This window comes from Streptomyces sp. NPDC048196 (assembly GCF_040652715.1).
GTDB lineage: Bacteria > Actinomycetota > Actinomycetes > Streptomycetales > Streptomycetaceae > Streptomyces > Streptomyces siderophoricus.
Genome location: NZ_JBEZMM010000027.1, coordinates 1 through 107,356 on the forward strand (window position 1 = coordinate 1; position 107,356 = coordinate 107,356).

The 107,356-nt window shown below is 72.2% G+C and carries 91 protein-coding genes, 1 pseudogene and 1 riboswitch; of the genes and pseudogenes, 40 read left to right on the forward strand and 52 right to left on the reverse strand.

The window, feature by feature from the left end; all coding sequences use genetic code 11:
- The first annotated feature begins 331 nt into the window (after positions 1-331).
- Positions 332-2,293, forward strand: coding sequence for a Stk1 family PASTA domain-containing Ser/Thr kinase (gene pknB / locus AB0E02_RS24080; RefSeq protein ID WP_362142639.1), 1,962 nt, complete (start codon positions 332-334; stop codon positions 2,291-2,293).
- Positions 2,294-2,344: 51 nt separating this feature from the next.
- The gene (locus AB0E02_RS24085; RefSeq protein ID WP_362142510.1) at positions 2,345-3,244 is read left to right on the forward strand and encodes a deoxyribonuclease IV; all 900 of its coding nucleotides are present in this window, start codon (positions 2,345-2,347) and stop codon (positions 3,242-3,244) included.
- 33 nt (positions 3,245-3,277) lie between these two features.
- Here AB0E02_RS24085 and AB0E02_RS24090 read toward each other — a convergent pair whose 3' ends face one another.
- Complete coding sequence (locus AB0E02_RS24090; protein WP_030415484.1) at positions 3,278-3,901, reverse strand: sulfite oxidase-like oxidoreductase; 624 nt, start codon at positions 3,899-3,901, stop codon at positions 3,278-3,280.
- A 156-nt stretch (positions 3,902-4,057) separates the two neighbouring features.
- On the opposite strand from AB0E02_RS24090, the gene bfr reads away from it, so the two are divergent.
- Positions 4,058-4,534: a bacterioferritin gene (bfr, locus tag AB0E02_RS24095; RefSeq protein ID WP_030415483.1), complete on the forward strand. Its 477-nt coding sequence runs from the start codon at positions 4,058-4,060 to the stop codon at positions 4,532-4,534.
- Between the two features lie 3 nt (positions 4,535-4,537).
- On the opposite strand, the gene AB0E02_RS24100 is transcribed toward bfr, so the two are convergent.
- Positions 4,538-4,843, reverse strand: a complete 306-nt coding sequence (locus tag AB0E02_RS24100) for a (2Fe-2S)-binding protein (RefSeq protein WP_362142513.1) — start codon at positions 4,841-4,843, stop codon at positions 4,538-4,540.
- Between the two features lie 204 nt (positions 4,844-5,047).
- Positions 5,048-6,397, reverse strand: a complete 1,350-nt coding sequence (locus AB0E02_RS24105; RefSeq protein WP_362142515.1) for a class II 3-deoxy-7-phosphoheptulonate synthase — start codon at positions 6,395-6,397, stop codon at positions 5,048-5,050.
- A gap of 265 nt (positions 6,398-6,662) precedes the next feature.
- On the opposite strand from AB0E02_RS24105, the gene AB0E02_RS24110 reads away from it, so the two are divergent.
- A complete protein-coding gene (locus AB0E02_RS24110; protein ID WP_362142517.1) occupies positions 6,663-8,618 on the forward strand; it encodes an anthranilate synthase family protein in 1,956 nt (651 codons plus the stop codon).
- Here AB0E02_RS24110 and AB0E02_RS24115 read toward each other — a convergent pair.
- The 5 genes from AB0E02_RS24115 to AB0E02_RS24135 all read right to left on the reverse strand — a co-directional run bounded on the left by AB0E02_RS24115 (position 8,584) and on the right by AB0E02_RS24135 (position 13,709).
- On the reverse strand, positions 8,584-9,600 hold the full coding sequence (locus AB0E02_RS24115; protein WP_362142519.1) for a 2-hydroxyacid dehydrogenase: 1,017 nt from the start codon (positions 9,598-9,600) through the stop codon (positions 8,584-8,586). The genes AB0E02_RS24110 and AB0E02_RS24115 overlap by 35 nt on opposite strands.
- Before the next feature lie 110 nt (positions 9,601-9,710).
- Positions 9,711-10,739 (reverse strand): 6-phosphofructokinase, encoded by a 1,029-nt coding sequence (locus AB0E02_RS24120; protein WP_362142521.1) that lies wholly within the window; start codon positions 10,737-10,739, stop codon positions 9,711-9,713.
- Positions 10,740-10,951: 212 nt separating this feature from the next.
- Complete coding sequence (locus AB0E02_RS24125) at positions 10,952-11,623, reverse strand: response regulator transcription factor (protein WP_030415477.1); 672 nt, start codon at positions 11,621-11,623, stop codon at positions 10,952-10,954.
- Positions 11,620-12,825, reverse strand: a complete 1,206-nt coding sequence (locus AB0E02_RS24130) for a DUF5931 domain-containing protein (RefSeq protein ID WP_362142640.1) — start codon at positions 12,823-12,825, stop codon at positions 11,620-11,622. The genes AB0E02_RS24125 and AB0E02_RS24130 overlap by 4 nt, the downstream gene beginning before the upstream one ends.
- 149 nt (positions 12,826-12,974) lie before the next feature.
- Positions 12,975-13,709: a lysophospholipid acyltransferase family protein gene (locus AB0E02_RS24135; RefSeq protein WP_201802182.1), complete on the reverse strand. Its 735-nt coding sequence runs from the start codon at positions 13,707-13,709 to the stop codon at positions 12,975-12,977.
- 208 nt (positions 13,710-13,917) lie between these two features.
- Here AB0E02_RS24135 and AB0E02_RS24140 point away from each other — a divergent pair, with 208 nt between their 5' ends.
- Positions 13,918-14,724: an alpha/beta fold hydrolase gene (locus AB0E02_RS24140; protein WP_362142523.1), complete on the forward strand. Its 807-nt coding sequence runs from the start codon at positions 13,918-13,920 to the stop codon at positions 14,722-14,724.
- Positions 14,711-15,250 (forward strand): hypothetical protein, encoded by a 540-nt coding sequence (locus AB0E02_RS24145; RefSeq protein WP_362142525.1) that lies wholly within the window; start codon positions 14,711-14,713, stop codon positions 15,248-15,250. Before AB0E02_RS24140 ends, AB0E02_RS24145 begins: the two co-directional genes overlap by 14 nt.
- 1 nt (position 15,251) lies before the next feature.
- Here the strand turns inward: AB0E02_RS24145 and AB0E02_RS24150 are convergent, their stop codons facing one another.
- From AB0E02_RS24150 to AB0E02_RS24175, 6 genes are all read right to left on the reverse strand, one after another.
- On the reverse strand, positions 15,252-16,007 hold the full coding sequence (locus AB0E02_RS24150) for an endonuclease/exonuclease/phosphatase family protein (RefSeq protein WP_362142527.1): 756 nt from the start codon (positions 16,005-16,007) through the stop codon (positions 15,252-15,254).
- Positions 16,008-16,015: 8 nt separating this feature from the next.
- A complete protein-coding gene (locus tag AB0E02_RS24155) occupies positions 16,016-16,957 on the reverse strand; it encodes an ROK family glucokinase (protein ID WP_362142529.1) in 942 nt (313 codons plus the stop codon).
- 56 nt (positions 16,958-17,013) lie between these two features.
- A complete protein-coding gene (locus AB0E02_RS24160) occupies positions 17,014-17,490 on the reverse strand; it encodes a DUF5304 domain-containing protein (protein WP_362142531.1) in 477 nt (158 codons plus the stop codon).
- A 107-nt stretch (positions 17,491-17,597) separates the two neighbouring features.
- The gene (locus tag AB0E02_RS24165) at positions 17,598-18,800 is read right to left on the reverse strand and encodes an ArsA-related P-loop ATPase (protein WP_362142533.1); all 1,203 of its coding nucleotides are present in this window, start codon (positions 18,798-18,800) and stop codon (positions 17,598-17,600) included.
- 2 nt (positions 18,801-18,802) lie between these two features.
- Entirely contained in the window at positions 18,803-19,303 is a 501-nt protein-coding gene (locus AB0E02_RS24170) for an SRPBCC family protein (RefSeq protein WP_030415468.1), read from the reverse strand.
- A gap of 186 nt (positions 19,304-19,489) precedes the next feature.
- Entirely contained in the window at positions 19,490-20,266 is a 777-nt protein-coding gene (locus AB0E02_RS24175; protein WP_362142535.1) for a metallophosphoesterase, read from the reverse strand.
- 283 nt (positions 20,267-20,549) lie between these two features.
- Here AB0E02_RS24175 and AB0E02_RS24180 point away from each other — a divergent pair, with 283 nt between their 5' ends.
- Positions 20,550-22,346, forward strand: a complete 1,797-nt coding sequence (locus tag AB0E02_RS24180; RefSeq protein ID WP_362142537.1) for an AMP-dependent synthetase/ligase — start codon at positions 20,550-20,552, stop codon at positions 22,344-22,346.
- 88 nt (positions 22,347-22,434) lie between these two features.
- Here AB0E02_RS24180 and AB0E02_RS24185 read toward each other — a convergent pair whose 3' ends face one another.
- Positions 22,435-23,577, reverse strand: a complete 1,143-nt coding sequence (locus tag AB0E02_RS24185) for a glycosyltransferase family 4 protein (RefSeq protein WP_362142539.1) — start codon at positions 23,575-23,577, stop codon at positions 22,435-22,437.
- A gap of 128 nt (positions 23,578-23,705) precedes the next feature.
- On the opposite strand from AB0E02_RS24185, the gene AB0E02_RS24190 reads away from it, so the two are divergent.
- The gene (locus AB0E02_RS24190; protein WP_362142541.1) at positions 23,706-24,998 is read left to right on the forward strand and encodes a glycosyltransferase 87 family protein; all 1,293 of its coding nucleotides are present in this window, start codon (positions 23,706-23,708) and stop codon (positions 24,996-24,998) included.
- Here AB0E02_RS24190 and AB0E02_RS24195 read toward each other — a convergent pair.
- The 5 genes from AB0E02_RS24195 to AB0E02_RS24215 all read right to left on the reverse strand — a co-directional run bounded on the left by AB0E02_RS24195 (position 24,952) and on the right by AB0E02_RS24215 (position 30,695).
- On the reverse strand, positions 24,952-26,337 hold the full coding sequence (locus tag AB0E02_RS24195; RefSeq protein ID WP_362142543.1) for a hypothetical protein: 1,386 nt from the start codon (positions 26,335-26,337) through the stop codon (positions 24,952-24,954). The genes AB0E02_RS24190 and AB0E02_RS24195 overlap by 47 nt on opposite strands.
- Positions 26,338-26,389: 52 nt before the next feature.
- Positions 26,390-27,436 (reverse strand): NlpC/P60 family protein, encoded by a 1,047-nt coding sequence (locus tag AB0E02_RS24200; RefSeq protein ID WP_362142545.1) that lies wholly within the window; start codon positions 27,434-27,436, stop codon positions 26,390-26,392.
- Between the two features lie 289 nt (positions 27,437-27,725).
- Positions 27,726-28,751, reverse strand: a complete 1,026-nt coding sequence (locus AB0E02_RS24205; RefSeq protein ID WP_362142547.1) for an NlpC/P60 family protein — start codon at positions 28,749-28,751, stop codon at positions 27,726-27,728.
- 312 nt (positions 28,752-29,063) lie between these two features.
- Positions 29,064-30,437, reverse strand: coding sequence for an NYN domain-containing protein (locus AB0E02_RS24210; RefSeq protein ID WP_362142549.1), 1,374 nt, complete (start codon positions 30,435-30,437; stop codon positions 29,064-29,066).
- 18 nt (positions 30,438-30,455) lie between these two features.
- Complete coding sequence (locus AB0E02_RS24215; RefSeq protein ID WP_030415459.1) at positions 30,456-30,695, reverse strand: hypothetical protein; 240 nt, start codon at positions 30,693-30,695, stop codon at positions 30,456-30,458.
- A 347-nt stretch (positions 30,696-31,042) separates the two neighbouring features.
- Between AB0E02_RS24215 and AB0E02_RS24220 the strand changes: the two genes are divergently transcribed.
- Both AB0E02_RS24220 and AB0E02_RS24225 read left to right on the forward strand, forming a co-directional pair.
- A complete protein-coding gene (locus AB0E02_RS24220; RefSeq protein WP_362142642.1) occupies positions 31,043-31,723 on the forward strand; it encodes a rhomboid family intramembrane serine protease in 681 nt (226 codons plus the stop codon).
- Positions 31,720-32,001: an Lrp/AsnC ligand binding domain-containing protein gene (locus AB0E02_RS24225; RefSeq protein ID WP_030415457.1), complete on the forward strand. Its 282-nt coding sequence runs from the start codon at positions 31,720-31,722 to the stop codon at positions 31,999-32,001. The genes AB0E02_RS24220 and AB0E02_RS24225 overlap by 4 nt, the downstream gene beginning before the upstream one ends.
- 922 nt (positions 32,002-32,923) lie before the next feature.
- Here AB0E02_RS24225 and AB0E02_RS24230 read toward each other — a convergent pair.
- The 6 genes from AB0E02_RS24230 to AB0E02_RS24255 all read right to left on the reverse strand — a co-directional run bounded on the left by AB0E02_RS24230 (position 32,924) and on the right by AB0E02_RS24255 (position 40,155).
- Entirely contained in the window at positions 32,924-34,348 is a 1,425-nt protein-coding gene (locus tag AB0E02_RS24230) for an aminotransferase class V-fold PLP-dependent enzyme (protein WP_362142552.1), read from the reverse strand.
- Between the two features lie 191 nt (positions 34,349-34,539).
- A riboswitch (SAM riboswitch) is annotated at positions 34,540-34,657 on the reverse strand.
- Positions 34,658-34,749: 92 nt separating this feature from the next.
- A complete protein-coding gene (gene trpD / locus AB0E02_RS24235; RefSeq protein ID WP_362142554.1) occupies positions 34,750-35,814 on the reverse strand; it encodes an anthranilate phosphoribosyltransferase in 1,065 nt (354 codons plus the stop codon).
- A 141-nt stretch (positions 35,815-35,955) separates the two neighbouring features.
- On the reverse strand, positions 35,956-37,593 hold the full coding sequence (locus tag AB0E02_RS24240; RefSeq protein WP_362142555.1) for a ubiquinol-cytochrome c reductase cytochrome b subunit: 1,638 nt from the start codon (positions 37,591-37,593) through the stop codon (positions 35,956-35,958).
- The gene (locus AB0E02_RS24245; protein ID WP_362142557.1) at positions 37,590-38,651 is read right to left on the reverse strand and encodes a Rieske 2Fe-2S domain-containing protein; all 1,062 of its coding nucleotides are present in this window, start codon (positions 38,649-38,651) and stop codon (positions 37,590-37,592) included. The genes AB0E02_RS24240 and AB0E02_RS24245 overlap by 4 nt, the downstream gene beginning before the upstream one ends.
- The gene (locus AB0E02_RS24250) at positions 38,648-39,457 is read right to left on the reverse strand and encodes a c-type cytochrome (RefSeq protein WP_030812820.1); all 810 of its coding nucleotides are present in this window, start codon (positions 39,455-39,457) and stop codon (positions 38,648-38,650) included. Before AB0E02_RS24250 ends, AB0E02_RS24245 begins: the two co-directional genes overlap by 4 nt.
- Before the next feature lie 77 nt (positions 39,458-39,534).
- Positions 39,535-40,155, reverse strand: a complete 621-nt coding sequence (locus AB0E02_RS24255; protein WP_006606088.1) for a heme-copper oxidase subunit III — start codon at positions 40,153-40,155, stop codon at positions 39,535-39,537.
- A gap of 274 nt (positions 40,156-40,429) precedes the next feature.
- On the opposite strand from AB0E02_RS24255, the gene AB0E02_RS24260 reads away from it, so the two are divergent.
- Positions 40,430-40,831, forward strand: coding sequence for a hypothetical protein (locus AB0E02_RS24260; RefSeq protein WP_030812816.1), 402 nt, complete (start codon positions 40,430-40,432; stop codon positions 40,829-40,831).
- A gap of 42 nt (positions 40,832-40,873) precedes the next feature.
- Here AB0E02_RS24260 and AB0E02_RS24265 read toward each other — a convergent pair whose 3' ends face one another.
- The 4 genes from AB0E02_RS24265 to coxB form a co-directional block, all read right to left on the reverse strand.
- Positions 40,874-42,148: an Ig-like domain-containing protein gene (locus tag AB0E02_RS24265; protein ID WP_362142560.1), complete on the reverse strand. Its 1,275-nt coding sequence runs from the start codon at positions 42,146-42,148 to the stop codon at positions 40,874-40,876.
- Positions 42,149-42,300: 152 nt separating this feature from the next.
- Positions 42,301-42,699 (reverse strand): cytochrome c oxidase subunit 4, encoded by a 399-nt coding sequence (locus tag AB0E02_RS24270; RefSeq protein WP_030083935.1) that lies wholly within the window; start codon positions 42,697-42,699, stop codon positions 42,301-42,303.
- Positions 42,696-44,432: a cytochrome c oxidase subunit I gene (gene ctaD / locus AB0E02_RS24275; protein WP_362142563.1), complete on the reverse strand. Its 1,737-nt coding sequence runs from the start codon at positions 44,430-44,432 to the stop codon at positions 42,696-42,698. The genes AB0E02_RS24270 and ctaD overlap by 4 nt, the downstream gene beginning before the upstream one ends.
- The gene (coxB, locus tag AB0E02_RS24280; protein ID WP_030415449.1) at positions 44,429-45,391 is read right to left on the reverse strand and encodes a cytochrome c oxidase subunit II; all 963 of its coding nucleotides are present in this window, start codon (positions 45,389-45,391) and stop codon (positions 44,429-44,431) included. Before coxB ends, ctaD begins: the two co-directional genes overlap by 4 nt.
- A gap of 329 nt (positions 45,392-45,720) precedes the next feature.
- On the opposite strand from coxB, the gene AB0E02_RS24285 reads away from it, so the two are divergent.
- Positions 45,721-47,202, forward strand: a complete 1,482-nt coding sequence (locus AB0E02_RS24285; RefSeq protein ID WP_362142565.1) for an aminotransferase class V-fold PLP-dependent enzyme — start codon at positions 45,721-45,723, stop codon at positions 47,200-47,202.
- Between the two features lie 44 nt (positions 47,203-47,246).
- Here the strand turns inward: AB0E02_RS24285 and AB0E02_RS24290 are convergent, their stop codons facing one another.
- Complete coding sequence (locus AB0E02_RS24290; RefSeq protein WP_030805413.1) at positions 47,247-48,224, reverse strand: carbohydrate kinase family protein; 978 nt, start codon at positions 48,222-48,224, stop codon at positions 47,247-47,249.
- A gap of 257 nt (positions 48,225-48,481) precedes the next feature.
- Between AB0E02_RS24290 and AB0E02_RS24295 the strand changes: the two genes are divergently transcribed.
- Positions 48,482-49,993, forward strand: a complete 1,512-nt coding sequence (locus AB0E02_RS24295) for a hypothetical protein (RefSeq protein WP_362142567.1) — start codon at positions 48,482-48,484, stop codon at positions 49,991-49,993.
- Between the two features lie 101 nt (positions 49,994-50,094).
- Here the strand turns inward: AB0E02_RS24295 and erpA are convergent, their stop codons facing one another.
- Complete coding sequence (gene erpA / locus AB0E02_RS24300; RefSeq protein ID WP_030070025.1) at positions 50,095-50,451, reverse strand: iron-sulfur cluster insertion protein ErpA; 357 nt, start codon at positions 50,449-50,451, stop codon at positions 50,095-50,097.
- Positions 50,452-50,739: 288 nt separating this feature from the next.
- On the opposite strand from erpA, the gene nadA reads away from it, so the two are divergent.
- Positions 50,740-51,927, forward strand: a complete 1,188-nt coding sequence (gene nadA / locus AB0E02_RS24305) for a quinolinate synthase NadA (RefSeq protein WP_362142570.1) — start codon at positions 50,740-50,742, stop codon at positions 51,925-51,927.
- 69 nt (positions 51,928-51,996) lie between these two features.
- On the opposite strand, the gene AB0E02_RS24310 is transcribed toward nadA, so the two are convergent.
- Positions 51,997-52,515, reverse strand: a complete 519-nt coding sequence (locus AB0E02_RS24310; RefSeq protein WP_362142572.1) for a hypothetical protein — start codon at positions 52,513-52,515, stop codon at positions 51,997-51,999.
- Positions 52,516-52,548: 33 nt separating this feature from the next.
- The gene (locus AB0E02_RS24315) at positions 52,549-52,800 is read right to left on the reverse strand and encodes a hypothetical protein (RefSeq protein ID WP_310728026.1); all 252 of its coding nucleotides are present in this window, start codon (positions 52,798-52,800) and stop codon (positions 52,549-52,551) included.
- A 129-nt stretch (positions 52,801-52,929) separates the two neighbouring features.
- Between AB0E02_RS24315 and AB0E02_RS24320 the strand changes: the two genes are divergently transcribed.
- Complete coding sequence (locus AB0E02_RS24320) at positions 52,930-53,775, forward strand: helix-turn-helix transcriptional regulator (protein ID WP_362142573.1); 846 nt, start codon at positions 52,930-52,932, stop codon at positions 53,773-53,775.
- Positions 53,754-53,969: a DUF397 domain-containing protein gene (locus tag AB0E02_RS24325; protein WP_362142575.1), complete on the forward strand. Its 216-nt coding sequence runs from the start codon at positions 53,754-53,756 to the stop codon at positions 53,967-53,969. Before AB0E02_RS24320 ends, AB0E02_RS24325 begins: the two co-directional genes overlap by 22 nt.
- On the opposite strand, the gene AB0E02_RS24330 is transcribed toward AB0E02_RS24325, so the two are convergent.
- The 8 genes from AB0E02_RS24330 to AB0E02_RS24365 form a co-directional block, all read right to left on the reverse strand.
- The gene (locus AB0E02_RS24330) at positions 53,966-55,138 is read right to left on the reverse strand and encodes a ferritin-like protein (RefSeq protein WP_362142577.1); all 1,173 of its coding nucleotides are present in this window, start codon (positions 55,136-55,138) and stop codon (positions 53,966-53,968) included. The two genes, AB0E02_RS24325 and AB0E02_RS24330, sit on opposite strands and share 4 nt — an antisense overlap.
- Positions 55,135-57,120, reverse strand: coding sequence for a GMC family oxidoreductase (locus tag AB0E02_RS24335; protein ID WP_362142578.1), 1,986 nt, complete (start codon positions 57,118-57,120; stop codon positions 55,135-55,137). The genes AB0E02_RS24330 and AB0E02_RS24335 overlap by 4 nt, the downstream gene beginning before the upstream one ends.
- Positions 57,117-57,902, reverse strand: a complete 786-nt coding sequence (locus AB0E02_RS24340; protein WP_362142580.1) for a hypothetical protein — start codon at positions 57,900-57,902, stop codon at positions 57,117-57,119. The genes AB0E02_RS24335 and AB0E02_RS24340 overlap by 4 nt, the downstream gene beginning before the upstream one ends.
- Positions 57,903-58,132: 230 nt before the next feature.
- Positions 58,133-61,306 (reverse strand): efflux RND transporter permease subunit, encoded by a 3,174-nt coding sequence (locus AB0E02_RS24345; RefSeq protein ID WP_362142582.1) that lies wholly within the window; start codon positions 61,304-61,306, stop codon positions 58,133-58,135.
- A gap of 202 nt (positions 61,307-61,508) precedes the next feature.
- Positions 61,509-62,195 carry a response regulator transcription factor gene (locus AB0E02_RS24350; RefSeq protein WP_362142583.1) on the reverse strand — a complete coding sequence of 229 codons (687 nt, stop codon included), beginning with the start codon at positions 62,193-62,195 and terminating at the stop codon, positions 61,509-61,511.
- A complete protein-coding gene (locus AB0E02_RS24355; protein ID WP_362142585.1) occupies positions 62,192-63,493 on the reverse strand; it encodes a sensor histidine kinase in 1,302 nt (433 codons plus the stop codon). Before AB0E02_RS24355 ends, AB0E02_RS24350 begins: the two co-directional genes overlap by 4 nt.
- Before the next feature lie 126 nt (positions 63,494-63,619).
- Positions 63,620-63,898 carry a hypothetical protein gene (locus AB0E02_RS24360; protein ID WP_362142587.1) on the reverse strand — a complete coding sequence of 93 codons (279 nt, stop codon included), beginning with the start codon at positions 63,896-63,898 and terminating at the stop codon, positions 63,620-63,622.
- A 64-nt stretch (positions 63,899-63,962) separates the two neighbouring features.
- Positions 63,963-64,763: a PspA/IM30 family protein gene (locus AB0E02_RS24365; RefSeq protein WP_307810944.1), complete on the reverse strand. Its 801-nt coding sequence runs from the start codon at positions 64,761-64,763 to the stop codon at positions 63,963-63,965.
- 284 nt (positions 64,764-65,047) lie between these two features.
- Between AB0E02_RS24365 and AB0E02_RS24370 the strand changes: the two genes are divergently transcribed.
- A complete protein-coding gene (locus AB0E02_RS24370; RefSeq protein ID WP_030415432.1) occupies positions 65,048-65,644 on the forward strand; it encodes a DUF3043 domain-containing protein in 597 nt (198 codons plus the stop codon).
- A gap of 80 nt (positions 65,645-65,724) precedes the next feature.
- Here the strand turns inward: AB0E02_RS24370 and AB0E02_RS24375 are convergent, their stop codons facing one another.
- Positions 65,725-65,940 (reverse strand): hypothetical protein, encoded by a 216-nt coding sequence (locus AB0E02_RS24375; RefSeq protein ID WP_362142590.1) that lies wholly within the window; start codon positions 65,938-65,940, stop codon positions 65,725-65,727.
- A 121-nt stretch (positions 65,941-66,061) separates the two neighbouring features.
- Between AB0E02_RS24375 and AB0E02_RS24380 the strand changes: the two genes are divergently transcribed.
- The 5 genes from AB0E02_RS24380 to AB0E02_RS24400 all read left to right on the forward strand — a co-directional run bounded on the left by AB0E02_RS24380 (position 66,062) and on the right by AB0E02_RS24400 (position 71,677).
- Positions 66,062-67,339 (forward strand): bifunctional adenosylcobinamide kinase/adenosylcobinamide-phosphate guanylyltransferase, encoded by a 1,278-nt coding sequence (locus tag AB0E02_RS24380; protein WP_362142592.1) that lies wholly within the window; start codon positions 66,062-66,064, stop codon positions 67,337-67,339.
- Positions 67,340-67,401: 62 nt separating this feature from the next.
- Positions 67,402-68,028, forward strand: a complete 627-nt coding sequence (locus AB0E02_RS24385; RefSeq protein WP_362142594.1) for a hypothetical protein — start codon at positions 67,402-67,404, stop codon at positions 68,026-68,028.
- Positions 68,029-68,038: 10 nt separating this feature from the next.
- Positions 68,039-69,085: a nicotinate-nucleotide--dimethylbenzimidazole phosphoribosyltransferase gene (gene cobT, locus AB0E02_RS24390; RefSeq protein ID WP_362142596.1), complete on the forward strand. Its 1,047-nt coding sequence runs from the start codon at positions 68,039-68,041 to the stop codon at positions 69,083-69,085.
- A gap of 106 nt (positions 69,086-69,191) precedes the next feature.
- Positions 69,192-70,952: a phosphatidylglycerol lysyltransferase domain-containing protein gene (locus AB0E02_RS24395; RefSeq protein ID WP_362142598.1), complete on the forward strand. Its 1,761-nt coding sequence runs from the start codon at positions 69,192-69,194 to the stop codon at positions 70,950-70,952.
- Positions 70,949-71,677 (forward strand): hypothetical protein, encoded by a 729-nt coding sequence (locus AB0E02_RS24400; protein ID WP_362142600.1) that lies wholly within the window; start codon positions 70,949-70,951, stop codon positions 71,675-71,677. The genes AB0E02_RS24395 and AB0E02_RS24400 overlap by 4 nt, the downstream gene beginning before the upstream one ends.
- Here AB0E02_RS24400 and AB0E02_RS24405 read toward each other — a convergent pair.
- Positions 71,652-72,389 (reverse strand): hypothetical protein, encoded by a 738-nt coding sequence (locus tag AB0E02_RS24405; protein WP_030805315.1) that lies wholly within the window; start codon positions 72,387-72,389, stop codon positions 71,652-71,654. The genes AB0E02_RS24400 and AB0E02_RS24405 overlap by 26 nt on opposite strands.
- Positions 72,390-72,463: 74 nt before the next feature.
- On the opposite strand from AB0E02_RS24405, the gene AB0E02_RS24410 reads away from it, so the two are divergent.
- The 7 genes and pseudogenes from AB0E02_RS24410 (at position 72,464) to AB0E02_RS24440 (ending at position 83,501) form a co-directional block, all read left to right on the forward strand.
- Positions 72,464-73,258, forward strand: a complete 795-nt coding sequence (locus AB0E02_RS24410; RefSeq protein ID WP_362142602.1) for an adenosylcobinamide-GDP ribazoletransferase — start codon at positions 72,464-72,466, stop codon at positions 73,256-73,258.
- Between the two features lie 197 nt (positions 73,259-73,455).
- Positions 73,456-74,997, forward strand: a complete 1,542-nt coding sequence (locus AB0E02_RS24415; protein ID WP_362142604.1) for a leucyl aminopeptidase — start codon at positions 73,456-73,458, stop codon at positions 74,995-74,997.
- 310 nt (positions 74,998-75,307) lie between these two features.
- Positions 75,308-76,696, forward strand: coding sequence for a dihydrolipoyl dehydrogenase (gene lpdA, locus AB0E02_RS24420; RefSeq protein ID WP_362142606.1), 1,389 nt, complete (start codon positions 75,308-75,310; stop codon positions 76,694-76,696).
- A 55-nt stretch (positions 76,697-76,751) separates the two neighbouring features.
- Positions 76,752-78,488 carry a 2-oxoglutarate dehydrogenase, E2 component, dihydrolipoamide succinyltransferase gene (gene sucB / locus AB0E02_RS24425; protein WP_362142608.1) on the forward strand — a complete coding sequence of 579 codons (1,737 nt, stop codon included), beginning with the start codon at positions 76,752-76,754 and terminating at the stop codon, positions 78,486-78,488.
- A gap of 167 nt (positions 78,489-78,655) precedes the next feature.
- Entirely contained in the window at positions 78,656-79,279 is a 624-nt protein-coding gene (locus tag AB0E02_RS24430) for a GntR family transcriptional regulator (RefSeq protein WP_030414848.1), read from the forward strand.
- A gap of 298 nt (positions 79,280-79,577) precedes the next feature.
- The gene (gene aceE, locus AB0E02_RS24435) at positions 79,578-82,274 is read left to right on the forward strand and encodes a pyruvate dehydrogenase (acetyl-transferring), homodimeric type (protein WP_362142610.1); all 2,697 of its coding nucleotides are present in this window, start codon (positions 79,578-79,580) and stop codon (positions 82,272-82,274) included.
- Positions 82,275-82,486: 212 nt separating this feature from the next.
- Positions 82,487-83,501 (forward strand): annotated as a pseudogene (locus AB0E02_RS24440) (WYL domain-containing protein).
- Here the strand turns inward: AB0E02_RS24440 and AB0E02_RS24445 are convergent.
- Entirely contained in the window at positions 83,498-84,463 is a 966-nt protein-coding gene (locus AB0E02_RS24445) for an SDR family oxidoreductase (protein WP_362142644.1), read from the reverse strand. The pseudogene AB0E02_RS24440 and the gene AB0E02_RS24445 overlap by 4 nt on opposite strands.
- Positions 84,464-84,701: 238 nt before the next feature.
- A complete protein-coding gene (locus tag AB0E02_RS24450) occupies positions 84,702-86,618 on the reverse strand; it encodes a hypothetical protein (protein WP_362142612.1) in 1,917 nt (638 codons plus the stop codon).
- 323 nt (positions 86,619-86,941) lie between these two features.
- Between AB0E02_RS24450 and AB0E02_RS24455 the strand changes: the two genes are divergently transcribed.
- From AB0E02_RS24455 to AB0E02_RS24465, 3 genes are all read left to right on the forward strand, one after another.
- A complete protein-coding gene (locus tag AB0E02_RS24455; protein WP_362142614.1) occupies positions 86,942-87,460 on the forward strand; it encodes a DUF4240 domain-containing protein in 519 nt (172 codons plus the stop codon).
- A gap of 63 nt (positions 87,461-87,523) precedes the next feature.
- A complete protein-coding gene (locus AB0E02_RS24460) occupies positions 87,524-88,414 on the forward strand; it encodes a TIGR01777 family oxidoreductase (RefSeq protein ID WP_362142615.1) in 891 nt (296 codons plus the stop codon).
- Between the two features lie 219 nt (positions 88,415-88,633).
- Positions 88,634-89,875, forward strand: a complete 1,242-nt coding sequence (locus AB0E02_RS24465; protein ID WP_362142617.1) for an FAD-dependent oxidoreductase — start codon at positions 88,634-88,636, stop codon at positions 89,873-89,875.
- 56 nt (positions 89,876-89,931) lie between these two features.
- On the opposite strand, the gene AB0E02_RS24470 is transcribed toward AB0E02_RS24465, so the two are convergent.
- Entirely contained in the window at positions 89,932-91,440 is a 1,509-nt protein-coding gene (locus AB0E02_RS24470; protein ID WP_362142618.1) for a regulator, read from the reverse strand.
- 281 nt (positions 91,441-91,721) lie between these two features.
- On the opposite strand from AB0E02_RS24470, the gene lipB reads away from it, so the two are divergent.
- The 4 genes from lipB (at position 91,722) to AB0E02_RS24490 (ending at position 94,812) form a co-directional block, all read left to right on the forward strand.
- On the forward strand, positions 91,722-92,549 hold the full coding sequence (gene lipB, locus AB0E02_RS24475; RefSeq protein ID WP_362142621.1) for a lipoyl(octanoyl) transferase LipB: 828 nt from the start codon (positions 91,722-91,724) through the stop codon (positions 92,547-92,549).
- 147 nt (positions 92,550-92,696) lie between these two features.
- Positions 92,697-93,647, forward strand: a complete 951-nt coding sequence (lipA, locus tag AB0E02_RS24480; protein ID WP_362142623.1) for a lipoyl synthase — start codon at positions 92,697-92,699, stop codon at positions 93,645-93,647.
- A gap of 225 nt (positions 93,648-93,872) precedes the next feature.
- Positions 93,873-94,091 carry a hypothetical protein gene (locus AB0E02_RS24485; RefSeq protein WP_201801924.1) on the forward strand — a complete coding sequence of 73 codons (219 nt, stop codon included), beginning with the start codon at positions 93,873-93,875 and terminating at the stop codon, positions 94,089-94,091.
- 10 nt (positions 94,092-94,101) lie between these two features.
- Positions 94,102-94,812, forward strand: coding sequence for a DUF4191 domain-containing protein (locus AB0E02_RS24490; RefSeq protein WP_362142625.1), 711 nt, complete (start codon positions 94,102-94,104; stop codon positions 94,810-94,812).
- 312 nt (positions 94,813-95,124) lie between these two features.
- On the opposite strand, the gene AB0E02_RS24495 is transcribed toward AB0E02_RS24490, so the two are convergent.
- Complete coding sequence (locus AB0E02_RS24495; protein WP_199812505.1) at positions 95,125-95,592, reverse strand: RDD family protein; 468 nt, start codon at positions 95,590-95,592, stop codon at positions 95,125-95,127.
- Positions 95,593-95,886: 294 nt separating this feature from the next.
- Between AB0E02_RS24495 and glnA the strand changes: the two genes are divergently transcribed.
- Positions 95,887-97,296 carry a type I glutamate--ammonia ligase gene (glnA, locus tag AB0E02_RS24500; RefSeq protein WP_030414834.1) on the forward strand — a complete coding sequence of 470 codons (1,410 nt, stop codon included), beginning with the start codon at positions 95,887-95,889 and terminating at the stop codon, positions 97,294-97,296.
- Positions 97,297-97,420: 124 nt separating this feature from the next.
- Here glnA and AB0E02_RS24505 read toward each other — a convergent pair whose 3' ends face one another.
- Together AB0E02_RS24505 and AB0E02_RS24510 are read right to left on the reverse strand one after the other, a co-directional pair.
- Positions 97,421-97,606, reverse strand: a complete 186-nt coding sequence (locus AB0E02_RS24505; RefSeq protein WP_362142628.1) for a hypothetical protein — start codon at positions 97,604-97,606, stop codon at positions 97,421-97,423.
- The gene (locus AB0E02_RS24510) at positions 97,599-100,223 is read right to left on the reverse strand and encodes an MDR family MFS transporter (protein WP_362142630.1); all 2,625 of its coding nucleotides are present in this window, start codon (positions 100,221-100,223) and stop codon (positions 97,599-97,601) included. Before AB0E02_RS24510 ends, AB0E02_RS24505 begins: the two co-directional genes overlap by 8 nt.
- 141 nt (positions 100,224-100,364) lie before the next feature.
- On the opposite strand from AB0E02_RS24510, the gene AB0E02_RS24515 reads away from it, so the two are divergent.
- Positions 100,365-101,231, forward strand: a complete 867-nt coding sequence (locus tag AB0E02_RS24515) for a DNA-formamidopyrimidine glycosylase family protein (protein WP_362142632.1) — start codon at positions 100,365-100,367, stop codon at positions 101,229-101,231.
- A gap of 61 nt (positions 101,232-101,292) precedes the next feature.
- Here the strand turns inward: AB0E02_RS24515 and AB0E02_RS24520 are convergent, their stop codons facing one another.
- The gene (locus tag AB0E02_RS24520; RefSeq protein ID WP_362142634.1) at positions 101,293-103,146 is read right to left on the reverse strand and encodes a choline/carnitine O-acyltransferase; all 1,854 of its coding nucleotides are present in this window, start codon (positions 103,144-103,146) and stop codon (positions 101,293-101,295) included.
- 148 nt (positions 103,147-103,294) lie between these two features.
- Positions 103,295-104,212 (reverse strand): arpA protein, encoded by a 918-nt coding sequence (locus AB0E02_RS24525; RefSeq protein WP_362142635.1) that lies wholly within the window; start codon positions 104,210-104,212, stop codon positions 103,295-103,297.
- A gap of 409 nt (positions 104,213-104,621) precedes the next feature.
- Here AB0E02_RS24525 and AB0E02_RS24530 point away from each other — a divergent pair, with 409 nt between their 5' ends.
- Together AB0E02_RS24530 and AB0E02_RS24535 are read left to right on the forward strand one after the other, a co-directional pair.
- Positions 104,622-106,616, forward strand: coding sequence for an NADPH-dependent 2,4-dienoyl-CoA reductase (locus AB0E02_RS24530; protein ID WP_362142646.1), 1,995 nt, complete (start codon positions 104,622-104,624; stop codon positions 106,614-106,616).
- A 48-nt stretch (positions 106,617-106,664) separates the two neighbouring features.
- Positions 106,665-107,255, forward strand: coding sequence for a PadR family transcriptional regulator (locus tag AB0E02_RS24535; protein ID WP_362142637.1), 591 nt, complete (start codon positions 106,665-106,667; stop codon positions 107,253-107,255).
- Positions 107,256-107,356 lie beyond the last annotated feature (101 nt).

The following is a 107,356-nucleotide window of genomic DNA, read 5'->3' on the forward strand; positions in this document are numbered from 1 at the left end:
CGGAGGGGCCGGTTGTGTGGACGTAAAGCGTCAGCAGTCCACACAACCGGCCCCGCAGGCCCGTCACCGCACCCCAAACCCACCCAGCCCGCCGCAGGCGCAACGGCGAGACGACCCGCGGCGGGAGAGACGGGTACGTGCGGGGCGCCGCAAAGCGCAACGGCCAGACGCCCCGCGGCGGAACAGACGGCTACGTGCGCGGCGCCGCGAAGCGCAACGGCGAGCAACCCCGACGGCGGGACAGCCAGGTACGTACGCGGCCCCGCAAAGCGCAGCGCCCCGCGGCGCAGCAGACAGGTACGTGGGACGAATACACTCGCTTGCCGTGGATATGACGCTCCAAGATCCCCTCGTGGGTCAGCTGCTCGACGGCCGCTATCGCGTCCAGGCGCGCATCGCCGCAGGGGGGATGGCCACGGTCTACCGGGCCGTGGACACCCGCCTCGACCGGGTGCTCGCGCTGAAGGTGATGCATCCGGGCCTCGCCGAGGACGGTGCGTTCGTCGAGCGCTTCATCCGGGAGGCGAAGTCCGTCGCGCGGCTGTCGCACCCGAACGTGGTGGGCGTCTTCGACCAGGGCACCGACGGTACGTACGTCTATCTGGCGATGGAGTACGTCGCCGGCTGCACCCTGCGCGACGTGCTGCGCGAGCGCGGCGCCCTGCAGCCGCGGGCCGCGCTGGACATCCTGGAGCCGATCCTGGCGGCGCTGGGGGCCGCGCACCGCGCCGGGCTCGTGCACCGCGACATGAAGCCCGAGAACGTCCTCATCGGCGACGACGGGCGGGTCAAGGTCGCCGACTTCGGGCTGGTGCGGGCGGTGGACACCCACACCACCGCCTCGACCGGCTCGGTGCTGGGGACGGTCTCCTACCTGGCGCCCGAGCAGCTGGAGCACGGCACCGCGGACGCCCGGGTCGACGTCTACGCGTGCGGCGTGGTGCTCTACGAGATGCTCACCGGCGCCAAGCCGCACACCGGCGGCTCCGTGGCGCAGGTGCTCTACCAGCACCTGCACGAGGACGTCACGCCGCCGTCCGAGCGGGTGCCGGGGCTCGCCGGGCAGCTGGACGAGCTGGTCTCGCTGGCCACCGTCCGTGATCCGCAGGCGCGCCCGCAGGACGCGGTGGTACTGCTGTCGCGGGCCCGGGCGGTCCGGGCGGCGCTGACCGACGAGGAGCTGGACGTCGTCCCGCCGGGCGCCAAGGAGGTACCGGCGGACTCGGACGCGGAGGCCACGGACGTGATACCCCGGCCCGGTGGCGTACAGCCGCCGCTGCCGGGTGCGGACGAGGCGGCGCTGAACCGCACCAGCCGCCTGGAAGTGCCGCCGGTGCCGGAGGAGCGGACGGCTCGGCTGCGTCCGGCCCCGGCCGCGGCGCCCGCCGCGGCCGGCGGGCTGCTGCAGCGGCGCCGGCTGGCCACGATCATCGCGGCCGTGCTGCTGGTCCTCGGCGTGGGCACGGGCGTCTGGTACATCACTTCCGGCCAGTTCACCACCGTTCCCCCGGTGCTGGACATGACGCAGGCCAAGGCCGCCAAGACGCTGCGGGACGAGGGGCTGGGCGTCAAGGTCGTGCGCGGCTTCAGCTCCAATGTGGAGCGCGGGCACGTGATGAAGACCGACCCGGCGACCGGCGGGCGGATCCGCGGTACGGGGACGGTCACGATCACCGTCTCCCGCGGCCCGAATCACGTCACGGTGCCCGATCTGTCCGGCACTCCGGTCGCGGACGCCAAGCGGAAGCTGCGCGACCTCGGGCTGCGGCCGGGCACCGTGACCCGGGCGTTCGACAAGGACGTCGCCAACGGCTCGGTGATCCGTACGGACCCGGCCGCGGGCAGCGAGCGGCGCCCCGACACGGCGGTGGGGCTGACCGTCAGCCGGGGCGCACAGGTCGACATGCCGGACGTGACCGGCAGCGAGCGGGCCGATGCCGAGGCCGCGCTGCAGGCCAAGGGGCTGCATGTGAAGTTCGCCGCGGAGCCGGTGTTCTCGCCGCAGGACAAGGGCACGGTCGCCCGGCAGGACCCGGCGCAGGGGAAGCCGATCGGGACGGGCGAGACGGTCACCCTCACGCTCTCCAAGGGCCCGGAGATGGTCCCGGTGCCCGATGTGACCGGGAAGAACGTCGAGGACGCCAAGAAGGAGCTGACCGCGCTCGGCTTCCAGGTCGAGGTGAAGAAGCCGTTCCTGTTCCCGCAGGACGAGGTGGACACCCAGTCCGTCGACCCGGGCGAGAAGGCGCCGAAGGGCAGCACGATCACGATCAAGCTGAAGGGCGCCCTGTAGCGGGGGTGCCCCTCGGGACGGGGGCCGTCCGGCGCCTGGCACCCTTGGAGGGTGAGTGAAACCCCCTCCCCCCAGGACGCCGGACGGTCCGCCCGGGCCCGTAATCCGGTCGGCGGCCATGTGCCGGTGGCCGGCGGGCTGGCAAAGACCGGTATCGCCTACGCCCGTGAGATGGGCGCCGAGGCCGTGCAGGTCTTCGTGGCCAATCCGCGCGGCTGGGCGACGCCGCCCGGCAACCCCGAGCAGGACGAGGCGTTCCGGGCGGCCTGTGCGCTCATGGGCCTGCCGGCGTACGTCCATGCGCCGTACCTGATCAACTTCGGTTCGCACACCGAGGCCACCGTGGAGCGGTCGGTGGAGTCGCTGCGTCACTCGCTGCGGCGCGGCCGGGACATCGGCGCGCTCGGGGTGGTCGTGCACACCGGGTCCGCGACCGGCGGGCGGCCGCGTGCGGAGGCGCTGGCGCAGGTCAGGGCGCGGTTGCTGCCGCTGCTGGACGAGCTGACGCACCCCGACGACCCAGATCTGCTGCTGGAGTCGACCGCGGGTCAGGGCGCGTCGCTGTGTTCCCGGACCTGGGACTTCGGGCCGTACTTCGAGGCGCTGGACGCCCATCCGAAGCTCGGGGTCTGCCTGGACACCTGCCACATCTTCGCGGCGGGGCACGACCTGACCGGGCCGGACGGGATGCATCAGACCCTGGACCTGTTGGTCGACACGGTGGGCAAGGGGCGGCTGAAGCTGATCCACGCCAATGACTCCAAGGACGTGGTGGGCGCCCACAAGGACCGGCACGCGAACATCGGTGCCGGGCACATCGGTGAGGACGCGTTCCGGGCGCTGATGACGCACCCGGCCACCGAGGGCGTCCCGCTGGTCATCGAGACGCCGGGCGGCAAGGAGGGGCACGCGGGGGACGTCGAGCGGCTGAAGAAGCTCCGGGACGGCTGAGGCACAGCCCGGGGCGGCGCGACCCGGCCGGGGTCAGAGCTCGGGGCCGTCCCCGGGCTCCTCCTGGTAGGAGTAGCGCTGCTCCTGCCAGGGGTCGCCCAGGTTGTGGTAGCCGCGCTCCTCCCAGAAGCCGCGGCGGTCGGCCCGCATGTACTCGATGCCGCGGACCCATTTGGGGCCCTTCCAGGCGTAGAGGTGCGGCACGATCAGCCGGACCGGGAATCCGTGCTCGGCGGTGAGCAGTTCCCCCGAGCGGTGTGTGGCGAAAATGCAGTTCTCGGCGGCAAAATCCGCCAGCCGGAGATTCGAGCTGAAGCCGTATTCGGCCCACACCATCACATGGGTGACATCGGGCGCGGGCGGTGCGAGATCAAGAATGGTCTTGGTGAGCACCCCGCCCCATTCGGCGCCCAGCATGCTGAATTTCGTCACGCAGTGCATGTCGGAGACGACCGTGGCATACGGCAGCGCCGTGAATTCCTCGTGCGACCAGCAGTGTTTCGCGTCGTCCGCGGTGGCGCCGAAGGCGCGGAACTCCCAGCGTTCGGGGCGGAACTTCGGGACCGGGCCGTAATGCGTCACCGGCCAGCCCCGCTGGAGCCGCTGCCCCGGAGGAAGCTGCGGATGCTCCTCTTCGCGGCTTTCCGGCTGACCCATGCCCTCCATGTTGTCAGACCGGAAGGGGTGCCGATGACCAGGGAGGGAGAGAATCGGGCAACTCGTACTAAGCGTGTACTTACTGGACGGTCCGCCGAGGGCGGTGCGAGGATGCGCGGCACCTGCCCAGTTCTCGCGTGGAAGGAGCCCGCAGCCATGCAGGGCGACCCCGAGGTCATCGAATTCCTCAACGAGCAGCTGACCGCCGAGCTGACCGCCATCAACCAGTACTTCCTGCACGCCAAGATGCAGGAGAACTTCGGCTGGACCAAGCTCGCGAAGTACACCCGCGCCGAATCGTTCGACGAGATGAAGCACGCGGAGGTGCTGACCGACCGGATTCTCTTCCTCGACGGGCTGCCGAATTACCAGCGGCTGTTCCACGTGCGGGTCGGCCAGACCGTCACCGAGATGTTCCAGGCGGACCGGCAGATCGAGGTCGAGGCGATCGACCGGCTCAAGCGCGGTATCGAGCTGATGCGCAGCAAGGGCGACATCACGTCGGCGAACATCTTCGAGGACATCCTCGCGGACGAGGAGCACCACATCGACTACCTCGACACCCAGCTGGAGCTGGTGGAGAAGCTCGGGGAGGCGCTGTACATCGCCCAGGTGATCGAGCAGCCGAGCTGACGGCTACGCGGCCTCCGGGAGCGCCGCGGGCCCCGCGGCGTCCTCCTCCGCGTCCGCCGGCGACAGCCCGTCCGCCGGCGACAGCCCGGACGCTGCCCGCCCGTCCGCCAGCGGGTCGGCGCCGTTCTCGATGAGCTCCCGGCGCGGGCAGGCACCCCGCCCGAGCAGCGCCTGGATGCGGCGTACGCAGTTGCCGCAGTCGGTGCCGGCCTTGCAGGCGGAGGCGATCTGGCGGGGCGTGCAGGCGCCCGTCGCCGCGTGCGCGCGGACCTGCTGCTCGGTGACCCCGAAGCAAGAGCAGACGTACAACGCGGTGTCTCCTCCGTGAGGGGCGGGCTCGGGACGGTTCCGGCGACTGGTCGGCGGAAGGACCTCATCGACCGGTCCAGCCGATCTTGAGTGAGGTTACCCTTACCTTACCCGGCAGGTCCTGGCTCCACAACGCCCGGCGGGCCCCTGACAACGCAGTGGGGCGCGGATCACAGATCCGCGCCCCACTCACGTTCACCGCGATCACTGATCGCGGTACATCTCCGCCACCAGGAAGGCCAGGTCCAGCGACTGGCTGCGGTTGAGCCGCGGGTCGCAGGCGGTCTCGTAGCGCTGGTGCAGGTCGTCGACGAAGATCTCGTCGCCGCCGCCCACGCACTCGGTAACGTCGTCGCCGGTCAGCTCGACGTGGATGCCGCCCGGGTGCGTGCCGAGGCCCTTGTGGACCTCGAAGAAGCCCTTGACCTCGTCCAGCACGTCGTCGAAGCGCCGGGTCTTGTGCCCGGAGGCCGCCTCGAAGGTGTTGCCGTGCATCGGGTCGCAGATCCAGGCGACCTGCGCGCCGGAGGCGGTGACCTTGTCGACCAGCTCGGGGAGCTTGTCGCGGATCTTGTCCGCGCCCATGCGGGTGATGAAGGTCAGCCGGCCCGGCTCACGCTCCGGGTCGAGGCGCTCGATGAGGGTGAGCGCGTCCTCCGCGGTGGTCGTCGGGCCCAGCTTGACGCCGATCGGGTTGCGGATGCGGGAGGCGAACTCGATGTGCGCGTGGTCCAGCTGCCGGGTGCGCTCGCCGATCCAGAGCATGTGCCCGGAGACGTCGTAGAGGTTGCCGGTGCGCGAGTCCACCCGGGTCAGCGCCGACTCGTAGTCGAGCACCAGCGCCTCGTGGGAGGAGTAGAACTCCACCGTCCGGAACTCCTCCGGGTCCACCCCGCAGGCGTTCATGAAGTTCATCGCCCGGTCGATCTCGCGGGCCAGCGCCTCGTAGCGCTGCCCCGAGGGCGAGGACTTCACGAAGTCCTGGTTCCAGGCGTGCACCTGGCGCAGGTCGGCGTAGCCGCCGGTGGTGAAGGCGCGCACGAGGTTCAGGGTCGCCGCGGAGGCGTGGTACATCCGCTTCAGCCGCTGCGGGTCCGGGATGCGGGCCGCCTCGGTGAACTCGAAGCCGTTGACGGAGTCGCCGCGGTACGTCGGCAGGGTCACGCCGTCACGGGTCTCGGTGGGCTTGGAGCGCGGCTTGCTGTACTGGCCGGCGATCCGGCCGACCTTGACCACCGGCACCGAGCCGGCGTAGGTCAGGACGGCACCCATCTGCAGGAGGGTCTTGAGCTTGTTGCGGATGTGCTCGGCGGAGACGGCGTCGAAGGCCTCCGCGCAGTCGCCGCCCTGGAGCAGGAACGCCTCACCACGGGCGACGGCTCCCAGGCGCTCACGCAGCTGGTCGCACTCGCCCGCGAAGACGAGCGGCGGATAGGACTCGAGCTCCGCGATCACATCGCGCAGAGCCTCTTGGTCCGGCCAGTCAGGCTGCTGCGCCGCGGGAAGGTGTCGCCAGGTGTTGCCACCGGCGTGGGTTTCAGCGTTCACGGTCACATGCCCCACATTACGGGGTCCGGTGGGGGTGTCCGTCCGGCATCCGGACTGTGAGACGCACGGCACCCGGACGGTCCGGTAGGGTGCGCCGCATGTGTACGCGACCGATGCCGACCATGAACTGGTGGTGGACCGCTCTTCCGGCGGCCCACTGATTCGCGCGCACATCCCACACTCCGCGAAGGCCGCCCGAGGGCGGCCTTCGGCGTTTCCGGCGGTCGTCCCCCTCTTCCCCGGCCCTCCGGCCCACCCGGAAGGAACCGCCATGCACCGCGCCCGACCCGACGTCCGCCCCGATGCCGCCGCGCTCGTCCGGCGGCTGCTCGACCCCGCCGGCCCCCCGTTCGCCCTGCTGCGCCGCCGCTCCCCCGGCCGGGAGGCGGGAGACACCGTCGAGGTGCTGATCGGCGAGGTCACCGAGGTCGCGCGGCTGGCGGACATCCCACTGGGTGAGACGGCGCCCGGCGCGCCGGTGACCGACGCGCTCGCGCTGATCCCGTTCCGGCAGATCCGCGAGCGCGGCTTCCACGCCCATGACGACGGCACCCCGCTGGCCGTGCTGCGCCCCCGGGAGACCTGCGAGCTGCCGCTGGCGGAGGTGCTGGCGGCGCTGCCGGCGCACGACGTACGGGTGGCGGACGGGGCGTTCGACGTGTCCGACGAGCGGTACGCGGAGATCGTCGACCGGGTGGTGCGGGAGGAGATCGGCACCGGCGAGGGCGCGAACTTCGTCATCCGCCGGACGTTCGAGGGCTCGATCGCGGACTTCTCGGCGGCCGACGCGCTGGCGCTGTTCCGGCGGCTGCTGGCCGGTGAGCGCGGCGCGTACTGGACGTACGTCGTGCACCGCCCCGGTGTGCGCACGCTGGTCGGGGCGAGCCCGGAGGTGCACGTGCGGATGACCGGGGGGACCGTCGTGATGAATCCGATCAGCGGCACCTACCGGTACCCGGCCGGCGGGCCCACCGCGGAGAGCCTGCTGGCGTTCCTCGGCGACCGCAAGGAGGTCGAGGAGCTGTCCATGGTGGTGGACGAGGAGCTCAAGATGATGTGCACGGTCGGCGACCGGGGCGGGGTGGTGATCGGGCCCCGGCTGAAGGAGATGGCGCATCTCGCGCACACCGAGTACGAGCTGCGCGGCCGGTCCACCCTCGATGTGCGCGAGGTGCTGAAGGAGACGATGTTCGCGGCGACGGTCACCGGGTCGCCGGTGCAGAACGCCTGCCGGGTCATCGAGCGGCACGAGCCGGTCGGCCCGGACGGGCGGGGGCGCGGCTACTACGCGGGTGCGCTGGCGCTGATCGGCCGGGACGCGGGCGGTGCGCAGACGCTGGACTCGCCGATCCTGATCCGGACCGCGGACATCACCGCCGGGGGCCGGCTGCGGGTGCCGGTCGGTGCCACGCTGGTGCGTGCCTCCGATCCGGAGAGCGAGGTCGCCGAGACGCATGCGAAGGCGGCGGGCGTGCTGACCGCGCTGGGCGTACGCCCGGCACCGGCGGGCCCGGCGGACGGCGGGCGGCCGCCCCGGCTGGCCGACGATCCCCGGGTGCGCGCCGCCCTGGACGCCCGCCGGGCGGATCTGGCGCCGTTCTGGCTGCGGATGCAGACCACCGCGCCGACCGCCGAGCTGAGCGGGCACGCGCTGGTGATCGACGCGGAGGACACCTTCACCGCGATGCTGGCGCATCTGCTGCGGACGTCGGGGCTGACGGTGACGGTGCGCCGGTTCGACGAGCCGGGGCTGCGCGCGGCGGCCCTGGCGCACGAGGGCCCGGTCGTGCTGGGCCCGGGGCCGGGCGATCCGTCGGACGCGGCGGATCCGAAGATGCGTTTCCTGCGGTCGCTGACCGCGGAGCTGGTCGCCGGGCACCAGCACGGGTTGTTGGGCGTCTGCCTCGGCCATGAACTGCTCGCCGCGGAGCTGGGGTTGGAGATCGTCCGCAAGGAGGTGCCCTTCCAGGGGGCGCAGGAGCGGATCGACTTCTTCGGGCGGCCCGAGACGGTCGGCTTCTACAACACCTTCACGGCCCGCTGCGACGACCGCACGGAGGCCGAACTGGCCATGCACCGTGTGGAGTTGAGCCGGGACGCGGAGTCCGGTGAGGTGCATGCGCTGCGCGGTCCGGGTTTCGCGGGGGTGCAGTTCCACCCGGAGTCGGTGCTGACCCTGGACGGGGCCGCGGTCACCGCGCAGCTGCTGGCAGCTGTCCTCGTGTGACCAGCATGTTCTCGTTGGTGCGGTGGGCGAGGTAGTCCTCGACGTTGGTCACGGTGACCCCGGTGATCTGGCCCACCGCATCCTCGGTGAAGTACGCCTGGTGCGAGGTGACCAGCACGTTGGCGAAGGTCATCAGGCGGGCGAGGGTGTCGTCGTCGATGACGTCCAGGGACCGGTCGTGGTAGAAGAGCCCGGACTCCTCCTCGTAGACGTCCAGCGCGACGCCGGTGAGCCGGCCGGCCTTGAGCGTGCGGACCAGTGCCCGGGTGTCCACGAGGCCGCCGCGGCTGGTGTTGACCAGGATGGCGTCGTCCTTCGTGAGGGCCAGCGCGGCGGCGTCGACGAGGTGCCGGGTCTCGCCCGTCAGCGGGAGGTGTAGGGAGATCAGGTCGGCCTCGGCGAACAGCCGCTCGCGGGGGACGTACTTCATGCCCAGCGCCGTGCAGTGCGGGTTCTCGACGAGGTCCCAGCCCAGCAGCTCCATGCCGAAGCCGTGCGCGATCCGGGTGAACGCCTCGCCGATCCGGCCGGTGCCGAGCACGCCGGCGGTGCGGCCGCGCAGGTCGCGGCCCATCAGGCCGTTGAGCCGGAAGTCGAAGTTGCGGGTGCGCCGGGCGGCCCGCACGATCTTGCGGTCGACGGCCAGCGCGAGCGCCCAGGCGAATTCCGCCACCGCGTACGGGGAGTAGTGGGAGACCCGGCCGATGCTCATCCCGAGATCGGCCGCGGCCTCCAGGTCGATGTTGTTGAAGCCCGTGGAGCGCTGGGCGACCATCTTCGTCCCGCCGGCCGCGAGGGTCTGCAGCACATCGGCGCCCAGGTCGGCGTTGACGTCGGAGCTGATGACCTCGTAGCCGTGGGCGATCGGGGCGGTGTCGCGGTTGAGGACCACGTCCAGGCTGCGGACCTGGTGGCGGCCGGCGAAGGCGCGCTCCAGGAACGGCCGCTCGTCCGCCTGCACGCCGAAGGCGACGATCTCCACGTTCCCTCCCGCCGGTACGTGCTCACCAGGAGCAAGGGGCCGGATATGTCGTGTATGGCGAATATACGGCCCCTCGCCCGGCGGTGCCGCCCGGAGCGGCGGCGCCCTGGTCAGCCGAAGAAGACCCCGGCCTCGGCGTAGAGCGCCGGGTCGACGGTCTTCAGCTTGGCGGTCGCCTCGGAGATCGGCACCCGGACGATGTCGGTGCCGCGCAGTGCGACCATCGTGCCGAAGTCGCCGTCGTGCACCGCCTCGATGGCGTGCAGGCCGAATCGGGTGGCCAGCCAGCGGTCGAAGGCGCTGGGCGTACCGCCGCGCTGGGTGTGGCCGAGGACGGTGGTCCGGGCCTCCTTGCCGGTGCGCGATTCGATCTCCTTGGCCAGCCACTCCCCCACGCCGGAGAGCCGGACGTGGCCGAAGGAGTCCTGGGAGTCGTCCTTGAGCACCATCTGACCGTCCTTGGGCATCGCGCCCTCGGCGACCACCACGATCGGGGCGTAGCGGACCTTGAAGCGGGACTCGATCCACCCGCAGACCTGATCGACGTCGAAGCGCTGCTCGGGGATGAGGATGACGTTGGCGCCGCCGGCGAGGCCGGAGTGCAGCGCGATCCAGCCGGCGTGCCGGCCCATGACCTCGACGACCAGGACCCGCATGTGCGATTCGGCGGTGGTGTGCAGCCGGTCGATGGCCTCGGTGGCGACGCCGACGGCGGTGTCGAAGCCGAAGGTGTAGTCCGTGGCCGAGAGGTCGTTGTCGATGGTCTTGGGGACGCCGACGCAGGGGACGCCGAACTCGCCGGACAGCCGGGTCGCCACGCCCAGGGTGTCCTCGCCGCCGATCGCGATCAGCGCCTCGACCTCCTGCTTGGCGAGCGTCTCCTTGATCCGGCGGACGCCGTCCTCGGCGTTGAAGGGGTTGGTCCGCGAGGAGCCGAGGATGGTGCCGCCGCGGGGCAGGGTGCCGCGCACCGCGGGGATGTCCAGCGGCACCGTGTCGTTCTCCAGCGGCCCGCGCCAGCCGTCCCGGAAGCCGAGGAAGTCGTAGCCGTATTCCTGGGTGCCCTTGCGGACGATTGCCCTGATCACCGCGTTCAGTCCGGGGCAGTCGCCGCCGCCGGTCAGTACTCCGACCCGCATCGCTGCAATCACCTACATCCCGTCAGTGGCCGCGCACGGCCGTGGTTGAGCTGACGCCGGTCACGCTAATGGTGATCTGGGTCACTCCGGGATGCCGGGAGCGGCGGTTCCGGTGATTTTTGGGGGAGTTGACGTCCCGTCTTCACCCGTACGAGCGGATCGATCATGCCCGGCCGCCGTCTCCCCCTCCGGGAAGCCGGCCCGGGCGCGGCTCAGTCCTCGTCCAGACCGCGCTCTATGGCGTACCGCACCAGCTCGACGCGGTTGTGCAACTGCAGCTTGCCGAGGGTGTTCTGGACGTGGTTCTGCACCGTGCGGTGCGAGATGACCAGCCGCTCGGCGATCTGCTTGTACGAGAGGCCCTTGGCGACCAGGCGCAGGACCTCGGTCTCCCGCTCCGTCAGCCGCGGGGCGCCCGGCTCGTCGGCGGTCGCCGGCGCCGGCTCCGTGGCCAGCCTGCGGTACTCGCCGAGCACCAGGCCCGCGAGGCCGGGGGTGAACACCGCGTCCCCGGCGGCCGTGCGCCGCACCGCGTCCAGCAGCTCCTCGGTGCTCGCCGACTTCAGCAGATAGCCGGTCGCACCGGACTTGACCGCCTCCAGCACATCGGCGTGCTCCCCGCTCGCCGACAGCACCAGCACCCGCAGCGCCGGATTGGCGCCGACCAGCTCCTGGCAGACCCGTACGCCGGGCAGGCCCGGCAGATTGAGGTCCAGCACCAGCACGTCCGGCGAGGCGGCCTGCGCCCGGCGGACCGCCTGGAGGCCGTCACCGGCCGTCGCCACCACCTCGAACCCGGCCTCGGCCAGGTCCCGCGCGACCGCGTCGCGCCACATCGGGTGGTCGTCGACCACCATCACCTTCAGGCCCGTCTGCTCCGTCATGCCCGGGTCTTCCCCCGCCTTCCGCCCTCGGGCGCCGTGCCCTTGGGGACCGTCAACTCCACTTCCGTGCCCTGGCCGGGGACCGAGACCCATTCCGCGGTGCCGCCGAGGTCCCGCAGCCGGCCGCGGATCGACAGGGCCACCCCCAGGCGGCCCTCGCGCTCGGCGTCCGCGAGGCGGCCCTCGGGGATGCCGGGGCCGTCGTCGCGGACCGTCACGATCACCGCGTGCGGTTCGTCCTCCACCAGGATCCATGCCTGGGCGCCGTCCCCCGCATGGACCCGTACATTGTCCAACGCGGCACTGACAGCGGCCGCGAGCTCCGCCGCCGCGGCGGCCGGCAGCTCGACCGGGGCGCCCGGCTCGGAGAAGGTCACCCCGGCACCCGCGTACGGCGCGAGCAGTGCCCGGACGTCACAGGGCCCGTCGGCGGCCGGCGGCGGGGGCGGCACGGGCACCGCGGCCGGCGTCGGCGCCAGGACCGGGGCGGCCGGCCGCAACACCGGGCCGCCGGAGACCAGGGTGCGCAGCGCGACCTCCTGTTCGCCCGCCATCCGGCCCAGCTCCGCCGCCTCGCCGCCGATCGCGGCACCGCGCCGCTGCACCATCGCCAGGACCTGCAGCACGCTGTCGTGGATGTCGCGGGCCAGCCGCTCCCGTTCGCGGGTGGCGGCCTCGACCTGCAGGGCCCGGGCGAGGGTGCGCTCACTGGCCCGGGCGACCTCGACGACGTACCCGAGGCCGACGCTGGCCACCCACACCAGGATCACGTTGTGGAGGGTGTCGCGGGCCAGCACCTCGCGTTCGACGAGGTTGGCGGCCGCCACCGCGCTGGAGGCGACCGCGGCCCAGCGCCAGCCGCCCTTGATCGCGAAGCCGAGGACGGCGCCGGCCGCCCAGATGGAGGGCAGCGTGGGCGAGCCGCCCATGATGCGCGCGTGGCTGTCGACCACCGTCGTGAGCAGGATGCCGCCCACCGCGAAGCTCAGGTCGGTGATGAGGAAGCGGCGGGTGCAGCGCTCCGGCGAGGTCGTCCGCCGCCAGGTCAGCGCCATCCAGACGGTGAGCGCGCCCATGTAGGCGGCGGCCACCAGCGGATGCTCGTACTTGCCGTACGACATCGCGTCCAGCGCCAGGACGTAGAGCAGGGTGAGGATCCGGTAGCCGGTGAGCGCACGCCACAGCGGCAGCTCGACGGACATCCGCAGCACCTTCGGAGGGCGCTTGCCGTGGCGCCGGGCGGCGGCCATGCCGCCGGTCACCGTCCGTATGTCCGCATCCGTCATTGCCGGCCCCCACCCCTCACCGGACGCACCCGCGCCCGGCCTCGGCCCTGCCCGTCCTTGTCGGCCTATTCGGCGGCGGCCTTCTTGGCCTGCTCCGCCTCGGCCTTCTTCTTCGCCTCCGCGGCCTTCGCCGCGTCCGCGATCTGCCGCTTGGCGGCGGTCGCGTAGATGTCCACGTACTCCTGGCCGGAGAGCTTCATGATCTCGTACATGACCTGGTCGGTGACCGACCGCAGGATGAAGCGGTCGCCCTCCATGCCCTGGTAGCGGGTGAAGTCCAGCGGCTTGCCGATACGGATCCCCGGCCGGATCATCTTCGGCACGACCTTGCCCGGAGGCTGCACCTTCTCGGTGTCGATCATCGCCACGGGGATGACCGGCGCGCCGGTGGCCAGCGCCACCCGGGCCAGGCCGCCCGGCTTGCCGCGGTAGAGCCGGCCGTCCGGGGAGCGGGTGCCCTCCGGGTAGATGCCGAACAGCTCACCGCGCCTGAGGACCTCTATGCCGCTCTTGATCGCCGCCTCGCCCGCGCCGCGGGCGCCCGAGCGGTCCACCGGCAGTTGGCCCACGCCCTTGAAGAACGCGGCGGTCAGCTTGCCCTTGACGCCCGGGGAGGTGAAGTACTCCGACTTCGCGATGAAGGTGACCTTGCGGTCGAGCACCGCGGGCAGGAAGAACGAGTCCGAGAAGGACAGGTGGTTGCTCGCGAGGATCGCCGGACCCTCGGCGGGAACGTTCTCGATGCCTTCCACCCAGGGCCTGAAGGCAAGCTTCAGCGACCCGCCGAGGGAAAACTTCATTGCGCCGTAGATCAACCGACTGCCTCCTGTGTGTGACGCAAAGACCTTAACCTGCCCCGGTGGCACGCTCGCCCCGACCGGGCGTTCAAGGCCTCGCGGGAGTACCGGCGGTCCGGCCGGGCCGCGCGCCGTCGGACCTATCCGCCCGCCGTCACTTTGCGTACCCTGAGGTAACTCGCCAGGTCCCCTTATCGAACGGAGTCCCCCGGTGCCGCTCCTTCCCGGAGCCGAGCCGTTCCGCCGCGACGGCGGAGAGGTCGGCGTCCTTGTGTGCCACGGCTTCACCGGCTCCCCCCAGTCCCTGCGCCCCTGGGCCGAATATCTGGCCGACCGGGGGCTGACCGTCTCCCTTCCGCTGCTGCCCGGTCACGGCACCCGCTGGCAGGACCTGCAGATCACGACCTGGCAGGACTGGTACGCCGAGGTCGACCGCGAACTGCGGGCGCTGACCGAGCGCTGCTCGAAGGTCTTCGTCTGCGGCCTGTCGATGGGCGGCGCGCTGGCGCTCCGGCTGGCCGCCAGACACGGCGCCGCGGTCAGCGGGGTGGTCGTGGTCAACCCGGCCAACAAGGTCCATGATGCCGCGGCGCCGCTGCTTCCGGTGCTGCGCCATCTGGTCCGCACGACCAAGGGCGTGTCCAACGACATCGCCAAGCCCGGCGCCGAGGAGCTGGCCTACGCCCGGGTGCCGCTGCACGCCGCGTACTCGCTGCGCCGCTTCTTCCAGCTGGTGGACTCCGAACTCCCTTCCGTCACCCAGCCGTTGCTGGTGATGACCAGCCCGCAGGACCACATCGTCACGCCGGTGGACTCCGAGCGGATCCTCGCCCGGGTCTCCTCGACGGACGTCCGGCAGACCCTGCTGGAGCGCAGCTACCACGTCGCCCCGCTCGACCACGACGCGGAGAAGATCTTCGAGGACACCTTCGCCTTCGTCTCCCGGCTCGCCCCGCAGGCGGGGCCGGACGCCGTGGACGCGGCCCGGAAGGGGACGGCGGCCAGTGGCGGAGCGTAGCCCCCGCGACCCCCGGGACCCGCTGGACGAGGAAGCCGCCTGGGCGGAGATCGTCGCGGGCTACGGCGAGCAGCCGTCGGTCCCCACGGACGACGACGCGCCCGCCGAGCAGCCCGACGAGGACGGCGGGGCGAAGGACCGCAAGGGCGGGCCCGGCGACCCGGGCAAGGCCGGCACCGACCGCCCGGGCAGCTTCGTGGTCTACGCACCGGGCGTCGGCCCGCGGGACTGGAAGGCCGCCGAACCGTCCGACGACGACTTCGACGAGACCGACGAGGGCCACTTCACCCCGCCCGAGCCGCCGCCGCTGCCGAAGGCCGACACCACCACCAAGTTCGCCTGGCTCGCGGTGCTCGGCGGCCCGCTGCTGCTGATCGCCCTGGTGGTCTTCGAGCAGCCGGTGACGTGGTGGAGCACGGTCCTGGGCATCGGCGGCTTCCTCGGCGGCTTCGCCACGCTCGTGGCCCGGATGAAGAACGACGACGAGGACGACGACCAGCTGCCGGGCGGCGGCGCGGTGGTGTGAGTCAGTCCCCGATCGGCACCCGCAGGGCGGCCAGCACCGGCAGATGATCCGAGGCGGCCAGCAGGTCCGCCGCGCGTACGCCGGGGAGCCCGTGCGGCACCCCGCAGCCCAGCACCTCGACGCCGTCCGTGGTGAGGACGGCGTCGATGCGCTGCACCGGCTCGTGGGGCGTGGAGGTGAACTCCCCGCCCCACGGCTCGGCCGCCCAGGCGTCCGTGAGCCGGTCCGCCAGCCGCCGGAAGCTGCGGCCCTCCGGCCGGTCGTTCAGGTCGCCGCCGACGACCGCGTGCCGCGTCCCGAGGGCGGCCAGCCGCTCCAGCAGCAGCCCGGCCTGCTCGTACCGCTCCCGGTCGGCGAGGCTGAGGTGAGCGCTGACGACGCCGAGCCGGGCCCCGCCGATGCGGACCACGGCGGTGGCCAGACCGCGCTGGTGCAGGCCGGGGGTGCGGGGCAGCAGGACGTCCTCGGTGCGCTCCACATGGGCGCGGAGCGTGCAGAGGATCATCGGGCCCGCGGTCGTCCCGCCGCCGGTGACGTACACCAGGCCGGCCGAGCGGGCCAGCCGCTCGGCGGTCTTGCGCCAGCGGAAGAACCGCGGCGCCTCCTGGATGAGCACGAGATCGGCGGCGCAGGCCCGGATGACCCTGGCCAGCGCCGCCCGGTCGTCGCGCATCGAGCGGATGTTGTAGCTGAGCACGCGGACCCGGACGGCGTCCTCCTCGGTGCCGGACGCCGGGAGTCCGGGGTGCTCGGCCACCACCGCGGTCAGCCCTGGCGCGCCAGGTCGGCCGCCCCCACCAGTCCGGCCTTGCCGCCCAGCTGGGCGGCGAGGACCTGGGCGTGCGGCCGCCACTGGTTGCCGACCAGCCAGCGGCGGAAGGACTTCCGGATCGGTTCGAGGACCAGCTCGCCCTCGTCCGAGACGCCGCCGCCGACGATGAAGGCCGACGGGTCGAACAGCGAGGCCAGGTCGGCGAGACCGGCACCGGCCCAGCGGGCCAGCTCCCGGAACGAGTCGATGGCGACCGGGTCGCCCTGGCGGGCGGCCTGGCTGACGTGCCGGCCCTCGATGCCCTCGGAGGTGCCGTCGCCGAGCGAGAGCAGGATCTGGGCGTTCTCGGGGGTCGCGAAGGCGCGCTGCCTGGCGTAGCGCAGCAGGGCGCGGCCGGAGGCGTACTGCTCCCAGCAGCCCTGGCTGCCGCAGCCGCACAGCAGGCCGTCCGGCACGACCCGGATGTGGCCGAACTCCGCGGCGACGCCGAAGCGGCCGCGGCGCAGCTTGTTGCCGATGATGATGCCGCCGCCGAGGCCCGTGCCGAGCGTGATGCAGATGACGTCGCTGTGGCCCTGGCCGGCACCGAAGCGGTACTCGCCCCAGGCGGCGGCGTTGGCGTCGTTCTCGACGACGACGGGGAGGCCGACGCGCTGTTCGACCTTGTCCTTGAGTGGTTCGTGGCGCCAGTCGATGTTCGGTGCGAACAGGACCGTGGCGCGCTTCTCGTCGACGTAGCCGGCGGCCCCGATGCCCACCGCCTCGATGTGGTGGCCGGCACCTACCGTGCGGACCGCGTCCGCGATGGCCTCGGTCAGGGCATCGGTGGCCTGGGGGGTCGGTACCTTGCACGTCTCAAGGATCGAACCCTCTTCGTCGACCACGCCGGCCGCGATCTTCGTGCCGCCGATGTCGACGCCGATGGTGAGTCCCATGTGTCCCTCAGTTTTTCGCTCGAACCCCGCCGGGACCCACCGTACCGGAGCCCGGGTCAGTCGAGATCGATTCGCTCGGTGCCGGTGGGACCGTCGTCGTCCCGCGGGTCGTCGGCACGGCCGGTGCCGGGCCGTTCGGTGGCGTCGTCGCGGGTCCAGCGGCGCTCGCTGCGCTCGACGGCGGAGCGGTAGGCGGCGACGATCTCGGAGCCGGCCGCGGCGAGGTGGTCGAAGACGTCGGGGTTGCGCTCGATGACCGGTTCGACGGCGGCCCGGGCCTGCTTGAACAGCTGGCTCACGGCGCTCTGCGCGGCCGTCCCGCCGAGTGCGCCGGGCAGCTGGATGCCGGCGAGCTTGTCGGTGACCGCCTCGGCGAGCTTGCGCAGTTCCTCGGCGGCGCTGCCCGGCTGGGGGCCGTACTCGGACCGGCGGCGGGCCTTCTCCGCGGCGAGGTCCTCGGCGCAGGCGGCCTCCCAGGCGTCGGCGTCGGGCCCGGCCGCGCGGTCGGCGGGGCGCTCGGTGGCATCGCTCATGATGAACTCCGTGGACTGCGGCAGGGCGGTACGGCGAGTCGGGACGGGTGCACGCGGGGGCGGGTTCCTGGCCCACCCCCGACGTTACCCGAACGGTGGTACCGCGTTCAGTCGCTCTTGGGCCACAGGCCGGGATCCGGGGTGAAGCGGATCTCCAGGACGCCGTCGCGGAGGCCGGCGCCGGAGACGGAGCAGCGGCGGAGCGCGGAGGGCAGGGTGCGGATCCGGCGGAAGCGGCCGACCGTCACCACGATCTCGTCGCCGCGGCGCACCAGGCCGAGGCCCCGGCGCTCGGCACCGGGCAGCGGTACCCGCCAGACCAGGATGCCGTCGGTGGCGAGCCGGTCCTCGACGGTCCAGGGGTCGCGGCGGTCGGCCGCCGCGGGGCCCGGGACGCCGATCCCGCCGTCCGGTCCGCCGATCAACTCGTCGAGCTCGGCGACGCCCTGGGGGTCTCGGCCCAGGTGCGGCACCTCGTGGACGGGGACGTCGGGGAACTCCTCGCGCAGCGCCTTGAGGGCGGTCTGCTGGCTGCCGGAGAGCGCGGCGAGGAAGGGGTCGGCGGAGCCGGTGGGCAGCAGCCGGTTGACGACCACGCCGTCGGTGCGGCGGCCGTGCAGGGCCAGGCCGGCGCGGATGGTGCGCAGGTTGGCGGCGGCGACCGGGCCGGCCTCGGTGACCAGGCGGACGGAGGTGCCGGGGTCGTCGATGGCCTGCTGGACGGCGGCGAGTTCGGTCTCCCAGCGGCCGGCGGCGTCGTACAGCTTCTGGGCCGGCATGGGGACGCCGGCGAGCTGGGCGAGGACCGGGCGCAGCGCGCGGGCGGCCTGGCGCTCGGGCGGCAGCAGCCGGCGGAGGTAGCGGCGGACCTGGGCGGGGAGCGCCAGCAGCCGGATCGTTTCGGCCGCCGAGGGCATGTCGACTACGACCAGGTCCCAGTCGTCCGAGGCGTGTTCGGCGCGCAGCGCCTGGAGCAGGGCGAAGTCCTCGGCGCCGGGGAGTTCGGTCAGTTCGTCCTCGTCGAGGGGCGCGGCGCCCAGCAGGTCGAGGGCGGCGCCGGCGCGCTCCTGGAAGGCGAGGAACTCCTGGCGGAAGCGGTCACCGGGGTCGATGCGCCGGGCGTGCAGGCCGGGCGCTATCGGGGTGGGCCGCTCGGCGCCGAGGGGGGTGCCGAGGACCGCTTCGCAGGCGCTGGGCTCGGTGGTGAGCAGCAGGGCCCGGGCGCCCTGGCGGGCGCCGGCCAGGGCGGTCGCGGCGGCGAGCGTGGTGCGGCCCGCGCCGCCGGGGCCGGTGACGAGGACGGTGCGCACGCTCAGAGCTTCTTGGCCTCGTCGGCGGGCGCGGCCTCGTCGGCGGGCGCCGGGTCGGCGTCGGGGCGGCTCTCGACGCGCCGCTTCAGCCCTTCCAGGGCACGCTCGATGATGACCTTCTCGGCCTTGCGCTTGATCATGCCGAGCATCGGGATCTTGACGTCGACGGTGAGCTGGTACGTGACCTCGGTGACGGTGCCGTCCTTCAGTGCGGCGAGGCGGTAGGAACCGTCCAGGGCGCGCAGCATCTGGGACTTGACCAGGGACCAGCTGACCTCGTCGGCGCCGGTCCAGGTGTAGGCGAGGGTGTGGTCGTCCTTGATCGCGCCGGCGTCGAGCAGCAGGCGGACCTGTACGGCGCGGCCCTGGTCGTCCGTGGCGAGCACCTCCGCCTCCTTGACCTCTCCGGTCCACTCCGGGTAGCGGTCAAAGTCGGCGATCACTCCCATCACTTCGGCGGGCGCCGCCTCGATCGTGATGCTAGAGCTGGTGTGTTCGGCCATCGCCGTGACTCCTCCATGCCGATTCGTGCCGGTCCGCCGACGCTCACGCGGTGTCCGCAAGGTGCTGTCTCTGCTGCTGAAGGCTACCGCGCGGGGAAACGGGAGCGGACGCAGCCATACGCAGTCATACGCAGCCGTACGCAGCCGGTGCGCAGACCGGACACGGCCGGCCGGGCCCGCCCGGGCTCACCACGTCAGGGCGAAGGGCCGGCCGGTGGCATTGAAATGGCCGACATTGACGCATTCGGTGTCGCCGATGCGCATCCTGCGGGCGAGCGGCTGGTGGACGTGGCCGAAGAGGGAGTAGCGGGGGCGGGTGGTGCGGATGGCGTCCAACAGGGCGCTGCTGCCGCGTTCGAAGCGGCGGGCGACGGTGTCGTAGCAGAGCTCGGGGACGTCCGGCGGGATGTGGGTGCACAGCACGTCCACCTCGCCGACCGCCTCGATCTTGGCGGCGTACTCCTCGTCGCTGATCTCGTACGGGGTCCGCATGGGGGTGGTGAGGCCGCCGCCGACGAAGCCGAAGACCCGGCCGCCGATCTCCACCCGTTGCCCGTCGAGGACGGTGGTGCCGGGTCCGGCGTATTCGGGCCACAGGCGCGGCATGTCGACGTTGCCGTAGGTGGCGTACGTGGGGGTCGGGAAGGCCGCGAAGAGTTCGGCGTACTGCTTGCGGACCGCGCCCTCGATGACCGCCTCGCGGCTGTGGCCGGCGGCGTCGAGTTCGGCCCAGAGCCGGCGGCCCAGCTCGCGGGCCTCGTCGAAGCGGCGGGCGGTGCGCAGTTCGACGAGGGTGTCGGCGTGCGCGACGCCGAAGAGGTCGGGGAAGATGCCGCGCGAGTGGTCGGCGTAATCGAGGAAGAGCACCAGGTCGCCGAGGCAGACCAGGGCGTCGGCACCGTTCCCGGCCGCCGCCAGGTCCCGGCTGTTGCCGTGAACGTCACTGACCACATGCACGCGCATGGCGTCACCCTAGATCGCCCGCCCTGCGACGGGGAGGGCCCCCTCCGGTTCACCGGGGCCGCGGTTACTTTCGGGTCACCGACCCGCTGGTCTAGTCTGCGCGGAACAGTCCCCATGGCGTGTCCGCAGGCGTGTGACGCATCAAACATCTGGCCGTGACCCCCTATCCCAAAAGCAATACCGGTGGGTAACGTCCGGGCAGTCCAATCCCCCAGCTTGATCATGGACCGCCGCCGGTGTGCACACAGCGTCGTGGCGCCGGCGCTTTTGAGGAGCAGCAGTCTTGCGCGAGTTCAGCCTTCCGGCCCTGTACGAGGTCCCCGCGGACGGCAATCTGACGGATCTCATCCGCCGAAATGCCGCGCAGCACCCGGATGTTGCCGTCATGGGGCGCAAGGTGAACGGCGGGTGGCAGGACGTCACCGCCGCCACCTTCCTCGCCGAGGTCCGCGCCGCCGCCAAGGGCCTGATGGCGTCCGGCATCCGGCCCGGCGACCGGGTGGGGCTGATGTCGCGCACCCGTTACGAGTGGACGCTGCTGGACTTCGCCATCTGGAGCGCCGGCGCGATCACCGTGCCCGTGTACGAGACCAGTTCCGCCGAGCAGATCCAGTGGATCCTCGGCGACTCGGGCGCGGTGGCCTGTCTGGTGGAGACGCCCACCCACGAGGCGACCGTCGAATCGGTCCGCGACCGGCTGCCCGAGCTGGAGAACATCTGGCAGATCGAGCGTGACGCGATCGCCCGGCTGCGGGCCGCCGGCGACGGGATCACCGACGACGAGGTGGACGCCCGCAGCGCCCTCGCCGACGCGGACGCGCCCGCCACGATCGTCTACACCTCCGGTACCACCGGCCGCCCCAAGGGCTGTGTGCTCAGCCACCGCAGCTTCTTCGCCGAGTGCGGCAACGTCGTCGAGCGGCTGCGTCCGCTCTTCCGCACCGGTGACTCCTCGGTCCTGCTCTTCCTGCCCATCGCCCACGTCTTCGGGCGCCTGGTGCAGGTCGCCTCCGTGATGGCCCCGATCAAGCTGGGCCACGCCCCCGACATCAAGAACCTCACCGAGGACCTCGCGTCCTTCCGGCCGACGCTGGTGCTGGGCGTGCCGCGGGTCTTCGAGAAGGTCTACAACTCGGCGCGGGCCAAGGCGCAGGCCGACGGCAAGGGCAAGATCTTCGACAAGGCGGCGGACACCGCGATCGCCTACAGCCGGGCGCTGGACACCCCCGACGGCCCGCCGCTCGGCCTGAAGCTCAAGTACAAGGTCTTCGACCGGCTGGTCTACGGCAAGCTGCGCGCCGTGCTCGGCGGCCGGGCCACCCACGCGATCTCCGGCGGCGCGCCGCTCGGCGAACGGCTGGGCCACTTCTACCGCGGCATCGGCTTCACCGCCCTGGAGGGCTACGGCCTGACGGAGTCGTGCGCGGCCACCGCGTTCAACCCGTGGGACCGCCAGAAGATCGGCACCGTCGGCCAGCCGCTGCCCGGTTCGGTGGTCCGGATCGCCGACGACGGCGAGGTCCTGCTGCACGGCGAGCACCTCTTCACCGAGTACTGGAACAACCCCACGGCCACCGAAGAGGCGCTGTCCGACGGCTGGTTCCACACCGGCGACCTCGGCACCCTCGACGAGGACGGCTATCTGGCCATCACCGGGCGCAAGAAGGAGATCCTGGTGACCGCGGGCGGCAAGAACGTCGCGCCGGCCGTCATCGAGGACCGCATCCGGGCGCACGCCCTGATCGCCGAGTGCATGGTCGTCGGCGACGGCCGGCCGTTCATCGGCGCGCTGATCACCCTCGACGAGGAGTTCCTGCCGCGCTGGGCCCAGGAGCACGGCCACCCGGCCGGCAGCACCCCGGCCGAACTGGCCACCGATCCGGAGCTGCTCGCCGCGGTCCAGCGGGCCGTCGACGACGGCAACGCGGCCGTCTCGCAGGCCGAGTCGGTGCGCAAGTTCCGTATCCTGCCGGCCCAGTTCACCGAGGAGTCGGGCCATGTCACGCCCTCGCTGAAGCTGAAGCGGAACGTGGTCGCGAAGGACTTCGCGGAGGAGATCGAGGCGATCTACCGGGGCTGACGACATCCCTGGTGATCATGGCCGGAATCCGCCGCCGTGGCTGTGTGCCGCGGCGGCGGTTCGCGTAGGGGCGTCCGTACGGCCCCGGCTACAGCAGCTCCTTGAGCCGTTCCGCGAGCAGGTCCCAGCGCCACTTCTCCTCCACCCAGGCGCGCCCGCGCTCGCCCATGGTGCGGCGCAGGGCGGGGTCCTTGAGCAGGGTGACCAGGCGTTCCGCGGTGGGGGTCGGGGAGCCGCCGGGCACCACCCAGCCGGTCTCGCCGTCCAGCACCGCGTCCGGCGCACCGCCGGAGTCGCCCGCCACCACGGGCAGCCCGGTGGCCGAGGCCTCCAGGTAGACGATGCCCAGCCCCTCGACGTCGAGGCCGCCGCGGCGGGTGCGGCAGGGCATCGCGAAGACGTCACCGGCGCCGAAGTGGGCCGGCAGCTCCTCCCACGGCACCGCGCCGGTGAAGCGCACGGATTCCGCCACGCCCTTCTCCCGCGCCAGCGCGCGCAGTTCCTTCTCGTACGGGCCGCCGCCGACGATCAGCAGGACCGCGTCCGGGACGGCGGCGAGGACCGCCGGCATCGCCTCGATGAGGGTGTCCTGGCCCTTGCGGGGCACGAGCCGGGACACGCAGACCACGACCGGGCGGCCGGCCAGTCCGAGCCGGGCCCGCACCGCGTCGCCGCCCGAGCCGGAGTGGAAGGTCTTCTCGTCGACGCCGGGCGGGAGTTGGACCATCCGGGACGCGGCCGCCGGGGTCAGCGCGGCGGCGATCCGGGAGCGGGTGTACTCGCCGAGGTAGGTGAGGGTGTCGGTGCCCTCGCCGATCCGCCGCAGCAGCTGCCGGGCGCCGGGCAGCTGCGCCCAGCCCGCCTCGTGGCCGTGCGTGGTCGCCACGATCCGCCGCGCGCCGGCCTCCCGGAGCGCGGGCGCCATCAGGCCGAGCGGTGCCGCGGCACCGAACCAGACGGAGGAACAGCCGTGTTCGCGCAGCAGGCCGACGGCCCGCCGGGTCACCCTCGGGGTGGGCAGCAGCATCGTCGTACGGTCCCGGACCACCGGGAAGGGCTGGTCGGCGTCGAACGCGGCGGTGGCCGCGATCCCCTCCGCGGTCCGCTTCCAGGTCGAGGCGTAGACGACCACCTGGGTGGGGTCCAGCCGCAGCGCCATGCTGTGCAGGAAGGCCTGGATGCCGCCGGGCCGGGGCGGGAAGTCGTTCGTGACGATCAGGGTCTTGTGCACGAGGCCCGAGGCTACCCGCCGACGGGCGCACGGTGGCCGGGAGGCCCGCCACGCCCGTACCGCGGCGACGCCCCGTGACCGGCCGCCGACGGCATGATGCAGACGACGGCGGACAGGCGGAGGTGGCGATGGACGGCGCCGGCGGGGCGCGCGGGAGGTGGCTCGCGGTCGCGGCCTGGGCGGTGACCCGGGCCGTGCTGCTGCTCTGCGTGCTGAAGGTGCTGGTGCTGCCGGGCCCGGACGTCACCACCGACGTCTCGGTGATCTACCACGGCTGGGCCGAGGTGCTGCGGACCGGCACCTTCCCGCTGGACGACGTGACCTGGCAGTACCCGCCGGCCGCCGCGCTGGCGGTGCTCTCCCCCGGCCTGCTGCCGTTCCTCGGCTACGCCCCGGCGTTCTCCCTGCTGGTCCTGGTCGCGGACGCGGCGACGCTGGCGCTGTTCCTGCGGGCCGGACGACGGCCCGGCCACCGGGCGGCCGGGGCGTGGGCGTGGATCGCGGGCGTCGCCCTGCTGGGCCCGACCGGGTACGCCCGCTACGACCTGATGGTCACCGCGGTCGCGGTCGCGGCGCTGCTCACGGCCGCCCGCCGGCCCCGGGTGGCGGGCGCGCTGATCGCGTTCGGGACGCTGCTGAAGGTGTGGCCGGCGCTGCTGCTGACCGGGGCGGCGCTGCGCGGCCGCCGGGCGCGGGCCCTGTGGCGGAGCGCGGCCGGCACCGGGGCCGGGCTCACCCTGTGCTTCGTGGTGGCCGCACCGGGCGCGACGGCGTTCCTGACCTTCCAGCGCGACCGCGGTACGGAGGTCGAGTCGCTCGGCGGGCTGGTGTTCCACCTCGCCCGCCACTACGGCTGGGACGGCCGGGTGCTGCTGAACTACGGCTCGGTGGAGTTCCTCGGGCCCGGCGTCCCGCTCGTCAGCACCGCCGCGGTCATGCTGAGCGGGGCGGCGCTGGGCTGGCTGGTGCTGTGGCGGACCCGGGCGCGGCGGTTCACCCGGGCGACGCCCGCCGACGCGGCCTTCACCGCCACCCTGCTGTTCACCACCACCAGCCGGGTGATCAGCCCGCAGTACCTGCTGTGGCTGGTGGGGCTGGCCGCGGTGTGCCTGGCCGTCCGCGGCAGCCGGCAGACGCCGGCGGCGGTGCTGGTGCTGCTCGCCACCGGCGTCACGCTGCTGGAGTTCCCGGTCCACTTCGCCGACGTCGTGGCGAGCAACCCCCTCGGCGTCACGCTGCTGGCGGTGCGCAACGGGCTGCTGGTCGCCGCGTCGCTGCTGGCCTGCCGCCGGCTCTGGACCGCCACCGGCGCCGGCCGGCGGGGCACCCGGAGCGGCGGCTCCGGCCTGCGCCGGGCGCCCGCGCCGCGCACCGTCACCGCCCCAGCAGCCGCTTCACATAGGCCCGCCACTGCCGGGTGAACTCCCCCAGACCGACGCCCAGTTGGGTCCGCAGGGCCCGGTCGGTCAGCTCGCTGCGGCCGGCCGCCGGGCGGTGCCCGGCACCGGTGGCCGGGGTCCCCGGACGGGCGGCGGCCCCGGCGGTGGCCACCTCGATCGGCGCGTCCCCGGTCGCCGCCGAGGTGCGCAGCGCGCTGCGTCCCGCCGCCTTGTAGAACGCCAGCAGCTTGGCCTCGCCCCACTTCTCGGCGATCATGCGGCAGGCCAGCCAGCTGCCCTCGTACGCCGTCGCCAGCCGGTCCGCGCCGGCCCGGAAGCCGAAGTCGGCGTCGGTCGGGAGCCGGCCGGGCGGCTTGCCGGCCCGCACCGCGCGGGTCAGCTCGGGCGCGGCGGTGGCGGGCTTGCGGTGCAGCCCGCGGTAGGCGACCCAGTCGGCGAAGCCCTCGGACAACCACAGCGGGGTGGCCGCCGTGGTGACCGTACGGGTGGCGACATGGGTGGTCTCGTGGGTGAGGACGACCTTGCGGCCCAGGTCGTTGAGCTCCTCGTAGGCGTCGGGGTTGACGATCACCCGGTCCGCCGGCGCGTTGGTGGTGACGCCCGCCTCGCCGGTGGTGACCGCCGCGATGCCGGTGTAGCCGGACGGGTCGTCGCTGCCCATCAGCTGCGCCATCCGTTCGACCGAGTCCGGCGCCTCCACCACGACCTTCTCGGACCACCGGCCCTTCCAGGCGGCGGAGACCGCGGGCACCGCCCGGTCCACCCGGCGCGCCAGGTCCGCCAGCCGCGCCGGGTGGGAGGCGCCGCCCAGCACCACGCCGTACCGGCCGCGGACCACCCGTACCGGGCCCTGGTCCCACAGCTGCCGGTTGCCGCTGCGGCCGGCCGGTGCGCCGTCGCGGTCCGAGGAGATCAGCCAGCGGCCGTCCCGCTCGGTGAGGGTGAGGTACTGGACGGCGTTGACCGGCGCGGTGTCGTAGCCCTTGAGGCGGTAGCGCAGCCGGACCTTGGCGGCCAGCCGCTCGCCGCCGTCGCCGGGCGGCAGCGGGAAGGCGTCGGTGGCGTCGAGGTCGTAGTGCCAGTCGGTCACCGGGACGCCTGCGAGGTTGCCGAACACGGCGCGCTGCCGGGCGCGGAAGGCGGTGGCCCGCGGGTCCACGGCGGCCAGGAAGCCGGCCTCGTCGCGCTGCTCGACGGCGTGCGCCCGGCTGTCGAGCATCCGCTGGACGTCCGGGAAGCGGGCCGACGACGAGGGCCCGGGGGCGCAGCCGGCCAGCGGGGCGAGCAGCGCGAGTCCGCTCAGGGCGGCGCAGGCCGCCGCCCCGGCCCGTACCGGCCGTTTCGCCCGCTGGTCCGACATGCGGACGATCGTAGAGCGGGCCCGGCCGGGGCAAAAACGCAGGGAGCGGCGCTCAGGGCCGGGTGACGGCCGAGATCGGCATCATCCCGACCGGGTCGTAGCGCACCCGGGCGCCCGGATAGGGCGCGTGCACGACCTGGCCGTTGCCGACGTACATCCCGACGTGGCTGGCGTCCGAGCGGTAGATGACCAGGTCCCCGGGCCGGATCCGGCCGAGCGGCACCGGGCGCCCGGCGCCGCGCTGGGCCTGTGACGTACGGGGCAGCGAGACGCCGGCCCGGCGGTAGGCCCATTGGGTGAGTCCGGAGCAGTCGAAGGCGCCGGGGCCGGCGCTGCCCCAGGCGTACGGGGAGCCGACCGCGGCACGCACCGCGGCGACGGCCGCGGCGGCCCGCCCGGAGGCCGGCTCCGCCCCGGCCGGGCCGGGCATCGCCTCGGTACGGCCCTCGCTGCGGGCGGCCCGCTTCCAGGCCTCCCGGTCCGCCCGCGGCAGCGCGTTCAGCAGCCGCTGGGCGGTGGCCAGCCTGCGCTGGACGTCCTTCTTGTGGCGGGCGACCTGCGTGCGGCTCGCCTCCAGCTCGGCGAGCTTGGCGGCGGTCTCCCGGCGCTGCTGTTCCAGCGAGCGCTGCGCGGCCCGCAGTTCGTGCAGCCGGTCGGCCTGGTGCCGGCCGATCCGGTCCAGCGCGGAGGCCTTCTCCAGGTAGCTGTCGGGGCGCTCGGAGAGCATCAGCTTCAGGGCCGGGTCCATGCCGCCGGCGCGGTACTGGGCGGCGGCCAGCGCACCGAGCCGGCCGCGCATCCGGTTGACCCGCTCCTGGGCGCGGGCGGTGCGGTCCTGGAGGTCGGCCACCTCGGCGCGCAGCTTCCTGGTCCGGGCGGTCGCGCCGTCGTACTTCTCGGTGGTCCGCTCCGCCTGCGCGTAGAGGGCGTCGACCCGGGCGGTGGCCGTGCTTCGGCCGGCGGCCGGACGGGCGGCGGGATCGGCGGAGGCCTGCGGTGCCGACAGCGCGGCGGCCGCGGTCGCCAGAGCGGCCGACAGAACGGTGACCCCGGCGAGGGTGGCCTGGCCGTGCTGCGGGATACGGCGGTGGGACGCCACGGGAGCCGCACTCCTTCCCCTGTGCAGCCCCTGCCGCCCGGGAGGGCGGTCGGTGACCGGATGCTGCGAGGGCAGACAGTAACGGCGCCGGTCCACACCGACCAAAGACCCCATTTCGTACGCAAAAAGCCGCCCCGCCGGTGACTGTGCAGGTCACCGGCGGGGCGCCGGGTCAGCCGTGGAGGCCACAATTCGCCCGTTCGGGCGGCAGGTTGAGAGGTTTGTGAGGCTTTTCAGACCCGCACACCGGCACATTGGTCACACCGGTGAACAGCAGCCCCGCGCGTGCTCAGACCCGCACGCCGAACGCGAACGGCATGTTGTTGATCGACTCGTAGCGCACCGAGGCACCGGGCTTCGGGGCGTGCAGCACCGTGCCGTTGCCGGCGTAGAGGCCGATGTGGTGCAGATCGCTGTAGAAGAGCACCAGGTCGCCGGGCTTGAGGGCGCTCTCCGAGCCGATCCGGGTACCGGCGTTGGCCTGCTGCTGCGAGGTGCGCGGCAGCGACTGGCCGGCCTGGGCGTAGGCCCAGGAGGTCAGACCCGAGCAGTCGAAGGACGAGGGGCCGGTGGCGCCCCAGACGTAGGGCGAACCGATCTTGGACTGGGCGGCGGCGAGGGCGGCCGCACCGCGCTGCGAAGCCGGCACGTCATCACCGAGGTTGACCCGCTCGTTGCTGCGGTTGGCGCGGTCCTCCTTGGCCTGCATGGCCGCCCGCTCCTTGGCGGTCATGGAGTTGAGCAGCGCCTGCGCCTTGGCGAGCTTGCCCTTGATCTCGTCCTTCTTGTCGCCGAGCGCCTTACGGGTGTCGGCGAGGTCCTTGATCTTGGCCGCGGCCTCGGCGCGCTCCTGGGCGAGCCGGCGCTGCTTCTCCGCGATGACCTTGAGCTGCTCGGCCTGCTTGCCGCTCAACTGGTCGAGGGTGGCGGCCTTTTCGAGGTAGCTGTCCGGGTCACCGGAGAGGAACAGCTGGACCGAGGGGTCGATGGACCCGCTGCGGTACTGGCCGGAGGCGACCGCGCCCACGCTCTTGCGGAGCTGGTTCAGCTCACCCTGACCACGGGCGACCTTGTCCTGGAGGTCGTCGACCTCCTTCTGGAGCTTGTCCTGCTGCTCCTTGACGCCGTCGTACTTCTCGGTGGCCTGCTCCGCCTCGTTGTAGAGCTTGTCGACCTCGGACTTGACGTCCTTCTTCGACTGGTGGGGGTCGGCCTGGGCGACCTGGGACGACAGGGCGACGGCCGCCGCGGCGGTGGCGGTGAGCACGGTGACGCGAGTACGGCTCGGCTGCTTGGGTCGACGGTGGGACGCCACGGGGGCGAGCTCCTTCTTCCTCCAGCCGCCTACCGGGTGGGGGGGGTGAACCCCGGCTCCGCGGGAACGCTGCGGACTCGGCGGTACCTTCACTGTTCATCCCGGTTGGATGATCACCTTAATGAAGGCTCGGGCCCTGACCTTAGTAACCGAGCTGTGATCGCTTCAAATCCTCACGGGAAAAAACTGCGCCACCAGCCCCACTCTTTACCAACATCACACAGGCAGTAAGCGCCAATTGACGCTCAGATACGGATCGGCGGCACAGGTCAAGCGAATTACTTCCGGCCGGAAAGCGCTGCCGGCCCGGCGTCACGTACGGGCAAGTCGCTTGAGCAGCAGGGCCGATGCGACCGGACGGGCGCCGGCCTTGGCCACACCGTCCGCCACTTCGCGGTCCGTGGAGACCACCACGACCGGCCGGCCGGGCGGTTCGGCCCGTACCAGCTGACGAATCAACTCATCGGCCGTTACGCCCGGTTTGCTGAAAAGGACCCTTACGCCCCGCGGTGGCGCGAGCAGCACCGGCGCCGCCAGCTCCGCACCGTCGAAGACACAGGTCATCTCCGCACCGGTCTGCGCGGCCAGCACCGCGAGCCCACCCAGCAGCCGCAGCCGCTGCTTGTCGAGCGGCATGGTCGGATAGCCGGTTTTGGTGACGTTGTACCCGTCCACCACCAAATGCGCCTGCGGCAGCGCCAGAAGCTGGTCCAGCAACGCGGGGTCCATCTCGGACAGCGCCCGCGTCGCGATGTCCTTCGGCGTCATCCGGCCCGGCGCGACCGCCTCGACGGTGTCGGCCGGATGCACACTGGCGGGCGGCAGCGCCAGCTCGCGGCGCAGCCCCTGGGCGGCGTCCAGCACCGTGTCCAGCAGCAGCCGCAGCCGCATGTCCTCGACGCTGCGCCCCTCGCGGGTGGCCCGCCGGCTGGTCTCCAGCGCGGCCTCGGCCTCGGCGATCCGGGCCTTGAGCCGGCGCACCTCGCTGTCCGCCGCGGTCTTCTCCGTCGCCGCCCGGTCCCGCGCGTCGACCAGCGCGGCCTCGGCCTTGCGGACCGCCGCCTCCCCGCGCTTGACGTCGCTGAGCGCACTGCGCAGCTTGCGGCGCAGCGACTCGTTCTCCCGGCGGGCGGCCTCCAGGTCGTCCCGGATCCGCTCGGTCTCCGTACGCGCCTCGCCGCGCGCCTGCGCCAGTTCCTCGCGCAGCCGGGCCAGCTCCCGCTCGGCCTCCGCGCCGGCCCGCTCGTCGCGCGCCCGCTGCGCCTCCTCACCGGCCGCCGCGACCAGCTTCACCCAGCCGTCCGGGCGCAGCACATACGCGGCCGCGGCGACGTCGAGCGGGTCGGCGGCGGCCGGCGGGGTGCCGCTCTCCAGCGCCTCGGCCAGCTCCGGCTGGGCCTCGCGCAGCTTCCCGGCGATCCGCTGCCGGAAGACCGCGTCGCTCTCCAGCGCCGCGGCCATCGCGTTCCCGGCGAACTTCGCCCGACGGGTCGGGGTGAACCGGGCGTACTGCCGCAGCGGCGGCGGGAGTTCGGCGACGGTCAGCGCGCCGAACGACTCCGCGGTGAGCGCCACGACCCGGCGCCGTACGCCCTCGGGCAGCGGTCGGTCGAGCACCTCGTCCGCCGCACCCTCGGGTACGTCATGACGCTCGGCCCCCGGCTCCCCTTCTGGACGGTCCACCACGGCTGCATCGCTCCGATCTCAGGCGCTCGCGCCCGGCCGGTCCACCAATTCGATCTGGTCGACCGCGTTGCACCAGCGGCAGCGCACGGACTCGATGCTCTCACTGAGGACCTCGCGCTCCTCCACCTTGGGCTCGCCGGCCAGATCCAGGTGGACGTACTCCACCACCTTGGCCTGGCGGGTCACATCGAAACGGGTGAGGTTGCCGCACAGCGTGCAGCGCCACCGGGTTTCGGCCGTCGGCAGGGGAACAGCCATCGTGTCGTCCTCTTTCGTGCTCGTCGGTCGTGTGCTGCTGCGCCGTTCACGCGGTGCGCCGTCGGACTGCGGAAGTACGCAAAGTACTGCCTGCAACCCTACGGCCTGATGGGGGGCGGGTGCGGCGCTGCCCGGGACCCGGGACGCGGCGAGGCACTCTGTCCCGATTGCCCGCATTACGCCATGATCACTTCATGACGGCGCCGGCTCCCCCACCCCGTTCTCCCCGCTCTTCTCGTCCTTCATTTCCTTCCCTCGCCCGGCTCTTCTTCCGTACGCCGCGCTCCTCCGGCCCGCTCCCCCGCCCGCCGCATCCGGGCCGGGCCCTGGCCGCGGTGTGCTCCCGGCTGACGAACGTGCTGATCGCCCTGTGCTGTGCGGTCTTCGTGCTCGGCCCCGCCTCGGGCCTGAACCGGACGTACGGCACCGGCGACGCGCTGCTGCGGGCCCAGACCGCGTACTTCGAGCGGTGGGGCGTGGTCCCCGTGGAGCTGTGGAGCGGTTCCCTGCGGGCGCTGATCACCCCGCTCTCCGCGCTGTTCGTGCACGGCAGCTGGCTGCATCTGCTCGGCAACATGCTGTTTCTCTACGTCTTCGGCGGGATGGCCGAGGCGCGGATGGGCCGGCTGCCGTTCGCCGCCTTCTACCTCATCATCGGCTACCTGGCGCTGCACGGCTACGCGGCCGCGCACGCCGCCTCGGCCCAGACGCTGGTGGGAGCCTCCGGCTCGATCGCCGGCATTCTCGGTGCCTTCCTGTACCTCTTCCCCCGGGCCCGGGTCACCAGCGTCTTCCCCTTCCTCTTCTTCCTGCCGCTGCGCTTCCCCGCCTGGGTCGTCCTGCTGTTCTGGTTCTTCCTCCAATGGCAGGCCGCCCAGGACGACCCCAACGGCCCCGGCGTCGCCTACCTCGCCCACGTGATCGGCTTCGCCCTCGGCTTCCTCTACGCATGGCTGCGCTACCGGAGGGATAGTGTGGGGTCCACCAGCGGGAACGTCCGGGCGAATGAGGGAGAGAGCCAGCCGTGATCACGTCGATCGTGCTCATCAAGACCAGCGTGGACCAGATCCCGGAGATCGCCGAGAAGATCGCCGCGCTGGAAGGGGTCAGCGAGGTCTACTCCGTCACCGGCGCGCACGACCTGATCGCGATGGTCCGCGTCGCCAAGCACGACGACCTCGCGGACGTCATCCCCGGCCGCATCAGCAAGATCCCCGGCGTCGCCTCCACGGAGACGCACATCGCCTTCCGCACGTACTCCCAACACGACCTCGAGGCCGCCTTCGCGATCGGCCTCGACGCGTAGCGCTGCGCTTGGCCTGGGCCCCACGTACCTGGCCGTCCCGCCGCGGGGCGCTCGCTTGGCGGTGTCTCCCACGTAGCTGGTTTTCCCGCCACGGGGCTTGCTCGCCGTTGCGCGGTTTGCGGCGCCGCGCACGTAGCTGGCCGTCCCGCCGCGGGGCTCGCTCGCCGTTGCGCTCTGCGGCGCCCCGCACCTAGCTGGCTTTCCCGCCACGGGGCTTGCTCGCCGTTGCGCGCTTTGCGGCGCCGCGTACGTAGCTGGCTTTCCCGCCGCGGGGCTTGCTCGCCGTTGCGCGCTTTGCGGCGCCGCGCACGTAGCTGGCTTTCCCGGCGCGGGGCTTGCTCGCCGTTGCGCGCTTTGCGGCGCCGCGCACGTAGCTGGCTTTCCCGCCGCGGGGCTTGCTCGCCGTTGCGCCTGGCGGCGGGCGTGGTGTTTTCGGGTGCGGTGACAGCCCTACAGACTTCGTCCTCCGGTCTGTCCCCTCCCGTTGGTGGGGGGGTTGGGAGGCCGGTGGGGGTGGGCGTCGTTGTTCCGGGTGCCCGGTGCACTTTCGCGTCGTGGGGTGGGGTGGGTGTCGGGAATACCTCCCCTGCCCGTCGAGTTGAGGCCCTGCAAGGGGCGCTCGCGACCCCTACGGGATCTGTTCGACCGTCCCCTACGGGTCCCAAGGGCCCCTTGCACCCCCAACGCCCGCCCCCACCCACCGCATTCCCATCCCCCAACGGGAGGGGACGGGCCGGAGGGGCCTTGTTCGTGGACGTAAAGCGACAGCAGTCCACGAACAAGGCCCCGGAGGTCCGTCACCGCACCCACAACAAACCCAGCCCGCCGCAGGCGCAACGGCGAACAACACCCGCGGCGGGAAAGACGAGTACGTGCGGGGGCGCCGCAAAGCGCAACGGCGGGACAGCCAGGTACGTGGGGATCAGACGGCGTCAGCCGGCACGCAACGGCCGTTTTCCGTGCGGTAGTTCCAGCGGGCGCCGTCGGAGACGAGTTCCTTGACCGCGTGCAGGAAGCGGTCGACGTGCTCGTCGGGGGTGCCGGCGCCGAAGGAGACCCGGATGGCGTTGAGGGACCTCTGGCCGGGGGCGGCCTCGGGGGCGCCGCACTCGCCGGGGTCCTGCGGGTCGGTGCCCAGCAGGGTGCGGACGAGCGGGTGCGCGCAGAAGAGGCCGTCGCGGACGCCGATGCCGTACTCGGCGGAGAGCGCCGCCGCGAAGTGGGAGCTGTTCCAGCCGTCCACCACGAAGGAGAGCACGCCGACGCGCGGGGCGTCGTCGCCGAAGAGGGACAGCACGCGCACCTCGGGGACCTCTGCCAGCCCCGCGCGGACCCGGGCGATCAGTTCCTGTTCGCGGGCGACGAGCGTGTCGAAGCCCGCCTCGGTGAGCGCCTTGCAGGCGGAGGCGATGGCGTAGGCGCCGATGACGTTGGGCGAGCCGGCCTCGTGCCGGGCGGCCGTGGTGTGCCACTCGACGTCGACGCCGCCGTCCGTACGGCGCGAGACCGTGCGGCTGGCGCCGCCGCCCGCCAGGTACGGGTCGGCGGCCTGGAGCCAGTCGGCGCGGCCGGCCAGGACGCCGGCGCCGAACGGCGCGTACAGCTTGTGGCCGGAGAAGGCGACCCAGTCGACGTCCAGTTCGGCGAGGTCGACGGGGTGGTGCGGGGCGAGCTGCGCGGCGTCGAGGACGATCCGGGCACCGTGCGCATGCGCCGCGGCGGCCAGTTCGCGGACCGGCCACAGCTCGCCGGTGACGTTGGAGGCGCCGGTGACGCAGACCAGGGCCGGGCTGCTCCGCTGCGCTCCGCCTCCGCTCTTCACCGAGTCCCCGGAAGCGGAGCAGGGCTCGCGGTCGGCGAGGGCGCGCTCCAGGGTCGCGACGGCCTGCTCCGGGGTGCGCGGGGCGTCGAGGTAGGTGACCGTCAGGTCGGCGCGCTGTTCCCACGGCAGCAGCGAGGCGTGGTGCTCGGTCTCGAAGACGAACACCCGGGTGTTCTGCGGGAGTACGGCGGCGAGCAGATTGAGCGAGTCGGTGGTGGAGCGGGTGAGAACGACCTGGTCGTCGGGGCGGCAGCCGAGGAATTCGGCGATCGTGCGGCGGCTGTTCTCGAAGAGGTCGGTGGAGAGCTGCGAGAGGTATCCGGCGCCGCGGTGCACGCTGCCGTAGTAGGGGGCGTAGGCGGCCACGTCGTCCCAGACCCGCTGCAGTGCCGGGGCGCTGGCGGCGTAGTCCAGCGCGGCGTAGTCGACCTCGCCGCCGGTCACGAGCGGAACGAGGACGTCCCGGCCGAGGACCGGCAGCGGGGCACAGACGGAACGGTCGGCGGCAACGGCGGAAACGGACATGGCGAACTCCCGTAAGGCGTAAGCGAATTCGCTGCGAGGAAGGGGCGCGTGCGGCGCTTTCGGGTGTGCGCGAGCGCGCGGCGCGGGGCGCAGCGTGAAAGGAAAAAGGGTGCGGAAAAGGGGCCGTTGAGCCCTATCGCATTCGCTGATTCACGGAAGTTCTCCCTCGGGGACCAGGATCCCTGGCGAGGGATCCGCGCTTGCCGCAGACCTCGCTGCCTGCGGCCTGGTCATCACCCGGGGCACCCCGCCACGGAAGGAGGGTTGCCGGACAGCGGGCCGGGGCCTGTGTCGCTGTCACTCGTGACCTGCGCAGCATCATGCCACAAGAGCATTTGGCCGCAAGGGCTCAGTCCATATGACGGACCGAGCCCTGCGTCACACCCTGCGTCACCGGCCGCTCAGGCGTTGCTGGCGGCCACCCAGCGCTCCAGCGCCCGCTTGGCCGCGCCCGAGTCGATCGACGCGGCGGCCTGCTCGATGCCGAGGCGGATGCGGTCGCTCAGCGGGGCGTCCGACGGCTCCAGCGCGACGAGCGCGGCCGCGGAGTTCAGCAGCACCGCGTCGCGTACCGGGCCGGTCTCGCCGTCCAGCAGCCGGCGGGCGACGTCCGCGTTGTACGAGGCGTCCGCGCCGCGCAGCGCCTCGACGGGGACGAGCGGGATGCCGACGTCGCGGGGGTCGAAGGACTCCTCGCGGACCGTGCCGTCCCGCACGATCCAGACCCGGGAGGTGGCCGTCGTGGTCAGTTCGTCGAGGCCGTCGTCGCCGCGGAAGACCAGGGCGGACGAACCGCGCTCGGCGAGCACGCCGGCCAGGATGGGCGCCATGCGGGCGTCCGCGACGCCGGTCGCCTGGGCCTTGACCCGGGCGGGGTTGGTCAGCGGGCCGAGCACGTTGAACGTGGTGCGGATGCCGAGCTGGCCGCGGGCGTTGGCGACGTGCCGGAGGGAGGGGTGGAACTTCACCGCGAAGCAGAAGGTGATGCCGGCCTCCTGGGCCACCTCGGTGACCCGCTGGGGGGTGAGGTCGAGGTTGACGCCGAGCTTCTCCAGGACGTCGGAGGCGCCGCTGGCGGAGGACGCGGCGCGGTTGCCGTGCTTGACGACCTTGGCTCCGGTGCCGGCCACGACGATCGAGGACATCGTGGAGATGTTGACGGTCTTGGCGCCGTCGCCGCCGGTGCCGACGATGTCGACGCTGGGGCCCGGGACCTCGATCAGCCGGGCGTGTGCGTACATCGTCCGGACCAGGCCGGAGATCTCCGCGACGGTCTCGCCCTTGGCGCGCAGGGCCACCGCGAAGCCGGCGATCTGGGCGTCGCTGGCCTCGCCCCGCATGATCTTGTCCATCGCCCAGGCGGTGTCGTCGGCGGTGAGGTCGCGGCCGTCGAGCAGGGCGTTCAGGATGCCCGGCCAGGTGTGGGCCGCCACGCTGTCGCCGCCTACCGGGGTCACAACGTTCATGGTCCACGCTCCTGGTCTGTGTCCTGCTTATGCCGTCACCCTATCGAGAGGGGCGATATGCCGGAGGGCCCCGTCCGGTGCTCGGAACGGGGCCCTCTGGGTGGCGTACTACCTACGGTGCGCTACGAGGCGCGCAAGGGATCAGTGGTGGCCGTGGCCGCTGGTGATCTCCTGGTACTCCTCGACCGTGGGCTTGGGGATGACGTTGTCCTCGCCGTAGTAGCTCTTGGAGAGCTTGGCGCGGAGCTTCTGCGACCGCTTGATCTTGCGGCGGACGCCGTTCTCGTCGACCTCCGGGCCCAGCTCCAGCGGCTCGGGCTGCTCGTGCTGGGTCAGGAAGTGCAGCTGCTCCTGGTCGAGCGGCTCGTGGACCTCGATGAACTCGCCGTGCGGCAGGCGCTTGATGATGCCGGACTCGCGGCCGTGCAGCACCTTGTCCTTGTCGCGCCGCTGCAGACCCAGGCAGATCCGCTTGGTGGCGATGAAGCCCAGCACCGGCCCGACGAAGAACGCGATCCGGACGAACCAGGTGATCGAGTTGATCGACAGGTGGAAGTGGGTCGCCCACAGGTCGTTGCCGCCACCGATCAGCATCACGAAGTACGCGATCAGCCAGGCCACACCGAAGCCGGTGCGGGTGGGCACGTTGCGCGGGCGGTCCAGGATGTGGTGCTCGCGCTTGTCACCGCGGACCCAGGACTCGACGAACGGGTAGACCGCGATGGCGACCAGGACGAGCGGGAAGAGGAGGATCGGGATCAGCACACCGAAGTTGACGGTGTGGCCCCAGAAGTTCCACTCCCAGCCCGGCATGACACGGACCAGGCCCTCGGCGAAGCCCATGTACCAGTCCGGCTGCGCACCAGTGGAGACCTGGTCCGGCCGGTACGGCCCTATGGCCCACACGGGGTTGATGCTGGCGACCGCGGCGATCACCGAGATCACGCCGAAGACCAGGAAGAAGAAGCCTCCGGCCTTGGCCATGTAGACCGGCAGCAGCGGCATGCCGACGACGTTGGTGTTGGTCTTGCCGGCACCCGGGAACTGCGTGTGCTTGTGGTAGAAGACCAGGATCAGGTGCGCCACCAGCAGGCCGAGCATGATGCCCGGAAGCAGCAGCACGTGCACCGTGAAGAACCGCGGGATGATGTCGTGCCCGGGGAACTCGCCGCCGAAGATGAACATCTGCAGGTACGAACCGACCAGCGGCATCGCCAGGATGACGCCCTCGATGAACCGCACACCGGTGCCGGAGAGCAGGTCGTCGGGGAGCGAGTAGCCGGTGAAGCCGGTGAACATGCCGAGCACCAGCAGCAGGAAGCCGAACAGCCAGTTGACCTCGCGCGGCTTGCGGAAGGCGCCGGTGAAGAACACCCGCATCATGTGGACCATCATCGCGGCCAGGAAGACCAGCGCCGCCCAGTGGTGGATCTGGCGGATGAGCAGACCACCCCGGACGTCGAAGCTGATGTCCAGCGTCGACTCGAAGGCCTGGGTCATCCGGATCCCCTGCATGGGCACGTAGGAACCGTGGTAGGTCACCTCGGCCATGCTCGGGTGGAAGAACAGCGTCAGGTAGACACCGGTCAGGATGATGATGATGAAGCTGTAGAGCGCGACCTCACCCAGCATGAAGGACCAGTGGTCCGGGAAGATCTTGCGCATGTTGGACTTGGCGAGGCTGTAGATGCCCAGCCGGCCGTCCGCCCAGTCGGCGATCCGCTCGCCCCGCGGCGCCTGGCCGCGGCGCGTGGTGGTCGCGCTTGTCTCGTTACTCATCCGCGCTCCCAGAAGCTCGGGCCGACGGGCTCCTCGAAACCGCTGGCGGCCTCCAGGAAGCCGTCCTTCACCGTGATGTGCAGCTGCGGCAGGGCGTGTCCGGCCGGACCGAAGATCACCCGACCGCCGTCGGAGAGGTCGAACGTCGACTGGTGGCAGGGGCAGAGCACGTGGTGCGTCTGCTGCTCGTACAGGCTGATCGGGCAACCCACGTGGGTGCAGATCTTCGAGTAGGCCACGATGCCCTCGTGGGACCACGCGAGTTCCTGCTTGTCCTTGATGTTCTGCGGCTGGATCCGCACGAGCATCAGGGCGTCCTTGGCGATCTTCTCGTTGAAGTCCTCCTGGTCCTCCTCCAGGCCCTCGGGCTTGGCGAAGGTCAGGGAGCCGACCGCGATGTCCTCGGGACGCAGCGGGAGGTTGGTGGACTGGTTGACCAGGCGGACGCCCCTCTTCCAGTTCGTCGTGCGCAGCTTCGTGCCGGGCAGCGGCCCGAGGTCACGCAGCAGGACGACACCGGAGAGCGGCACCAGGGCCAGCGCACCGAACATCGTGTTGCGGATCAGCTTGCGGCGGCCGAATCCCGACTCCTCGGCGCCCACCTTGAAGTCCGCCAGGACCTTGGCCTTGACCTCGGGGCTGGCCTCGATCGGGTGGCGGTCGTCGGCGACCTCCACGTCCGACATCAGCGTGCGGGCCCAGTGGACCGCGCCGGCGCCGATGCAGAACAGGGCGGCACCCAGCGTCAGGCCGAGCGCGAAGTTCAGCGCGCTGATGTGGCCGATCGGCCAGATGTAGACGATCTTGTCGATCGGGATGGCCACGTAGGCGGCGATGAAGGCCACCGTGGCAATCATGGACACCAGGAAGAGCAGGGCGACGGTGCGCTCGGAGCGCTTGGCGGCCCGCTCGTCGATGTCCTGCTTGCGGTGCTCGTGGGCCGGCAGGCCCGGGTCGGCGAACGGGTCGCTCGCCGGCGTCACCGCGCCTTCGTGAGCCTCCCGCTCACCGGGCAGGTTTTCTTCTGGCACGTCTTCGTGTCGTCCAGTCTCGCTCATGACTTCTTGGCCTTCGTAGTCCGGGCTGCGACCCAGATGGCGACCGCGACCAGCGCGCCCAGGCCGAAGATGTAGCCGAAGAGACCCTCACTGACCGGACCGAGACCGCCGAGGTCGAGGCCACCGGGGCTCTCGGATTCATCGCCGTTGACGGCGCCGAGGTACGCGATGATGTCCTTCTTGTTCTGCTTGCTCAGCGAGCCGTCACCGAAGGAGGGCATGTTCTGCGGGCCGGTTTCCATGGCCTCGTAGATGTGCTTGGGGTCCACGCCCTCGAGCGTCGGTGCGAACTTGCCGTCGGTGAGGGCGCCGCCCTTACCGGTGAAGTTGTGGCACTGCGCGCAGTTGGTGCGGAACAGCTCGCCGCCCTTGGCGATGTCGGCGCCCTCGGAGTTGTACTGCGACTTCTCCGGGATGGTGGGGCCGGCACCCAGCGACGCGACGTAGGCCGCCAGCTGCTCGCGCTGGGCGTTGTTGTAGATCGGCTTCTTCCGCGGCACCTGGGCGCCGGGCTGCTGGGCCGGCATGCGGCCGGTGCCGACCTGGAAGTCGACGGCTGCGGCGCCGACACCGACCAGGCTCGGGCCGTCGGAGGTGCCCTGACCGCCGGTGCCGTGGCAGCTGGCACAGCCCACGGCGTAGAGCTTCTTGCCCTCCTTGATGGCAAGGGACTGGGCGGTGTCATCGGCCTGAGCCTTGTCCGCCGGCGCGAACGCGGCGTACAGCCCCCCGGTGACCGCCAGCGCGAAGAGTAGGACGACGAGCGCCGCCAGCGGATGGCGCCGTCGTGCGGAGAGCTTTTTCACGGATTACCCCGGTGTCAGGATCTTCTGCGTCGATGCTTTGGCTATGTCTGTCTGATCTGTGGGTCCGGTCGGACCGGTCAGCGGATCAGGTAGATCGTGGCGAAGAGGCCGATCCAGACGACATCGACGAAGTGCCAGTAGTAGGACACGACGATGGCCGCGGTGGCCTGCGTGTGGGTGAACCTCTTGGCCGCGTACGTCCTGCCCAGGACCAGCAGGAAGGCGATCAGACCGCCCGTCACATGCAGTCCGTGGAATCCGGTGGTCAGGTAGAACACCGAGCCGTACGGTCCGGACGAGAGCGAAAGGCCCTCGTGCTTGACCAGCTCGGTGTACTCGAAGACCTGACCGCCGATGAAGATGGCACCCATGATGAAGGTGACCACGAACCAGGCCCGGAGCTTCTTGACGTCGCCGCGCTCGGCCGCGAACACGCCGAGCTGGCAGGTCAGTGAGCTGAGCACCAGGATCGTGGTGTTGGTCGCGGAGAACGGAAGGTTCAGCGCGCTGGCCGATTCCTTCCAATAAGCCTCTCCGGTCACGGATCGAAGGGTGAAGTACATCGCGAAGAGGGCCGCGAAGAACATCAGCTCGGAACTCAGCCAGATGATGGTTCCGACGCTGGTGAGGTTCGGCCGATTGACCGACGGGTGCGCGTGCCCGGTTTCTACTGTCGTTGCTGTCGCCACGACCGACATTATGTCGGTCGCTTATCCCGCCCTCACTCCGGGGGGTGCCGTTCGGTGTGTCAAGGACGTATGGCCTGCTCGTACGGCCCATTTCCGGCGTCGCCCGAAGGGGGGAAGGCCGGCCGCCGGTACGGTACTGCGGCTCGGGCGGGCCCGGCCCTGACGGGCCGTCGGGCAGATCTTCGGCCCTTTCGCCCCCTGCTGCCGGGGCCTGCCGCGGGAGTAGCATCCGGCCCATCAGCCCCACCCGATGCTGTGCCGCTACGAAGAGCGTGGAGGAACGATGCAGGCGACTGCCACGGTGCTGGTCTACAGCGACAACGCGGGCACCCGCGAGCAGGTCCGGCTGGCGGCCGGCCGGCGCCCGGCCGCCGATGCCCCCGAGATCGAGATCCTGGAGTGCGCCACCGCACCGGCGGTCCTCGAAGCCCTGGAGCAGGGCGGCATCGACGTCTGCGTGCTGGACGGCGAGACCGCGCCGGCGGGCGGCATGGGCGTCTGCCGGCAGATCAAGGACGAGATCTTCCGGTGCCCGCCGGTGCTGCTGCTGATCGGCCGCCCGCAGGACGCCTGGCTGGCCACCTGGAGCCGCGCGGACGCCGCGGTGACCCATCCGATCGACCCGGTGGCCTTCGCCGACGCCCTGGCCGGTCTGCTGCGCCGCAGGAACCTCGTACAGGCCTGAGGACGCGGGCCTGGAGGGCCGCTGGGCGCCGTGTGGAGGCCTTCAGATCTTCGGGCGCAGCCGGGCGTCCGAGCCGGGGTCCTGCTGGCGCTCGGCGGCTCCTGTGGTGCTGGAGGCCTTGTTCTTGAGGGCGCTGCCGGCGCGCCATTCCTTCCAGGGCATGTTCCAGTCGCCGAAGCCGTTGTCGAACGGCGTCATGGTGTCGCCGCCGCTGTTGATGACCTTGACGATGTCGCCGACCCGCACGGTGTTGAAGAACCACTGGGCATTGCCGGTGGACATGCCGGTGCAGCCGTGGCTGACGTTCGCCGCGCCCTGTGATCCGACGGACCAGGGCGCGGCGTGCACGTACTCCCCGCTCCAGGTCACCCGGGTGGCCCAGTAGACCGGCAGGTCGTAGGAGTCCGAGCTGCCGGCGGCGATGCCGACGGTGGAGCTGCGCATCCGGACGAAGCTCTCCTTGCCCAGGACGACCTTGACGCCGTTGCGGGTGGAGAAGCCGGGCTTGCCGGTGGTGACCGGGATGGTGTTGATGGACGTGCCGTTGCGCAGCACGGTCATCTGGTGCGCCGCCGCGTCGGTGATGGCTTCCAGGCGGTCGCCGGTGGTGAGCCTGACGGGCTTGGAGGGGCCGCCGTAGAGGCCCTTGGCGATCTTCAGGCCGGCGAGGTTGCTGTGCACCGAGATGGTGGCGTGGGCCGGCCAGTAGACCTTCGGGCGGAAGTGCAGTTTCTTGTCGTCGACCCAGTGCCAGGCGCCCTCGACGCGCGGCATGGAGTCGACCTTCAGGGCGCTTTCGACGATGGCGCGGGCCTTGGGGTCCTTGATGGGCCGGCTCAGCTCGGCGGTGACCGGCTGGCCGACGCCGTATTCGCCGCTCTCGGGGCCGAAGGTGGCGGTCAACTGGCCGTCCGCGTCGGTGGTGTGCACCACCAGTGTCTTGCGGCCGGGCGTGCCGTCGTCCTCCTCGGTGCTGACCCGCACCGTGTAGCGGGTGCCGGCGGCCAGCGGCACGGTGGTGCGCCAGTGCCGGCCGTCGGCGCTCAGTTCGCCGCGTACGAAGCGGCCGGTGGAATCGGTGGCGGTGACGTCCGTGATGCGCGCGTCGTCGTCCTTGACGGAGACCTCGATCGGTTTGTCGGGGTCGGCTTTCTGCTTTCCGTCCGGGGTGTTGGCGGTGATCTGGTCGCCCGCGTCGTAGGGATTGGCGGAGAGCGGTTCCGACGCCGAGCCCCCGCACGCGGCGGTGCTCACCGCGAGGGGCACGAGCAGGAGGCCGCAGCTCAGCACCGTCCGGGTTCGAGGTCTGTGACTCATGCCCCAAAAATATGAAGAATCACCTGCTCCAGCGCGCTGGAGGACTGCAAACGGGTCGCCCCCGCTGCCCCGAACGGGGCGGGCCCGGACACCTTTTGAGGTGTCCGGGCCCGCTGTACGGCGTGTTGCCGTGCTTTTGGCGCCAAAAGCGCCTACTGCGTGCGGTTCTCGCCGCGGTAGTACTCGAAGACCCAGCCGAAGAGGCCGACCAGGATCACCGGGAGCGAGAAGTACAGCAGCCACCAGCCGAAGACGACGCCCAGGAAGGCGAGCGCACCACCGACGGCCAGGGACAGCGGCTGCCAGCTGTGCGGGCTGAAGAAGCCCAGCTCACCGGCGTCGTCGGAGACCTCCGCGTTCTCGTTGTCCTGTGCACCCGCGTCGACCCGCCGGGCCGTGAAGGCCAGGTAGTAGCCGACCATGATGCACAGGCCGAAGGCGAGGAACAGTGCGGTGGTACCCGCGGGCTCCTTCGACCAGACGCCATAGACGATCGCCATGGCCAGGACGAAGACGGAGAGCCAGATGAACATCTTGCCCTGGATCTTCACTTGCCCGCCTCCTTGCCACCGGCGATGGCCTTGTCCTCGTCAGTGCCGTGGCCGTTGTGCAGCGCGTCGAGGGCCGCGATCTCCGGGTGGTGCAGGTCGAACGCCGGGGATTCGGAACGAATGCGCGGCAGGGTGAGGAAGTTGTGCCGCGGCGGCGGGCAGGACGTCGCCCATTCGAGCGAACGGCCGTAGCCCCACGGGTCGTCGACCTCGACCTTCTTGCCGAACTTCGCCGTCTTCCAGACGTTGTAGAGGAACGGCAGGATCGACAGGCCCAGCACGAACGAGCTGATCGTCGAGATGGTGTTCAGCGCCGTGAAGCCGTCGGCCGCGAGGTAGTCCGCGTAGCGCCGCGGCATGCCCTCGGCACCCAGCCAGTGCTGGACGAGGAACGTGCCGTGGAAGCCGATGAACAGCGTCCAGAACGTGATCTTGCCGAGCCGCTCGTCGAGCATCTTGCCGGTGAACTTCGGCCACCAGAAGTGGAAGCCGGAGAACATCGCGAAGACGACCGTTCCGAAGACGACGTAGTGGAAGTGCGCCACGACGAAGTACGAGTCGGAGATGTGGAAGTCCATCGGCGGCGAGGCCAGGATGACACCGGTCAGACCACCGAAGGTGAAGGTGATCAGGAAGCCGACCGCCCAGAGCATCGGCGTCTCGAAGGACAGCGAGCCCTTCCACATCGTGCCGATCCAGTTGAAGAACTTCACACCGGTCGGAACGGCGATGAGGAACGTCATGAAGGAGAAGAACGGCAGCAGCACGCCACCGGTGACGTACATGTGGTGCGCCCACACCGTGACCGAAAGGCCGGCGATCGAAATGGTCGCCGCGATCAGACCGATGTAACCGAACATCGGCTTCCGGGAGAACACCGGAATGACCTCGGAAATGATGCCGAAGAACGGCAGCGCGATGATGTACACCTCTGGATGGCCGAAGAACCAGAAGAGGTGCTGCCAGAGCAATGCCCCGCCATTTGCGGCGTCGAATACATGGGCACCGAATTTACGGTCCGCCTCCAGGGCGAACAGCGCGGCGGCCAGGACCGGGAAGGCCAGCAGGACCAGCACACCGGTCAGCAGCACGTTCCAGGTGAAGATCGGCATCCGGAACATCGTCATGCCAGGCGCACGCATGCAGATGATCGTGGTGATGAAGTTGACCGAACCGAGGATGGTGCCGAAGCCGGAGAAGGCCAGACCCATGATCCACATGTCGGCGCCGACACCCGGCGAGCGGACCGCGTCCGACAGCGGGGAGTAGGCGAACCAGCCGAAGTCGGCGGCACCCTGCGGGGTGAGGAAGCCGGCCACCGCGATCAGCGAGCCGAAGAGGTACAGCCAGTACGCGAACATGTTCAGCCGCGGGAACGCCACGTCGGGCGCGCCGATCTGCAGCGGCATGATCCAGTTCGCGAATCCGGCGAACAGCGGCGTCGCGAACATCAGCAGCATGATCGTGCCGTGCATCGTGAACGCCTGGTTGAACTGCTCGTTCGACATGATCTGCGTACCCGGGCGGGCCAGTTCGGCGCGCATGAGGAGCGCCATCAGGCCGCCGACGCAGAAGAACGCGAACGACGTGACCAGGTACATCGTGCCGATGGTCTTGTGGTCAGTGGTCGTCAGCCACTTCACGGCAGCGATACCGGGTTGCTTCTTGCGGACGGGCGGGGCAGCCGGAGCCGTATCGGCGGCGGCACCCTGAGGTTCGTTGAGGATGCTCACTGGTTCTTCGTCTCCGCATTCCTGGCGTGATCCGTCTGCTTGATGCCCGACGGCAGGTATCCGGTCTGGCCCTTCTTCGCCAGGTCCTTCAGGTGCGCCCGGTACCGCTCAGGGGACACGACCTTGACGTTGAAGAGCATCCGGGAGTGGTCGACGCCGCAGAGCTCGGCGCACTTGCCCATGAAGGTGCCCTCCTTGTTGGGAGTCACCTCGAAGACGTTGGTGTGGCCCGGGATGACGTCCTGCTTCATCAGGAACGGCACCACCCAGAAGGAGTGGATGACGTCACGAGAGGTCAGCACGAACTGGACCGTCTCGCCCTTCGGCAACCACAGGGTCGGGCCCGGGTTGCCGGTCTGCGGGTTGCGCTCGCCCGGGGTGCCGGTGTCGTAGACACCGTCAGCACCGGCCGGCGCGGTCTTCTTCCACTTGTCCGGGATCGCGGAGAGCGCGCTGGAGTTGATGTTGGTGGTCGACTTGTTGCCGTCCACGTTCTCCAGGTAGTTGAACGCCCAGCTCCACTGGAAGCCCACCACGTTGACGACGTGGTCCGGCTTCTTGGAGGTCTTCAGGAGCGCGCTCTCATCACGCGCGGTGAAGTAGAACAGCACCGCGATGATGATGAAGGGGACGATGGTGTACAACGCCTCGATCGGCATGTTGTACCGGGTCTGCGCGGGGACCTCCACCTTGGTCCTGCTGCGGCGGTGGAAGATCACGCTCCAAATGATCAGGCCCCACACCAGCACGCCCGTTGCGAGGGCGGCGGCCCAGGAGCCCTGCCAAAGAGAGAGGATCCGCGGCGCCTCGTCGGTGACGGGCGTTGGCATGCCGAGGCGGGGGAAGTCCTTGTATGTGCAACCTGTAGCGGTCGCCAGGACCAGGCCCGCAGCAAGCACCTGCGGCAGCTTCCGCCGCATCGGGCGCCGCGACGAGCGGTCGGAGCCGTTGGGACTCACGTAGCGCCTTCCCGAGAGTCTCGCCCGCGCGGTCGGCTGCGGCCTTACTCGCTGGTCGGTCGCCGCCCTGCGTCGGGCAGGGGTTTGGATGTTTATGCGGACCAAACCCTACTGGACGCTATTTGGGGTCGCGCGGGGAGGGTGCCCAACGCGCCGCGAGCCACCCCTAAGGGGTGGCCGGGCCCGCCGCGGGTCGCCTCCGGCAGACCCGATTACCCGCTCCCACCTGGGATCTGACGGCTTGCCCGGCCCCGGCCCGCGGGCGGGTGGAACGGACCACTCCGGTGGGCCCACCGCCGACCGCCGCCCGGGGGACTAACGTCGGGTACGTGCCCTACTTCGACGCCGCGTCCGCCGCTCCCCTCCATCCCGTCGCCCGTGAGGCGCTGCTCGCCTCGCTCGACGAGGGCTGGGCCGACCCGGCGCGGCTCTACCGCGAGGGCCGGCGCGGCCGGCTGCTGCTGGACGCCGCGCGGGAGGCCGCGGCCGAGGCCGTCGGCTGCCGCCCGGACGAACTGGTTTTCACCCCTTCGGGTACCCAGGCGGTGCACGCCGGGGTGGCCGGTGCGCTGGCCGGCCGGCGCCGGGCCGGCCGCCGGCTGCTGCACTCCGCCGTCGAGCACTCCTCGGTCCTGCACGCCGCGGAGGTCCACGCCGCGGCCGGCGGCACCGTCGCGGAGCTGGCCGTGGACCGTACGGGCCGGGTGGCCGCCGGGGACGTCGCGGCCGCGCTCACCCCGGACACCGCGCTGGTCGCCCTGCAGTCCGCCAACCACGAGGTGGGCACCGAGCAGCCGGTCGAGGAGGTGGCCGAGCTGTGCCAGGAGGCCGGGGTGCCGCTGCTGGTGGACGCGGCGCAGTCGCTGGCGTGGGGGCCGGTGCCCGGCGCCTGGTCGCTGCTGGCGGCCAGTGCCCACAAGTGGGGCGGCCCGCCCGGCGTCGGGCTCCTCGCGGTCCGTAAGGGCACCCGGTTCGCGCCCCAGGGGCCGCGGGACGAGCGGGAGGCCGGCCGGAGCGCCGGTTTCGAGAACATCCCGGCGGTGGTCGCGGCCGCGGCCGCGCTGCGCGCGCTGCGGTCCGGGCCGGCGGCCGACACCGAGGCCGCCCGGCTGCGGGAGCTGGTGGACCGGATCCGCACCCGGGTGCCGGAGCTGGTCCCGGACGTGGAGGTGGTCGGCGATCCGGTGCACCGCCTCCCCCACCTCGTCACCTTCTCCTGTCTCTATGTCGACGGGGAGACCCTGCTGCACGAGCTCGACCGGGCCGGCTTTTCCGTCTCGTCCGGATCGTCCTGTACGTCCAGCACCCTGACGCCGAGCCATGTGCTGCGCGCGATGGGGGTGCTGTCCGAGGGGAACGTCCGGGTCTCGCTGCCGTACGGCACGGCCGAGGCCGACGTGGAGCGGTTCCTGGAGCTGCTGCCGGGGGTCGTGCGGTCGGTGCGGGAGCGGCTGGGGGTGCGGGCGGCGGAGCCGGTGGCCGCAGCGGCGGCCACGGCAGGGGCCGCGCCGCAGGAGCCTTCACCGGCCGTCGCGGCGGAGCCTGCCGGGGCCGCCGCGGAAGAGGCCGCGGGGGAAGCGGAGCCCGCCGGCCTGGTCGTCGATTCGCTCGGGCGGCGCTGTCCCATCCCGGTCATCGAGCTGGCGAAGGCCATCGGGCAGGTGCCGGTCGGCGGGACGGTGACGGTGCTCTCCGACGACGAGGCCGCCCGGCAGGACATCCCCGCCTGGTGCGGGATGCGCGACCAGGAGTACGTGGGAGAGCGGGCAGCCGAACGCGGCGCCGCGTATGTGGTGCGGCGCCGCGTCTGACGTGCGGAAACGGGCCGGGCGCGGGAACCGCCCGGCCCGGCCGGTCAGGCAGCCAGGTGCTGCTGGACCTCGGCCGCGGCCTCGTGGCCGTACGCCTTGGTGAAGCGGTCCATGAAGTGGCTGCGGTGCAGCTCGTACTCCTGGGTGCCGACGGTCTCGATGACCAGGGTGGCGAGCATGCAGCCGATCTGGGCGGCGCGCTCCAGGCTGACGCCCCAGGCCAGGCCGGACAGGAAGCCGGCACGGAAGGCGTCGCCGACGCCGGTGGGGTCGGCCTTGGTCTTCTCCTCGGGGACGCCGACCTCGATGGCGGGCTCGCCGACCCGCTCGATGCGGACGCCGTTGGAGCCGAGGGTGGTGATCCGGGTGCCGACCTTCGCCAGGATCTCGTCGGCGGTCCAGCCGGTCTTGGACTCGATGAGGCCCTTCTCGTACTCGTTGGAGAAGAGGTAGGCCGCGCCCTCCATGAGGTTGCGGATGCCCTCGCCGTCCATCCGGGCGATCTGCTGCGAGAAGTCCGCGGCGAACGGGATTCCACGGCTGCGGCACTCCTCGGTGTGCCGGATCATCGCCTCCGGGTCGTCCGCGCCGATCAGGACCAGGTCCAGGCCGCCGACCCGCTCGGCGACGTGCTGCAGTTCGATCAGCCGGGCCTCGCTCATCGCGCCGGTGTAGAAGGAGCCGATCTGGTTGTGGTCGGCGTCGGTGGTGCACACGAAGCGGGCGGTGTGCAGGACCTCGGAGATGCGCACGGAGCGGGTGTCCACGCCGTGGCGGTCGAGCCAGGCGCGGTACTCCTCGAAGTCGGTGCCCGCGGCGCCGACCAGGACCGGCCGGATGCCGAGCTGGCCCATGCCGAAGCAGATGTTGGGGGCGACGCCGCCCCGGCGGACATCGAGCTGGTCGACCAGGAAGGAGAGGGAGACCGTATGCAGCTGGTCGGCCACGAGCTGGTCGGCGAAGCGGCCGGGGAAGGTCATCAGGTGGTCGGTGGCGATGGAGCCGGTGACTGCGATACGCACGACGGGTCTGCTCCTGTGGGGACGGCGTGAGGGGCGGCGGACGGGGAAACGGTACCGGTCGGGAGGGTGCCCCGCCGGTCATCCAGGACAGCTGGCAGCCGGTGGCCGCGCAAACCCTCCCATAGTAGATCCGCCCGGCCGGGCCGCCGGCCGCGGGCGCCGGGGAACCGGATCCGGCCCGGGTCCGTCCCATCGGCGTCCCCCACTACAGGCGGGCAGGCAGGTCAGAAGTTCAGCGGAGCTGAAGGAGCGATGCGGTGAACGCCGAGGACACCCCTGACACCACCGATCCCAAGGAGCGCACGCGCCGCACCCGGCTCGTGGTCGCCTCGATGGCCGCCGCGGTACTGGTGGCCGGGGGCGGCGCGGCGTACTGGGCCTCGTCCGCGTCCGACGGTGCCGGCTCCGGGCCGGGCTCCGGGCACGGCAATCCGCCGCCGCTGGCGCTCGACGGCTATTCGGGCGGCTCGATAGCGGCCGGGGAGCCCAACCCGCAGGGAGCGAAGTACCGGGCCGTGGCGAAGCTGCCGGGCGGGCCGGGGTCGGCCCCGGTGTACCGCCCGAAGGGCGAGGTCGCCCGGGAGACGGTGGAACGGCTGGCGAAGGCGCTGGATGTGGCCGGAAAGGTCAGGTCGGAGGGCAGCACCTGGAAGGTCGGTGAGGTCACCCCGGACTCCCGCGGGCCGATCCTCCAGGTGACCAAGAGCGGCTCGGGTTCCTGGACGTTCTCCAAGTACGGCACGCCGGGCGGTACGAACTGCGCGCTGCCCGCCTCCCCCAAGGGCAGGACCGGCCAGGAGCGGCCCGGTGGCGGCGGCCCGTCGAGCCGGCCCGGCTGTCCCTCGTACCGCGGTGGCGGGGACCTCGCGACACAGGACGACGGCAGCGGCGCGGGCGCGGTGTCGCCGGAGAAGGCGAAGCGGGCGGTGCGGCCGGTGCTGACGGCGCTCGGCCAGGGGGACGCCGCGGTCGACGCGAGCGGGCTGTCCGGCGCGGTGCGGATCGTCACCGCCAACCCGGTGCTCGGCGGGCTGCCGACGTACGGCTGGCAGAGCGATCTGCAGGTCGGCTCGGACGGTCAAGTGGTCGGCGGCAGCGGGCAGTTGGCGAAGCCGGTCAAGGGCGCGGTGTACCCCGTGCTGAACGCGGACAAGACGCTCGCGCGGCTGAACTCGGGCGACGGCCGCAAGCCCGCCCCCTGCCCCTCGACGCCCGGCCGCAACGGCGGATCGGACGGCAAGGGCGACCAGATCGCGCCCTGCGAGCCGGCGCCGACCAAGGGCCAGCAGCCGGCCGAGGTGACCGGCGCGGTCTTCGGGCTCGCGGTGCAGTACGTGGACGGCGGCCAGGCGCTGGTGCCGTCGTGGCTGTTCAAGGTCCGCCAGCCGGGCACCGGCAACGGCCCGGACGCCACCACGACGACGGTGACGCATCCGGCCGTGGACCCGAAGTACCTGGCCCACAAGGAGCCCACGCCCAAGCCGCCGTCCGGGAAGCCGGGCGTGATGGCGCTGGAGTCGTACGACGTCGGGGACGGCGGCCGGAAGCTGACCGTGCACTTCTGGGGCGGGGTGTGCAGCGTCTACTCGGTGAGCGTCGAGGAGTCGGCCACGGCCGTGAAGACGAAGGTCACCGCCCGGGACAAGAAGCCGGGGCAGATCTGCGTGAAGATCGCCCGGGAGTTCACCAAGACCGTGGAGCTGCAGAAGCCGCTGGACGGCCGGAAGGTGATCGACGTGTCGACCGGTGAGTCCGTGCCGAAGCGGTGAGCCCGCGCCGGACGCGGTGACGGCATAGACGAAGGCGGCGCCCCCGAGGGGACGCCGCCTTCGTGCGCTACTGCCCGATGCTCCGCGCGGGAGCGGACTCCTTAGCTGAAGGAGTCGCCGCAGGCGCAGGAGCCCGTGGCGTTCGGGTTGTCGATCGTGAAGCCCTGCTTCTCGATGGTGTCGACGAAGTCGATGGAGGCACCGCCGAGGTAGGGGGCGCTCATCCGGTCCGTGACGACCTTGACGCCGTCGAAGTCCTTCACGACGTCGCCGTCGAGCGAACGCTCGTCGAAGAAGAGCTGGTAGCGCAGACCGGAGCAGCCACCGGGCTGAACGGCCACCCGCAGCGCGAGGTCGTCCCGGCCCTCCTGCTCCAGCAGGCTCTTGACCTTCGACGCGGCCGCGTCGGACAGGATGATGCCGTCGCTGACGGTGGTCTTCTCGTCCTGCACGCTCATCTACATCTCTCCCGGGTTGTACGGACCGCTTGTCATCGGATGCCACAAGCTGCAACCGGCGACGCCCCGGAATTCATTCCGGCTGGGCGTTGTCTCTTTTCATGCTCGCACACCGGCCGCCGGGAACCGGTGGCCTACCGCACACGGCGGGGTGCTGATGCGTCACATCGACACTATGGCCATCGTCAAAGTGACGTGAAGCAGCTATGATAGATAGCGTCAAATAGACGAAAAGGCATGCACCCGCAAAAAGGCGCGTGCCTCAGAGTTGTCTGCAGAGAAGAGAGGGTGCGTGTCGTGACCACCGCCCAGCCCCTGGACGTCCAGCCGACCCCGCTCGCGCTGCTCCTCCTCGGCCGTGAGGCCGACCCGAAGAGCGAGCGCGGCGTGGAGTGCCCCGGTGATCTGCCGGCCCCGTCGGACCCCGACCTCGTCGAGCGCGCCCGCGCGGCCAAGGCGAAGCTCGGGGACAAGGTCTTCGTCCTCGGGCACCACTACCAGCGCGACGAGGTCATCGAGTTCGCCGATGTGACCGGCGACTCCTTCAAGCTCGCGCGGGACGCCGCCGCCCGGCCGGACGCCGAGTACATCGTCTTCTGCGGTGTGCACTTCATGGCCGAGTCGGCCGACATCCTCACCGGTGACGACCAGCAGGTCATCCTCCCCGACCTGGCCGCGGGCTGCTCGATGGCCGACATGGCGACCGCCGAGCAGGTCGCCGAGTGCTGGGACGTGCTCACCGAGGCCGGCATCGCCGAGCAGGTCGTGCCGGTCTCGTACATGAACTCCTCCGCCGACATCAAGGCCTTCACCGGCAAGCACGGCGGCACGATCTGCACCTCCTCCAACGCCAAGCGGGCGCTGGACTGGGCCTTCGAGCAGGGTGAGAAGGTGCTGTTCCTGCCCGACCAGCACCTCGGCCGGAACACCGCGGTCCGGGACATGGGCATGTCCCTGGACGACTGCGTGGTCTACAACCCGCACAAGCCGAACGGCGGCCTGACCGTCGAGCAGCTGCGGGGCGCGAAGATGATCCTGTGGCGCGGCCACTGCTCGGTGCACGGCCGGTTCTCGCTGGACTCGGTCAACGACGTGCGCGAGCGCATCCCCGGCGTGAACGTCCTGGTCCACCCCGAGTGCAAGCACGAGGTCGTGGCGGCGGCGGACTACGTCGGCTCGACGGAGTACATCATCAAGGCGCTGGAGGCCGCACCGCGCGGCTCGAAGTGGGCCATCGGTACGGAGCTGAACCTGGTCCGCCGCCTGGCGAACCGTTTCGCCTCCGAGGACAAGGAGATCGTCTTCCTCGACAAGACGGTCTGCTTCTGCTCGACGATGAACCGCATCGACCTCCCCCACCTGGTGTGGGCCCTGGAGTCGCTGGCGGCCGGCAAGGTCGTCAACCGCATCCAGGTCGACAAGGAGACCGAGAGCTTCGCGAAGCTGGCGCTGGAGCGGATGCTGGCGCTTCCGTAGGGGCGGTGGCCGGCGGCCGGCGACTTCGGGGGCACGCCGGCCTCCCCCGGCCCTCTCCTGCCCCTCCGGCTATTCCAGCGTCCACCGCACCTTGTCGGTGTCCTTGATCGCGGTGGCACAGGGGCTGGTCGTGATCTTGGTGTCGTTCACGTACGCGTTCCACTTCTTGGTGCCGTCGGCGGCGTCCCCGTGGATGCTGTCGACGACGAAGTCCTTCGTGGCGGCGTCCCAGTGCGCCCGCAGGCCGAAGTGGTACTCGTCGATGGCGTCGACCAGCGCGGTGAACGGTGTGGGAGCGTCCCCGGCCGCCGCGCAGTAGTGGCCGTCGATGGTGCGCGCGGTCGTCCAGACGATGCCGACGCTGGCGGTGAAGAGCCCGCCGGTGATCGCCACCCGTACGCCGGCGAGGGGCCCGGCCGCGGGGCGGGCCGCGGCGGCGGGCACGGCGACGGCGGGCGGGGCGAGGGCGGGCCCGAGCGCGAAGGTGAGCGCACAGGCGAGCCCGGCGGCGGGCACGAGGGCGGCCTTGCCGGTCGGCGCGGAGAGCACGGGCGACCTGCCTTTCGCGTTCTGTCGTCGCTTTGTCATCTTTTCACTTAAGCACGCACAGCTACATTTACATCACTCTTCGCATTCCGCGAGCCGATCGCCCCGGCTTACGGCGATTCGGACGACGTCCCGCAGCGCGAGCCGCAGCACCCTGGATTCCGCGGTGGGCTCGTCGAGCAGCAGCTCGGCCGCGGCGAGCATCTGCTCCTCGATGTCGTCGGCGAGCACGGAGAGCCGGCTCCCCGGATCGTCGGCCCGCAGATAACAGGACTGACCACCTGGCCCCGTCCACGGCAACAACCGCCATGACGAACCCTCGAACATATGACCTACTTTCGCTGAGTTGGTCGGCTGATTACGGTGTGTATCGACATGGTTGCCGAGTGAGGCGAGCTCTCAACAGGGGCCTTGCGTCCACCTGTTGAGCGTGGGACGACGGAGAGACGAGACGCCATGAAGTTCACGCCCAAGGAACTGACCCCGTACCTGTCCGCCCGGCACTACTTCGGGTCGGAGCAGCGCCGGCACCGCGAGCTGGCGAGACTGTCGCTGGTGCAGCTGGCGGACATCGTGAACTTCAGCAAGAGCACGTTGGGGCGGGTGGAGGTCGCCGAGTTGCTGCCCCCGCCGGAGCTTCCGGCCGCGCTGGACGCGGCGTTCGGCACGGACAAGCACTTCCACGGGCTGTACCAGCTCGCCCGGAAGGAGTCGCATCCCGACCAGTTCCGCAGGCTCATGGACCTCGAAGCGGAGGCAGAGGTCATCGAAGCCTTCGCGACGCTCATCATGCCCGGATTGCTGCAGACGGCGGACTATGCCCGCACCCTGCTCAGCCAGCCTGCCGGAGTGACACCGGAGCTGATCGAGGAACGCGTACAGGTTCGCCTCGGCCGCCAGGAGCGCCTGCGCTCCTCAACGCCTCCGCGCTATTGGGCCATTCTCGACGAGGCCATCCTCTACCGGCCGGTCGGTGGCCCCAGGGTCATGCACGACCAGCTCAAGGCCCTGCTTCCGCTGATCGATACGCCGACCACCAAGATCCAGGTGCTTCCCTTCGCGCACGGTGGATACGAGCTGATGGACGGCCCCACGCTGCTCCTGAGGCTGCCGGGCGGAAAGGTCGCGGCGTACGACGAATACCGGGGCCGTGGCCACCTGATGGAGGACCCTGGAGAAGTGAACCGGCGCTGGGCGAGCTACGACGCGCTCCGGGCGTACGCTCTTCCCCCACAGGACTCAGCAGACCTGATCCGGCATGCGATGAAGGGGTATGAGCAATGCGCAGCAGCGCCGAACTGAGCAACGCCATCTGGCGCAAGAGCACCTACAGCAACAACGCCGCCGGCGACTGCATCGAGATTGCTGACAACATCCCCGGCCTCGTCCCCGTCCGGGACAGCAAGGACCCCGGCGGCCCCGCCATATGCATCGGCGAGGCCGCGTGGGCCGCGTTCGTCGGGATGGTCAAGGACGGGTCGTCCCTGGGCGGTTAGTGGGACGGGACGGGTGAGAGGTCGATCGGCTGGCCGGGCTCCAGGCCGGCCAGCCGTAGGTTTTCCTCGACCGTGGGGCCGACGGTGTCGAACTGGGACTGCTCCAGTTCGAAGGTGGGGCTGGCGTAGAGGCCCCGGGCGGCCAGTTTCGGGTCGGGGTGCGGGTTGCGGTAGAGCTGCTCGGAGCGGTCGCGGAGTTCCAGCATGGTGGGGATCGCGAGGGCCATCGCGCGCGGAGTGCCGTTGAACGCCGTGTGGAGGTAGCGCAGCAGCGCCGCGTAACGGGTGTTGAAGGCGACCGCCTGCTCGTGGACCGCGCTGGTCGTGGCGTACTTCCGGTAGTCGGCGATCTTGGAGTCGCCGTGGATGGGGTACGCGTCGTCCCAGGTGACGTCGATCAGGGGGCCGCTGGGTGGGTCGGCGGGGGTGTCGTGGGGGCCGTAACTGCGGCCGGTGTAGATCTCGTTGAAGCGGAAGTAGTGGGCGAGCTGGCGCTGTTCGCCGAAGATCAGGTCGTCGCTGTCCCAGATCGTGCCGTCGGTGCCCTCGCCCTGCTCGCTGATCACCCGGATGGCCAGCTGGGCCGACTTCAGGTCGTGGACGGCGAAGACCTCGCCGCCGGAGTTGTAGAAGTCGTCCGGGCCGACCTGGCGGGTGGCGGGGCCGGTGAAGACCGCGGCCTCGCCCTGTTCCTTGACGAGGTGCTCCAGGCCCTGGCGGATGGCGTCGTAGAACTGGCCGATCGACGTCCAGCCGTCGCCCGGCTTGGGCTTGGGGGCCAGCTTGCGGGGCGTTTCGATGGTGAGGAACGTGCGGAGGGCCGCGGGTGAGAAGTGCTGGAGGCCGATGAGGGGCAGTCGGTCGCTGCTGAAGGGGAGTTTGGCGGGGTACTTGGCGACGAACCGGGAGTGGCCGACGTCCGGGGTGCCGCCGACCGCGTTGAGGAGGTTCGCGGCGAGCGTCATATGGAGCATTTCCTCCAACAGGACGCTGCGGATGGTGAAGTGGGCGGGGCGGTTGGTGCCGGAGTGGATCGAGTACATGCCGGTCATGTAGACCGGGATGGTGAGGTGTTCCACCTCCAGGGCCGCCTGGAGGTACGCGCGCAGGGTCTTCAGGTCCTTGGGGATGCCGAATCCCTGGGCGTCCAGGGCGAGGGCGGTGATCACGCGGTCACCTTCTCCTTCTCCGGGGTCTCCGGCCGTTCCGTGCTCGTCCCCTCCGGGGTGCGGACGTTCACCGGGCGGCGGGCGGCCGCGAGGTCGCGGTGGATCTGGGCGGCGCTGCGCAGGGCCAGCGCCAGCATCGTGAGCGTGGGGTTGCTGGTGCCGATCGACGGCATGCTGCCGCAGCCGATGGCGTAGAGGTTGGGGTGGTCGTGGGTGCGCTGGTCGGCGTTGACCACGGACGTCTTGGGGTCGGTGCCCATGATGTGGGTGCCGGCTCCGTGGCCGGCGCCGCTGTAGGCGAGGTCCAGGGTCTGCCCGTCGACCGTGTGGACGAAGTGGCCGAGGGGCGGGACGCCGTCGTGCGGGGCGTGGTCGGTGTAGTCGGTGGCGCCGAGCCGCGCGAAGATCTCCTGGGCGACGAGGCGGGCGGCGAACAGGCCGGTGCGTACGTGGTCGTCGAGGTTGTAGGTGAGGATCGGCCGGGGGTTGCCCATCGCGTCGCGGTGGCGGGCGGGGTCGATGGTGACGCGGTTGCCGGGGTCGGCGGACTGCTCGACGGCGATCTGCAGTTGCAGCTGGCGGCCGATGGAGCTGCCGAGCAGCCGGCGCAGTTCGGGGCCGAAGACGCCGTCGGGCCGGACGTTGCCGGCCTTGTCGCCGCCGAGGCCGAGCGCGGTGGCGACGTTGCTCATGGGCGCGCCGGTGGCCCAGCCCCAGCCCCAGTTGCCGATCTCGATGCGGAACGGGGCGCGGGTGCGGCGCCCGGGGCCGCCGCGGAAGACCTCCCAGCCGGAGGTGTGGCCCGGGCCGCGGAACGGCCCGACCGGCCCGCCGGCCTCGGGGGCGAGCGCCCAGTTGAGGATCGTGGGGTGGTCCATCAGGTTGCGGCCGACCTGCCCGCTGGCGTTGGCGAGGCCGGAGAAGAGCAGCAGCCGGGCGTTCTCGATGGCGTGCGCGGCGAGTACCACCACGTCCGCCTCGGCCAGGTAGGAGCGGCTGGCCGGGGAGGCGGGGTCGGTGTAGGTGCGGTATTCGACTCCGGTCACGGTGCCGGCCGAGGTGGCCCGGACCCGGGTGACCACGCACCGGGTGGCCAGGGTGACGGACGGCGGCCAGGCGGCCTGGAGGCGCAGCGGATGGGATTTGGCCTGGACCGGACAGATGGGGACGCAGCTGGCGTTGCCCACGCAGCGCTCGCCGTAGTTGGGCAGGCCGACGGCGCCCTCGATGCGGTACGGGTCTTGGTAGGCGGGGTTCGGGGTGGAGTTGCGGGCCTGGGGCAGGCCGAACGTCCGCAGGGTGTACGGGAGTTGAGCCACCGTGTCGTCGATGACCGCGTCCGCCAGGCGGGCGTCGCAGTACTGGTCGATATAGCTCTGCGGGATGTGGTGCATCGGGTACTCGTAGGCGGGGTCGGTGACCACGCCGAGTTCCTTCTGCTCCTGGGCGTGGCCGGCGACGCCGAGTTCCCGCTCGGCCTCGGCGTACCAGGGCTGGAGGTCCTCGGCGGTGAGCGGCCAGTCCAGGCCGTAGGAGTAGCTGCTGTGGGTGGCGAAGTCGTCCGGGAGCATCCGGGGGACGGCGCCGAGCCAGTGCATGGCGGCGCCGCCCAGCTCCCGCAAGTAGTCTGTGCCGTAGGGGAGTTGGCCGTTCTGGACGAAGTAGCCGTGGGCGGTGAACTCAGGCTTGCCGGCTTGCGGGTTGCGCACCGGGGCGAGGTCGAGGACGTCCGGGGAGGGGGCGGCCTTGTTGGGGCGGTAGGCGGAGTTGGGGACCTTGGCCACGGCCGAGTAGAAGGTGGACAGTGAGTCCAGGTAGCCGGGCCAGGTCTCGGTGCCGCCGTTGCCGGCCTCCAGGACGAGGACCTGCCAGCCCTGGGCGCCCAGGCGCTTGGCGAGGGCGGAGCCGGCCCAGCCGCCGCCGACGATGATCGCGTCGTAGCGGCGGCGGGCTGCGCCCTCCGCGGAGACGGTCTCGCTCATGACGTGCCCTCCTCGGGGGTGACGGGGACCTCGGGGGTGTCGATGACCTTGGGGGTGGCTGCGGCTGCAGAGGCCGCCGCGGCTCCAGGGGCGGCCGCGGTGGGGACGGCGGACGGGGGGACGTCGCGGCTGACGCGCTGGCCGGGGAGCAGGTGGGCGGGGATGTCCTCCGGGGGGACCTCGGCGGCCAGGCCGGTGCGGTAGGGGACGTCCGCGAGGCCGAGGTCCGCGCGCAGGCGGGCGGTGTCGGGCAGCTCGGGGGGTGCAACGGCCCAGGTGCCGAAGCCCGGCGGTTTGGCGCCCGCCGGGTGGCCGTGGAAGGTGCGCCAGACCAGGCCCTCCGCGTAGGCGCTCGGCGTGGGGACGAACTCGGTGTTGGCGCTCTCGCGCCGCAGATCGGCGTGCGCGGCCGGGGCGAGACGCGGCCAGGCACCGGTGTACCAGAGGTAGATCAGCGCCCGGGCCACCTCGCGATGGGTGGGGGTGAGCACCTCGGGGCCGTGCCCTTCCGCGACGGCGCGTTTCCAGGCGGCCCAGAACGCGGCGAAGCGGTCCTCGCCGACCTGACGTCGGGCGGTGTCGAGGTAGAGCCGGGCGGTGCCGGTGGCGTGCAGGTCGAACGCGGCGAAGCCGGTGAGCGGGACGCAGTGGGTGACGAAGTCGGTGATTTCGTCGGGGAGTTGGGCGGGGAGGTGGCCTGCGGGTTCTTCGGACGAATCGTGCAGCCCGTCGCCGGGGAGTTCGTGCGGCTCGCCGTCGGCGGGCGATGCGGGGACGGTCATCGTTCTCCTCCCGGAGCGGCATATGCGGCATATACCGGTGGCCATGCTTCTCAACTCCGGCCCATGCATGCCGACATGCAGGCATAAACCACTGAAAGGCGTATGACGGGAGGTCAGTTGGAGGACGCGGAGCCACCGGCGTGCGGGTGGGGCGCGCTGCGCGGGCGGCTATGAAGGAGCCCCCGCGGCCGGCATGCGGCTGCGGGGGCTCGTCCGGGAGGGCGGGGTCGTCAGACCCTCACGTGCTCCGGGGTGGGCTCGGTCTCATCGGCCGGGGTGCCGGCCTTGTCGGCACGCTTGGCGGCCTTCTTCTTCGTGCGGCGTTCCTTGCGGAGTTCGATCATCGCGTAGAGCGTCGGGACGAGGAGGAGGGTGAGCAGGGTGGAGCTGATCAGGCCACCGATCACGACCACGGCCAGCGGCTGGGAGATGAAGCCGCCGTCGCCGGTGATGGACGCGGCCATCGGCAGCAGCGCCATGATCGTGGCCAGGGCGGTCATCAGGATCGGGCGGAGCCGGTGCCGGCCGCCCTCGACGACCGCCTCGACGACGCCGTAGCCCTGGGCCCGGTACTGGTTGATCAGGTCGATCAGCACGATGGCGTTGGTGACCACGATGCCGATCAGCATCAGCATGCCGATCATCGCCGGGACGCCCAGCGGGGTGCCGGTGGCGAGCAGCAGGCCGACCGCGCCGGTGGCCGCGAACGGGATGGAGACCAGCAGGATCAGCGGCTGGATCAGCGACCGGAAGGTGCCGACCAGCAGCATGAAGACGATCGCGATGGCGGCCAGCATGGCCAGGCCGAGCGAGGAGAACGCGTCGGACTGGTCCTGGGAGACGCCGCCGATGGTGGCGGTCGCGCCCTCCGGCAGCTTCAGGCCGTTGATCTTGGTCTGCAGCTCGGTGCTGACCGCGCCGGTGTTGTCGCCGGTCGGCTTGGCGGTGATGGTCGCCGAGCGGGCCCCGTCGATCCGGGTCATCTGGACCGGGCCGGGCACGGTCTTGACCGTGGCGAGGGTGCCGAGCGGCACCGGGCCGGCCGGGGTCGGGATCGCCAGCTTCTTCAACTGGGCCTCGGTGGTGGCCGGGTGGGCCGCCTTGATGACGATGTCCCGCTCGGTGTTGTCCAGGACGGCCGTGCCGGTGGTGGTGCCGCGGACCGCCTGGGCGACGGCGCCGCCCAGCGTGGTCTGGTTGTAACCGGCCGCGGCGGCCTTGGCGTTGGGCGTGACGGAGATCCGCGGCACGCTCTGCGCGAGGTCGCTCTGGACGTCGGTGACGTGGTCGAGTCCGGCGACGGCCGTGCGGACCTGCTCACTGGCCCGCTTCAGCACATCGGCGTCGCCGGCCTTGACGACCACGCTGAGGTCCTGGTTGCCGAAGCCGCCGCCCGCGGTGATCGTGGTGTCGCCGATGGCCGGGCCGAGCTTGTCGAGCTCCGTGCGCAGATGGTCGGTGACCTTGCCGGAGTCCGCCGAGTCCTTCAGCTTGACCTGGTAGGACGCCTGGTTGGCGCCGGTGCCGCCGCCGAAGGCCGCCATGAAGCCGGAGGAGCCGACGGTGACCTGGTAGTCGGCGATGTCGTCGTCGGCCGCGAGCAGCTTCTCGACCTTCTTCGCCTGGGTGTCGGACGCGCCGAGGCTGGTGCCGGGCTTGAGCTCCTGCTTGACGGTCAGGGTGTCCTGGTCGCCCTGGTCGAAGAAGTTGGTCTTCAGCAGGGGGCCCATGGCGAACGTGCCGATGAGGACGACGACCGCGATGACCAGGCTGGTGACCCGGCGGCGGGTGGCGAAGCGCAGGACCGGGACGTAGAGCCGCTGCAGGGCGCTGCGGGTCTCCTTCTCCTCGGCCTGGCGGCGCAGTTCGTCCGCCGTGGTGCCCTCGGGGATCTGCGGGGCGCGCAGGAACCAGTACGACAGGACCGGGACGACCGTGAGGGAGACGATCAGCGAGGAGAGCAGGGCGACGGTGACGGTCAGCGAGAACGAGCCGAAGAGCGCGCCGACCATGCCGCCGACCACGCCGATCGGGAGGAACACCGCGACGGTGGTGAGGGTCGAGGAGGTGATCGCGCCGGAGACCTCCTTGACGGCGGAGAGGATGGCCTCGCGGCGCTCCTCGCCGTAGCCCAGGTGCCGCTTGATGTTCTCCAGGACGACGATGGAGTCGTCGACGACCCGGCCGATCGCGATGGTGAGCGCGCCGAGGGTGAGCATGTTCAGGGACAGGTCACCGGTCCACAGCACGATCAGGGTGATGACGACCGAGAGCGGGATGGAGACCGCGGTGACCAGCGTCGAGCGCAGGCTGAGCAGGAAGACCAGGATGACGATGACGGCCATGGCCAGGCCGAGCATGCCCTCGGTGGTCAGCGACTCGATGGACTTGGAGACCGCCGGGCCCTGGTCGGAGACGACCGTGACGGAGGTGCCCTCGCCGAGGTCCTGATGGATCTTCGGGAGCTTGTCCTTGACCGCGTCGGAGATCGCGACCGCGCTGCCGTCCTGGTCCATCGTCACCATGACGGCGAGGCTGGGCTTGCCGTTGGTGCGGGTCAGGGAGGTCGGCGCGGCCGGCTCCTCCTTGACGGTGGCGACGTCGCCGAGCCGGACCGCCTTGCCCGCGGACGGGCCGCCCGCGGCCCCACCGGCCCCCGCGGCCGGCGGGACGGTCAGGTCCTTGATCTGCGCGACGGAGGTGAAGCCGGCGCCGACCTGGACGGTCCTGCTCTGACCGTGCTCGGCGAACGAACCGGCCGGCACGGACGTGCCGCCGGCCTCCAGCGCCTGCCCGAGCGCCTGCGCGGTCAGCCCGGCGGCGGCGAGCTTCTTGTCGTCGGGGGTGACCGCGACGATCCGGTCCTGGACACCGCTGACGGTGACCTGGCTGACCCCGTCGATGTTCTTCAGGTCCGGGACGACGCCGCGGTTGAGCTGGTCGGCGAGGGTCTGCTGGTCCTTCGTGGAAGAGGAGACGGCGAGGACGACGGTGGGGATGTCGTCCGTCGAGCCGGCCACGACCTGCGGGTCGACGTCCTTGGGCAGCTTGGCCCGGGCCCGGTTGACGGCCTGCTGGACGTCGGCGACCAGGCGCTTGGAATCGTTGCCGTAGTCGAACTGGGCCATGATGACGCCCGAGCCCTCGCTGGACGTCGAGGTGACGCTCTTGATGCCGTCGACCGCCTGGACACCGTCCTCCAGCGGCTCGATCACCTGCTTCTCGACGACATCGGGCGAGGCGCCCTGGTACGGCGCGAGCACGGAGACCATCGGGAGTTCGATGGAGGGCAGGAGCTGCTGCTTGAGCTGGGGTATCGCGATGGCGCCGAAGGCGATCGCGACGATCGACATCAGCGCTATCAGGCCCCGTTGTACGAGGCTGAGCCGGGACAGCCAGGACATGGGTGGGGTCTCTCTCTTCTGTTCTGAAGGCGGGACGGTCGGCCGGGCCGGAGCGGGCAGGCGCCCTTCGTCGGGGCCGACGGCGGGGGCCCATTGCGGGCCCACTTACACCTTCGGCCATGACCAGGCCGGTTTTCCTCGCTCGCAGGTCGGTTTCCGTCCCGGGGCCCGTACCGCGTTCGGAGTACGGGCCGCTCCACCTCTACTGCACCCGTGGGCGTACGAGGCCCGATTCGTAGGCGATGACGACCAGCTGTGCGCGGTCGCGCGCCCCGAGCTTGGCCATCGCCCGGTTGACGTGCGTCTTGACGGTGAGCGGGCTGACCGCGAGCTGTTCGCCGATCTCGTCGTTGGACAGTCCGCCGGCCACCAGGACGAGCACCTCGCGCTCCCGGCCGGTCAGCATCGTCAGCCGCTCGGCGCCCGGGCCGTCGGGCCCGCCGTCGCCCGGACCGCTGCCCTGGGCGAGGAACTTGGCGATCAGGCCCTTGGTCGCCGCGGGCGACAGCAGCGCCTCACCGCCCGCCGCGATCCGGATCGCGCCGAGCATCTCGTCCGGTTCGGCGCCCTTGCCGAGGAAGCCGCTGGCGCCGTTGCGCAGCGACTGGACCACGTAGTCGTCGACCTCGAAGGTGGTCAGGATGACCACCCGGACGTCGGTGAGGTCCGGGTCCTCGCTGATCATGCGGGTGGCGGCCAGCCCGTCCACGCCGGGCATCCGGATGTCCATCAGGACGACGTCGGGCCGCTCGGCCTTGGTCAGTTCGTAGGCCTGCGCGCCGTCGGAGGCCTCCCCCACCACCCGCATGTCCGGTTCGGAATCGACCAGCACGCGGAACGCGCTGCGCAGCAGCGCCTGGTCGTCGGCGAGCAGCACCTTGATCGTCATGTCGTCTCCCCCGTACGGACGGTCTGCAGTGGAAGGGTGGCCCGCACCTGGAAGCCGCCGGCCGCGCGCGGGCCGGTCACGATCGTGCCGCCCAGCGCGTAGACCCGCTCGCGCATCCCGATCAGACCGTGGCCGCCGCCGTTGTCCTCCGGCCCGTCGGTGCCCCCGGCCGGCGGGCCGGACCGGTCGGCGGGCCGCCGGCCCGGCACGTGGGCCGTGCCCGCGCCGTCGTCGAGGACGGTCACGGTCAGCGCGGAGGCGTGGTACGCGATCCGGATGGTGGCCCGGGCGCCCTCCCCGGCGTGCTTGTGGACGTTGGTCAGCGCCTCCTGGACCACGCGGTAGGCGGTGAGGTCGACGGAGGCGGGCAGCGGGCCGGGGGCCTCGGGCACCTCCAGCTCCACCGGGAGCCCGGCGCGCACGAAGCCGTCGACGAGCTGGTCGAGCACGCCGAGGCCGGGCGCGGGCTCGGTCGGCGCCTTCGGGTCGTCGGACTGCCGCAACAGGCCGACCGTGGCGCGGAGTTCCTCCAGCGCCGAACGGGACGCCTCCCGGACGTGTGCGAGGGCCTGCTTGGCCTGGTCGGGGCGGTTGTCCATGACGTGCGAGGCGACCCCGGCCTGGACGTTGACCAGGGCGATGTGGTGGGCGACGACGTCGTGCAACTCCCGGGCGATGCGCAGCCGCTCCTCGGCGACCCGGCGGCGGGCCTCCTCCTCGCGGGTGCGCTCGGCCCGTTCGGCGCGTTCCCGGATGGCGTCGACGAAGGCGCGGCGGCTGCGGACCGCGTCGCCCGCGGCGGCGGCCATACCGGTCCAGGCGAAGATGCCGAGGTTCTCCTGGGCGTACCAGGGGCGGGGGCCGTAGAGCATCGCGGAGGCGGTCAGGACGACGACGGTGAGGGCGCCGATCCGCCAGGTCGTGGGGCGGTCGGTGCGGGAGGCGACGGTGTAGAGGGCGATCACCGCGGCGACCGCCACCGGGGCGCGCGGACTGCTCGCGCCGGCGACCAGCTCGACGAGGGTGAGGGTGCCGGTGGCCGCCAGGACCGAACGCGGCAGCCGGCGGCGCCATACGAGCGGGGCGCAGGCCAGCGCGGCCAGCACCACGGTGGTGACGGTCAGCTCGTGCGGGACGATGCGCGGTCCGTGGACCCGGTGCGGGTCGGCCACCGCCCCCAAGAGGATGCAGCCGAAGACGGCCACCGCCAGGGCCGCGTCGAACGCGAGGGGATGCGCCCGGCACCAGGCGAAGCGGCCGGCGCGGGCGGCGTCCGGGCGGGGGTCGAGGAGACTCACAACAGCAAACGGTAGCGCCCCGGTCCGCGGGGGACCGGGGCGCCGGGTGCCGGTGCACTGGAAAGGGGCGGCCGGTGGCGGCCGGCCGCAGGGGCGCGGACGGCCGGGTGGCCGTCCGCGGCGGGTTCAGCCCGGGATCAGGCCGTCGTCGCTGAGCATCTCCCGGACCTCGGCGAGCGTGGCGTCGGGGGACGGCAGGATCAGTTCGGACGGTTCGAGGGCGTCGTCGGGAAGCGGGGTGCCCATACGGCGCACCGCGTCCAGGAGAGCGGCGAGCGTGCGCCGGAAGCCGGCCTCGTCGCCGCTCTCCATCTCTTCGAGCAGTTCGTCGTCCAGCTTGTTGAGCTCGATGAAGTGGGCATCGTCCAGCTTCACCTGGCCCTCCCCCATGATCCGTACGATCACGACGGTCTCCCTTGGTCCGCTCCGACGGTCTCGCGATCCCTGCGAGGCTAACCGCCGCCGCTCGTCACTGCTTGTCGAAACGCGGCTGGTCCTGCTGCGGGGCGGGCCGGCCCTGGCCGCCCTGACCGCTCTCGATGGCCTGCTGGCCGGCCGACGAACCGCCCGCGAGCTCGGCCTTCATCCGCTGCAGCTCCAGCTCGACGTCGCTGCCGCCGGAGAGCCGGTCCAGCTCGGCGGTGATGTCGTCCTTGGCCATGCCGGACGGGTCGTCCAGCGCGCCGGACGCCATCAGCTCGTCGATCGCACCGGCCCGGGCCTGCAGCTGCGCGGTCTTGTCCTCCGCGCGCTGGATGGCCAGACCGACGTCGCCCATCTCCTCGGAGATGCCGGAGAACGCCTCGCCGATCCGGGTCTGCGCCTGGGCCGCCGTGTACGTCGCCTTGATCGTCTCCTTCTTCGTGCGGAAGGCGTCGACCTTGGCCTGCAGCCGCTGCGCGGCGAGCGTGAGCTTCTCCTCCTCACCCTGCAGCGTCTGGTGCTGCGTCTCCAGGTCCGTGACCTGCTGCTGCAGCGCGCTGCGCCGGGTCAGCGCCTCGCGGGCCAGGTCCTCACGGCCGAGCGCCAGCGCCTTGCGGCCCTGGTCCTCCAGCTTCGCGGACTGGCCCTGGAGCTGGTTGAGCTGCAGCTCCAGGCGCTTGCGGGAGGTCGCCACATCGGCGACGCCGCGGCGTACCTTCTGCAGCAGCTCCAGCTGCTTCTGGTACGAGTAGTCGAGGGTCTCGCGCGGGTCTTCGGCCCGGTCCAGGGCCTTGTTGGCCTTCGCGCGGAAGATCATCCCCATCCGCTTCATGACACCATCGCTCATGGGCCTCGCGCGCCCCCTTCTGACCGACTTGCATCGGGCTTAGGCTCCAGCACATCTACAGACCCCACAGTACGGGCCCTGGTTCCATTACCGCACTGTTCGCGCCCGGATGCGCTCCTCCTCCAGGACGATCGGGACGGCCTTTTCTCCCGCGCAAGGAGTAGGGAAGGGGTTGCGGGGCGTCGCCGGACGGGGGGTCGGCGCCGCCTTCCGGGCGGTGCCGTTGCCGGATCGTGCCCGTCGGCCCCTGGTCCCGGGGCGGCGACCACGTACTCTTGGGTGTTGTGTTCCGAAGCCGTTCGAAGGATGAGCAGGCCGCGACCGCCAAGGTGACCGCGGACCAGCCCCAGCAGCCCCGCGACCCGCAGGCCCCCAAGGGCCGCCCGACGCCCAAGCGCAGCGACTCCCAGTCGCAGCGCCGGGCCCGTGCGCACACCCCCACCAACCGCAAGGACGCGGCGAAGGCCCAGCGTGAGGCCCGCCGCGCCGATATGGCCCGGCAGCGCGAGGCGCTGGCCAACGGCGACGAGCGGTACCTCCCGGTGCGGGACAAGGGACCCGTGCGCCGGTTCGCCCGGGACTACGTCGACTCGCGCTGGTGCGTCGCGGAGTTCTTCCTGCCGATGGCCGTGGTGATCCTGGTGCTGACCATGGTCCGGGTGCCGTCGATCCAGAGCATCGCGCTGCTGCTGTGGCTCGTGATCATCGTGCTGATCGTGCTGGACTCGATCCTGATCTGGTTCCGCCTGAGCAAGCGGCTGCAGGAGAAGTTCCCGAACGAGAACCTCAAGGGCGTGAAGGCCTACGCGGTCATGCGCACGCTCCAGATGCGGCGGCTGCGGCTGCCGAAGCCGCAGGTCAAGCGGGGCCAGCGGCCGTAACTCTCGAATTTCCGGATACGACGAAGGGCCGGATCCGCCGGGCGGCGGGTCCGGCCCTTCGTGCTGTCCGGGCGGGCCGCTCAGTCCTCGTCGGCCGCCTTGAGGCTCATCGGGCCGGCGTAGATCTCCTGGCCGTCCTCGAAGAGGCGGACCTGCTCGACGCCGCCTTCGAGGAGGGCCTTCCACTCCTCGCCGATCCAGGATTCCGCGTCGCCCTGCGTCGTGAACTCCTCCGGCTCCACGGCGGGTACCGCCTCCGTACCGTCCGCCTTCTCGAACCGCCACGTCCACGCCATGTCCGCCTCCTGGTCCCACCGGGTACGTGAAGTCGTGCTTCCGTGCTGATCGAGAGCCTAACGGCCGTGTCGAGTCCGCCCCCGCCGCGCTCACCGGGAGCGGACGCGAGAAACTCGCGGTGTGGATGTGACTCTCCTCGGCACCGGGGCCCCGCTGGGACTGCCGCGGCCCGGCTGCCCGTGTGCCGCCTGTGCGACCGCCGTCGGCGACGAGGCGCGGGCGGCGACCGCGCTGCTGGTCGACGGCGCGCTGCTGATCGATCTGACGCCGGGTCCGGCCTTCGCGGCCGCCCGCGCCGGGCAGTCGCTGGCGGGCGTACGGCAGGTGCTGCTGTCGCATCCGCACGAGGGGCCGGCGATGGAGGTGCCGGCCGGGCTGCCGACCCCGGGCCGGGTCGCGGACGGCCGGGAACTGGCGCTGCTCGACGGGCACCGGATCCGGGCCCTCGCGGTGGACATCCCGGGCACCGCGTACGAGATCTCCGGGCCCGCCGGTGAGCGGCTGCTGTATCTGCCGCCGGGCGCGGCACCGGCCGGGCTGGTGGACGGGAACGGGATCGCCGGCGGCGGCTACGACGGCGCCGGCGGGAACGGCCCGTACGACCTGGTGCTGCTCGACGTCCTGGGGCGGCCGGACGCGCTGGCGCGGCTGCGGGCGAGCGGGGCGGTGGACGCGGCGACGGACGTGGTGGCGGTGCACCTCGACCACGACGTGCCGCCGGGGCCCGAACTCCACCGCAGGCTGGCGGCGGTGGGGGCGCGGGCGGTGCCGGACGGCAGTTCGCTGGTGGTCGGCGAGTACCACGCGGTGCCGGACCTGCCGCGCCGGACGCTGGTGCTCGGCGGGGCGCGCAGCGGGAAATCGGTGGAGGCGGAGCGGCGGCTGGCGGCGTTCCCGGACGTGCTGTACGTCGCCACCGGCGGCAGCCGGGACGGCGACGCGGACTGGGCGGCGCGGGTCTCGCTGCACCGGGAGCGGCGGCCCAGCAGCTGGCGGACCGTCGAGACCTGCGATCTGGTGCCGCTGCTGGCCGAGGACGGGGCCGGCGGGGCTTCGGGGGCGGACCGGCCGGGCGGCGGTTCGCCGCTGCTCATCGACTGTCTGGCGCTGTGGCTGACGCACGCCATGGACGAGGTCGGGGCGTGGGACGACGCGACCTGGGAGGGCGGCGGCCGGAAGGCGCTGCGGGAGCGGACCGACGCGCTGGTGGCGGCGGTGCGGGCGACGCAGCGGCCGGTGGTGGCGGTCAGCAACGAGGTCGGCTCGGGGGTGGTGCCGGCGACGCCGGCGGGCCGCCGGTTCCGGGACGAACTGGGGCGGCTGAACGCGTCGTTCGGCGCCGAGTGCGAGCAGGTGCTGCTGGTCGTCGCGGGTCAGGCGCTTGCGCTGCGCGGATGACGCGGGCCCGGCCGCGCCCGTGTCCGCTTGCCCGGGGGCGCGCCGCCGGGTGCTCTTGAACCGTGACCGGATACGGGCTGACCGAGTGTGTGGACGCGGCCGTGCGTGCCTATCTGGCGGAGCGCCCGGAGGCGACCGTGGTCGCGCTGGACGAGGGGCTCGGCACCGGCTTCTGGCGGCTGGACAACGGGCGGCTGTACTGGCTGTCGGTGCTGCCGGAGGAGGCCGCCGCGGTGCGCCGGATGCTGCTGCCGGACACCGCCCGGCGGCACACCCTCGCCCGGGAGCCGGCCGGCCGGGAGTGGCCGGCCGCGGTGCCCGGGACGTCCCGTGGGGTGGTGGTGATCGCGGCCGGGGTGCTGCGGCGGCTGCCGCTGCCGGCCGGGCGGGCGCTGCTGGCGGCGTGCGCGGCGCGGTTCCCCGACGGTGCGCTGGTCTTCGACGCGCTGCCGCGGCGCGCGGCCGCCCTGGTCGCGGGCCGTCCGGGCCTGGTACCGGGGTACGTCCGCCGGCCGGCGCCGGGGCGGCACCGGCCGCCGGTCCCACGGGCGTTGCGGCCGCGGGTGTACGAGGTCCGCTTCGCGGCCGGGCCCGCTTCCGTACCGGAGGGCGAGCGGCCGCGGCGGGGCGGGAGCGGGGCCGGCGACGGCGGCCGCAACCCCGCCGCACGCCGAACGCATTGCCGGTAATCTGCGGCCAATGAGCGCCCTGAACCTCGATGACTTCGCCCATCTGATCGAGCGCCCCGATGGCGGGGTGCGCCGTGACGCCGAGGAGCGGCGGGCGCGGCTGTCCGTACCGCCGGGCGCGCTCGGCCGCCTCGACGAGCTCGGCGAGTGGCTGGCCGGCGCGCAGGCGCAGGTGCCGGTGCGGCCGATCCGGCAGGCCCGGGTGGTGCTGTTCGCCGGTGATCACGGGGTGGCGGAGCTGGGCGTCTCGGCCCGGCCGGCCGGCGGGACGAAGGACCTGGTCCGGGCGGTGCTGGACGGCGCGAGCCCGGCCGCGGTGCTGGCCCGGGGCGCCGGGGCGCAGCTGCGCGTGGTGGACATGGCGGTGGACTGCGACCCCGGGGAGCTGCCCGAGGAGGTCACCCGCCACCGGGTGCGGCGCGGCAGCGGCCGGATCGACGTCGAGGACGCGCTGACCGCCGAGGAGGCCGAGGCGGCGTTCCGGGCCGGGATGGCGGTCGCGGACGAGGAGGCGGACGCCGGTACGGACCTGGTGGTGCTGGGCGATCTGAGCGTCGGAGGCACGACCGCGGCGAGCACCCTGGTCGCCGCGCTGTGCGGCACGGACGCCTCGGTGGTCACCGGGCGCGGCGGGGCGCGGATCGACGACCTGGCGTGGATGCGCAAGTGCGCGGCGATCCGGGACGCGTTGCGGCGGGCCCGGCCGGTGCTCGGCGACCAGCTGGAGCTGCTGGCCACGGTCGGCGGCGCGGACCTGACCGCGATCACCGGGTTCCTGCTGCAGAGCGCGGTGCGCCGGACGCCGGTGATCCTGGACGGGGTGGTCTCGGCGGCCTGTGCGCTGGTGGCGCAGCGGGTGGCATTCCGGGCGCCGGACTGGTGGCTGGCCGGTCAGGCCAGCGGCGAGCCGGCGCAGGCCAAGGCGCTGGACCGGATCGCACTCAACCCTCTGCTCGACCACGGCGTCACTGCTGGCGAGGGGACGGGGGCGCTGCTGGCCCTGCCACTGGTGCAGGCGGCCGCGGCCCTGGCGGCAGAACTTCCCGTACACGACTGAGGTGCGCGCCGCCCCGGCCGGGGCGGCGCTCCTTCCCGCCCGTACCGGACCACCGGCGGCGCCCCATAAGATCTCGGCTTTACACGTTTTTTATGGGAGACATCGCTTGAGTCCGGACGAAGACCGCCGCGAGCAGCGCGGCGGCACCTGGTCACAGCGCGGTGCCGCATTCGGCATCTGGTACCTGCGCACGGTCACGTTCCTCAATCTGCTGAGCGCGGTGTGGGTGTCGTTCGGCAACGACATCCGCCGGCACAACGTCGAGGAGTACTTCACCCCGTACCTGCTGACCGCGGGGTTCGCGTCGGGGGCCTTCTCGCTGTTCCTGTCGGTGACGCTGCGGCGCCGCAAACGGGCCGCGTGGATCCTGAACCTGGTCCTCTCCGGGCTGCTGGCGGGGCTGTTCGGCTTCGCGCTGGTGGCGGCGCCGGAGTTCCGCGGGCATCCGCAGAACTGGGTGTCGCTGGTGGTGACGGCGGTGTTCGCGGTCGCGCTGGTGGCCGGCCGGCGGGAGTTCTACGCCAAGGGCGACCGGTCGAACCCGAAGCTGGCGGCGGCGGTCGCGGTCGGCGGGCTGCTGGTCACCTCGCTGCTGGCGGCGCTGCTGGTGACCGTCACCAACACCGCCCAGGGCGCGTCCTCGACGTTCGTCATGCGCTGGCGCTACGGCCTGATGCGCCTGGTGTCGCTGGCCGCCGACGACCACCGCTTCCCCGGGATCGACACCCCGAACTGGGTCAACGTCACCATCAACGTGCTGAGCACGCTGCTGCTGGTGGCCGTGCTGTGGGCGGCGTTCCGGTCGGTCCGCAGCACCGAGCGGCTCACCGAGGACGACGAGGAGCGGCTGCGCGCCCTGCTGGACCGGCACGGCGACCGGGACTCGCTGGGCTACTTCGCGCTGCGCCGGGACAAGAGCGTGCTGTTCTCGCCCAGCGGCAAGGCGGCGGTCACCTACCGGGTGGTGGGCGGGGTGTCGCTGGCCTCCGGCGATCCGCTGGGCGACCCCGAGGCGTGGCCCGGGGCGATCGAGGTGTGGCTGGCCGAGGCCCGGGCGCACGGCTGGGCGCCGGCCGTCATGGGCGCGAGCGAGGAGGGCGGCACGATCTACGCCCGGCACGGCCTGGACGCACTGGAGCTGGGCGACGAGGCGATCGTGGAGACCGCGGAGTTCACCCTCGGCGGCCGCGCGATGCGCACCGTGCGGCAGGCGTACAACCGCATCGAGCGGGCCGGCTACACCGTCCGCATCCGGCGGCACGAGGACATTCCCGCCGAGGAGATGACGCGGCTGCTGGAGCTGGCCGACGACTGGCGGGACGGGGAGACCGAGCGGGGCTTCTCGATGGCGCTGGGCCGGCTCGGCGATCCGGCGGACGGCCGCTGCGTGATGCTGGAGTGCTCCGACGACCAGGGTGAACTGCGGGCGCTGCTGAGCTTCGTGCCGTGGGGGGCGAAGGGCCTGTCGCTGGATCTGATGCGGCGGGACCGCGCGTCGGAGAACGGGCTGATGGAGTTCATGGTGCTGGAGCTGATCCAGCGCGCGAAAGAGGTGGAGATCACTCAGCTCTCGCTGAACTTCGCGATGTTCCGTTCCGTCTTCGAACGCGGCGCGCGGCTCGGCGCGGGCCCGGTGCTGCGCCTGTGGCGCTCGCTGCTGAGCTTCTTCTCCAGGTGGTGGCAGATCGAATCGCTCTATCGCGCCAACGCGAAATACCGGCCCATCTGGGAGCCGCGGTTCATGCTCTTCGAGAAGAGCACCGATCTGCTGCGGATCGGCCTGGCCGCCGCCCGGGCGGAAGGCTTCCTGGAAGCACCTGGTCTGCCGAAGTGGCTGAACCGCAAGCACCTGGAGAACGTGAGATGAGTGTGGCCCGTGCGGGGCGGCGGGACATAGCCGTTCTGCGCCGGGCGGCGGGGGCCGAGTGGGGGCCGCTGCTGCGGACGGTGCGGTCGGAGCTGGTCTCCGCGAGGCTGCGGGCGATCCCGGTGACGCTCGCCGCGGTCTGCCTGACGCTGGTCTTCCAGTTCGTGCAGAACCAGGCGTGGGGCTACCACGCCATCCAGGACATCGGCTCGGTCCAGGCGTACGAGCACCTGTGGATCGCGCTGCTGCGCACCCCGCTGTCGCTGTTCGTGCCGGCGCTGGACCTCCCGGTGTGGGGCGCGCTGGCGCAGATCCTGGTGGTCTTCGGCATCGCGGAGACCTGCCTGGGTTGGCGGAAGACGCTGCTGGTCGCCTACGTGGCCACGCTCGCCGGAACGATGTACGCCCGGATCGGGATCTGGATCGGCCCGCAGAGCCCGCTGGGCCTGCCCGACTCGGACAAGTACGTCATCGACACCGGCCCGTCGGCGGCCGTGGTGGGCCTGGCGGTGTTCGTGTGCTGGCGCTACCGGGCGTGGTTCACCGGTTCGCTGGTGGTGCTCTCGATGGTCTTCGAGGTGCTGTTCATCAAGAACAACCTGGCCGGCAAGGAGCACCTCGCGGCGATCCTCGGGGTGCTGGTGGTGTGCGGGCTGTGGGAGGCCTGGCGGCCGGTCAAGCCGCGGGACGCGCAACGCGTCAGCGGCTGGGGGCGCCGCCGATGAGGTGCTCCACCTTGCGGCGCAGGCCCGACCAGCGGCGGTCGTGGCGGTAGGCGCGGACCCTCGCCCGGGCCCGCGCCCGGGGCCGGTTGCGGTAGAGGCGCCTGGCCCACGGTGAGTTGGGCCGGGCCAGCCGGATCGCGCCGAACAGCGCGACGAACGGCACGAAGACCCCGATGACCGCCATCCGCGCCTTCCCCTTCACCAGCGCGAGCAGCGCGAAGAGGAAGTTCACCGCGACCGTCTGGACGACGGTGAGGCGGTCGGTGGTCTCGTCCGGGGTGAGTTCGTTGACGCCGAACGGCAGGAAGCCGCCGAGGACCAGCGCGACCAGGGCGACGGTGAGGATGACGGCCTCGACGCTCTTGGTGCCCTCCTCCGTCCAGTACACGTCGTCCAGGTGCAGGATCAGCGCGAACTCGTCCAGGACGAGGCCCACGCCGATCCCGAAGAGCACCGCGGCGACGCCGGCGCCGAAGCCGCGCCGACCGCCGGCGATCGCGATGAATCCGCCGGCGACCATCAGCACCACGCCGGGCACCACGTGGTGGACGTGCAGCCCGCCGGGCGAGATGTCGTGGAACGGTCCCTTCCCGGCCCGGATCAGCCGGGTGACGGCCCGGGTGACGAGGAAGGTCAGCACGAAGGAGGCCAGGGCGAGCAGCAGCGGCAGCTTCCCCGGCTCCACGATGTTGCGGTACCACCAGTGACCCATGGGCACCATTAGGCCCTCTCGTGACGGCCGGGGGCGGCAGGCGGGCGCGGCGGACGCCCGGATAGCCTGCCGCGATGACCGAGACCCCCGCTCCCCCGGCCCGCGCGGACGCGCTGCGCTTCGCGTTCGGCACGCTGACCGTGCTGCCGGTGCGGGTGCACCGCTGGGACCGGGCGGCGGCCCGCGGCGGGATGCTCTGCGCGCCACTGGCCGGCCTGGTCGTCGGGGGCTTCGCGGCGGCGCTCGGCGGGGCGCTGCTGCTGCTCGGCGGCGGTCCGCTGCTGGCCGCGGTCGGCACCGCGGCGGTGCCCGCCGTCCTCACCCGCGGACTGCATCTGGACGGGCTCGCCGACACCGCCGACGGACTGGGCAGCGGCAAGCCCGCCGAGGACGCGCTGCGCATCATGAAGCAGTCCGACATCGGCCCGTTCGGCGTCCTCACGCTGCTGTTCACCTTGCTGGCCCAGGTGGCGGCGCTGGCCGGGCTGTACGCGACGGGCTGGGCGTACGGCGCGCTGGGGGCGGCGGTGGCCGCGGTCACCGGCCGGTGCGCGCTGACCCTGGCCTCCCGTACGGGGGTGCCGGCGGCCCGGCCGGACGGGCTGGGCGCGGCGGTCGCGGGGACGGTGCCGGTGCGTGCGGCGCTGCTGTGCGCCGCCCTGGTGGTCGCGGGCTGTGCGGCGGCGGGCGCGGTGTGGGGCCCGTACGGCGCGGTGCACGCGGGGCTGGCGGCGGTGCTCGGGCTGGCGGCCGGCGAACTGCTGCTGGGGCACTGCCGGCGGCGGTTCGGCGGGGTGACCGGGGATGTGTTCGGTGCGCTCGCGGAGGGTGCCGGGCTGACCGCGCTGCTGGCGCTGACCCTCGGCTGATCCGGCGATTCCGCCAATTCCGCCAATTCCCTTGTATCGTCCATGAGTTGGCCGAGATCGGCACGGCCCGCCGCGCAACGGTCCGCACCGGTACGGCAGCGGGCCGGGCCTCGCGGCGCCGCCGAGCGTAGGCTCGGCCGCAGCAGCGCGCCAAGGCGCGACAACGGATTCCCGGACGGAACAGGACTCTCATCACCGTGACTGCACTGACCCTCAGTACTTCTTCCGCCGCAACGGTGCGTGCGGATGCCGTCGTCGTCGGCGTGGCCAAGGGCGCCAAGGGCGTCGTCGTGGCCCCCGGCGCCGAGGCCGTGGACAAGGCGTTCGGCGGCAAGCTCGCCGGTGTGCTGGAGACCCTCGGCGCGAGTGGTGCCGAGGGCGAGGTGACCAAGCTGCCCGCGGCGGACGGTCTCAAGACGCCGGTCGTGCTGGCGGTCGGCCTGGGCGACGCGCCCGCCAAGGGCGACGACTACGACCACGAGGCGCTGCGGCGCGCCGCGGGCAGTGCCGCCCGGGCGCTGGCCGGCAGCAAGAAGGCCGGCTTCGCGCTGCCGGTCGAGGACGCCGAGGCCGCCGCGGCGGTGGGCGAGGGCGCGCTGCTCGGCGCCTACGCCTTCACCGCGTTCCGCAGCAACGGCGCCGGCAACGGCAAGAACGGCAAGAAGAACGACGGCAAGTCGGCGCCGCTGGCCGAGGTCGCGATCCTCGGCGGCAAGCCGCGCGACAAGGAGTTCAAGGCCGCCACCGAGCGCGCGCAGGCGCTGGCCGCGGAGATCAACCGCGCCCGCGACCTGATCAACACCCCCTCCAACGCCCTCGACCCGAAGTCCTTCGCGGCCGAGGCACAGGCCGCGGCCAAGGAGTTCGGCCTCAAGGTCGAGGTGCTGGACGAGAAGGCGCTCAAGAAGGGCGGCTACGGCGGCCTCATGGGCGTCGGCCAGGGCTCGGAGGCCCCGCCGCGGCTGGTGCGGATCGCGCACACCCACCCCAAGGCGACCAAGACCCTGGCGCTGGTCGGCAAGGGCATCACCTACGACTCGGGCGGCATCTCGCTCAAGCCGGCCGGCCACAACGAGACCATGAAGTGCGACATGAGCGGCGCCGCCGCGGTGTTCGCCGCCGTCGTGACCGCGGCCCGGCTGGGCCTTCCGGTCAACGTCACCGGCTGGCTGGCGCTCGCCGAGAACATGCCGTCCGGCTCCGCCACCCGCCCGGGTGACGTGCTGACCATGTACAGCGGCAAGACCGTCGAGGTGCTCAACACGGACGCCGAGGGCCGGCTGGTCCTGGCCGACGCGCTGGCCCGGGCCTCGGAGGAGGAGCCGGACGCGATCGTGGACGTCGCCACGCTGACCGGCGCGATGGTGCTGGCACTCGGCCACCGGCACTTCGGGATCATGGCCAACGACGAGGCCTTCCGCACCTCGATCCACGAGATCGCGGAGGAGGTCGGCGAGCAGTCCTGGCCGATGCCGATGCCCGAGCACCTCCGCAAGGGCATGGACTCGCCGGTCGCCGACATCGCCAACATGGGTGAGCGGATGGGCGGCGGTCTGGTCGCCGGGCTCTTCCTGAAGGAGTTCATCGGCGAGGGCATCCCGTGGGCCCACCTGGACATCGCCGGCCCGGCCTTCCACGAGGGCTCGCCCTGGGGCTACACCCCCAAGGGCGGTACCGGCTCCGCGGTCCGCACCCTGGTGCGGCTGGCCGAGCGCACCGCCGCGGGCGACCTCGGCTGACGCCGGCCCGTCTGGTCTGTTTTGTCCGTACGGCCCCGAGCTCACAGCCCGGGGCCGTCGGTGTGCGTACGGGGCACTGTTCGCCCTCAACGAAATCCGCACGTGCATACGCACCGGTAACCCCATTGAGGGCGGTGATCAACCGTCCAGAGCCCGGCCCGCCGTCCCGGCTTCGTTGAACAAGTGCGAAGATGGGTTCTCGGCAGGACAGGGCCCCCCTTACCCAGGGCCGAAATTAAAGCGGCCGAACAACAGCCGCGGTCCGGTCATCGCAGACCGGTCCGGCGCATCCATGCATGGAGGACGTGACGTGGCGAACGACGCCAGCACCGTTTTCGACCTAGTGATCCTCGGAGGCGGTAGCGGTGGTTACGCCGCTGCCCTGCGCGGGGCGCAGCTGGGCCTGGACGTCGCCCTGATCGAGAAGGGCAAGGTCGGCGGTACCTGCCTGCACAACGGCTGCATCCCCACGAAGGCACTGCTGCACGCCGGTGAGATCGCCGACCAGGCTCGCGAGAGCGAGCAGTTCGGTGTCAAGGCCACTTTCGAGGGCATTGACATGGCGGCGGTCCACAAGTACAAGGACGACGTCATCTCGGGCCTGTACAAGGGCCTGCAGGGTCTGATCGCCTCCCGCAAGGTGACGTACATCGAGGGTGAGGGCCGCCTGTCCTCCCCGACCTCCGTGGACGTGAACGGCCAGCGCGTCCAGGGCCGCCACGTCCTGCTGGCGACCGGCTCCGTGCCGAAGTCCCTGCCGGGCCTGGAGATCGACGGCGACCGCATCATCTCCTCGGACCACGCGCTCAAGCTGGACCGCGTGCCGAAGTCCGCGATCGTCCTGGGCGGCGGCGTGATCGGCGTCGAGTTCGCCTCGGCGTGGAAGTCCTTCGGCACCGACGTCACCATCGTCGAGGGCCTCAAGCACCTCGTCCCGGTCGAGGACGAGAACAGCTCCAAGCTGCTGGAGCGGGCCTTCCGCAAGCGGGGCATCAAGTTCAACCTCGGGACCTTCTTCGACAAGGCCGAGTACACCACCGACGGCGTCAAGGTCACCCTCGCCGACGGCAAGACCTTCGAGGCCGAGGTGCTCCTGGTCGCGATCGGCCGCGGGCCGGTCTCGGCGGGCCTGGGCTACGAGGAGCAGGGCGTCGCGACGGACCGCGGCTACGTCCTCGTCGACGAGTACATGCAGACCAACGTGCCGACCATCTCGGCCGTCGGTGACCTCGTCCCCACCCTCCAGCTCGCGCACGTCGGCTTCGCCGAGGGCATGCTGGTGGCGGAGCGGCTGGCCGGTCTGAACGTGGTCCCGATCGACTACGACGGCGTGCCGCGGGTGACGTACTGCCACCCCGAGGTCGCTTCGGTGGGCATCACCGAGGCCAAGGCCAAGGAGCTGTACGGCGCCGACAAGGTCGTCGCCCTGAAGTACAACCTCGCGGGCAACGGCAAGAGCAAGATCCTCAAGACCGCGGGCGAGATCAAGCTCGTCCAGGTCAAGGACGGTGCCGTGGTCGGCGTCCACATGGTCGGTGACCGTATGGGCGAGCAGGTCGGCGAGGCCCAGCTGGTCTACAACTGGGAGGCCCTGCCGGCCGAGGTTGCGCAGCTGGTGCACGCGCACCCGACGCAGAACGAGGCGCTCGGCGAGGCCCACCTGGCCCTGGCCGGCAAGCCCCTCCACTCCCACGACTGACCCGAGTCCGGGCGCGACGACCACATCCTGCAATTCGTAAGGAGCAACCGAAACCATGGCGGTTTCCGTATCCCTTCCGGCGCTCGGCGAGAGCGTCACCGAGGGCACCGTCACTCGCTGGCTGAAGGCCGAGGGTGAGCGCGTAGAGGCCGACGAGCCTCTGCTGGAGGTGTCGACCGACAAGGTCGACACCGAGATCCCGGCCCCGGCCGCCGGCATCCTGACCTCCATCAAGGTGGCCGAGGACGAGACCGTTGAGGTCGGCGCCGAGCTGGCCGTCATCGACGACGGCACCGGTGCCCCGGCTGCCGCCCCGGCCCCGGCCGCCGCCGAGGCCCCCGCCCCGGCCGCGCAGCCCGAGCCCGCCGCGGCTCCGGCCCCGGCCGCCGAGGCCCCGGCCCCCGCCGCCGCCCCCGCGGGCGGTGCCGAGGGCACCGACGTCGTCCTCCCCGCGCTCGGTGAGAGCGTCACCGAGGGCACCGTCACCCGCTGGCTGAAGGAGGTCGGCGAGGAGGTCTCGGCCGACGAGCCGCTGCTGGAGGTCTCCACCGACAAGGTCGACACCGAGATCCCGGCGCCGGCCTCCGGCACCCTGCTGGAGATCGTGGTCGGCGAGGACGAGACCGCCGAGGTCGGCGCCAAGCTCGCCGTCATCGGTGCCAAGGGCGCGGCCCCCGCCGCCCCCGCGGCTCCGGCCCCGGCCGCTCCGGCCCCCGCCGCCGAGCCCACCCCGGCTCCGGCGCCCGCCCCGGCCGCTCCGGCGCCGGCCGCTGCCGCCCCGGCGCCGGCTCCGGCTCCGGCCCCCGCGCCGGCTCCGGCCGCCCCGGCTCCCGTCACCCCGGCCCCGGCCGCCGGTGAGGGCGAGGGCGCCTACGTCACCCCGCTGGTGCGCAAGCTCGCCGCGGAGAGCGGCGTGGACCTCGCCACGGTCAAGGGCACCGGTGTCGGTGGCCGGATCCGCAAGCAGGACGTCATCGCCGCCGCCGAGGCCGCCAAGCAGCAGCAGGCCGCCCCGGCCGCTGCCGCCGCCCCGGCCGCGTCGAAGGCCCCGGCGCTGGAGGTCTCGCCGCTGCGCGGTCAGACCGTCAAGATGCCGCGGATGCGCAAGGTCATCGGCGACAACATGATGAAGGCCCTGCACGGCCAGGCGCAGCTGACCACCGTGGTCGAGGTGGACATCACCGCGATCATGCGGATGCGCAACAAGGCCAAGGACGCCTTCGCGCAGCGTGAGGGCGTCAAGCTCTCCCCGATGCCGTTCTTCGTCAAGGCCGCCGTCCAGGCGCTGAAGGCCCACCCGGTCGTCAACGCCCGGATCAACGAGGACGAGGGCACCATCACCTACTTCGACACCGAGAACATCGGTATCGCGGTGGACGCGGAGAAGGGCCTGATGACCCCCGTCATCAAGGGTGCGGGCGACCTCAACATCGCCGGTATCGCCCGTAAGACGGCGGAGCTGGCGGGCAAGGTCCGGGCGAACAAGATCACCCCGGACGAGCTCTCCGGTGCGACCTTCACCATCTCCAACACCGGGTCGCGCGGCGCGCTGTTCGACACCGTGATCGTGCCCCCGAACCAGGTCGGCATCCTGGGCATCGGCGCGACCGTCAAGCGTCCGGTGGTCATCAACCACCCGGACCTCGGCGAGACCATCGCGGTGCGCGACATGACCTACCTCGCGCTCTCCTACGACCACCGTCTGGTGGACGGCGCCGACGCCGCCCGCTACCTGACCACGGTCAAGCAGATCCTGGAGGCCGCCGAGTTCGAGACCGAGATCGGTCTCTGAGCCCGGCAGTCGCCCGGTAGGCGGGTAGCAGCAGGGGCCGGCACCGGTTCGTACGGCATCCGTACGGACCGGAGCCGGCCCTTCTGCATGCCGCCGTCCGGCCGCCGTCCCGGATAATGGCCCCCTCGCCACCCGCCGCGTCACCACCCGCTCTGAAGGAGCACCTCATGACCCCGCCCGTCGTCCATTCGCTGCGCGAGCAGATCCGCGAGCACATCCTTGAGGGGATCGTCAGCGGCCGCTGGCAGCCGGGCGAGCGGATCGTCGAGCGGCGGATCGCGGTGGAGCTGGAGGTCAGCCAGACGCCCGTGCGGGAGGCGCTGCGCGAGCTGGAGTCGCTGCGGCTGATCGAGTCGGCACCCAACAAGGGCGTACGGGTCCGGAATCTGACCGCGGCCGACCTCAAGGAGAGCTACCCGGTGCGGGCCGGGCTGGAGCAGGTCGCCGCCGAGCTGGCCGCCGGGCGGCTGGCGGAGGACACCGCCGCGCTGGAGCGGGAGGTGGCGGCGCTGCGCGAGGCGGACCTGGCGGGCGACGGGGAGGCACAGGTGCGGCACACCGTGGCGTTCCACCGGGAGATCGTGCGGGCCGCCGGGAACGCCGTGCTGCTGCACACCTGGGAGTCGCTGGGCATCGAGGTCTGGACGGCGCTGTCGATCCGCTGGTTCAGCCCGGAGCAGCGCTCGCACGCCCAGGACCACCAGGAGATCGTGGACGCGTTCCGGCGGCGCGACCCGAAGATCGGCACCCTGCTCAAGACACACGTGCTGAGCTGCGCACCGAGGGTCTGAGCGGATGCGCCGGGCGAGCCCGCGGGGCCCCGGCGCGGCATAGCGGAGGACCCCTCCGGGGCTGGCACCGAGTGCCCAAATTCGCGGCACCCCGTGCCGACCTGCGGTTTTTCGTTCGCCGAGCGTTGATCGATCATCGATCAGGGGCGTATCGTCTTCCGACGGGGCGCGACACCCTGCCTGCCGAAACTGCCGAACTCGCATCCGGGTGCCGTCGAGATCCCGCCGCAGCCCACGGGCGCGGCCCGTTCCTCGACGGCACCCCCGAGCTTCCCTCCCGTCCGGAAAGGGGCCACCCATGCCCGACCCCGTGCGCCTGCCGTACAGCCAGCTCGACCAGCTCCCGGACCGCGACCCCGAGGAGACGGCCGAGTGGCGCGAGTCGCTCGACGCCGTCACCAAGGCGGCGGGCCCGCATCGCGCCGCCTACCTGATGCGCCGCACCCTGGAGCAGTCGGGGCTCGCGCTCCCCCAGCTCCTGGAGAGCGACTACCTCAACACCATCCCCACCGCCGCCGAGCCCGCCGTGCCGGGCGACGAGGCGATGGAAGCCCGGATCGCCGCCTGGAACCGCTGGAACGCGGCCGCGATGGTCTCCCGCGGCGCCAAGTACGGCGTCGGCGGCCACATCGCGACCTTCGCTTCCGCGGCCTGGCTCTACGAGACCGGCTTCAACCACTTCTTCCGCGGCAAGGAGGACTCCTCCACCGGCGGATCCGGCGACCAGCTCTACATCCAGGGCCACGCCGCGCCCGGCATCTACGCCCGCGCCTTCCTCGACGGCCGCCTCACCGAGGAGCACCTCGACCACTTCCGCCGCGAGGCCGGCGGCAAGGGCCTGCCGTCCTACCCGCACCCGCGGCGGCTGCCCTGGCTGTGGGAGTTCCCCACCGTGTCGATGGGCCTCGGCCCGCTCTCGGCCATCTACCAGGCACGCTTCAACCGCTATCTGACCCACCGCGGTATCAAGGACGTCTCCGACTCGCACGTCTGGGCGTTCCTGGGCGACGGCGAGATGGACGAGCCGGAGTCGACCGCCGCGCTCGCGCTCGCCTCCCGTGAGGGCCTGGACAACCTCACCTTCGTCATCAACTGCAACCTGCAGCGCCTGGACGGCCCGGTCCGCGCCAACTTCAAGATCGTGCAGGAGCTGGAGGCCCAGTTCCGCGGCGCCGGCTGGAACGTCGTCAAGACGCTGTGGGGCACCGCCTGGGACGAGCTCTTCCGGCTCGACACCACCGGCGCGCTGGCCCGCCGGCTGCGCGAGGTGCCGGACGCCCAGTTCCAGACCTACGCGACCCGCGACGCGGCCTACATACGCGACCACTTCTTCGGCGCCGAGCCCGCCCTCGTCGAGATGGCGAAGCTGCTCTCCGACGACAAGATCCTGGAGTGCTTCCACCTCTCGCGCGGCGGCCACGAGTCGCGCAAGGTCTACGCGGCGTACAAGGCGGCCGTGGAGCACAAGGGCGCCCCGACCGTGATCCTCGCGCAGACGGTCAAGGGCTTCACCCTCGGCAAGGGTTTCGAGTCCAAGAACGCCAACCACCAGATGAAGAAGCTGACGGTGGACGAGTTCAAGGTCATGCGCGACCTGCTCGAACTCCCCATCCCCGACAGCGACTTCACCGACGGCCAGGTCCCCTACGGCCACCCGGGCGCCGACTCCCCCGAGGTCCGCTACCTCCAGGAGCGCCGCGCGGCCCTCGGCGGCCCGGCCCCGGCCCGCCGCTCCCACCCGCTCGCGCCGCTGCCGGCCCCGGCCGACAAGGCCTTCGCCGCCTTCGACAAGGGCTCCGGCAACCAGTCCGTGGCCACCACCATGGCCTTCGTCCGGCTGGTCAAGGACCTCATCCGCGACAAGCAGACCGGCAAGCGCTGGGTGCCGATCGTCCCCGACGAGGCGCGCACCTTCGGCATGGAGTCGCTCTTCCCGTCGCTCGGGATCTACTCCCCCAAGGGCCAGACCTACGAGCCGGTCGACCGCGACCAGCTGATGTACTACAAGGAAGCCAAGGACGGCCAGATCCTCAACGAGGGGATCACCGAGGCCGGTTCGATGGCGGACTTCATCGCCGCCGCCACCGCGTACGCCACGCACGGCGAGACGATGATCCCGTTCTACATCTTCTACTCGATGTTCGGCTGGCAGCGCACCGCCGACCAGATGTGGCAGCTCGGCGACCAGCTCGGCAAGGGCTTCCTGGTCGGCGCCACGGCCGGCCGCACCACGCTGACCGGTGAGGGCCTGCAGCACGCGGACGGCCACTCGCCGATGATCGCGTCGACCAACCCGGCGGCGCTGTCGTACGACCCGGCGTTCGCGTACGAGGTCGCGGCGATCGTCAAGGACGGCCTGCGCCGCATGTACGGCGAGACCGCCCCCGGCGAGGACCCGAACGTCTTCTACTACCTCACGGTCTACAACGAGCCGATGCCCCAGCCGGCCAAGCCCGCGGGCGTCGACGAGGGCATCGTCCGCGGCCTGTACCGCTTCAACACCGCGGCCACGGCGGGCGTCACGGTGCCCGCCGACGCCCCGGGGATCCAGCTGCTGGCCTCCGGCACCGCGATCCACTGGGCACTGGCGGCCCAGCGGCTGCTCGCCGAGGAGTGGGGCGTGGCCGCCGACGTGTGGTCCGCGACCTCCTGGACGGAGCTGCGGCGCGACGCGCTGGCGGCCGACGAGGCCACCCTGCGCGGCGAGCAGCGCACGCCGTACGTCCGCGAGGCGCTCAGCGGCGTCGAGACGCCGGTCCTGGCGGTCAGCGACTACATGCGCCAGGTCCCGGACCAGATCGCGCAGTGGGTCGAGCAGGACTGGTCCTCCCTCGGCGCGGACGGCTTCGGCCTGTCCGACACCCGCGAGGCGGCCCGCCGCCACTTCGGCGTCGACGCCGAGTCGCTGGTCGTCGCGGCCCTGGCCCAGCTCGCCCGCCGCGGCGACGTCCCGGCGTCCGCGGTCAAGGAGGCCCGCGAGCGCTACGGCTTCTGAGCCGCCCCCGACCAGGGGCACCCATACTCCCGTGCGGAGGTCACCCACCCGCGCCCGGAACCTCCGCACGGGAACCCACGGCCCGGCCGGTCACGCCCTGACCACGGCCGGGCCTTCCTTCTGCCGGCCGGGGCGGACCGTCCGCCCCCGGCGTTGACCGTCCGCCCCCGCCGCGCCCCGGCGTTGTCAGTGGTCCCCGGCATCATGAAGGCATGCGTGCTGCCCGGCTGATCAAGATGGTGCTGCTGCTCCAGTCGCGCCCGGCGATGACCGGCGCCGAGCTGGCGCGGGAGCTGGAGGTCTCCGAGCGCACGGTCGCGCGGGACGTGCTCTCCCCTCTCCGAGGCCGGGGTGCCCGTCTACGCCGACCGCGGCCGGGCCGGCGGCTACCGCCTGATCGGCGGCTACCGCACCCGCCTCACGGGACTCGGCCGCAGCGAGGCGGAGGCGCTCTTCCTCTCCGGAGTGCCCTGTGCGCTGCGGGAGATGGGGCTCGCCGACGCCGCCTCCGCCGCCCGGCTGAAGGTCTCCGCCGCCCTGCTGCCGGAGCTGCGGGACGCCGCCGCGGGCGCCGCCCAGCGCTTCCACCTCGACGCCCCCGCCTGGTACAAGGAGCCCGAGACGCCCGGCCTGCTGCCCGCGATCGCCGAGGCCGTGTGGTCCGACCGCCGGATCGCGGCCCGCTACCTCCGGAAGGCGAAGGGCGCCGAACCCACCGAGGTGCGGCGGGAGTTGGAGCCGTACGGCCTCGTGCTGAAGGCGGGGGTGTGGTATCTGGCGGCGCGGGCGCAGGGGGACTTCCGGGTGTACCGGATCGACCGGTTCACCGCCGTCGACGTGCTCGACGACGGGCCCGGCGCCTTCACCCGGGACGCATCGTTCGACCTGCCGGCGTTCTGGGCCGAGCGGGCCGCGGAGTTCGCCCGCTCGATCCTCCGTACCGAGGTGGTGCTCCGGCTCTCCGAGCACGGCATACGGGTCCTGCCGCAGGTCACCGAGGCCGCGGCGGCCCGCGAGGCGATCGACGCCGCCCGGGCCGCCGGCGGGCCGGACGCGCAGGGCCGGCTGACGGTCACCCTCCGCGTGGAGTCCGACGAGGTCGCGTACTCCCAGCTGCTGGCCCTCGGTCCCGAGGGCGAGGTCCTCGCCCCCGCCGCACTGCGTGACCGCTTCGCGGCGGCCGCCCGGCGCACGGCCGCGCTGTACGGGAGTGACCGGGATGCCTAGCGGTAGTCCGCCGCGGTCGCGTCCTTGTCGCCGAAGACCACGTCCTCGAAGTAGCCGAAGCAGTCGGGGCGGGAGCCGTCCGTGTCGGTGAAGTCGTACTCCTTCGCCAACTGGCCGCTGGAGAGCGACCGGCCGGTCCAGCGCGCCTTGTCGGGATCGGCGGCCAGCGCCCGTACGGCCCGGCCGATCAGGGCCGGTGACTCGGCGATCGCGAAGTGCGGCTCCTTGGCCACCGCCTCGCGCCAGGTCTCCTCGGTCACCCCGAAGTGGTCCAGCATCTCCTCGGACCGCAGGAAGCCGGGGGTGAGCGACACCACCGTGCCGCCCAGTTCCCTCACCTCGGCGGCGAGACCGAAGGCGATGCGGTGCGGGGCGTTCTTGGTGAGGTCGAAGCAGAGGTTCTCGCGGTAGGTGCGGTTGAAGGACGCCGTGCCGTCGGTGACCTCGACCAGCAGTCCGCCGGGCCGCCGGTTCATCAGCGGCAGCGCGTAATGGCTGGTGATGACGTGGGTGTCGATGCCGAGGCGGAACATCCGCAGGCCGTCGGCCAGATCGAGGTCCCAGAGCTTGGTGTGGAATTCGAGCAGATGGTCGCCGCCCCAGACGCTGTTGACCAGGACGTCCAGCCGCCCCTGTTCCCGGTCGATGCGCTCGATCAGTGCCTTGACCTGCGCCGGCTCCAGATGGTCGGTCGGTACCGCGATCCCGGTGCCGCCCACCCGTCGCCCACCACCACCCTTGACCGAGGCCCTACGGGCCGCCTCTCCCGCTGCGGTCACCAGCTCCGCGGTCTGCTCGATCGTCTCGGTCGGACGGCCCACCTCGCTGACCCGGTCACGGGTGGTCCGCCCGGTGACGTACACCAGCGCGCCCGCCCGGCCCAGCTCCACGGCCATCGCCCGGCCCGCGCCCCGGGTCGCCCCGGCGACCAGCGCCACCCGCCCGGTCAGCTCCGCGGTCACCGGCCGGTCCGGCCCGCCGTTCGTCGCGTGCCCACTCGTCACGTTCCACTCCTCGATGTCAGGTGCCCCACTGTCGGATGCCGCGCGCACGGGCCGGCGGCCCACCAGGGCTCGCCCGGCCCGGCGCACGGTGACTCTGGCACCGAATCCCGACACCTTCTGTCCGGATTCCCGCCCGGGGCGGACGCCGCGCACCGCACCGCCGGCCGGCTCCCCCTGGCCACTCCCCTCCCCTCCCCTACGGCCGGAAGGCCCGCACGCTCCCCCCGTTCCGCAGCCGGCCGACGACCTCGGCGGTGGGGGCCGGGCCGGGGGCCGGTGCGGCAAGGGCGGGGCCTTCGGCGGTGGCCCGGAGGGCGCCGGTGGCGTCGAGACCCACGACGTCCGGGCCGCCCGCGGCCAGCAGGTACCACTTCCCGGACGGCGACCGCCAGGGGACGTGCCCGACGACGTGCGGGCCGTAGCGGCTGCAGGCGGCGGTGTCGTCGGACCGGCCGGCGATCCGGCCGGGGTCGCCCGGACGTACGGCGGACGGCAGGAAGCGGACGGTCGCGCTCCCGGGCCCGCGCCAGGTGTCGGCGCGGGTGCACACCCAGGTCGCGCTGCCACCGTCCTCGGGGAGGCGCTGCACCGCGAACGCCCAGTCGCTGACGGACCGTACGCCGGCGCCCCGCAACGCGCCCAGCCCGCAGGCCGTACGGGCCCAGGTCCCCAGGGCCGCGGGGTCGGTGGCCTCGCGCTGCCCCGCGACCGGGCCCGCCGCGCCGGCGGGCGGCGGCGGTACGTAGGTGAGGTGGACGGGGACGAGGTCGTTGAGGTCGGCCAGCAGGAAGGGCGGGGCCGGCGCCCCGATCCGCGTCGAGGGGCGGAACTGCGCCACCGGCCAGTGCCCGCAGCCGCCGCCCGTCGGCGGGGGGAGCGGGATGCGGTCGGTGACGCCGTCGGGGGCGACGTGCAGCCCGTGCGGCGGGGCGCCCGGCGCGAGCAGGTCGCGGACGGCGATGTCGGAGATCCAGGGGGCGAGCAGATAGCGCATCCAGCCGTTGCCGCGGCCGATCACCAGCGCGGCGCCGGTCGTCAGGTCCGCGTCGTCCACCCGCGCGAAGTGCAGCGTGGGGGTGGCGTCTTCGGGTTCGGCGTAGCGGACCAGTCGTTCGCCGTCGTGGAGGACGACCACCATGACGTTGTCGATCAGACCGGCGTACAGCAGCTGCGGCGGATGGTCGGGTGGGCGGGTGGAGGTGTCCGCGGAGGCGGTGATCCGGGCGTCGGCGGGCGGTGCCGCCCAGACCCGCAGCGCCCGGCCCAGCAGTTCCTCGTCGCCGGCCTGCCGGCCGCGCGCGGGCCAGGCGGTGAAGTCCAGCCGCGCGGTGTCGGACCACTGCTCGGTGCGGGTGCGCAGCAGCTTGATGGGGTCCAGCGCCTGCTCGGCGGGGGTCGCCGGGCGGGCCGCCGGATCGCCGCCACCGCTGGGCACCGCCGCGACCACCGCGCCGATCGCCGCGACGGCCGCCAGCGCCACCGCGGCCCGCAGCCGCTGCCGGCGGCGCAGCAGGTCCGTCGGCCGGGTCTGGACCGTACAGGGGTCGAATTCCCCGGAGTTCAGCAGCGCCGCGGCCCCCGCGCCGGTCTCCCGGTCCAGTTGCTCGGCCGCCCGCTGCGCGGCCTCGGGGTCGGTGGCCCCGGCCCGGTCCAGCAGCGCCCGTACCGCGTCCTCGTCCAGACCCTCCAGCTGCCACAGTCCGATGGCGGCCCGGACCGACGCCGGGACGGCGGACAGCGCCTGGTCCAGGGCGAGTTCGTCGACGCCGCCGGCCCGGGGGAAGAGCCGCAGGCCCCAGACCCGGGGCACCGCCGGGAGCCCGCGGCCGGGCCGGGCCTCGTGGGCCAGCGCCAGCCGCAGGGTCCGCAGCCGTACCAGGTCGTAGCCGTTCTCGGGCAGCGGGCCGCGCTGGGCCGGCAGCCCGCCGTCCGGGCGGCGCCGGCGACCGGTGCGCGGGAGGGCCCGCTGGACCAGGCCGTGCGCGGTGAGCACCCGGCGGTGGCGGCCCATCGACGGGGGCAGGACGAGATAGGCGAGGCGGACCAGCCGCGGATAGTGCTCGACGAGGGCCGCCTCGGCCCGTTCGACGTCGGCCCGGGTGCGTTCGTCCATGGGCATGGCCTGAAACAGCCCTTCAGGAATTGGCAGATTTACCGACTATGCCGTGTATGCCGTCGTTCGGTTGTTGCACGCCTTCCAACGAGTGATTCTTGGGGCGGTCACCCGACGGCCCGGCCGGCCCCGCGCGGCCCGTACGCTCCCGGCCACCGCCCGCGCCCGGCCCGCCCGTCGCCCCGCTCCCTGCCTGCTCATCCCCCGTCCCCCGCCCCGGAAGGCCGCCCGCGTCCGGCCCGGTCCGGCCCGTACGTCGGCACGGCAGCATCCGGGGGACTCCGCATGCGGCACGCCCCGGCAGGGCAGATGCTGGAGCGGTGATGGACGAGACGGAGTTCTGGCAGCTGATCGACGACTCGCGCGAGGCGGCCGAGGGGGAACCCGAGGAGCAGGCCGACGCGCTGGTCGAGCGGCTGCTCAGGCGCGACCCGGACGCCGTCGTGGACTTCGCCCGCCACTTCGAGTCCCGCTACAACCGGGCGTACACCTGGGACCTGTGGGCGGCGGCCGCGGTCCTGCTGGACGGCTGCAGCGACGACGCCTTCGACTACTTCCGCTGCTGGCTGATCGCCCAGGGCCGGGAGGTCTTCGAGGGCGGGGTGCACGACCCGGACCAGCTCGCCGAGCTCCTCGACGACTTCGACGAGTCGGTGGACGGGGACGCCGAGGAGGTGGGGTACGCGGCCGACGAGGCCTACGAGCAGATGACCGGCGGGTCGATGCCGGACCTGGAACTGCCGCCGCCGCCCCGCGAACCCCTCGGCACGTACATCGACTTCGACGACGACGAGACCCTCGCCGAACGCTTCCCCCTCCTCTGGGACCGTTTCCGGCCATAGGGACTCGGGCCCCGCGCCGGGCAGTTGCCGTCGCCGGACGCCGGGCCCGGGCAGTATGGGCGCATGCGGATCGCGATCACCGGCTCGACCGGACTCATCGGCACGGCCCTCGTACGCTCCCTGCGCACGGACGGCCACGACGTCGTCCGGCTCGTACGGCGCGCCCCGGCGGCCGCCGACGAGGTGCGCTGGGACCCCGCGCGGCAGCAGGTCGACACCGCGGGGCTGGCCGGCTGCGAGGCGGTGGTCCACCTCGCGGGCGCGGGCGTCGGCGACCACCGCTGGACCGCCGCGTACAAGCAGCAGATCCGCGACAGCCGGGTGCTCGGCACCCGGGCCCTGGCGGAGGCGCTCGCCTCGATGGACGTCCCGCCGCGGGTCTTCGTCTCGGGCAGCGCGATCGGCTACTACGGGGACACCGGGGACCGGCGGACGGACGAGGGCGCGCCGGCCGGCCACGGATTCCTGCCCGAAGTGTGCGTGGACTGGGAGGCCGCCGCGCGGCCGGCGAAGGACGCCGGCATCCGTACCGTCTTCGCCCGCACCGGCCTGGTCGTGGCGCGCTCGGGCGGTGCCTGGGGGCGGCTCTTCCCGGTCTTCCGGCTCGGTCTGGGCGGGCGGCTCGGCGACGGCAGCCAGTACTGGAGCTTCATCTCCCTGCACGACCACATCGCGGCGCTCCGCCACCTCGTGACCACCGAGGAGCTGACCGGTCCGGTCAACCTCACCGCGCCGGAACCGGTGACCAACCGGGAAGTCACCGCCGTGATGGGCCGGGTGCTGCACCGCCCCACGCTGTTCTCCGTCCCGGCGCCGGTGCTGCGGATCGCGCTCGGTGAGTTCGCCGGGGACGTGCTGGGCAGTCAGCGGGTGGTGCCGAAGCGGCTGCTGGAGTCCGGGTTCACGTTCGCGCACCCGCGGATCGTCGAGGCGGTCCGGGCGGCGCTCGACTGAGGGGGCGCGGCCGGGCGCCGTCCAGCCCCGATAGACGGCCGCGGCCGCCGGCAGCCGCCGGCAAACATTCGCCAGGGGCGCTTCTGCGCGCCCCGTACGCCCCCTGTCGTACGCGCCGGCGGCTCCCTACTTTTCCGCACACACCACTCGGCATTCCTCGCGGCCTCAGAGGGCATGACAATGCGTGCACCGCCGCTGGGACCGACCTCGGGAGGCCATGTGCTGCGTACCGCATCGACCGTGGACGTCGTCATCGTGGGAGCCGGCCCGGCCGGTCTCGCCGCCGCCCGCCACCTGACCGGCGCGGGGGTGTCGGTCACGGTCCTGGAGGCCGCGGCGCGGATCGGCGGCCGCTCCGTCACCGACCGGCTCGACGGCTTCCGGCTGGACCGCTGCGGCCGGCCGCTGGCCGTCTCCGCCGCCGCACTGCGCCGCACGCCGGGGCTCGGAGATCTGACGCTCCGTCCGTTCGCCCCGGTGCTGAGCGTGCACAACGGCCAGCGGGCGCAGCACATCAGCGGCTCCCGGAGCACAAGGGGCGCACTCTCCGCGGCGCGCGCCCTCGCGCGCGCCGACCGTCCGATCCAGGACGCCCTGGCGACCCGGCCCACCTTCCCGCCCCGCACCCCGGACGTCTTCCTGCGACCGCTGCTGGGGATGCTGCTGTGCGATCCGCGGCTGCGCGGCTCCAGCCGGAGCGCCGCGCTCGCGCTGCGCGGTTACGCGGAGGCCGGCCGCCTGTGGGTGCCGGCCGGCGGTGCCTCGGCCGTCCCCGACCTGCTCGCGGCCGGCCTGCCGCCCGGCACGGTCCGCACCTCCGTCCAGGTCACCTCGGTCTCCACCACGGGCGTCAGCACCGCCGAGCACGGCCGGATCCCCTGCCGGGCGGTCCTGCTGGCCACCGGTGCCCGCGACGCCGCCGAACTGCTCCCGGGCCTGCGGGTGCCCGCCTTCCACCCGGTGACGGTGCTGCACCACACCGCCCCGCCCGGTGCGGACGGCCGCGGCATGCCGTGCCGGGACGCCACCACGGCGATCCTGCCGGTGGACGGGCCGGTCGCCTGCAGCTTCCGCGCCGGGGCGGTCGACCCGTCCCGTACGCCGCCCGGCCGGCCGCTGATCACCACGACCGTGCTCGGCGCCGCGGCGGCGCTGCCGCTGTCCGTCCTCGACAAGACCGTCCGGCCCCAGCTGGAGCGGCTCTACGGGGCGCGCACCGACGACTGGGAGCTGCTGACCGGCCATCACGACCCGTACGCGGTCCCGGCGATGCCGGCCCCGCACGATCCGCAGCGGCCCGTACGGGTGCTGGCCGGGCTCTACGTCTGCGGCGACCACCGCGACGCCGGCACGCTCCAGGGGGCGCTGAACTCGGGCCGGCGGGCGGCCCGCGCCCTGTTGACGGACTTCGGGCTGCCGGCCCTCACCACCGAACCGGACGTCCTGCGCCCGGCGGCCTGACCACCGGGGCCGGCCGGGCCCGGCGCACCGCCCGGCCCGGCTCCCCGCGCGGCTGTTCAGCCCAGCGCGGCGATCCGCTCACGGTAGCCGCGCACCGGCGCCGCGTCCCGGTACGGCTCCAGGCGGCGCTCGAACTCCCTGACGTACTCATGGGCCCGCACCGACCGCATCTCGGACGCCTGGAGCGCCGCCTCAGCGCCGAGCGTGCAGGCCTGCTCCAGCTCGCCCAGGCCCAGCCGCGCGGTCGCCAGCACCACCCGGCAGAAGAGCCGGCTGCGGGCGAACCCGGCGGCGCGCAGCTGCAGGGAGCGCTCGGCGTGCTGGGAGGCCGCGCGGTACTGCTGGAGATCGCGGTGGCAGTGCGCCAGTTCGTCGGCGAGCTGGGCCTCGTCGAAGAAGCGCGCCCAGTACGGGGTGTCGTCCCCGGGGCGGGAGATCTCCAGCGCCCGTTCCGCGCGGGCCAGCGCCGCCGTGCAGGCCCGGACCTCGCCCAGGACACCGTGGCCGCGGGCCTCCGCGGAGTGCAGCAGCGCCTGGACGGCGGGCGGCGCGCCGCTGCCGATGCCCTGCTGGGCGACGCGCGCCAGCTGGACGGCCTCCCTGCCGTGCCCCAGATAGACGGCCTGCCGGCTCATCGTCACCAGGACGTAGGAGCCGTACGCCCGGTCGCCGGCCGCCTGGGCCAGCCGCAGGGCCTGGACGAAGTACCGCTGCGCCAGGCCGTGCGCGGCGATGTCGTACGAGGTCCAGCCCGCGAGGCGGGTCAGATCGGCGACCGCCGCGAACAGCCGGCGGCCGGTGGCCTCGCCGTAGGTGCCGCGCAGCATCGGCTCGGCCTCGTGCTCCAGATAGCGCACCAGGGCCTGCCGGGCGTGGCCGCCGCCGTAGGCGTGGTCCAGCGCCCGGAACAGCTCGCCGACCGAGCGCAGGGCGGCGATGTCGCCGGAGGTGACCTTGGAGCCCTGGGTGCGGTCGACCCGGTCGGCGGTCCGGCGCTGCCGGGGCACCGAGGCCCGGCCGCCCTGGACGGGCACCCGGCCGACGCTCTCGGCCGCGCCGGCACCCGTGCCCGTACCGGGGCCGCCACCCGGGGCCTCGCCGGTGGCCGGCTCGCCGCGGGCCACCCGGTCGTCGGGCCGGCCGATCAGCCAGTCGCGACTGGGCACCACGAGCCCGGCCGGAGTGAAGGCGATCTTGCGGAGCTCGGCGTGGCTGCCGGAGTCCTTGCGCCACAGTCCGCTGACGATGTCCACCGCCTCGGTGGGGCTCGCGGCGAACTCCAGCCCGGCGTACACCGGCGCACAGGCGTCCAGGCCGAGGTCCTGGGCGGACAGCCGGCGGCCGAGCCGGCGGGTGAAGACCTCCGCGATCAGCGCGGGGGTGGTGCCCCGGGGCTGCTGACCGCGCAGCCAGCGGGTGACCGAGGTCTTGTCGTAGCGGAGGTCGAGGCCGTGCTCGATACCGAGTTGGTCGACCCGTCTGGCCAGACCGGCGTTGGAGAAGCCCGCCTCGGCGATGAGCGCGGCGAGCTGTCGGTTGGGGGTGTGTGCGGGTCGTTCCGTCATCAGCTTTACGGTCTCCTGCCTTCCGGGCCGGGCGCCGGTTTCGGCCCACCCGGTCCGGCATGCTCATCGCCCTCTTGGAACGGCGTGAATGTAACGGCCTTCGGTGCCGTACTTGCGGCCTGCGTCCCGCGTTCATCCGATCGTGTGAGCAGGGGCGGGGCTGTGGTTGCTGGGGGTACACCGGCCGCCTGCGGGGACCGGATCCGGCCGCCGTACAGTTGCTGGGGGCGCGAACGCATCGAAAGGCATCAACGTTGCCGCACAGCGCAACAGAAGTTCGGATGGGAGCTGCCGTGACTGCGATCTCTCGGGGGGAGACCCCCGCACCCGAGGGGCTGCGCTTTGTCCACCTGGGCTTCGGTGACGACGCGGTCGACTACGAGTCGGCCTGGCAGGAGCAGCGCCGGATCCACGCCGCCCGGTTCGCGGACGAGGTGCCCGACACCTGTCTGCTGCTGGAGCATCTGTCCGTCTACACCGCGGGCCGGCGCACGTCCGACGACGAGCGCCCCTTGGACGGCACCCCGGTCGTCGACGTGGACCGCGGCGGGAAGATCACCTGGCACGGCCCCGGCCAGCTGATCGGCTACCCGATCCAGAAGCTGCCGCGCCCGGTGGACGTCGTCGCACACGTGCGGCGCCTGGAGGAGGCGCTGATCCGGGCCTGCGCCGAGTTCGGCATCGAGGGCAGCCGGGTCGAGGGCCGCAGCGGCGTCTGGGTGCTGGGCGACCCGCTGGAGGAGCGGCCGGCGCTGGGCGGGCTGAACCTGGACTTCGACCCGCGGCTGGCGGACGAGCTGTTCGACCCGCGGCTGAACGGCCCGGAGTACGCGCCGTCCAACGCCGGCCAGCGCCGGGAGGACCGCAAGCTCGCCGCGATCGGCATCCGGGTCGCCAAGGGCGTCACGATGCACGGCTTCTCGCTGAACGTGAACCCGGACAACACCTCGTTCGACAAGATCGTGCCGTGCGGCATCCGGGACGCGGGGGTGGCCTCGCTCGCCGGTGAGCTGGGCCGGGAGATCACCATCGCCGAGGTGCTGCCCGTGGTGGAGAAGCATCTGCGCGACGTCCTGGAGAACGCCGAGCTGCTGCCCCGGGCGGTCTGACCGCCCGGCGGTACGGGACGGTCCGACCGCCCCGGCCAGCGCGGGAATGCGACCCTGCGACCTGGGGTTGCCATGCACGTAAAGACGTGCGAATTATCGGGCGTACCCTGGTGTGCGCCGTAGAAACGAAGTGGTAGGGAGCCGGTCGTGTCCGCAGTCGCACCCGACGGACGCAAGATGTTGCGCCTGGAGGTCCGGAACAGCCAGACCCCCATCGAGCGCAAGCCCGAGTGGATCAAGACCCGGGCGAAAATGGGTCCCGAGTACAACCACCTCCAGGGCCTGGTCAAGAGCGAGGGCCTGCACACGGTCTGCCAGGAGGCGGGCTGCCCCAACATCTACGAGTGCTGGGAGGACCGCGAGGCGACGTTCCTCATCGGTGGCGACCAGTGCACCCGTCGGTGTGACTTCTGCCAGATCGACACCGGCAAACCGCAGGCGCTGGACCGCGACGAGCCGCGCCGGGTCGCCGAGTCCGTGCAGACCATGGGCCTGAAGTACGCCACGATCACCGGCGTCGCGCGCGACGACCTGGAGGACGGCGGCGCCTGGCTGTACGCCGAGACCGTCCGGCAGATCCACGCCGCGATGCCCGGCACCGGCGTCGAGCTGCTGATCCCGGACTTCAACGCGGTCCCCGAGCAGCTCGCCGAGGTCTTCTCCTCCCGCCCGGAGGTGCTGGCCCACAACGTCGAGACGGTCCCGCGGATCTTCAAGCGGATCCGCCCCGGCTTCCGTTACGAGCGGTCGCTGGAGGTGATCACCAAGGCCCGCGAGGCCGGCCTGGTCACCAAGTCCAACCTGATCCTGGGCATGGGCGAGGAGCGCGAGGAGATCAGCCAGGCGCTCCAGGACCTGTACGAAGCGGGCTGCGAGCTGATCACGATCACCCAGTACCTGCGCCCGTCGGTCCGGCACCACCCCATCGAGCGCTGGGTCAAGCCGGCCGAGTTCGTGGAGCTCAAGGAGGAGGCCGAGGAGATCGGCTACGCGGGCGTCATGTCCGGTCCGCTGGTCCGCTCCTCGTACCGCGCCGGCCGCCTTTACCAGCAGGCCATCGAGCGGCGCGAGGTCGAGGCGTCCAGTCAGGCGGTTTGAGTCCGGCCGGCGCTCCCCGGCGCGCCGTCTTGTGAAATGTGGCACATGCTGGAACCACGCGGCCCGCACTCCCCTCAGGACAGGGGGCGTGGCGGGCCGCGTCAACGTTTCATTGGTGTTTGACCGGCAGGTCATCCGTTGGTAACACCGTTGAGTGACGATGGATGCACGCACCGCTCCCACACCACCCCTGCTTGTCCGAACAGCCAGAGGGAGTCACTGACCATGCAGGCCGCGCCGCTCCGCGCCACACCCGTCCGCCCCCTTCCCTCCGTCACCGGCGCCCTGCGGGCCGTCGAGGCCGTCCTCATGCGCGGCGGCCAGCGCACCGCCCGCCGCAACGCCTGGACGTCGGTCCTGGAGGACCGCCGCCGCGCCAAGGACCGCCACGAGGCGGCGTACGTACTGGAGGCCGCGGCGACCCGCCGCCCGCACGCCACGTAAACTTCGCTGTATGGCGAGGAAGGCACACTCCAACGGCGCTGCCGGCGCTGAGAACCCCGGGCGGCTGAAGCAGATCGCCCTGACCTACAAGATGACCCGTCGGGTCGACTCCAAGGTCGGTCTTGTCGTCGCTGGCGCAGGCATCGTCGTATTCGGCGTCCTCCTTGCCATCGGCTTCGCGATCGGCCACCCCGTCTACGCCGGAATCCTGGGCTTCGTCCTGGCCTTCCTGGCGATGGCGATCCTCTTCGGACGTCGTGCCGAGCGCGCGGCCTTCGGGCAGATGGAAGGCCAGCCCGGTGCGGCGGCCGCGGTACTGGACAACGTCGGGCGCGGCTGGACCGTCACCCCGGCGGTGGCCATGAACCGCAGCCAGGACGTCGTGCACCGCGCCGTCGGCAAGGCCGGCATCGTGCTGGTCGGCGAGGGCAACCCGAACCGGCTGCGCGGCCTGCTGGCCGCCGAGAAGAAGCGGATGGCGCGTACCGTCGCCGACGCCCCGGTCCACGACATCGTGGTGGGCGACGGCGAGGGCCAGGTCCCGCTGAAGAGGCTCCGCACGACCCTGCTGAAGCTGCCCCGGGTCCTCCCCGGCGCCCAGGTCACCGCGGTCAACGACCGGCTGCGCGCGCTGGGCGACCTGATGAGCAACATGCCCGTACCGAAGGGCCCGATGCCGAAGGGCATGCGGATGCCCAAGGGCGGCGGCAAAGCGCGCTGAGCGCAGCCCCCGATCCGACACGGGTGGGGCCCGGGACCGCGACGGTCCCGGGCCCCACCCGTGTGTCATGCCACCCGTGTACCCGTGTCTCATGCCGAGCCGGTGTGTCACGTCATCCGTGTCCCATGTCGGACCCGGTGTGCCACGTCATCCGGGCGTCATGTCGACCCGGTGCGTCACGTGATCCGTGTGTCATGTCGACCCGGTGCGTCACGTGATCCGTGTCCCATGTCGACCCGGTGCGTCACGTGATCCGTGTCCCATGTCGACCCGGTGCGTCACGTCATCTCGTGCGTCATGTCGATCCGGCGGCTAGATCCGGACCTGTACGGCGCGCACCAGGCGGTCGTGCAGTCCGCGGCCGTCCCGGTCCCAGACGACGGCGGGGATGACCAGGACGAGCAGCAGGGTCCGCAGCACCACCCGCGGCAGCGAGATCCGGCCGCCGCCCTCGGCGACCACCCGCAGGCCCAGCAGCCGCTTGCCCGGCGTGAAGCCGACCGTGCCGACCGTCAGCACGCTGAGCACCGCGAAGACCACCAGTGCCCAGTTGCTCGCCGACTGCGCCCGGCCGCCGCTGAGCAGCCCGTAGGCGATCAGCAGGCACAGCGCCCAGTCGATGAAGAGGGCGGCGAACCGGCGCCCGGGGCGGGCGAGCGCCCCCGGCCCCTCCTCCGGCAGCCCGAGCCGCTGCCCGCGGTATCCGAATTCGACGCCCATGTCCTCGGCTGCCGCGCGGGGCCCGGAGATCCACGATCCGATTGCTTGCCTGTTGTCCACCCGTCCACGGTACTGGGACCGCATACGTTCCCTTCCCCGAGGGCCGGTATCCGCGCAGGCGGGCCGCCCGTAACGGTGGCGGAAACCTGGCCTCACCACCGGGTCCGCAATCCCTCGCATTGGCGCACACTGGGGGGTAAAGGGGACCGCGCGGCGGTTAACCTCGGCGAAACAAATGGGTCATGCTTGAGAAATCCCGCCTGCCTATGGTCGGGCGAGCGCGCCACCGGACTGGTCGCGTTCCGAGTAGCAATCCCGCGTCCGCCGACCGGTGACCGGGCTAGGAGGAGTTGGATGTTCCAGAACGCCGACGAGGCCAAGAAGTTCATCGCGGACGAGGACGTCAAGTTCATCGATGTCCGTTTCTGCGACCTGCCCGGTGTGATGCAGCACTTCACGATCCCGGCAGCGGCCTTCGACCCGGCCGAAGAGCTGGCGTTCGACGGCTCCTCGATCCGTGGTTTCCAGGCCATTCACGAGTCCGACATGGCGCTGCGTGCCGACCTCTCCACCGCTCGTGTGGACCCGTTCCGCCGGGACAAGACGGTCAACGTCAACTTCTTCATCCACGACCCGATCACCGGCGAGCAGTACAGCCGCGACCCGCGCAACATCGCCAAGAAGGCCGAGGCCTACCTCGCCTCCACGGGCATCGCGGACACCGCGTTCTTCGGCCCGGAGGCCGAGTTCTACGTCTTCGACAACGTCCGCTTCGAGACCAAGTCGAACGAGTCCTTCTACCACATCGACTCCGAGGCCGGCGCCTGGAACACCGGCTCCGAGGAGAACAACCGCGGTTACAAGGTCCGCTACAAGGGCGGCTACTTCCCGGCCCCGCCGGTCGACCACTTCGCCGACCTGCGCGCCGAGATCTCCCTGGAGCTGGACAAGGCCGGCCTGCAGGTCGAGCGCCAGCACCACGAGGTCGGCACCGCCGGCCAGGCGGAGATCAACTACAAGTTCAACACCCTCCTTGCCGCCGCCGACGACCTGATGCTCTTCAAGTACATCGTGAAGAACGTCGCCTGGCGCAACGGCAAGACCGCCACCTTCATGCCCAAGCCGATCTTCGGTGACAACGGCTCCGGCATGCACGTCCACCAGTCCCTGTGGCAGGGCGGCGAGCCCCTCTTCTACGACGAGCAGGGCTACGCGGGCCTCTCGGACACCGCCCGCTACTACATCGGCGGCATCCTCAAGCACGCCCCCTCGCTCCTCGCCTTCACGAACCCGACGGTGAACTCCTACCACCGCCTGGTCCCCGGCTTCGAGGCCCCGGTCAACCTGGTCTACTCCCAGCGCAACCGCTCCGCGGCCATGCGCATCCCGATCACGGGCTCCAACCCCAAGGCCAAGCGCGTCGAGTTCCGCGCCCCGGACCCGTCCTCGAACCCGTACCTCGCCTTCTCCGCCCTCCTCCTGGCGGGCCTGGACGGCGTCAAGAACAAGATCGAGCCGGCCGAGCCGATCGACAAGGACCTCTACGAGCTCGCTCCCGAGGAGCACGCGGGCGTCCCCCAGGTCCCGACCTCCCTCCCGGCCGTCCTCGACGCCCTCGAAGAGGACAACGAGTACCTCCAGCAGGGCGGCGTCTTCACCGCCGACCTGATCGAGACCTGGATCGACTACAAGCGCACCAACGAGATCGCCCCGATCCAGCTGCGGCCGCACCCGCACGAGTTCGAGCTTTACTACGACATCTAAGAACGCCACAGCCCGGCGCGGTTTTCCGCGCCGGGCTGGGAAGTCCTCGGGCCGTCGGTCGTGTTCCTCCCCTTCGGGAGGCACGGCCGACGGCCCATTTGTGTGGGGTGGCGGAGGAAGGGGGTCAGTTCCGGCGGCGTCGTTGTTGGCCGTAGGGGCCGTTGCGGTCGTGGGGGCGCCATTCCTCGTCGTGGAGGTCGCGGTCTCCGGTCTCGTGCTTCCGTCCGGGGGTGGGGATTTCCTCGCCGCGTTCGACCTTCTCCAGCATCGAGTCGAGCGGATCGGGTTGTTCGTCGGGGTAGTTACTCATGTCCGGCTCCCAGGGTCGTAGGGGCCGTGGGCCTGAGCAGCAGGGCCGTGGACACGGCGGCGAGGAGGGTGAGGGCGAGGGACCACCACAGGGCGTCGGTGTAGCCGCCCACCGTTGCCTTGGTGATGATTTCCGCGAGTTGGGGTGGGAGGCCGGCCGGGGGGATGACGTGGCCGCTGCGGGCCGCGGCGGCGAAGGTCGGCGGAAGTTCGTTGGTGGTGGCCAGTCGGGCGGCGATGGCCGCGGCGACGGCGCTGCTGAACAGCGCGGTGCCGAGCGCCGCGCCCACCTTGTCGGCCGTGCTGGTCACTGCCGCGAGCCCGCCGGAGTCCTGGGCGGCGGTGCCGCCCGTGGCGAGGGAATAGAGCGGCATCAGGGCCATGCCCAGGCCGAGGCCGGCCAGGACCATGCCGGGGAGGGGCACGGTGGTGTAGTCGCTGTCGGGCTCCAGGCGGGTCAACAGGAGGAGGCCGCAGGCGGTGAGCAGCAGGCCCGGTGCGATCAGGTGGCGCGCCGGTACGCGGTGCAGCAGGCGGGCGGAGACCTGGGTGGCGCCGATGAGGATCGCGGCGACCGCGGGGAGGAGGGCCGTGGTGGTGGCGGCCGGGGAGTAGCCGCGGACGTTCTCCAGGTACGTCATCAGGGTCGGGAAGAGGGCGAGCGTGCCCGCGCCGGTCAGGAACAGGCCGAGGAAGGAGCCGAGGCGGGTGCGGTCCTGGGTGAGGTGGGGTGGGAGGAGTGGGTCGGGGGCCCTCCGCTGCCAGAGGGCGAAGGCCAGGAGGAGGACGACGCCGAGGGCGAGCAGGGCCAGGACGAGGAGGTCCAGCCAGCCGCGCCGGCCGGTTTCCTGGAAGCCGTAGACCAGGGCGACCAACCCGGCGGTGCCGAGCAGCAGGCCCGGAGCGTCGAGGCGGCGGCGGGGGCGGGGCGGGCGGTCGTGGACCAGGGTGGCCACACCGATCACGGCGATCACGGCGAGCGGGACGTCGACGAACAGGCACCAGCGCCAGCTCAGGCTCTCGATCAGCCACCTGCCGGTGAACAGACCCATGGTCGAGCCGCCGGCGATGATCGTGACGTAGATCCCGAAGGCCCGGCCCCGTGCCTTCGGGTCGGGGAAGTCGGCCGCCACCAGGGACAGTACGGCGGGCGACAGGAGGGCGGCGAAGGCGCCCTGGAGGGCGCGGGCGCAGACCAGCGCGCCCGACGTGGGGGCCGTTCCGCCGAACGCGGCGGCCGCCGCGAAGCCGGCCAGCCCGATGAGCAGCATCCGCTTGCGGCCGATCAGGTCGGCGAGGTGGCCGCCGAGCAACAGCAGTGCGGCGAAGGCCAGTTCGTACGCGGTGAACAGCGAGCTCAGGGCGTCGGCGGGCAGGTGCAGGTCCGCCACGATCGTCGGCATCGCCAGGTGCAGGGACGTCGCGTCGAGCAGTACGAAGAGCTGCACCAGACCGACCACCGCGAGGCCCCACCAGCGCCTGGGGTGCGGGGGCGGGTCCTGGAGGTTCGGTGGGGAGGCCGGTGGGGGCCAGGCGTGGGAGGGCGGGTTCAGGGGTGGTCCGAAGCCCTGCGGGGTGGCGGGCCGGGCCGGGGCGGTGGGTGAGTACGCGGGCGGTGGGGGTGTCGACGGCTGCGGCGGGCCGGGCGGGGTGGCGGGGGTTGCGGGGGCCACCACGGGCGCCCCGGCGGGAGCCGCACCGGGCGTGCTGACGGCCGTCTCGGGGCCGTAGTCCAGCAACCGGGCGGCGTGCCGGCCGAGTTGGGCCAGCACCGCGCCCGGCAGCCACTCCCCCTCCGCGTCCGTCTCCGTGCGGGCCGCGACCTGTTGGAGGGCGGGCCGCCCGGCCGGGTCCTTGTCGAGGCATGCGCGTACGAGGTCGAGCAGCGGCTCCGGTACGCCGGTCAGGTCCGGCTCCTCCTCGGCGATGCGGAAGAGGTGGGCGTTCAGGCCGGTCTCCGTGGCGCCGAAGAGGAGACGGCCGGTGGCGGCGTAGACGAGGACGGCGCCCAGGCAGAACACATCGCTGGCGGGGGTGAGTTCGAGGCCGCGTACCTGCTCGGGCGACATGAAGCCGGGGGATCCGATCAGCATGCCGGTGCGGGTGTGCAGGCTGTCCCCGGCGAGGGTGTCCATGGCCCGCGCGATACCGAAGTCGATCACGCGCGGTCCGTCCACCGTCACCAGCACATTGGACGGCTTGAGGTCGCGGTGGATCAGGCCCGCCTCGTGCACCGCCTGCAGGGCGAGGGCGAGGCGGTTGGCCAGCAGCCGGACGGAGTGCTCGGGCAGCGGCCCGTAGTCGTCCGCCACCACGGTGGTCAGGTCGGGCCCTGGAATGTACTGGGTCGCCACCCAGGGCACCGCGGCCTCGGTGTCGGCGTCGAGCACGTCCGCCGTCCAGGTGCCGCCCACCCGCCGGGCCGCGGCCACCTCACGGGCGAAGCGCCTGCGGAACTCCGGATGCTGTGCGTGCTCGTCCTGGACGACCTTGACCGCGACGGTCCGCCCGGCCTCGGAACGGCCCAGATACACCAGGCCCATACCGCCGGCGCCCAGGCGGGCGATCAGGCGGTACGGGCCTATGTGTGTCGGGTCCGATGAGATCAACTGGTCCACGGGGGCAAGGTAATCCACGGTACGGATCCCCGTAGCGGATTCACACTTCCTTTCCCTTCCCGGGGGCGGGGCTGTGGGCGTGGGCGGGGCTCTGGGCGGGGCTCTGTGGCCGGGGGCCGGACTCCGCGGCAGACTGGGGATATGCCTGAATTGCCGGAGGTCGAGGCGCTGGGACGGTTCCTGGAGGAGCGGCTGGCCGGGCGGGTGGTGGACCGGGCGCAGCTGGTGTCGGTGGCTGCGTTGAAGACCTACGATCCGCCGCTGGGTGCGGTGGAGGGGCGGGCTTTCGAGGGCGTGGCCCGGTACGGCAAGTTCCTCGCGCTCCGGGCCGGGGAGCTGTTTCTTGTGATGCATCTGGGACGGGCGGGGTGGGTGCGGTGGAGTGAGCGGCTGCCGGCGGCTCCGCCGCGTCCGGGAAGGGGGCCGCTGGCGCTGCGGGTGCGGCTCCGGGAGCCCGAGGGTGCGGGCTTCGACGTGACGGAGGCGGGCAGTCAGAAGCACCTCGCGCTGTACGTCGTGCGGGATCCGCAGGAGGTGCCCGGGCTCGCGCGGCTCGGGCGCGATCCGCTGGAGGACGGCTTCACCCGGGCGGCCTTCGCCGGGATGCTGACGGGTGAACGCCGGCAGATCAAGGGCGTGTTGCGGGACCAGAGCGTGCTGGCCGGGATCGGCAACGCCTATTCGGACGAGATCCTGCACACGGCGCGGATGTCGCCGTTCAAACTCGCCGCCGATCTGTCCGGGGAGGAGGTGACGCGGCTGTACGCGGCGGTCGGAACGACGCTGGCCGAGGCGGTCGAGCGGGCCCGGGGGCTGGCGCCGGAGGACCTCAAGGCGGAGAAGCGGACGGGGATGCGGGTCCACGGGCGGACCGGGGAGCCCTGTCCGGTCTGCGGGGACACCGTCCGCGAGGTGTCGTTCAGCGACTCGTCGTTGCAGTACTGCCCCACCTGCCAGACCGGGGGCAAGCCGCTCGCCGACCGGCGGCTGTCGCGGTTGCTGAAGTAGCCGTGCCCGGCATGACGCCACCCCGCCGCCGGATGGCCGGCGGCGGGGGCGGCGTGCGGTGTCAGGCCGTGGGACGGTCGGGGGCCAGCAGCTCCCGGAGTTCGTGTACCGCCTCGCGGAGGTGATCGGCGAAGGCGTGCATTTCGGCGGCCACCGGGCGGGGGGTGGAGAGGTAGAGGTGGAAGCGGTCGGGGAGGAGGACGTAGGCGACGCCGATGCAGCGGGGGCTGGTGGAGCCGAAGCCGAAGTACTGGATGTGGGTGGAGGGGGCGGAGCTGGTGCTGAGGTAGTCGTCGCGCATGACCAGCCAGCCGGGGGTGCGGTAGAGGGCGGGCTGTTCGGTCAGGCCGAGGTCGGGGCCGCGGCGGCGCTGGATGAGTTCGAGTTCCCAGAGGTGTTGCTCCGGGGCGTCGCCGGCCTGGCATTCCTTGGCGCGGGTGACGTGGGCGCGGGCCGCGATGTGGAGGGCGGCGCGGCGGGTGGCGGGGTCGGTCGCGGGGTCCTGCAGGGTGGCGACGAAGTCCACGATCTCCGGGGTGACCACACGCATGGCCTCGGTGCGGCCGCGGCGCCACTGGCGGGTGGCGATCGACTCGTAGGTGGCGCCCAGGCGTCCCTTGGCGCGCTGGTGGGCCAGTTGGTAGGCGAGCTGGACGAAGGCGTCCGGGGAGACGCCCAGGGACTTGGCCGTGGTGGCGCCGAAGTCGTCGAAGGAAACCGTTGTGGTGGCGGTGTCGGCGCCGTACCGGGCGAAGGCGGTGGCGGCGGAGCGTACCTGGGCGCGGAGGGCGTCGTCGAGGTGGAAGGTGAGGGGGTGCGGGGTGGGGGCTCCCTGGGGGCGTGCTCCGGAGAGGCGGGAGTGGTCCTCGGGCGGGGTGGCGAGCAGGGCGTCGACGAAGCTGAGGATGGTGGTGCCGTCCAGTTCGCAGTGTTCGACGTTGATGCCGGCGCGGCCGTCGGCGAAGACGATGAAGGAGACGGCCTTGTCGAACCAGCGGTTGCCGCGGTCGCCGTAGAGGAGTTCGTCGCAGGCCGTCCGGATGTCCGCGGGGGCGAAGTCCTCCAGACAGAGGCAGAAGAGGGCGGTTTCGACGGTGTCGAGGGCCGCCGCGTTGTCGGGGTGCAGGGCCTGGAGGGACGCGCGGGCGGCGGCCCATTCGGCGCGGGCCATGGTGGTCAGGTGGCCGACCGGGGCGTCCGGTTCCGCACCGGGGTCGGCCTGAAGGACGGCCTGCAGGCCGTCCTTCAGGTCGTCGAGGGTGTGCGGGGTGCCGTCGGGACCGAGGACGTCGAGGGTGTACATGCGGCCCCGGAAGAAGACCACGATGTGGCGGGCGTCGGACGGGCCGGGCCACTCGGGCGTGTAAGGGGCGCGGACGGTGTCCTGTTCCGGGCCGGGAATGCGGGTGGTGGAGAACAGGAACTTGTTCTGTTCCATGGTCTGCGGGCGGCCGCGCTGGACCACCGGCGGGAGGGCCTCCCGGTCCAGCTGGTGCTTGTGGTGCAGGGCCCCGGCGATCAGGCCGGCGGCCCGGTCCAGCTGTGCCTGCCCGGTGTCCTGGAAGAGGAAGAAGAAGTTGGCGTTGAGGGCGATGCGGTCGCGGCGGCCGAGGTAGCGGTACGGCCAGAAGGTGTCGAGCCAGCTGTGCACGCCCTCGGTGGCGTCGTACTCCTCCAGGGCGGCCTGGAGCACCCGGCCGGGGCCGCCGGGGCGGAGGAAGGCGGCCACCTCGGCCTCGGTCTCGGCGAGTTGGGCGGGGGTCAGCAGGGGCCGGCACCAGGCGAGGAACCGCTCGCAGCTCTCCTCCAGGGAGGGCAGCGGCACCCGCGGGAGGGTGTCCTCCAGGGCGAAGGTGGGGGTGGGGGCGGTTCCCCGGCCGGTGGGCGGGAGGGAGGTGCCGTGGCTGTCGGTCACGTCTACGGTCCCCTGACTGTTGGTCACGTGCGTCTCGTTTCGGTGTACGGGTGCGGGGTGCGGTGTTCCCGGTGGGTGGCGCGGTTCCGGGTGGGTTGCGAGGTTTCGGGACGGGGTGTGCGGTTTCGGGGCGGGGTGTGCCGGGGGGCTAGTCCAGCAGCTGGTCGCCGCGTATCGCGCGGCCCTCGGCGGCCAGGTGTGCGGGGTCGACCCGGCCGAAGAGCTGGCGGGTGCGGGAGACGCTGCCGATGACGCCGGGGCGCTCGCTGTAGGCGAAGATCGCCGAGTGGCGGGCGGTCGCGCCCCGCACCGGGCTGACCCGGTGCAGCGAGTAGCGGCCCTTGAACAGCTGCAGGTCGCCGGGGCGGAGCGGCAGGCGGTGGATCAGCCGCCCGCCCCGGCCCTGAAGGACGTCGCGGACGTCGTCGAAGCGCTCGTCCTGCGCGGACCGGATGTTCGGGCAGTACTCGAAGTCGCCGCCGGCTCCGGCCTCCTGGGTGAGCATGCTGACGGTGAACTCGTTGGTGTCGAAGTGCCAGGGGTGTTCCTTGCCCGGTTCGACGACGTTCAGGACGAGCGCGGAGTACGGGTCGGCGAGCTCGTACAGCCGGGGCAGGCGGAAGCAGCGGGCGACGAAGCGCTGGAACGCGGGGTGGGAGTACAGCCGGCTGATCAGGGCGCCGGCCGGGATGCGGTCCCGGGCGACGAAGGCGTTGCCGCGTTCGAAGACCGTGCGGCCGGGGTGGCCGGGCGGCAGGTCCCGGTCGACGGCGATGTTGTAGACGTTGACCGATTCGACGTCGAAGTGGGCGCGGGGGGCGATCTCGGCGCATTCGGCCCGGAGGAGCGCGCGCCGGGCGGGGTGGACGAAGTCCGGCAGGACGGTGCAGCCGACGGTGTCCAGCTCGTGCCGGGCGCGGGCGACGACGGCCTGCGCCTCGGGGCCGTCGGGGTCCGCCAGGGGGTATCGGCCGGTGTCGACCACCTCGTCGAGGGTCGGGGGCTGCGCGGTGACGGGGGCGGGGGCGGGGTCGTGCGCGGTGCCGATGCTGTTCACGGTGCTCATGCGTTCCTCTCCGCGGGCGTGGAGACGCCTGCGGGCACCGGGGTGCGGCAGGCGTCCACGTCATGGCGCGTCATTGCACGTCTTTGCACGTTGCTGCACGTTTTTTTACGTCAACTCCCTCGGGGCCGAGGGCAGTTGAGGTGGGAGCTGGAAGGAGTTGACGTTGCCACACATTCCGGGGCGTTGTCTGTGACACGACGCACGGTGCGGAGATCGTCACGCATTCGGTACGACCGCCCGGGCGGAACGGCGGGCGGGCCGGCACCCCGCCGCCCACGTCGCCTCCCTCACAGTTTTTGCAACTTGTTGCATAACCGCCTCCGCCTGGTCTAGAACCGGTATCAGTCCACCCGCCCGAGGACCGCCCGAGGAGGCCCCCGTGAGCCCGAAGAACCCGTATCCGCATCTGATGAGCCCGCTCGACCTCGGGTTCACCACGCTCCCCAACCGGGTGCTGATGGGGTCGATGCACGTCGGCCTGGAGGAGGCGGAGAACGGGTTCGCACGGATGGCCGCGTTCTATGCGGAGCGGGCCCGCGGCGGGGTCGGGCTGATGGTCACCGGCGGGATCGCACCGAACGACGCGGGCCGGCCGTACGAGGGCGGGGCCAAGCTGACCACCGAGGCGGAGGCGGCGCAGCACCGGACCGTGACCGAGGCGGTGCACGCCGCGGGCGGGCGGATCGCGATGCAGATCCTGCACTTCGGGCGGTACGCGTACCACCAGGACCTGGTCGCGCCTAGTGCGATCCAGGCGCCGATCAGCCCGTTCACCCCGCATGCGCTCACCGACGCCGAGGTGGAGCAGACCGTCGAGGACTACGTACGGGCGGCGGAGCTGGCCCGGTCGGCGGGGTACGACGGGGTCGAGATCATGGGCTCGGAAGGGTACTTGATCAACGAGTTCGTGGTCGGCGCGACCAACCACCGCACCGACCGGTGGGGCGGCTCGTACGAGAACCGGATGCGGTTCCCGGTGGAGATCGTGCGGCGGACCCGGGAGCGGGTCGGGCCGGACTTCATCCTGATCTACCGGCTGTCGATGCTGGACCTGGTGCCGGGCGGCTCGACGCTGGAGGAGGTCGTCACGCTCGCCAAGGAGATCGAGGCGGCGGGCGCGACGATCATCAACACCGGCATCGGGTGGCACGAGGCCCGCATCCCGACCATCGCGACGTCGGTGCCGCGCGGGGCGTACACCTGGGTGACCAAGCGGCTGATGGGTGCGGTCTCGGTGCCGCTGGTGACCAGCAACCGGATCAACACCCCCGAGGTCGCCGAGGAGTTGCTCGCCGACGGGCGGGCCGACATGGTGTCGCTGGCCCGGCCCTTCCTCGCCGACCCGGACTTCGTGGCGAAGGCGGCGGACGGGCGTTCCGCGGAGATCAACACCTGCATCGGCTGCAACCAGGCCTGCCTCGACCACACCTTCAGCGGGAAGATCACCTCCTGCCTGGTGAATCCGCGGGCCTGCCACGAGACCGAGCTGGTGCTCGCGCCGACCCGGCTGCGCAAGCGGCTCGCGGTGGTCGGGGCCGGGCCGGCCGGGCTGGCCTGTGCGGTGTCGGCCGCCGAGCGCGGGCACCAGGTCACGCTGTTCGAGGCCGCGGACGAGATCGGCGGGCAGCTGAACATCGCCAAGCGGGTGCCGGGCAAGGAGGAGTTCGAGGAGACGCTGCGGTACTTCCGCGAGCAGCTGGCGCTGCGCGGGGTGGACGTCCGGCTGAAGACCGCGGTGACCGCGGCCGACCTGGGGGCGTACGACGAGGTGGTGGTCGCCACCGGTGTCACCCCGCGGATCCCGGAGATCGAGGGGATCGGCCACCCGAGCGTGGTCAGCTACCTCGACGTGCTGCGGGACGGTGCGGAGGTGGGCGCGCGGGTCGCGGTCATCGGGGCGGGCGGCATCGGCTTCGACGTCGCGGAGTTCCTGACCGACGCCGGCGACGGGGCGAGCCGGGACGCGGAGACGTACTTCCGGGGCTGGGGCGTGGACACCGGCTACGGCGACCGGGGCGGGCTGCGGGCGCCGGAGCGGCCCGCGCCGCCGCGCCAGGTGCACCTGCTCCAGCGCAAGGCGTCCAAGGTGGGCGCCGGGCTGGGCAAGACCACCGGGTGGATCCACCGCACGGAGCTGCGGCACCGGGGCGTGACGATGGTTCCCGGGGTGACGTACGAGCGGATCGACGACGCGGGGCTGCACGTCACGGTCGACGGCGAGGCCCGCACGCTGCCGGTGGACACCGTCGTGCTGTGCACCGGGCAGGAGCCGCGCCGGGACCTGTACGAGGAGCTGCGGGCGGAGGGCCGGGCGGTGCATCTGATCGGCGGTGCGGACGTCGCCGCCGAGCTGGACGCCAAGCGCGCCATCAAGCAGGGGACGGAGCTGGCGGCGGCTCTCTGAGCCGCCGGCGGCACCCGGATCGACGCCCGGCCTGCCTAGGATTCCCCCATGTCCCTCCCCCACGCGATCCTCACCGCCCTGCTGGAGAAGCCGTCGTCGGGGCTGGAGCTGACCCGGAGGTTCGACCGGTCGATCGGGTACTTCTGGCCGGCCACGCACCAGCAGATCTACCGGGAGCTGGGGAAGCTGGAGCAGGCCGGGTTCATCCGGGCGCTGCCCTCCGAGCAGCCGTCGCGCGGGCAGAAGAAGGAGTTCGAGGTGCTGCCGGCGGGGCGCGCGGAGCTGACCGCGTGGGCGTCCGGCGAGCAGGACGCCAAGCCGGTGCGCAATGCGCTGGTGCTGCGGCTGCGGGCGGCTGCGGTGGTCGGCCGGGCCGGGCTGGACGCCGAACTGCGGCGCCATCTGGCGCTGCACCAACGGCAGTTGGCGGAGTACGAGGAGATCGAGGCGCGCGACTTCGGGACGGTGGCCGACCCGGAGGACCGGCTGCGGCGGCTCGTGCTGCGGGCCGGGGTCGGGCTGGAGACCTTCTGGGTGCAGTGGCTCCAGGAGGCGCTGGCCGAGGTCGAGGACATGGAGAGCGGCGCGGAGGACGACGGCGAAGCGGGCGCGGAAGCGGGCGGGCGGCCCGGGGAGTGATTCCCGGGCCGCCCCCCCGCGGGGGGGGCACGGGGGCCCCCCGGCCCGGCTGGTGCTGCGGGCCGGCGCGGGAATTTAGGAGCCGCCCCCCCCCCCCCCCC

Coding starts and splice junctions, on each gene's coding strand:
- pknB (WP_362142639.1), top strand. CDS start 332: ATGACGCTCCAAGATCCCCTCGTGGGTCAGCTGCTCGACGGCCGCTAT.
- AB0E02_RS24090 (WP_030415484.1), bottom strand. CDS start 3,901: ATGGGTCAGCCGGAAAGCCGCGAAGAGGAGCATCCGCAGCTTCCTCCG.
- bfr (WP_030415483.1), top strand. CDS start 4,058: ATGCAGGGCGACCCCGAGGTCATCGAATTCCTCAACGAGCAGCTGACC.
- AB0E02_RS24110 (WP_362142517.1), top strand. CDS start 6,663: ATGCACCGCGCCCGACCCGACGTCCGCCCCGATGCCGCCGCGCTCGTC.
- AB0E02_RS24120 (WP_362142521.1), bottom strand. CDS start 10,739: ATGCGGGTCGGAGTACTGACCGGCGGCGGCGACTGCCCCGGACTGAAC.
- AB0E02_RS24125 (WP_030415477.1), bottom strand. CDS start 11,623: ATGACGGAGCAGACGGGCCTGAAGGTGATGGTGGTCGACGACCACCCG.
- AB0E02_RS24130 (WP_362142640.1), bottom strand. CDS start 12,825: ATGTCCGTCGAGCTGCCGCTGTGGCGTGCGCTCACCGGCTACCGGATC.
- AB0E02_RS24135 (WP_201802182.1), bottom strand. CDS start 13,709: ATGAAGTTTTCCCTCGGCGGGTCGCTGAAGCTTGCCTTCAGGCCCTGG.
- AB0E02_RS24155 (WP_362142529.1), bottom strand. CDS start 16,957: ATGGGACTCACCATCGGCGTCGACATCGGCGGCACGAAGATCGCGGCC.
- AB0E02_RS24160 (WP_362142531.1), bottom strand. CDS start 17,490: ATGAGCGATGCCACCGAGCGCCCCGCCGACCGCGCGGCCGGGCCCGAC.
- AB0E02_RS24170 (WP_030415468.1), bottom strand. CDS start 19,303: ATGGCCGAACACACCAGCTCTAGCATCACGATCGAGGCGGCGCCCGCC.
- AB0E02_RS24175 (WP_362142535.1), bottom strand. CDS start 20,266: ATGCGCGTGCATGTGGTCAGTGACGTTCACGGCAACAGCCGGGACCTG.
- AB0E02_RS24190 (WP_362142541.1), top strand. CDS start 23,706: ATGGACGGCGCCGGCGGGGCGCGCGGGAGGTGGCTCGCGGTCGCGGCC.
- AB0E02_RS24195 (WP_362142543.1), bottom strand. CDS start 26,337: ATGTCGGACCAGCGGGCGAAACGGCCGGTACGGGCCGGGGCGGCGGCC.
- AB0E02_RS24215 (WP_030415459.1), bottom strand. CDS start 30,695: ATGGCTGTTCCCCTGCCGACGGCCGAAACCCGGTGGCGCTGCACGCTG.
- AB0E02_RS24230 (WP_362142552.1), bottom strand. CDS start 34,348: ATGTCCGTTTCCGCCGTTGCCGCCGACCGTTCCGTCTGTGCCCCGCTG.
- trpD (WP_362142554.1), bottom strand. CDS start 35,814: ATGAACGTTGTGACCCCGGTAGGCGGCGACAGCGTGGCGGCCCACACC.
- AB0E02_RS24240 (WP_362142555.1), bottom strand. CDS start 37,593: ATGAGTAACGAGACAAGCGCGACCACCACGCGCCGCGGCCAGGCGCCG.
- AB0E02_RS24245 (WP_362142557.1), bottom strand. CDS start 38,651: ATGAGCGAGACTGGACGACACGAAGACGTGCCAGAAGAAAACCTGCCC.
- AB0E02_RS24255 (WP_006606088.1), bottom strand. CDS start 40,155: ATGTCGGTCGTGGCGACAGCAACGACAGTAGAAACCGGGCACGCGCAC.
- AB0E02_RS24260 (WP_030812816.1), top strand. CDS start 40,430: ATGCAGGCGACTGCCACGGTGCTGGTCTACAGCGACAACGCGGGCACC.
- AB0E02_RS24265 (WP_362142560.1), bottom strand. CDS start 42,148: ATGAGTCACAGACCTCGAACCCGGACGGTGCTGAGCTGCGGCCTCCTG.
- erpA (WP_030070025.1), bottom strand. CDS start 50,451: ATGAGCGTGCAGGACGAGAAGACCACCGTCAGCGACGGCATCATCCTG.
- AB0E02_RS24310 (WP_362142572.1), bottom strand. CDS start 52,515: ATGACAAAGCGACGACAGAACGCGAAAGGCAGGTCGCCCGTGCTCTCC.
- AB0E02_RS24315 (WP_310728026.1), bottom strand. CDS start 52,800: ATGTTCGAGGGTTCGTCATGGCGGTTGTTGCCGTGGACGGGGCCAGGT.
- AB0E02_RS24320 (WP_362142573.1), top strand. CDS start 52,930: ATGAAGTTCACGCCCAAGGAACTGACCCCGTACCTGTCCGCCCGGCAC.
- AB0E02_RS24325 (WP_362142575.1), top strand. CDS start 53,754: ATGCGCAGCAGCGCCGAACTGAGCAACGCCATCTGGCGCAAGAGCACC.
- AB0E02_RS24335 (WP_362142578.1), bottom strand. CDS start 57,120: ATGAGCGAGACCGTCTCCGCGGAGGGCGCAGCCCGCCGCCGCTACGAC.
- AB0E02_RS24340 (WP_362142580.1), bottom strand. CDS start 57,902: ATGACCGTCCCCGCATCGCCCGCCGACGGCGAGCCGCACGAACTCCCC.
- AB0E02_RS24345 (WP_362142582.1), bottom strand. CDS start 61,306: ATGTCCTGGCTGTCCCGGCTCAGCCTCGTACAACGGGGCCTGATAGCG.
- AB0E02_RS24350 (WP_362142583.1), bottom strand. CDS start 62,195: ATGACGATCAAGGTGCTGCTCGCCGACGACCAGGCGCTGCTGCGCAGC.
- AB0E02_RS24365 (WP_307810944.1), bottom strand. CDS start 64,763: ATGAGCGATGGTGTCATGAAGCGGATGGGGATGATCTTCCGCGCGAAG.
- AB0E02_RS24375 (WP_362142590.1), bottom strand. CDS start 65,940: ATGGCGTGGACGTGGCGGTTCGAGAAGGCGGACGGTACGGAGGCGGTA.
- cobT (WP_362142596.1), top strand. CDS start 68,039: ATGAGCGCCCTGAACCTCGATGACTTCGCCCATCTGATCGAGCGCCCC.
- AB0E02_RS24400 (WP_362142600.1), top strand. CDS start 70,949: ATGAGTGTGGCCCGTGCGGGGCGGCGGGACATAGCCGTTCTGCGCCGG.
- AB0E02_RS24405 (WP_030805315.1), bottom strand. CDS start 72,389: ATGGGTCACTGGTGGTACCGCAACATCGTGGAGCCGGGGAAGCTGCCG.
- AB0E02_RS24410 (WP_362142602.1), top strand. CDS start 72,464: ATGACCGAGACCCCCGCTCCCCCGGCCCGCGCGGACGCGCTGCGCTTC.
- sucB (WP_362142608.1), top strand. CDS start 76,752: ATGGCGGTTTCCGTATCCCTTCCGGCGCTCGGCGAGAGCGTCACCGAG.
- AB0E02_RS24430 (WP_030414848.1), top strand. CDS start 78,656: ATGACCCCGCCCGTCGTCCATTCGCTGCGCGAGCAGATCCGCGAGCAC.
- aceE (WP_362142610.1), top strand. CDS start 79,578: ATGCCCGACCCCGTGCGCCTGCCGTACAGCCAGCTCGACCAGCTCCCG.
- AB0E02_RS24450 (WP_362142612.1), bottom strand. CDS start 86,618: ATGGACGAACGCACCCGGGCCGACGTCGAACGGGCCGAGGCGGCCCTC.
- AB0E02_RS24455 (WP_362142614.1), top strand. CDS start 86,942: ATGGACGAGACGGAGTTCTGGCAGCTGATCGACGACTCGCGCGAGGCG.
- AB0E02_RS24460 (WP_362142615.1), top strand. CDS start 87,524: ATGCGGATCGCGATCACCGGCTCGACCGGACTCATCGGCACGGCCCTC.
- AB0E02_RS24470 (WP_362142618.1), bottom strand. CDS start 91,440: ATGACGGAACGACCCGCACACACCCCCAACCGACAGCTCGCCGCGCTC.
- lipB (WP_362142621.1), top strand. CDS start 91,722: ATGGGAGCTGCCGTGACTGCGATCTCTCGGGGGGAGACCCCCGCACCC.
- AB0E02_RS24485 (WP_201801924.1), top strand. CDS start 93,873: ATGCAGGCCGCGCCGCTCCGCGCCACACCCGTCCGCCCCCTTCCCTCC.
- AB0E02_RS24490 (WP_362142625.1), top strand. CDS start 94,102: ATGGCGAGGAAGGCACACTCCAACGGCGCTGCCGGCGCTGAGAACCCC.
- glnA (WP_030414834.1), top strand. CDS start 95,887: ATGTTCCAGAACGCCGACGAGGCCAAGAAGTTCATCGCGGACGAGGAC.
- AB0E02_RS24505 (WP_362142628.1), bottom strand. CDS start 97,606: ATGAGTAACTACCCCGACGAACAACCCGATCCGCTCGACTCGATGCTG.
- AB0E02_RS24515 (WP_362142632.1), top strand. CDS start 100,365: ATGCCTGAATTGCCGGAGGTCGAGGCGCTGGGACGGTTCCTGGAGGAG.
- AB0E02_RS24525 (WP_362142635.1), bottom strand. CDS start 104,212: ATGAGCACCGTGAACAGCATCGGCACCGCGCACGACCCCGCCCCCGCC.
- AB0E02_RS24530 (WP_362142646.1), top strand. CDS start 104,622: ATGAGCCCGCTCGACCTCGGGTTCACCACGCTCCCCAACCGGGTGCTG.
- AB0E02_RS24535 (WP_362142637.1), top strand. CDS start 106,665: ATGTCCCTCCCCCACGCGATCCTCACCGCCCTGCTGGAGAAGCCGTCG.